Raw genomic sequence first — 115,343 nt, forward strand, 5'->3', positions numbered from 1 at the left:
TTGCAACAACCATCCATGCGGTATCACCCGTATCAAGTTTTAGTTCTACAACGTGAGCGCCTAATGTTTTTGATTCAGTAACAAATGAGAGGGAAAAAATAGATAGTAACAAAATCGTGATAAGAATCACACTTAAAATAATTTTTCGCATAGTTATTTAGTTTTAAATTTTTGATAAAAATATAAAATCATTCAACACCCCTATAAAAAATAGAGTCTAATGTTTAATTTTTGTTAATTTTTCATTTTAACCCCCTTCGTTTTGAATGTATTTGTTAAAATGGACTTAAAATTTACAATTTGGCAACATTTTTTTTGCCTAAGTTGAGAATATGTACACTTTTCCTATTTTTTTATTAATTGTTTGCGATTGAAATGCTTTGATTATTGCCGAAAATCGTCATATTTTTTCTGTTGATGATGTATATTTGATCTTTTTAACAATTTTTATAATTAAAGCTTAACAATGGAAATCCAGAAAATAAAATGGGGAATTATTGGTTTAGGAAACATTGCAAATCAGTTTGCTGCTGATTTACAATTGCTGGAAGACGCTGAATTAGTTGCCGTTGCTTCCCGAAATAGTGATAATGCAAATGAGTTTGCACGAAAATACAATTGCGCAAAAGCCTACAATTCTTACGATGCACTTTTTGCAGATGCGAATGTCGATATTATATACATTGCTACACCGCATAACTCACATGCCGAATTATCTGTTAAAGCCTTAGAAAACGGAAAACATGTTTTATGCGAAAAACCAATTGCATTATCTTATAATGATGCAGTTCGAATGATTGAAGCTTCTAAAAAACATAATAAATTTTTTATGGAAGCTTTTTGGACACGTTTTATTCCGTCAGTTCAGGATGCTTTATCGAAAGTTAAAAAGGAAGAAATTGGCGCAGTAAATTACATAAAAGCAGATTTTGCTTTTATTGGAAATGAAACAGAAGGAAGCAGATTGTTTAATAAAAATAATGGCGGCGGAGCCTTATTTGATATTGGCGTATATCCATTATTTCTGTCCTATATAATGCTCGGGATTCCAAAAGAAATAATAGCAAAATCTATTCTTCATAAAAATGATATTGATTTGCAAACTTCAATGATTTTACAATACGATGATGCACAGGCAGTTTTACATGCTTCAATAGTTTCAGAATCTGATATGAAAGCAACAATAAGCGGAACAAAAGGGCGTATTGAACTTAGTGCACCATGGTTTATGGCAAATGGATATTCTATATTTAAGGATGAAAAAGAAACAAGTTTTAGTTTGCCAAATTTAGGAAAGGGATATTCTTATGAAGCGATAGAATGTCATAACTGTATTAGAAACAATCAAATAGAAAGTAAACTTTGGTCGCATCAAAATAGCTTGGATTTGAGTAAAATGGTTGAAGAAATCAAAAATCAAATTGGATTAGAATTTTAGCATTTATATTTTGTAGTAAAAAAGCTATAATTTAAATATTTTTAAGTAGATTTAGAAATATTTAATAAAAAATATTATGCTTATTAAAGTTTACGGAAGTGCTGTTTTTGGAGTAGAAGCAACCACAATTACGATTGAGGTGCATATGGACAAAGGGATTGGTTATCATTTAGTTGGCTTGCCTGATAATGCCATAAAAGAAAGCAGTTTTCGTATTGCTGCCGCTCTAAAAAATAACGGATTAACCTTACCGGGAAAAAAAATAACGATTAATATGGCGCCCGCCGACTTGCGAAAGGAAGGTTCTGCATACGATTTACCACTCGCAATGGGAATTTTAGTAGGTTCAGATCAGATAAAAGCGCCGGCAATTGAAGAATATATTATTATGGGAGAACTTTCGTTAGACGGAAGTTTACAATCTATAACAGGAGCTTTGCCAATTGCAATAAAAGCAAAAGAAGAAGGTTATAAAGGTTTTTTTCTGCCAAAGCAAAATGTAAAAGAAGCCGCAATTGTTACCGGTTTAGATGTTTACGGAGTTGAAAATTTGCAGCAGGTAATTGATTTTTTTGCTGGCAAAGGAACTATCGAACCCACAACAATTGATACGAGAACAGAATTTTATAAAACACTCGATTTTCCTGAATTTGATTTTTCTGATGTTCGCGGACAGGAAAGTATAAAACGCTGTATGGAAATTGCAGCTTCAGGAGGACATAATATTATTTTGATTGGTCCGCCTGGAGCCGGAAAAACAATGTTAGCCAAAAGATTACCCAGTATTTTACCGCCAATGACATTGCGAGAAGCATTAGAAACAACTAAAATTCATAGCGTTGCCGGAAAATTAAAAGAAGTTGGTTTAATGAATCAAAGACCATTTCGAAGTCCGCATCACACGATTTCGAATGTGGCTTTGGTAGGAGGAGGGAGTTATCCGCAGCCGGGTGAAATATCGATGGCACACAATGGCGTTTTATTTTTGGATGAATTGCCGGAGTTTAAACGCGATGTTCTCGAAGTAATGCGCCAGCCGCTGGAAGATCGTGAAGTGACTATTTCGCGAGCCAAGTTTACCGTAACATATCCGTCATCGTTTATGTTGGTGGCGAGTATGAACCCAAGTCCGAGTGGTTTTTTTAATGATCCGAGTATGCCAAATACATCTTCGCCACACGAAATGCAGCGTTATATGAGTAAAATTTCAGGACCATTATTAGACCGAATCGATATTCATATTGAAGTAACGCCTGTTCCTTTCGAAAAATTATCAGACGACAGAAAAGCAGAAAGCAGCGTTGAAATTAGAAAACGTGTAACTGCAGCAAGAGAACTTCAATCGCTTCGTTTTGAAGAATTACCAAACATTCATTACAATGCACAAATGAATACCAAACAAATCAGGGAATTTTGTGCTCTCGACGAACAATCAAAACAATTATTAAAAACAGCTATGGAAAGACTTAATCTTTCTGCAAGGGCTTACGACAGAATCCTGAAAGTTGCCAGAACAATTGCCGATTTGGATGCTGCAGAGCAAATTATTCCTTCTCATATTGCAGAGGCAATTCAATATCGAAGTTTAGATCGTGATGGCTGGCTTGGATAATTTACTCAAATTTCAAACTTGCGTTTTTAGACATTAAATACGAAGTTAATTTCTTGATTTTACCGTTTTCCATTTCAAAAACATCACAAAAAACAGCGTCCAGAAGACCTCCGTTTTTCATGCTGCCCTGAACTGAACCTTCGGCAATAACAATATTATTTTCTTCAATCAGTTTTACGATATGAATAATGGGGCTTCCAACAAAATTTTCATTTTCAATTTCCTTATCAAACGCTTTTTTGCCAACGTGCTGATAAATTCCGGGCATTTCCCAAATAATATCATCAGTCAGGCAAGCCAAGATTCTTTCATGATCGCTTACTCTAAAAGCAGCCATATATTCGTTTACGGTTTGTTTATTTTGTGTCATGATCAAGATAGTTTAAAGTTGATTATTAATATCTAAAAACAAATTTAAAAATAATAATGTTTTAATTAGTAAGCTTAATATTGTTTTGAATATCAATTTGGTCCAAAAAATATTCGTCGTGCGAAACCACAATCAAAGTTCCCTGATATTCATTAATCGCCTGAGTTAAAATTTCAATATTCTGAATATCCAGATTATTTGTTGGTTCATCAAGAATAATAATATCCGGAGATTGATTGCTAATGGTTAAGCAGCAAAGCATTAAACGCATTTTTTCTCCGCCGCTTAAAGAACTGCATAATTTATCTAAATCATTTTGAGAAAACAAAAACCGATTCAATCTCATTCGTATATCATGTTCCTGTAAAGCCGAAGTATTATATTTTTCTGCCTGTTCATATACAGAAAGTTGATTTTCTATTAATGAATAATCCTGATCTATGTAAACTATTGTCGATTCTGCTTTATAAACAGTTCCTGTTTGCGGAGATAATTTTCCGATAATAATTTTAATCAAAGTTGTTTTACCGGAACCATTTTTTCCTTTCAAAGCAATACGATCGCCGCTTAAAATCTGAAAATTCAAATTTTCTTTCCAAAGCAATTCATTATTGTAGCTAAAATTAATATCTGTTGCTGTAAAAAGTATTTTGCCTTTGTGTAATCGGGCATTATCAAAACCAAATTTCATTTTATCAATCTCTGGTAAACCAGCACGTAATTCGTGTAAATTTTCTGTAATTCCGCCAATTTTTTCAGCGTGAATACTTTTTGTTTTCGAGGTACTATTTTCGGCATTATTACGCAAAGTATTCATCATTATTCTCGAAACTCCCGCTTTTTCCTGTTTCTTTTTTCCGCGCGAATCCAGTTTTTGCTGACGTTCGAGAGTTTCGCGTTCTTTTTCTTTGGCTTTTCGTAAAGCTTTCTCTTTACTATTAATATCCTGATATAAAGCGTTGTTTTCTATCTGTTTTTGTTCAGCATAAAAATCATAATTACCGCCATAAATCGTAATGCCATGTTTGGATAATTCATAAACCACATTTAAAAGATTCAATAATTTCCTGTCGTGGCTTACGATTAGCAAAGTGCCCGAAGTGTTTTGAATAAAATTATACAATAAATTTCTCGCTGCAAGATCTAAATGATTACTGGGTTCATCGAGCAAAATAAGTTCAGGCTGATGAATAGAAATTCCCGCAAGGAAAATCTTTGTTTTTTGCCCGCCGCTTAACGTTTCCAGTTTTTGAGATAAATCTAAATCCTGCAATTGCCAATATTGTAAAGCTTCATTACAGCGATCCTCAATAGTCCAGTCGTCGTTCAGGATTTCCAGATTTTTTTCGGTAACATCACCGTCAAGAATTTCTTTAAGCGCGTTGAATTTATCATCAATTTGCAAAGCTTCGGCAATAGTCAAATGATTAAATTGCCCAAAAATCTGAGGCACATAATATGGTTTTGCATCTGCTTTAAGCAAACCTTGAGAAGGTTGTAATTTGCCCGAAATAATTTTTAATAAAGTTGATTTTCCAACGCCGTTGTTACCAATCAAAGCGATTTTTTCCTGTTTATTGGCAGTAAAAGTAATTTTGTCGAACAGCAAATCTCTATTCGTATGTAAATATGAAATGTTTTGTAAAATAAGCATAATTTCTTTCTTTAGGGAATAAACAAATAAGCAAACCGTTAGCAGATTGCTTTTATAATTGTCTGAAAGAAATTTTATTTCACATAGAATTAAGTAGTTGATTTATGATTGCAAAGATATATAAAATATTTTTTATACTATTTTGAGTTTGCTTATTCTTTATTTTCTTTTGGATACAAAGCTCTAAAAGCATTAGAAACAGCCTGATGTAATATCGTTCCATGATTTTCCAGAGGCAGATATTCAAAATGCACATTTATATTTTTATTTTCAACAGATTTGATTTTTTCCGCTAACAAATTCGCATCAACTTCCATAACTCGGGGTATTTCAGTTGGTGTAATTCCTTCTTTGCCAACTGCAATATAAATATCGATGGGCTGCTTGAAAAGAGTAAGCAAGGGCAATTGATCTTCATTAAGTAAACAACCATTATCCCACCACAAACTTGGGCTTATGATGATATATTTATTAAAAAGCGAAGGTTTTGTAAATAAGATTTCAGTTTCTAATAATCCGCCTAATGATTGTCCAATTATGGTTTTTGAATTATTGGTCTTGTATTTTTTTTCGATAATAGGCTGTAATTCCTTTTCAATAAAAGAAATAAATTTAGCAGAATGACCAGATGTAGGATAGGCTTTTTTATCTTTTAAAATAGTAGTTGGAAAAGTAAAATCCCTTCTTCGATCAACAGTTGCAATACCTACCACAATTGATTTTGGAACATGATTAACCCATTCAAAACTGTTAAATTGTACCAGACCGGCGATATGAATAAAGTCTTCATCTGCCGAACCATCCAATAAATAAATTACGGGATATCTTGTAGCTTCTGCAGGATTATAACCTTCAGGAAAATAAATGTTTATAATTCTTTTTTCGCCTAATTCTTTAGAATCAATTTCCTCAATTACCCCTAAAACAAAAGGTTTAGTCGTAACTGTTGATTTGCTTGTTTGCCCAAAAATCGCTGGTGAGATAATAAAAAAAAGAAGAATTAGGATTTTATTCATGTTGTTTTTATTTGAATAGATATTGAAATTTCGAAATTTCATTTAGGATTAAACAGGAGTAAAAAAGGACAATAAATAAATTTAATTACTTTATAATATTCCACAAACTCATTTTTCGTCTCGTTACAAAACCCAGTTTTTCATACAGTTTTATAGCGCCAATATTAGTTTCGACAACATGCAAAAACGGAATTTTTCCCTGATCAAAAATGGCGTTTACAACATGTGCAATCAATTGTTTGGCATACCCTTTTCCGGTATGATCAGGATGTGTAATGATTGCGCTAACTTCTGTAAAATCATTCATTTTCATGCGTTCTCCCGTAATAGCAACTAATTGATTATCCTTAAATATTCCGAAATAATCTCCAAGTAAAGGCGTTTTGTTTTTAAAATATCCGGGCTGAACCAAATTGACTAAATCACATAATATTTCATTGTGAATTTCTGTCAGTTTTACGATTTCGACGTCTATTGAAAGTTCGATTTTATCGTAAATAATCATTTGAAGACAAACTAATTCTTTCGCAATTTTTACAGCATCAGAGATTTCAGGTTTTTCACCAACAATAAAGAAATTATCGGACAAAACTGAATATTGATCTATCGCATTAGAACTATTTTCAGAATAGATAAAACCTCCAAAAGGGCAATAATCAGGATTGTAGAATTTGGTATTTCCATAATCAAGAGCAAATGCTGCATGGTTTTCTAATAAAGAATACCAAACAGGGTTATCCAGCTTATTTTCCTCTGAAGTTTTCATTATTGCTATTTTATGACTGTACTATTTTTGCCTTCAAAATTTCTTCTAAATCTTGTATACTTTTTTTACTTTCTACTTTAAAACCAAGAGAAACCATTACAATTCCAACTACGAGCATAAGAAATGGAATAAAAATAAAAAAACCAGCATCTGACTCTAAATCATTATCAAATATTATTTTATATAATGCAGCTATACAAGCAAGAGAAACACCGCCTAACCAAACTATCATAAAAGCTTGTACGAAAGCCTCCAGATTCATTCTCACGTTTATTTTACAACCATTTATATCATTTTTAATATCCCCTTTTATTATTGGTGAAAATGAATTTCGGTAACTTATAGCTCTTTGAATCTCAAATCTATTATCTCGAACTTTACCAATGTAAGGCTTAGAATAAGTGTGTCTTCTAGCTCCAAAACCAAAAGCTTTTTGGGCTTCAATTTCATTTTCAAGATGTGCTGTTAGTTCTTCCTTGGTTAATGTAGAACGATAGACTAATTTTTCAAAAGGGAGAAAATTTTTAAGCATTTGGTTTATTAATTAGTTTTGGTTTTTATCTGAATTACGGATTAATTATGCTGTTTATCCCCTAAATTTATTCCTTACGATAATATCTTTAAGCCTTGCTTTTAGATCTTCTCCTGTATCAAAAACCATTTGCTCATTGTTAGGAAACGGTACAGGACGTTTATTAAAATAGGACATATAACTATCATCGCAAGCATTTCTGTCGCCTTTGTAAGTCGAATAAATATTCTCAAAAATAAATTCGCTTGTAAGGGGGAAAGTCTGCGCTAACTGATTTGTTTTCAAATCGACAAAATCAACTTTTGCTGTTACCTGACAGGATTTAAATTGTCTGAATTCGTAAACATTTGCACGAAGCAATCTGTAATTATCCACTTTTATTTCCTTGCCTAAACTATCCCTCACGGGACGGCCTCTGCTGTCTAAAAGCGTTTTTACACCATCTTTCACCTGTCTTTCCTTGATAAATTCCTTCTCTTTAATTTGCTCAGGCGAAATATTGATCTGAACAAAATTTACAATTAAACTGTAATCGTAAGTCACGTTTTTTTGTCTCACGCTATGATAAACCGTCCATTTATCATTTAATCCGTATGTTTTAATGTCCAATAAATCCTCCTGAAGCTGTTTCGGAATCACCATATTGGTTTCGTTTTTAGCATAAATATCGACAAAATCAGTTCCTTTAAACTGCGCATCTTCCATCATTTTTTTTACATTCTTATATCCCGGATTAATACTTTCCAGATAAAATAAGTTGTCATACGCCTGTCTAAAATCCATTTTATTTTTTGATTTTAAAAGAGCCGAAGCATTGTCATATAAATATTTTGAAAGCACATTTCGGCTATTCACAATCTGATCCGAGTAATTATCAAAAGGAAAAGAAGCATTTTTTCCCAGCTTCAATAAAGGCAAGGGCAACAAAGGTCTTATTTTTTCCTGACGGTTATTCAATTGCAAATAGGTATTATAAATCCGTTCTGCATTAGCCGGATTACCTTCTTTTGTCATCATTTCAAGATCACGCAAATCCCTGTCTTTTGCCTTTGCAAATGCCTCTTCAAGCAAATACACATAATCTTGCTTTCCTTTTGAGTCTTTTTTGGTTTTTAAAGCTTCAACCGCGCGATCAATAGCGGCATCGTAATTTCCATCGCTCAACAATGATTGCGTCGTTTTTACACCACATGAAGAAAGGGCAAAAAACAAAATTGAAAAGAGTAAAATAATTTTTTTCATACTAAAAACCAATTGATTTTAAAGGTGTAAATATATTGGTTTTTAGACGAATTCAGATAATGTAATTTTTAAATTTAAGAAGCAGAAATTTTATTTCGGCCAATATAAAACATTAAATTTATGACCATCGGGATCAGAAAAACCAAAGAAATATCCTTTTTCAAAACTTTGCGGTTCAGCAAAAATTCGTCCTCCGGCATTTTTAACAGCGAGCAGCCATTGATGCACTTCATCAGTACTTTCTGCCGAAAGAGAAAATATAATTTCATTTCCTTCTTTTAAGTCGGCAACTTCATCATTAACCGCCCATTTAAAACGTTCTTTTACAAAAAAATGAATGATAAAATCATTTTCTCCAAACATAAAACTGGTAAGTTCCGTATTTGTCCCGTTTGGTTTAAAACCTAATTCGCTATAGAATTTAGTGGTTCGCTGCAGATCTTCGACGCCTAAATTGGCCCATATTTTTTTAGTTTTCATAAGATTTATTTTAAGAAGTACATAAATTTATGAAATTTTAAATTAAAACTGGAACGGAAACGCACTACTGTGTGTTTAACATTTGATATATTATTGCTGTTTTCTAATTTTTACCTGATAAATAATCTCCCAAAACAGAATAGACAAAATAGCATTTGTAAATATGGCTGTTTTAACCAAATAAGGATCATACTTTACAAATAGATGTGTGTTTGCAAGTTGCAAAGCCAAGAATAGCGCTAAAGACGCAATTAAAACAGAACAGATTATATTTAATAAAACCGTCCATTTTAATGCGAAAAAAGCATAAATAAGATTTAGAACAGCAAAACCGCAGCCTAAAGTGATGTAAGGATCTGTTTTTAATGTTTCGCCCAACAACAGTAAAGATGAAGTTGAAGAAAGATATAAAAAGAATAAAATGGAGTAAAGCAGGATTCGTATTTGTGGTTTCATTTTGTGTATTTAATTGAATTATGTCTTTTTACTTATTGCAAAATCGTATTAATTTTGGCTTCCGATTTTTCTTTGATGACGCTGTCAGGACGAAAACTCCAGATGATCAGAAATTTTCCTGTTGCAAGATATTCTTCCGGATGTTCGTCTGTTGGTTCTTTGGCTTTTCCCCACAATAATCCTTGCAGGAAACTATCGCCTTTAAATCTGTTTTCAAATTCAAAATACATGATCGAACCGCTATCTGTTTTACTTTTAAAACTCTGAATTTCTTTGCTTTTTACAACTCCAACAAAGTTGGCGTACGTGGCAATATCCGTATAAAAATTACAAGCCTGAGGAGAAACACAAATATGACCATCACTTAAAGTGTAGCTCTTAGGAATTTCTTTGCTTTTTAATTTTAAATCAGCAATCGTCTGACTGAATATAGTTGTAGTAAATAACAGGAATAATACCGACAGGGGAATCGTAATTTTCATGGTTTTTTAGTTTTTGGGTAGACAACATTTTACCAGACGAAAATACGAATTAAAATAATAATCTATGATGTTGATTTGTAATTAGTGTAGGGATTTAAAATTAGTAAACCCGACAGATTTAAAAACCTGTCGGGTTTACTATGCGTATAGTTTGTCATTTCGAGGAACGAGAAATCACACAAGAAACTCGACAAAGAGCGGACAATTTTTATAAAAGACGTTCTTTTGAGAATATTATTTCTCTTTTAGTAACTTTTCTAAATATTCATTTTTTTCTTTTTCAACCTGAACCAAACGTTCGTAAAGTTCAACAACTTTATCAAGAGGATTGAATGTACAATTATTAGCTGAACATAGATTACCAGCATTAATTACGCTATCTTTTGTATCGTAATAGGTATTGAAATAATTAAAAACAGATTCTTCCGAAAAGTTTTCAATAGCTTCTACCGTAACTCCAAGAACTTTTGCAATTTCTACAAGTTTTTTACTATCAACTTCCTGGCTTGTTTCAATGCTGGAAATAGTTTGTTGGCTTACTCCAATTGATTCCGCAAGTGCTTCTTGTTTCATACCTCGAAGCTCTCTGATTCGGCTAATATTTCTGCCAATGTGTTTAGGTTTTGTTGCTGTGCTCATACTTCAAAGATATTTAAAATTCTTTTACAAAATAGTGGTTGGTAAAAAACATGTTTTTTTGGTGAGGTACTGGTTTGTGTGTTTTTTGGTGTAGAGCAAATATATGATTTTTCTGATGAAATTATTTTGGTGTTTTAGTTTCGTAAAGTTTTGTCATTTCGACCAAAGGGAGAAATCACACAAGAAATTCCTCATGCAAAATCGCCAATCTTTGTCGAGTTACGTGTGTGATTTCTCCCTTTGGTCGAAATGACAAGATTGGGTTACAAGATCATGAGAAAAATCCGTTTTAATCCGTGTTTTCGCGAAGCGAATCCGCGTCATCCGCGTTCTATTATTGGAGATTTACTTTGTCGAGTTAAGTGTGTGATTTCACTTGCTGGCGCGAGCGTCTCGCTCGTGCCTGTGAAGTTTTTGTATTGTTGGTATCTTAAGATTGTGTTCACGAGCGGGACGCTCGCGCTAGCGGGAGATATCATTATAAAAATTACAAGCCTGCGGAGAAATACAAATATGACCGTCGCTTAAAGTATAGCTTTTAGGAATTTCTTTTGGTTTTAGTTTTAAATCAGCAATGGTCTGACTGAATATAGTTGTAGTAAATAACAGAAATAATACCGACAGGGGAATCGTAATTTCAATGGTTTTTGGTTTTGGTTTACCAAGCTAAAATAATATTTTTATTTGAGTTAATGGAAGTTTGTTTTTGGTGGAGTAAAAAAATCCCATTTACCTTTAGAAATGGGATAATACAAAATTGATTTGCTTTACGAACGCGGATTGTAAATCTACTCTATAGTGTTATATTGGAGTTTTTTTATTTATTTTTTTTATTCTTCTTGCGGCTGAGGCTGTGTTCCTTACCAATGTTATACCAGTTTCTGCCAATTCTTGAATGTCATTTTCAATTTGTTTGATTGATTGTGAGCCATCTACCATAGAATGCATTAATGTATTTCTTAAATTTTTCCATGTATCTAATTTATTGATCAAATCATCTCTATCAAGTTCATTTTTTAGTACTGAGCTAGTTGAACATCTCTCAACAAGTTTTCCTAGTTTTGGCCCCATCATTCTAATTTCTTTATTTTTAGCATCTAAGTTTCCCCCACTATTTTTTAAAAGTGAAACTAATCTGTCTTCAAGCAAAACATATTGTATCCATGCGGCTTCAAAATAAAATCCTTTAAAATATGTTTCTTCTAGTTGTGAAATGTATTTAGCGTAAATTAATTCTTTTGTTTTCATTATGATTATTTATATAAAATATGTTGTTTTGTCAGAGGATTTGGATTGTAAAAAAATGGTGTTGTTTTGTGTTGTGCGAAATCTCCCGACTTCGTATCCATTTCAATATTTTTTTGATTTGTGTTGTCTCTTATTATTGTCGCTGCGAAGTCGAGAGACTTCGCAGAGCGAAAAAAAAATCGTTACCAATATCTTTTTATTTTAAAATAAAAGTTGATGCAAATTGTATATTAATGACTTTTACTATCAAATATATTAAAACTGATGTTGTTGTACTTAACATCACCCAATAGATAATGTAATATTTTTTTCTATTGTAATTTACCCTAGTTTTAGCTATACGCCATATTAGCATGGCTACTAAAATTAGATACATAATAGCCAATCCTAAGTAAAGTTTAATATCAATTGCTTTATCTAATTTAATTTTTTGAAATTCTTCTATTCCCAAAACTTTACCATTTAAGGTGAAATTTGGATCTTCTTTGCCTATATAAATAATTTGAAAATTGAAACCAGCGTTTGGATCAAAATAATTCCAACGTATTTTTAATGCATTTTTATTTAAAATGCTAAGGTTGAATTTTGAGATTGAAGGGTCTTTTTGTTTTGTTATTTTGTAATCTAGTATTCTTTTTGCTTTTGGAAGCAATATTGATAAATTTTTACGCAAATCAGATTTAGATATTGGTAGATCTCCTGTATTTATGATAGAACCTGTAAGTAAGTATACATTATCGGTTATTATGATGGAATCTCTTTCTATTAATTTGATACTAGATGAAGAATTCTTGCTATCAAAGATAAGGGCAGTAGGTTCGCTAATTGAATATGAAATTTCTTTATCTCTAATTCCATTATAATAAAATATAATTGATAAAATTAGGGATACGATTGTGAAAAACATAGTAACTAAATTAAATGGCCTTTTTACTTCTTCAAAAAATGTCATGTTTTGGAATTTTTATTTATAAAAAATGTAGTAAAAGTAGATTATTTAACATCAAAAAAAAAATGCATATTTCTCTAAATAATTACTTAATATAAAAACATAGATTTGCAAATTCTTCTTTTGTATTTATTGAATTCAAATTCTTTTGATTAAAAGAATTTGAACAATTTAATTTAAAATTATATATCATTTTATATCTTTTTCCCGCAATATCTTCATAAGATAATTCAAGCTCAAGAGAGGGGAAATCTATAAATTCTTCAGATCTAAAAGATTGGCAAACTTCACTATACATTTTATTTTTTGTCATTACATAATCCATGTATAAACTTGTTATTATAATTGGAATTGTTGTAGGTTTAATGTTTTTTTGCAAGCTTTCGGGTTTAATAAAATCTGTTTTTTTAATTATATTTAGATCATCAAAATTGTATGAGCTATAATATTCGTTATTTTTTGTGATTACAATTGATTTATCGCTCTTATCAATTCTATAATTAAAATCTGAATCTATATTACATATTTCTTTTAATGCCTTTTTGTAATCAAAATTCCACTGATATTCAATTTTACTTGCTACTCCATAGCCAATATTTTCAAAGAAAAATTGAGCCATTATAGAAAAACCACTTGTATCATTTTTGTTTACTGGCTCATGAAGATTATGAAGATGAAAATAATAAAATGATCGATTTTCTAAAAAAGGATTTCCTTTAACGGCCAGAGTAAATTCATTCAAATAAAGTTTTGGTTGATACATTGCACGACGCTGTTTCATAACTTCTTTTAAAGCAAATAATGCAATTATGCTAGAAATGAATGTTCCAACGCCGGATAAAATATTAACCACAGTGCTAATGTTAAGTTCTGTAAATATTGAGTAAATTTTATTCATAATAGTTTTTGAATAATTTTGAACACTAATAGACTATGATTTTAACAATAAGTGATTATTCAAATATAAGTGATTTTTGTTTTGGAAAGCATAAACTTTATATGTTCTACATTTGTGAATAAATAGAAGCTGTCGAAAGTATAAAAGTCTAAAGTATAAAACAAAAAAATCCCGCTTCAATTAAGAAACGGGATTAAAGTGATATTCTTTTTTTTTATTTTAAACTGTTGCAGCAATTTCTTCTGGCAACGGAATTTGATTTTTAAGCAAATCTTCGAATGTTTCGTGTTGGCGGATTAAAATTCCTTTTCCGTCTTTCCATAAAACTTCGGCTGGTTTGTACCTTGAATTGTAGTTTGAAGACATTGAGAAACAATATGCTCCGGCGTTTCTGAAAGCAAGAATGTCACCTTCGGTAATTTCTGAAATTTTGCGGTTGTTGGCAAATGTATCTGTTTCGCAAATATATCCTACAACAGAGTAAAAACGCTCTTTTCCTTTTGGGTTTGAGATGTTTTCGATATAATGTTGTGAACCGTAAAACATTGGACGGATTAAGTGGTTGAAACCACTGTCAACTCCAGCAAAAACTGTTGATGTTGTTTGTTTTACTACGTTTACTTTTGCTAAGAAGAAACCTGCTTCGCTCACCAGGAATTTTCCCGGTTCGAAAATCAACGTTAAATCTCTGCCATATTCAGCACAGAAAGAATTGAATCTTTTTGATAATTTTTTACCTAATTCTTCGATGTCAGTTTCGATATCGTCTTTTTTGTAAGGAACTTTAAATCCGCTTCCAAAATCTAAGAATTCTAAATCTTTGAAATGTTTTGCCGTATCAAACAAGATTTCAGCTGCATACAAGAATACTTCAATATCTAAAATATCAGATCCTGTGTGCATGTGAATACCTACAATACTCATTTTTGTGTTCTCTACAATTCGCAATATATGCGGTATTTGGTGAACGGAGATTCCGAATTTACTATCGATATGTCCTACAGAAATATTAGCATTTCCTCCCGCCATTACATGCGGATTGATACGAATACATACCGGAATTTGTGGATATTTTGTTCCGAATTGCTCCAGAATAGATAAGTTATCAATATTGATTTGTACACCCATTGCGGCAACTTCTTCGATTTCTTCAAGAGAAACTCCGTTTGGAGTAAAGAAAATTTTGTCAGGATCATAGCCAGCATGAAGTCCCAATAAAACTTCTTGAATTGATACAGTATCTAAACCAGACCCCATGTTCTTTAATAACTGAAGTATCGCAACGTTTGACAATGCCTTCATGGCGTAATTAACTCTCAAGTTTTCTACCTTAGAGAAAGCTTTCGTTAATCTATTGTACTGAGATTGGATTTTTTCGGCATCATAAACATATAATGGACTTCCAAATTGGTCTGCTAACTGCAGTAAATCTTTTGCTTGCATTTTTAAACTATTTTGAGCAAAGTTATTACACTTTTGAGTAACGGCAAATTTTTTGTAGAAAAATAACAAATTATAACAAATTGTTTGTTTTTAAACAAAAAGTCGGTTAAAAAAGATTTTTGTAAATTTTTTTAAGGTTCAAAGGGACAAAGGCTCAGAGGAACAAAGTTTTTACTTTGATCACTCTAACCTTTGTCCCTTTGTTACTATGAATCTTTGAGCCTTAAAAAAGCCTATAAACTCGGCAAATCTCCATTTCCTTTGGTTGGCAAGTTGGTAGAGCCCATTAAGAACAAATCTACTTCTCTTGCTGCTTCGCGGCCTTCAGAGATTGCCCAAACGATCAAAGATTGTCCACGACGCATATCACCTGCGGTAAAAATGTGCGGGACATTTGTTTGATAATTTTTTGCTTTATAGTTGCTTCTCATATCAACTTCAAGACCTAATTGTTCGCTTAACGTTTTCTCGGGACCTGTAAATCCTAAAGCTAATAAAGCTAAATCGCAAGGCCAGATTTTTTCAGAACCTTCTTTTTCGATTAATTCAGGACGTTGACCAGGAGTCATTTTCCATTGCACTTCAACCGTTTTTAATCCGGTTAATTCGCCTTTACTGTTAGAAATGAATTCTTTAGTGTTAATTAACCAGTTTCTGTCGCAGCCTTCTTCGTGAGAAGATGACGTTTTTAATTGCAAAGGCCAAAAAGGCCAAGGAGTTGACTCGCTTCTTCCAACCGGAGGTTTTGGTAAAATCTCGAAATTCGTTACAGATTTTGCTCCATGTCTGTTTGATGTTCCAACGCAATCAGAACCTGTATCTCCACCACCAATTACGATTACATCTTTTCCGGTTGCTTTAACTTGGTCCGGAATTGATTCTCCGTATAAAACTTTAGTTTGTTGAGTCAAGAAATCCATTGCCTGCACAACGCCTTTGCTTTCGATTCCTTTAGTTGGCAAACTTCTTCTTTCAGTTGCTCCACCGCATAATACGATAGAATCGAAAGCGTTTAATTCGTCTACACTAAAGTTTACACCAACATTTACATTGGTTTTAAAAGTGATTCCTTCTGCTTCAAGGATTAATACACGTCTGTCGATAATTCCTTTTTCTAATTTGAAATTTGGAATTCCGTAACGCAATAAACCTCCAATGGCATTGTCTCTTTCAAAAACCGTTACCGTGTGACCGGCTCTGTTTAATTGTTGCGCTGCTGCCAAACCTGCAGGACCTGAACCAATAACGGCAACTGTTTTACCAGTTCTTGTTTTTGGCGGTTGTGGTTTAATCCAGCCTTCATCAAAACCTCTCTCGATGATGTTTTTCTCAATATTTTCGATCGCAACAGGTTCTTTTATGATTCCTAATACACATGATTTCTCACATGGAGCAGGGCATAAGCGACCTGTAAATTCCGGAAAGTTATTAGTAGATTGTAAAATCTCTAAGGCACCTTGCCATTCTTCCTGATGCACCATGTCGTTGAAGTCAGGAATTAAATTTCCTAACGGACAAGCGCTGTGGCAAAAAGGAATACCACAATCCATACATCTTGATCCTTGCTCTTTTTTCTTTTCTTCTGATAACGGAATAGTAAATTCGTTGTAGTTCGAAACACGTTCTGCTACTGCTAAATTACTTTCGTCAGCTCTGTTATATTCTTTAAATCCGCCTATTTTACCCATGACATTTTAATTAAATTTAGTTGTGAGATATGAGATGTGAGAAGTGAGTTGAAAAACTCAAACTTAGTACCTCTGCACCTTTGTAACTCAGAACCTCTTAATCAGCTATTAATTCTTCTATTTTTTTCTCTTCTGCAATTCGTTGTAATGCTTTTTTGTAATCAGTTGGCATTACTTTTACGAAATGTTTCTGCTCATTTTCCCAGTCTGCTAAAATTCTTTTTGCTAATGGACTGCTGGTGTACAATGAATGGTTTTTGATCAATCGTCTTAGTTTTGTTACGTCTTCTTCTTCCATCGGATCAAATGCAACCATTTCCATGTTGCATAAAGTTGAATCGAATTTTTGATTTGGATCGTAAACATAAGCCACACCACCGCTCATACCAGCTGCGAAGTTTCTTCCTGTTTTTCCTAAAACAACGACTGTACCACCTGTCATGTACTCGCATCCGTGATCTCCAATTCCTTCAACAACCGCAGTTGCTCCAGAATTTCTCACACAGAAACGCTCACCCGCCATTCCATTAATATAAGCCTCTCCGGTGATAGCTCCGTAAAGGGCAACGTTCCCAATAATGATGTTTTCTTCAGGTTTGAAGGTTGCAGTAGGAGGGACTTTGATAATCAATTTTCCTCCGGAAAGACCTTTTCCTAAATAATCATTACAGTTTCCGTGAATTTTAAACGACAATCCGTTTGTTGCAAATGCACCAAAACTTTGTCCGGCAGAACCTTCAAAATCAACTAAAATAGTGTCATCAGGTAAACCTTGTGCGCCATATATTTTTGAGATTTCATTACTCAAAATAGCACCTACAGAACGGTCTGTATTTTTAATTTTAAATGTAACTCTTGTTTTTTCTTTTCTGTAAATAGACGGAATCGCTTCTTTGATAATTGCAAAATCCAATACGTTTTCTAAATCGTGATCTTGTTCCGTTGTATTGTGAATTGGCTGTGTTTTAGCTTTTTCCGGTTTGTATAGAATTGATGATAAATCTAAACCATTTGCTTTGTAATGTTTGATCGCTTTATTCACATTTAATTTTTGTGATTGACCCACCATTTCTTTCAAGGTTCTGAAGCCTAATTGCGCCATGATTTCTCTTAATTCCTCAGCAATAAAATACATAAAGTTGATAACGTGCTCCGGAGTTCCTTTGAAATTTTTTCTCAATTCAGGATCCTGAGTTGCAATACCAACAGGACAAGTATTTAAGTGACAAGCTCTCATCATGATACATCCTGAAGCAACAAGCGGAGCAGTTGCGAAACCGAATTCTTCGGCTCCTAATAATGCAGCGATTGCTACGTCACGACCTGTTTTCAATTGTCCGTCACATTCAAGGACTACACGACTTCTTAAATCATTCAAGATTAAAGTTTGTTGTGCTTCAGCTAATCCAAGTTCCCACGGAATACCTGTGTGTTGTAATGATGTTAATGGCGCAGCACCTGTTCCTCCGTCATAACCTGAAATCAGGATAACGTCAGCTTTAGCTTTTGCAACACCGGCAGCAATAGTTCCAACTCCAACCTCAGAAACTAATTTTACGTTGATACGTGCTTCACGATTCGCATTTTTCAAATCATAAATCAACTGAGACAAATCCTCAATAGAATAAATATCGTGGTGGGGCGGAGGCGAAATCAAACCTACATAAGGCGTAGAGTTTCTTGTTTCAGCAATCCAAGGCACCACTTTTTCTCCAGGTAATTGTCCACCTTCACCAGGTTTCGCACCCTGAGCCATTTTAATCTGAATCTCTTTAGCATTTGTCAAATAGTTGATCGAAACACCAAAACGTCCTGATGCAACTTGTTTGATTGCACTGTTTCTTGAATCGCCGTTAATTTCTTTCTGAAAACGTTTAGGATCTTCTCCACCTTCTCCAGAGTTACTTTTTCCGCCAATTCTGTTCATTGCAATTGCCAAATTCTCGTGCGCTTCTCTACTAATAGATCCGTATGACATCGCACCCGTTTTGAATTTTTTTACAATTTCTGTCCACGGTTCTACTTCATCAATAGAAATTGGATCTAAATTATTAAATTCAAACATACCTCTAATAGTCATTAAGTTAGAGCTTTGCTCATTGACCATATTAGAGTATTCTTTATAACTTTCAGGGCTGTTTAAACGAACGGCCTGTTGCAATTTAGCAATTGTAGTTGGATTAAACATGTGTTTTTCTCCACCACGTCTCCATCTGTAAATACCTCCAATTTCTAAAGGAAGCAAACTTGCAACTTTTGAATTTGGAAATGCTTTTTGGAAACGTTTTTTCACTTCTTTTTCTACTTCGATCAAACCAATTCCTTCGATTCTTGAAGGTGTGTAAGGGAAATATTTAGAAGTAAATGTTTTGTTTAAACCTAAAATCTCGAAAATTTGAGCAGCTCTGTATGAATGTAATGTAGAGATACCAATTTTGTTCATGATTTTAACGATTCCTTTTGCAATCGCTTTGTTGTAATTTACAACAGCATAATCTGCTTTTACTCCGGTAATGAATCCTTGGTTTACCTGATCGTGGATAATTTCGTTTACCATGTATGGATTGATCGCACTTGCGCCATATCCAAACAATAAAGCAAAATGATGCGGTTCACGAGGCTCTGCAGATTCGATTATAATTCCGAATTTAGAACGAACTTGTAAAATATTCAAGGAGTGGTGAATGTAAGAACAAGCCAATAACATAGGAATTGGAGCGAATTCTTCGCTTACGCCTCTGTCTGAAAGAATAATAATATTGCATCCTTCTGAAACAGCTTTGTACGTTGCCTGAACACATTTTTCAAGCGCGCGCTCTAAACCGTTAACTCCTTTTTCTATTTTATATAAAGTAGAAATAGTAGCCGATTTAAAATCTGCGTGATCAATGTTTCTGATTTTATCTAAATCCTCATTTGAAATAACAGGATTCTGAATTTTTAATTTTTTACATTGTTTCGATTCAATTTCAAAAATATTGAAATCTCCACCAACTGCTAAACTGATATCAGTAATAATTTCTTCACGAATACCATCTAAAGGCGGATTGGTAACCTGAGCAAATAATTGTTTGAAATAGTTATACAATAACTGTGGTTGATCTGATAAAACTGCCAAAGGCGTGTCGTTACCCATAGAACTGATTGCTTCAGCTCCCTGACCACCCATTGGGTTGATGATTGTTTTTAAATCTTCGATAGTATAACCAAATAATTTTTGTCTTGTTAAGAAGTCTAATTTCTCAACCGGAGTTGGATTATTCGTGTACGGAACTTTTGCTAAAGGCAATAAATTTGCATCTAACCAATCCTTATAAGGACGTTTTGTAACTATGGCTTTTTTAACTTCTTCGTCTTCAATAATACGACCTTCGTTCATATCTACCAGAAACATTTTTCCAGGCTCTAAACGACCGTGCTGAATTACATCTTCAGGATCGATATCTAGTACACCAATTTCTGATGACATAATTACGAAACCACTTTTTGTTAAAGTATAACGAGAAGGACGCAAACCGTTTCTGTCTAATAACGCACCAATTACATTACCATCTGTAAACGGAATAGAAGCTGGACCATCCCAAGGTTCCATAATACAAGCGTTAAACTCGTAGAATGCTCTTTTTTCAGCAGACATGGTTTGGTGTTTTTCCCAAGCTTCAGGAACTACCATCATCATGGCTTCCGGCAATGAACGGCCTGTCATCAATAAAAGTTCCACCACCATATCCATCGAAGCAGAATCTGATTTTCCTTCTAAGATAATTGGGAATAATTTTTTGATGTCGTCACCAAAAACTTTGCTTTGCATTAATTCTTCACGGGCACGCATACGACTTACGTTTCCACGAAGTGTATTAATTTCACCATTATGACACATGTATCTAAACGGTTGTGCTAAATCCCATGAAGGGAAAGTATTTGTAGAGAAACGTTGGTGTACAAGCGCCAAACGAGTCACTAAGTCGGGATCTTTTAAGTCAACATAATATCGGCTGATGTCTTCCGGCATCAATAGACCTTTATATATTATGGTAGTTGTCGATAAACTAGAGAAATAAAACATGTGACTTTCAGAGGTTTTTGATCCTCGAATAGCATGTTCGGCAATTTTTCTAGCTGCAAAAAGTTTTGCATTAAATTCTTGTTCAGTTAAATCCTGACCGTTTTTGCTAACAAAAACCTGTTTAACTGTTGGTTCTTTTTCTGCGGCAATCTGCCCTAAATTTTCAGCTTCAACAGGTACATCTCTCCAGCCTAAGATCTTTAAATTCTGATCTTTCACTGTTGATTCGAAAGTGTTCATGCAAAAAGATACCTGGTTTTTGCTTTTTGGTAAAAAAACCATTCCTACTGCATACTCACGCGTTTCAGGGATTTCAAAGTCACACACCTTCTTAAAGAAGTCATGTGGGATATCAAATAAAATTCCGGCTCCGTCTCCAGTTCGTCCATCAGAACTAACGGCACCACGATGTTCCAATTTTATTAAGATATCCAATGCTTTGTGAATGATGTCATTAGATTTAATACCATTCAAATTACAAATAAATCCTGCACCACAATTGTCGTGTTCAAATTCAGGCAAATAAAGCCCTTGTTCTTTAACTCTCATTCTTGATATTTTTTCTACAAAAATAAAGATTTCGTTAAACATAATGTATCAAAAATCTATTTTCACTTACATTTTTGTTGTAATAGTAGAAAAAGACTTCTTAAATGATAATAATATTATAGAAACCATTGCTAAATGATAAAATCACAATATGTTTTAAATTATATCAGGAAAAATCCTTTGGGAGCTATTGAAATCACTGATGTTTTTGTTAAATTTCAAACGAAATAGTGTTTTTTAGTTAACAATTTACATACAATTGTTTAACTGTTTGTTTTCTTTAAAAAAGATTATCGCTTCAATATATATAAGAGTGGTTTTTTTAATTGAAAAACATTTTACTATTAAGTTGAATTTTGCTATTTTTGTCGCACTTTTATTCTGAACTAAATTCAGAACCAGACAAATTCTATATTATGAACATACACGAATATCAAGGAAAAGAAATTTTAGCAAGTTACGGAGTACGCATTCAACGCGGAATTGTGGCTAACAATGCAGTTGAAGCTGTGGCTGCTGCAAAACAATTAACTGCCGAAACCGGAACAGGATGGCACGTAATAAAAGCACAAATTCACGCAGGTGGTCGTGGAAAAGGTGGTGGAGTTAAGTTGGCTAAAAACTTGCAACAAGTTGAAGAAATCGCTGGACAAATCATCGGAATGCAATTGATTACTCCTCAAACTTCTGCAGAAGGTAAAAAAGTAAACAAAGTTTTAGTAGCAGAAGATGTTTACTATCCTGGTGAAAGTGAAACTTCAGAATTTTATGTTTCTGTTTTATTGAATAGAGCTACAGGTCGTAACATGATCATGTATTCTACAGAAGGTGGAATGGATATTGAAGAAGTTGCTGAGCACACTCCACACTTAATTTTTACAGAAGAAGTTGATCCATCTGTTGGATTACAAGGTTTTCAGGCAAGAAGAATTGCTTTTAACTTAGGTCTTTCTGGAAATGCTTTCAAAGAAATGGTGAAATTCATCGATGCACTTTACAATGCTTACATTGGTTCTGATGCTTCTATGTTTGAAATCAACCCGGTTTTGAAAACATCTGATAACAAAATTATGGCTGTAGATGCTAAAGTAAATATCGATGATAATGCTTTATACAGACAACCAAAATATGCTGAAATGCGTGATATCCGTGAGGAGAATCCAATCGAAGTTGAAGCTAAAGAAGTAGGTTTGAACTATGTAGATCTTGACGGTACTGTAGGATGTATGGTAAACGGAGCTGGTCTTGCAATGGCAACTATGGATTTAATTAAATATGCTGGTTTTGAGCCTGCTAACTTCCTTGACGTTGGTGGAACTGCTGATGCAAAACGTGTTGAAACTGCTTTCCGTATTATCTTAAAAGATCCAAACGTAAAAGCAATTTTGATCAATATTTTTGGTGGTATCGTTCGTTGTGACCGTGTGGCACAAGGAGTTGTTGACGCTTACAAAAATATGGGTGATGCTATTAAAGTGCCAATTATCGTTCGTTTGCAAGGAACAAATGCTGAAATTGCAAAAGAATTAATTGACAATTCAGGTATGCCAATTTTATCTGCTGTTCAGTTTCAAGAAGCTGCAGATCAAGTTAAAGCTGCATTATCTTAATCAAATAAGAAATCAATTATATAAAAAAATCCCTTCGATATTCGAAGGGATTTTTTTTTTGGAAATTATTTCTTATTCTTACCGTTTTTGTAAACCACTTTTTCTACAACCTGAACTTTGGGTGCAGTTTTGGTGTTGTTTTTCTTGAAAGGTTTTTTAGCTGCAGTACCAGAAGATTTAGAAGAAGGTTTTTGATCGCCTCTGCCTTTTTCAGCATCTTTTGAACTTGCTTTAAATTCAGGTCTTTCTTTAGAAGTTTCTTTTTTTGGAATCTCAGCTCTGTGTTTCGCTAAAACATCATTTGGGTTTTTAGGATTTTCTTTCGTTCCTCTTAAATGAATTACCAATCCGTTTAAAAAGTTACGCAAAACCTGATCACCGCATTCCATATAATTTTCATGATCTTCAGCTCTAAAAAAAGCGCCAAGTTCTGACTTTGTAATTCTAAAATCTACTAATTCTAAAATTTCAACTATTTGGTCATCACGGAGCATCAAAGCCACGCGAAGTTTTTTTAGGATATCGTTATTCGTCATTGTTTAATTTTTTACAAAGGTACATTATTTTAAAAAGAATGTCAGAACAAAATAACGCCTGTTCCCGTTCTGTCAGGATAAAATGTTTTTCCGTTTTTAATCGTAACTCCGCTGGCAATATCTTCGGCTAATAATAAAGGGCCATCCATATCGACATAATCCAGTTCAGGCAATAAATGCGCAATTGCAGAAATTCCAACAGTAGATTCTGTCATGCAGCCAACCATAGTTTTTAAACCGAGTTTTTTGGCTTCGGCAATCATTCTTCTGCCGGGCGTAATGCCGCCGCATTTCATTAGTTTTATATTTACTCCATGAAAATGATTGTAACATTTTGCAACATCACTTTCTGTAATACAACTTTCATCGGCTATAATTGGTAAAACTGAGTGTTTAAAAACTTCTTTTTGACCTTCCCAATCATTGGCTTTTAAAGGCTGTTCGATAAATTCAACATTTAAGTTTTTTAGAATTTCCGCATTCGATAATGTTTCATCAACAGTCCAGGCGCAATTAGCATCAACTCTAAAAATCGCGTCGCTGTGTTTTCGTAATTCCGTTACAATCGCAATATCTTCCGGAGTTCCGAGTTTTATTTTATAAATTGGCCACGGAAGTTCCTTCATTTTGGCAATCATATTTTCGATGCTTCCAATTCCGATAGTATAATTAGTTAAGGGATTATGTGAAATGTCATAATTCCATAATTCATATAATTTCTCGTCTTTTTTGCGGGCATAAAGATCATTATATGCATTGTCTAAAGCGCATAAAGCAAATGGATTATCTTTTAAAAACGGACTTATTTTGTTCCAAAATTCCTCTGGAGTTTCACTATTTGTATTTTCTACAAGACTTCGAATTTGTTCAATATCATTTTGAAGAATTTCAATCGTAATATTATAATAGGGATTTGAAGTTGCTTCTCCAAAACCCGAAAAATTATGATCTCTTAATTCAACAATAAGCGAAGGCTGAAAATCAATTGACTTTCTTGAAATTCTAAAAGTATGTTTTAATTTAAGGTCGTACCCTTTTAATATCAATTCCATACATAAATATTTTGAAGCGTACTCTTTTGCGTTTTAGATTTAAAAACAATATTTTAGCTAAAAATAATAAATTGATGAATACCGAAGAAGAAAAGATAAGTTTACTTTTAGAAATGATTGCTTTTTCGACAGTTGACGGTCAATTGCATAAACGCGAATTGGAATTTCTGTGGCTTGTGGCGCAGGAATTAAATATTGATCAGAAACTTTTTCAGGATTTATTTCATCAGGAAATTACACCGCAAATTATAAAATCGGAGTTTCAGCGAATTCAGCAATTTTACAGATTGGCTTTGATTATGCATTGCGATGGTGTTTTGCATGAAAAAGAAGCTACGGCAATACAGCAAATTGCAATCAAAATGGGATTAAATCCAACTGCAACAAAGCGGGTTTTAGATCTAATGAAAAAAGCACCAAATGCAATGATTGATCCCAGAAAACTGTTGAAAGTTTTTCAGGAACAACACAATTAAGGCAATTGTTCCTGTAATTTTTTAATGTCGTCACGAAGTTTTGCAGCTTGTAAAAAGTCTAAATCTTTTGCCGCTTTTTCCATCGATTTTCGTTTTTCGCGAATCATTTTCTCTAATTCTGCTTTTGACATATAAGCCGTTTCCGGTTCTGCAGCCATAGAAAGAGTGTGTCCTAATTCGTATTCTACCAAAGGATTTTTGGTAAACGCACTCTCTATTTTTTTGTTTAAAGCCTGAGGAACAAGATTATTTTCAACATTGAAATTAATCTGTTTTGTTCTGCGATAATTCGTTTCGTCGATGGTTTTCTGCATACTTCCCGTCATTTTATCGGCATATAGAATGGCTTTTCCATTTAAATTTCTCGCAGCACGCCCAATTGTCTGGGTTAAAGATTTATGATTACGAAGAAAACCTTCTTTATCAGCATCTAAAATTGCAACAAGCGAAACTTCAGGTAAATCTAAGCCTTCACGAAGCAAGTTTACACCAATTAAAACGTCAAAAATACCTTTACGTAAATCCTGCATAATTTCAATACGCTCTAAAGTATCCACTTCTGAGTGAATGTATCGACAGCGAATATTTACTTTGGTAAGGTATTTGGCTAGTTCTTCGGCCATTCTTTTGGTTAACGTAGTGACTAAAACTCTTTCGTCTAACTCACAGCGCACCTGAATTTCTTCAATTAAATCATCAATTTGATTTAAACTTGGGCGAACTTCTATAACCGGATCTAATAATCCCGTTGGGCGAATAATTTGTTCTACATAAATTCCGTCAGATTTTTGTAATTCGTAATCCGCAGGAGTTGCAGAAACGTAAATAACCTGATTTTGCAGGGCTTCAAACTCTTCAAACTTCAAAGGTCGATTGTCCATTGCGGCGGGTAAACGGAAACCATATTCTACCAAATTTTCTTTACGGCTGCGGTCACCGCCATACATCGCATGAACCTGCGATACGGTTACGTGACTTTCATCAACGATCATCAAATAATCATTTGGAAAATAATCTAATAAACAGAAAGGTCTTGTTCCGGCTTGTCGACCGTCAAGATAACGCGAGTAATTTTCAATTCCCGAGCAATAACCCAATTCGCGAATCATTTCTAAGTCAAAATTAGTACGTTCTTCCAAACGTTTTGCTTCAAGATGTTTTCCTATTTCTTTAAAATAATCAACTTGTTTGACCAAATCCTGCTGAATTTCCCAAATAGCGCCTTGTAAAACTTCAGGAGAAGTTACAAACATATTTGCTGGGTAAATCGTTAGTCTTTTGAATTTTTCAATGACTTGCGAAGTTTTGGCATCAAACGATTCTATTTCTTCAATTTCATCACCAAAAAAGTGAATTCTAAAGGCGTCATCGGCATAACTTGGATATACTTCCACCGTATCGCCTTTTATTCTAAATGTTCCGGGATTAAAATCGGCCTCGGTTCTGGCGTATAAACTTTGTACTAAACTGTGTAATAATTTGGTTCTTGAAATTACCTGATCTCTTGAAATTTCAATTACGTTTTTCTTAAATTCAACCGGATTTCCAATACCATACAAACAAGAAACCGAAGCAACAACCAAAATATCACGACGTCCTGAAAGTAGGGAAGAAGTGGTACTTAAACGCATTTTCTCCAATTCTTCATTGATAGATAAATCTTTTTCAATAAAAACGCCGGTTACAGGCATAAAAGCCTCAGGCTGATAATAATCGTAATAAGAAACGAAATATTCAACAGCATTATTAGGGAAAAACTGTTTAAATTCTGAATACAATTGCGCCGCCAGAGTTTTGTTATGTGCCAACACTAAAGTGGGTCTTTGTACTTCCTCAATGACATTTGCAACGGTAAAAGTTTTACCGGAACCTGTAACTCCTAATAAAGTTTGATATTTATCGCCATCGACAATACCTTGTGCCAATTTTTGTATGGCTTGTGGCTGATCGCCTTTCGGACTATATTCTGAGGTAACTTGGAACTTCATTTTTGGCGTATGAAAATTTGGTTTTGTAAAGATACGAAGTTTGAATTCTATTTTTACCAACATTTAATCTCTCCGAGATATTCCGTTAGAAATTTAATATTGGTAAAAAAAGTTGAATAGCAGTAAAAATGCCCTGTAAGGACTACACTTTTAATAACTATTTTAAAAAATCAATCATTGCATCATTGACAACTTTCGACTGGTCGATGCTTAAAAAATGCCCAGCATCTTTTATTGTTTTTGTTTTGCCATTTGGCAAATATTCTTTTGCTCTTTCGACACTGTCATCACCATTTATAACATCATGATCACCAATTAAAACTAAAATCGGATTTGAAATTGATCTTAGTTCATCATTGGAAAAAGGTGTCATTTTAAGCATGCTCGAATTTGATTTCGCGTATTTATTGGCCAAATAAAATTGTCTTTTATAAACAGGGCTTATTTTTTCAGGATGAGTAGAAAATGTGGCTAGTGTTTTTCCGAATTTCTTTTCGCTCGGAAAAAGTTTCAGCATTAATGCAGAAGACGTTTTGCCCACTTTATCAATAAATTTAAAAGTTTGCGCCGGACTCAATAAAACGATTTTATCAATTGAATTCATCTTTTGAGTCGCTAATAAAGTAGCAATCCAGCCACCTCGAGAAGCCGCTACAATGTCAAAGTTTTTTAATTTATAATAATTGAAAATTTCGTTGTAACAACTTACCATGTCTTCTTTGGATAACGGACTTGCGGTTAAGGTTGATTTTCCGGGTTCCATTATAAAATCAATGGCATATATGCGATGATTTTTTGTTAAAGCCTTTATATTAGGGTACCACATCGTTGAGCTGGCGTCCATTCCGTGAAGTAAAACTAAATCTTTACAGTTTTTTGGACCAGCCAATATAACGTGAACTTTTCCGAAACTGGTTTTTATATTTTCTTCGGTATAAGGAACATCCCAAAGTTTTAACGCTTTGTCATAAGCTTTTATGTAAGCATTCTGTTCACTTTTATTATGAAAAACATAGTCGTCATATTTTGCTTTTTTTGTAGAAGCACAACCAACGATTAAAAACAATAATAGAAATTTAGGTAGTAATTTTGGCATAATGGTAAAATTCAATTTACATTAAAGGTACCAATAAGCCAAATTTTTTTGTTATCACAATTTTGATTTAAAGTATCATAATTATAATGTTTTAGGATTTCTGCTTGTATGTCTGATTCGTAAAATTTGAATTTTATCTGTAGAAATTTTATACGATATTCGATAGCTGTAAATTTCAAAAGCACGATAATCTCCATTATTCGAAATTTTCATTTCATCTAATTCATAGATTTCCCAATTCGTTTTTAAGATAGTAACAGAATTGTAGATTTTATCAATTACATTTTCAGATGTACGATTGTTGTTTGATTCTTTTAATATGTGGAAATAGATTTTCTCAAGCTGATTTTGAGCAGTTTTTGACCATATTATTTCTTTTTCCATTGCTCAATTTTATCCTTAACTTCACTGTGAGAATAAAAATTTCCATTTTGAATTTCCTGTTCAGCTAATTTGAGTTCTTCGTTATATTGTTCTGCATAATTTTTAGGAGTAGATTTTCGGCTATCCAGAATAGTTTTTAATGCAGATAAAAATGATTCATCGTCAATTTTTGCTATTTCAGAAATCAAAATATTTTTAAGTTCAATAGTATTCATAGCGTTATAATTTACACGAAGTTACAAAACAATAAATTAAAAAGTTATTAACGAATCTTAAATCTTCCATGCCTTTTGCTGTGCTTCACTCAAAAAGGTCCAGGCTACAATTCGGCTTGTTTTTTGGCCTTGAGCCATATCAATTGTTTTTATAGAAGCTGCATTTACTTTGTTTAATGTTTTATAAATGCTGGAAAGATTATCTCTTTTTGAAACCAAAGTCGTGAACCACAAACATTGCATTGGATATTTGGCACTTTCATAAATCATTTGTGTTATAAAACCAATTTCGCCGCCGTTGCACCATAATTCAGCGTTATGACCTCCAAAGTTTAGAACGGGATTTGTATTTTTCTTTTCCTTCGGATTTAAATTCGAGACTTTTCTAACAGTACTTTGATTGGCATCTTCGGCAGAAGAATGAAAAGGCGGATTGCAAATCGTAAATGTAAAACGATCTTCGGGCGTAATAATATTTTTGAAAATAAATCGCGACTCGGTTTGTTGCTGTAAACTGATTGCGTCAATTAATTTTGGATTTGCTTCGATAATTTTACTGCAATTTTCAATCGCTTTTTCATCGATGTCAGTGCCAACAAAGCTCCAGTCGTAAATAGCATTTCCTAAAATAGGATAAATGCAATTGGCGCCTGTTCCTATATCCAGACCTAAAACTGATGAACCTTCAGGAATATTTCCGTTGTTGGTTTCAGCCAATAAATCAGCCAGATAATGAATATAATCAGCTCTTCCCGGAATTGGCGGGCAAAGATAATTTTTAGGAATATCCCAGTTTTGAATGTCGTAGTAAGTTTGTAATAACGCTTTGTTAAGTGTTTTTACCGAAACAGGATCGCTGAAATCTATAGTTTCAATTCCGTGGATGTTTTTTGCAACGTGCTTTTTCAGTTCCGGGCAATTTGAAATAAGAAGTTCAAAATCATATCTGGAACGATGAAGATTTCGAGGATGTAAACTGCTTTTTTCGGAATTGTCTGTTGCTCTCATTTTTGTGAATTTGGGTGCAAAGATAGTCATTCCTTTTGGAGGAAATGGTTTAATCAACACATTCCATCAATAACAAGTCTCCGTTATTGTGAGTAATTGTCACAAGTCCGTCCTGAGCAACTGCATTGCTGCTGCCGGTTCTGTAACCCATTGTAAGCGTGTCGTTTTGCAACGGATATTGTAAATTAGTTGAATAAATACCATTTACAACGCCAATTGGGATTAAAGAAATGGGCGTTTTTGCCGTATACCATTTCTCGAATTTATTGGGTAATAAAAATATTTTAGAGTGATCGTCGAGGATTACAATTTTAAGTAAATTGCGATAACGTACAATATTGGTAAGATTTGTAATCGTGTGATCGGCACGTTTTCCGGTTGCCCAAACTACGTTTACAGCAGGAATTTTTCTTTCAATCAAATAATCAAAAGCTTTCTCTAAGTCGGTTTTGTTTTGATCCGGTGCGTATACGATTTCGATTGGATATTGCGAGGTTTTATAAATTTCGGGATCAAAACCACGATCGAAATCTCCTAAAAGTACATCGACTTTTATGTCTAATTCAATCACTCTTTCGATAGCAGAATCGAGTACAATAACAAGTGGCGACCATTCTAATAATTGTCCTAATAATTCAGGATTACAAGCTGCTCCGTTAGCAATGATTAAAGCGGGTTCCTGATCGTCGCGAACTATATGGTGTGATGACATGTGATTTTTTTTGAATGTGTTGCAAAGGTACAGTACAATTTTAGATTTCAGATTGTTGATTGTTGATTTTAGATTTTTTGCCACAGATTTTATAGATTAGCACAGATTAATCTTTTAATCTGTGGCAAATATTTTTTGAATGCGTGATTCTTCAATCTAAAATCTGAACTCTAAAATCTAAAATTATATCAGTCTTCTGTGGTAATTAATCTGTCCTAAATGATACGCTAAATGTGTTGAGAGATGTACGAGGAAAAATCCTGTTGTCATTTCTTTTTCGAAAACAATTTGTGGATAAATAGCTTCTAAATCAGCTTCGGTTAAAGAATCTAAAGTATTGTTTACCACTAAAATGGTTTGATCAATTTTGCTTATTAATTCTGATTTTGGAGTATTTTTTAATGAAAATTCCAAAGGTCTGTCACGAATGTAACCTGTTTTTCCAAGTTCTGCACCAATATAAGTATTGATGTTTCCCAATAAATGCAAACAAAGATTTCCTGCCGGATTGGAGATGTTTTTATCGATTTCCCAAATCTGACTTTCGTTTTTGTATGACTCAATTTCTATTTTTAGTTTGTTGAGATCTCTGTTAAATAGTGATTTTATTGTTTCGATTAGCATGATGTTCTAGATTTTATTTTTTATCGGAATCCAAATTTCTTCTTCAGAATCAGGATCGTCTTTTTTATATTTTTCAGACATTACGGCAAAATGCGGTCTTTCGTCAACAGTATATTCAGAATTTGGCAGCCATTCTACAAAAATGGAATGATAGGTTTTGTGTGCTTCAGTTGCGGGACCTTTATGTATAAAAATAGCATATAAGCCAGTTGGAATAATTAAAGTTTTCATTTGTGAAGGAACTTCGTTAAAATCTAAAACTTCAACGGCTGCCCATTTTTGAAAAGAATTTCCGGGATCAAAATTATCAAAATGACCAACAGGAAATACTTCCAGCGAATATAAATCAGTATTAATTGGGTTTTTGATTTCTTTTCGTCTGGGCATAAAAGCGCTCCACAATTCAAATGTTTTGTTTTCGATAAAATTCATCGAAATGTATTGTCCAATTAATTTTTTCTCGATTAAAGTTTCAATCCTGTCTACCATTTTTACTGAATTATTGAATTGTATATTTTTTTGTTTCAATTTCGCTTAAAGCAAAATAACCTAAAGGATAATTATTTTTATCGGTTGTATTAATAATATTGCCTTTTACGGTTGCAGGCGGCGATTGAAACGGGCCGCCAACATTGCTTCCGGCTATACTTACTAAAATACTCATATAATTGAAATATTCTTTTGAGATTCCGTAATGCGTTAATTCGATCACGTCTCCGATTTTTAAATCTTCATCATCTGAATCACTAAAGAATTCATTGCCATTATAAAATTTATCTTCGCTAACATAATAACTTGATGTTACTTTATTTGAGTAGACATATTTAAATAAATAAAAATTGTCGACATCTGCAGGATCATTATAATAAGCCCTAATTTCGACTTCGTCACCTGCAATTCCACCTTCGTTATTTTGTTCTATTCTAGTTATCGGAGCAACTGATTTCATTGTTTCGGTGGCTGTGTATGTATTACCGTTGCTAATTACGGTTAATGTGTATTGCTCGTCAATTACAGGTTTGAAATTATTGCAGATATATTGTCCGCTTTTTGGGACTTCGACAAAATTAAATTGTTGGTTTTTGCTGTTTTTTACGTAAACAACCGCTCCGGAAACTTTTGGAATTACATTTTCAAAATATCCTGTTGTTGTACTAAGTTTTATAATTTGTTTTGCACCTGGTGTTCCTTTTTCCCAATTCATAGAAGCTTCTATAACTAATTTGGGTGGAGCTGTATCTAAATCAACATCAACAACTTCTTCGCAGCTCGTGAAGAAAATAGAGATAAAAAACACGATTAATAAGGTTACTTTTTTCATGATCTGTATTTTAATTTCTTTTGACAGAAAGTGATTTTAAAATTTAAAATTATAACTAACAGCAGGCACAATTCCAAAAATAGATGTTTTTACGGCTTCATTATAGCCTGTATCCACATTTTGACGGAAGTTTATCGATGCTGCATTTTGTCGGTTGTATAAGTTGTAAATACTAAAAACCCATTCGCCTTTCCAGTTTCTGTCTTTGTTGCTTCTGGGTGTTAATGTCGCCGAAACGTCTAAATGGTGATAAGCAGGCAAGCGGTTTTCGTTTCTTAATCCATAACTTGGTACTGTAATGCCTAAATATTCATATTGCCCGTTTGGATAAGTAACCGGCTGTCCTGATTGTAACGCGAAATTAGCTCCAAATGACCATTTTTCGTTTAAATTATATGCTGATGTAATGGCTAAATTGTGTGTTTTATCATAGGCAGAACTATACCATTGTCCGTTGTTAATACCAATTTCTTCGGGTGTTCTTCCGGGTGTTTGCTGTTCAGATTTTGATAATGTATAAGATATCCAGCCGTTAAATTTGCCTTCGTTCTTTTTAAACAAAATCTCTAACCCATAAGATCTCATTCGTCCATTTAAAATTACCTGTTCAATGGCGTCATTGGCAATTAAATCGGCGCCATCAATATAATCCAGACGGTTTTGAATTTTTTTATAATAGCTTTCTACTTCTATGGAGTAAGCGCCATTATTGATATTTCTGAAATAACCTAAAGCAACCTGATCTGCAATTTGTGGTTTTATGTACGTGTCACTTGGCATCCAGACATCCAGCGGAGTAGGAGACGAGGTATTCGAAATCAGTTGAAGATATTGTGCCATTCTGTTGTAACTCGCTTTTATGGCCTGATCATCATTTAACTGGTATGAAATTGAAAATCTCGGTTCAAGATTATTGTAGTTTTTTATGGATTTGTTTTTGCCGTAATATTCTGTACCAATTGGAGTTGCCTTTTCGTAAATCTGCAAATCAGAATTGAAAATAACCGGATTATTATTTTCATATAAATTGATCGTCGAAGTTCCTAAACGGTAAAATAAACTATAGCGTAATCCGTAAGCTACCGTGATTTTTTTCGAAAGCTGATTTTCGGCATCAATATAAATTGCCGGTTCAAAGGCGTATTTTTTATCTAATTGATCAGGATTTATACCGGATTTATCATTAGTTGGTTTAATAGTTCCGGGATTAAATTCATAATAGATTCCGTTTAAACCATAATTCAATTTAAATTTATCCGAAATATAGTTTTTGAAATCGTATTTGATATTATAGTTTTTAATTCCTGAATCCCATTTGAAACCTACGAAATCCAAATCAAGTCCGTAATAATAATCACTGTAAATCAATGATAAATTAGAAAATAATTTATCGCTGAATAAATGATTCCAACGCAAATTTAAAGTTGAATTTCCGTATGTATTGGAGAAATTTTTATTGAGACTAAAAACATCACGACCAAAATAACAGGATAAATATAAACTGTTGTTGTCGTTTAACTTATAACTTAATTTTGTGTTTAAATCATAAAAATAAGCGGTATTATCTTTTTGATCTTTAGATAATTTTAGAAATAAATGTGCGTAAGATGCTCTTCCGCCAATTAAAAATGAACCTCTGTCTTTTACCAACGGACCTTCGGCAAGAATACGGCTCGAAATTAATCCGATTCCTCCATTTACATGAAAGTCTTTGCTGTTTCCATCTTTTTGATAAATGTCTAATACAGAAGAAGCTCTTCCGCCATAACGTGCCGGAATTCCTCCTTTATATAATTTTAAATCTTTGATGGCATCCGGATTAAATACAGAAAAGAAACCAAATACGTGGGATGAATTAAAGATTGTGGCTTCGTCCAATAAAATTAAGTTTTGATCTGCACCGCCACCGCGAACATTAAATCCAGATGCGCCTTCTCCGGCATTTGTAACTCCGGGAAGTAATAATATCGATTTTAAAACATCGACTTCGCCTAAAACTACAGGCATTTTTTTTATGGTTGCAATAGAAAGTTTGTTGGCGCTCATTTCTGGCGATTTGATGTTGACTTTACCTTTATTATCAGTAATTACAACTTCCTGCAGTTCTTCGCCGCTTTCGTTAATTGCAAAATTATTTTTGGTATTTTGATTTAAAATGATCGTTTTTTGAATAGTCTGAAAACCGACATAACTAATTTCTATTTCATGCTCGCCTTTTGGAATTGTGAGGGAGTAAAAACCATATTCGTTTGTTGTAGTTCCAATTTTTAGGGCAGGAATATAAACATTGACGCCAATTAAAGTTTCGTTGCTTTTAAAATCTGTAACAGTACCGCTTAAAGTAAATTTTTCTTGAGAAAAGGATGTTAAGGAAGATAGAATGATAAGAAGAAATATAATATTTTTTTTTGTAATCATTGTCTCGGTTTTGATTTACATAGTTAGCAAAACTTACTAAATATTATCACAGAACTATTGTTAAACATTAGTTAAGAAAAAAAGACAACCTTTTCGGGTTGTCTTTTTAATAGTGTATAAAACAATTGTTTATATTATTTAATTTCGGCAAGAATAGCGTTGAATGTCGCGCTAGGACGCATTGCTTTACTCATTAACTCTGGAGTTGGCTGGTAATAACCACCAAGAGTTTGAGGTTTTCCTTGTGCACCAATTAATTCAGCATCGATTTTAGCTTCATTTGCAGCAAATTCAGCAGCAATTGGAGTAAAGATAGCTTTCAATTCAGCATCTTTATTTTGCGCTGCTAATGCTTGTGCCCAATAAAAAGCAAGGTAAAAGTGAGAACCACGGTTATCAATCTGACCTACTTTACGAGCCGGAGATTTATCGTTTGCCAGGAATTTATCGTTTGCTTCGTCAAGAGTTTCAGATAAAACAATTGCTTTAGAGTTGTCTAAACTTTGTCCTAAATGCTCTAATGATGCACCAAGAGCTAAAAATTCTCCTAATGAATCCCAACGTAAATATCCTTCTTCTGTAAATTGCTCAACGTGTTTTGGAGCAGATCCTCCGGCACCAGTTTCAAACAATCCGCCACCATTCATTAACGGAACGATAGATAACATTTTAGCCGAAGTTCCTAATTCTAAAATAGGGAATAAGTCAGTCAAATAATCACGTAAAACGTTTCCTGTTACAGAGATTGTATCTAAACCTTTGATGATTCTGTCTAAAGTAAATTCAGTAGCAGCAACAGGGTTTAAGATGCGGATATCGAGGTTTGTTGTATTGTAATCTTTTAGATATTTTTGAACTTTTGCAATCAATTCTCTGTCATGCGCTCTGTTTTCGTCTAACCAGAAAACAGCAGGAGTATCAGATAAACGAGCTCTGTTTACAGCAAGTTTAACCCAATCCTGAATTGGAGCGTCTTTTGCCTGACACATTCTGAAAATGTCATTAGCTTCAACGTCTTGCTCCATTAAAACTGTTCCTTTATTGTCTACAACACGCACAACTCCGTCAGCTTTCAATTGGAAAGTTTTGTCATGAGATCCGTATTCTTCTGCTTTTTGAGCCATTAAACCTACGTTAGGAACACTTCCCATTGTTTTAGGATCAAAAGCACCGTGTTTTTTACAGAAATCGATTGTTGCAGTATAAATTCCAGAATAAGCGCGATCCGGAATAACAGCGATTGTATCTTGTTGTTTTCCATCTTTATTGTACATCTGTCCAGAAGTACGAATCATTGCCGGCATAGAAGCATCAACAATAACATCAGACGGAACATGTAAGTTTGTAATTCCTTTATCAGAATTTACCATTGCAAGAGCCGGTCCGTTTTCGATAGCTTTCGTAATATCAGCTTCAACTTCGGCTTGTTCAGGTCTTCCTGCAATTTTTGCATAGATATCACCTAAACCGTTTCTTGTATCAATGTTTAATTCAGCAAATAAAGTTTCATATTTTTTAAAAAGATCAGCAAAGTATACTTCAACAATAGCGCCAAAGATAATTGGATCTGAAACTTTCATCATTGTAGCTTTCAAATGCACAGAAAGTAAAACGCCTTCTTTTTTTGCTTCAGCAATAGCTTCAGCAGCAAAAGTTTTTAATTTTTTTACACTTAAAACTGAGCTGTCAATTATTTCACCTGCTTTAAGCGGAGTACTTGCTTTAAGAACAGTAGTTGTACCGTCTTTTGCTGTAAATTCAATTTTTACATCATTAGCATCTGCAACAGTAAGTGATTTTTCACTTCCGTAGAAATCACCGTTTGACATTGAAGCAACTTTTGTTTTTGAGTCCGCAGACCATGCACCCATTGAGTGTGGATTTGCTTTTGCAAAGTTCTTAACCGCTCTTGGCGCTCTACGATCAGAGTTTCCTTCACGTAAAACCGGATTTACAGCAGAACCTAAAACTTTAGCATATTTTGCTTTAGCATCTTTTTCTGCATCATTTTGAGGGTCTTCCGGATAATTAGGAATTTTGTACCCGTGAGATTGTAATTCAGCAATTGCTGCTTTTAATTGTGGTACAGATGCTGAAATGTTTGGTAATTTGATGATATTAGCTTCAGGTTGTGTAGCTAATTGACCTAATTCTGCCAAAGCATCTCCGGTTTTTTGAGCATCAGTTAAAAACTCAGGAAAATTCGATAAAATTCTACCTGCTAAAGAGATGTCTCTGGTTTCAATAGCAATACCAGCCGTAGCAGTAAATGCTTGAACAATAGGTAAAAAAGAATAAGTCGCTAACAATGGCGCCTCATCAGTTAAGGTGTAATAGATTTTTGAATTCTGTGTCATTTTTTTTTTTTTATAATCGTATCGCCAAGAGTGAGCGATGTAAAAGGTATAGTTGGCTCGAAATGAGCGGAGCAAATATAATAAAAACAGTCCGAAAACGGTTTAGTTTTCCGGATAATTACCGAAATTATCAGATTGTTATTTCGAGGTCGTTAAATTGCTAAATCGGTGATTTTGATATTAAAAAATTACAGTTTTGATATTTTAAAAATTTAGGCATAAAAAAAACTCGTTTCAAATAAATGAAACGAGTTTTTTTATAACAAATAGATAAATGATTATCTTCTTTTATCTCTAATCTTAGCTTTTTTACCAGTAAGTTCTCTGAAGTAGAAAATTCTAGCTCTACGTACAGCTCCTTTTTTGTTGATTTCAATTTTCTGTAAAGCTGGTAAGTTTACTGGGAAGATACGCTCAACTCCAATAGCTCCAGACATTTTACGGATAGTAAAAGTTTCTGTGTTACCAGAACCTCTTCTTTGAATAACAACTCCTTTAAAAAACTGAGTTCTTGTTTTTTCACCCTCTTTAATTTCGTAGAAAACTGTGATAGTATCTCCAGCTCCAAAAACAGGGAAATCTTTTTTAGCAACTAATTCGGTTTGAACGAATTTCATTAAATCTGCCATGATATCTTGTAATTATGGTTTTTTTATATAGAGCAACATTCACGGATCTCGCCAGAGGTTAGTCTAATTCGGGTGCAAATGTAAAAAATAATTATGAATTATGAATTGTTAATTGTAAATTATTTTAAGTGGTTGATAAAAAGTTGTTTAGAGTGTTTTTTTGTTTCAGGTTTTAAGTTTCAGGTTTCAGGTTTCAGGTTGGATTGCGCAAAGTTGGAACTTGAAACAAAAGAAACTTGAAACAAAAGAAACCTGAAACAAATAAAACTTGAAACAAATAAAACCTGAAACAAATTTAATGTCCTTCAAGTAAATCCGGACGTCTGTTTTTAGTATGCTCGTATGCCATATCTTCGCGCCATTTGTCGATTTTAGCAAAATGACCGCTGGTTAAAACCTCCGGAACTTTCCATCCTTTATAATCTGCAGGTCTTGTATATATAGGTCCTGAAAGTAAATTATCCTGAAAACTATCTGTTAATGCCGAAGTTTCATCGCTTAAAACACCAGGAATTAATCTAATTAAAGCATCAGACAACACTAAAGCTCCTAATTCTCCACCAGATAAAACATAATCGCCAATGGAAATTTCTTTGGTAATAAAATGATCGCGAACACGCTGATCTACACCTTTATAATGTCCGCACAAAATGATGATATTCTCATACATCGACATTGTGTTAGCCATTTTTTGATTTAATGTTTCACCGTCCGGCGACATATAAATGATTTCGTCATATTCACGCTCGCTTTTCAAATGTGTAATACAAGCATCAATTGGCTGAACTGTCATTACCATTCCGGCGCCTCCGCCAAACGGATAATCGTCGACGCTTTTTTGTTTGTTGGTGGTATAATCACGTAAATTATGAAAATGAACTTCAACCAAACCTTTGTCGATGGCACGTTTCATAATCGAAGCCTCAAACGGGCTTTTTAATAATTCCGGCAAAATCGTTATAATATCAATTCGCATCTTTTTCTTCCATATTTCTAAGCGGCAAAGATACAAAGTAAATATTTGTGAATTTTTAAAAATAAAAACAGAACGATTGAGTGATTTTTCGTATATTTTTTTTAATTTTAAAATTCATAATTATTTGTAATTTAACGGAATAGGTAATAATTATATAATATTAAAACGTTTAGATGTAAAAATTTAATGGTTAATTTTAAATAATCTTTGCTATTGTGTTACACCATCAACAACCAAAAACATTTAATCTTATGAAAAGAATTATTCCAGTACTTACAATTATGCTTTTATATGCATGCTCAAGTACTAAAAATACAGCAGAAAACTGGATAGGAAAATCTAAAAACAGCCTTATTAACAGTTGGGGACCTCCGGTTCGTGTAATTCAAGATACCGAAAACGGTAATGAAATACTTATATATGCAGATCAGGTATATATAGATCAAAGTGGTGCAAACACTAAAATGGCTGGTCGTGCTTACTGGGATTATGTGTATGTTTATACAAATAAAGATGGTAAAATCTATTCATCGAAAAGTGAAAAACAACAATTGCGACCTCAGGAAATTGCGGTTAAATAAGTATTCGTTTTTAGCATGTTATTGTAAAAAAATATGAAAATTTTTGATAGTTTTTATTATATTTAAATTATTTTATGAATTGATTTATAGTAATTTAAACCCAAAACCTATGAAAAAATTAATTGCATTAACAGTTATATTATTTTCGATTATTTCCTGTAACAATCAAAACCAACCCAAAACGATTGATACAACAAAAAATGAAAAGCTAGTAGAACAATATTTCGAATATTTTAATAACCATGATTGGAAAAAAATGAGCGAAATGTATACGGAAACAGCTGATTTTAAAGATCCGTCTTTAGGGAAAGGAATTATAAAACAAACCCGCAAACAAACCGAAGAGAAATATACGGAGCTAAATAAAGTTTTCCCGGATGTACACGACAAGGTTATTCAGGTTTATCCATCGGGTGAAAATCATATTATTGTGGAGTTTGTTTCAACGGGGACTGCGCCTGACAATTCAAAATTTGAGTTGCCAATTTGTACTGTTTTCACAATTGAAAATGGTTTGATTACTAAAGATTTTACTTATTTCGATAACTTTGATGAAAAGGAATAATGAATTAACTGTAGTCCCTACGGGACAATATGTGGTCGTGATATTTTTTTTCTACCAACATTTTGTTCCTACCGTAACATTTAATTTCGATGTTTATTATGGTTTTAGATATCGTTTCTTCTAACAAAATATTTATATAGATTTAAATTATTCCGCTAGGAATTGCATATTGGTAGAAAAAAAACAATCACAAATTAAAATTGTCCCGTAGGGACTACATATTATGGCAAATACATACACTCAAATACATATTCATTTTGTTTTTGCAGTAAAATTTAGGCAAGCTATAATAAGTAATGATTGGAAAGAAGAACTATATAAATATATAGCCGGAATTATCAAAAACAACAATCATAAACTCTTAGCGATTAATGGTGTTTCAGATCATGTTCATATTTTAATTGGAATAAGACCAGCACAATCAATTTCTGATTTGATGAAAAACATCAAACAAGATTCCTCAAAGTGGATTAATAATAGTAAGTTTTCAAAAATTCATTTTGAGTGGCAAGAAGGATATGGGGCATTTTCATACAGTAAATCACAATTAAATGCAGTAGTTAATTATATTCAAAACCAGGAATTGCATCACAAAAAGAGAACTTTTAAAGAAGAATATATTGATTTTCTTGTAAAATTTGAAATAGATTATGATGAAAAGTTTATTTTTAAGGAATTAATTTAAAAGATTAGTTTTACTTCATAACTTTTGAACGTATAGAAATGGTTTCCAGACGAACATTTATTATTAATTCAGGTTTAGCTACTGCGGCAGTTTTAGCGATGCCTTCTTTAGCCTTTGCCATGAATAAAAAACAAATAGGTTTACAGTTATATACATTGCGGGATGAAATTTCAAAAGATGTAAAATCGACTTTACAAAAAGTAGCTGCTGCGGGTTATACGAACGTTGAAACGTATGGGTTTTCTATAAAAGATCAGTTTTGGGGAATTTCTCCAACTGAGCTAAAAAGAATTTTAGATCAAAACCAGCTTAAAGCAGTTAGCGGACATTATAATTTAGGAAGTTTTCTATATGATGGAAATCAGTCAGAACTTATCGCTGCAATCGAAACTGCCAAAGTTTTAAAAAGCGAGTATTTAACAATTCCCTGGGTTGATGAACCATTTAGAAAAAACATTGAAAATTATAAAATTATTGCTTCGCGATTGAATGAAGCTGCTAAAATGTGTCAGAAAGCGGGTTTAAAATTAGCGTATCACAATCACGATTTTGAATTTCAAAAACATGATGGAATTACCGGTTATGAAATCCTGTTAAAAGAAACAGATAAAGAATTGGTTAACTTTGAATTAGATTTATATTGGGTTGTTCGTTCCGGAAATGATCCATTGCAATTATTTAAGGAAAACCCCGGACGTTTTAAAATGTGGCATGTTAAAGACATGGATAAAATAAATCCAGCTTTAAATACCGAAGTTGGTTCAGGTTCAATTGATTTTAAAAAGATTTTTAAACAAGCAGAAAAATCCGGAATGAAATACTTTTTTGTAGAACAGGAAAATAATTATGTAAATAACTCTTTTGAAGCGATTAAAAAAAGCTGTGATTTTATTTCAAAAGAACTGATTTAAAAATGAATCGTGTAAAAGTCTTATTTTTGTCAAAAATTAAAAAATATGCAAAGTTTCGGAACAAGCAAAGAATTTATAAAAGGAGATGATTTACAGTGGGAAGTGGTTGGAGAAGGAATCAAACGCAAAATCATGGCTTATGATGACAAAATCATGCTGGTAAATGTTCATTTTGAAAAAGGTGGAATAGGCGTTTTACACGAACATTATCATTCGCAGGTTACCTATGTTTCAAGTGGTAAATTTGATGTAACTATTTCTGGCGTTACCCAAACATTAAAAGAAGGAGATAGTTTTTATATTCCGCCACACGCAATTCACGGCGTTGTTTGTTTAGAAAGCGGACTTTTGACAGATGTTTTTAGTCCTGCAAGAGAAGATTTTTTAAAATAGTATTAAATAAAGAATCAGTAAGTATCCGTGTTTTCGCGATAGCAAATCCGTTTAGTCAGCCTTAATCTTTAGAATACAGATGGATCAGATTAGCTATCGCGAAGACGCAAATTTAGACAGATTTTATAAAAAAAGACTTTAATTATAAGTTTAGATTAAATATTGATGGTATTTTTGCAACATGAATTTATCCAAAACGAATGTCTTATTTATGGCAGCTTGCACTGGACTTATAGTTGCAAACCTTTATTACTGCCAGCCTTTAATTGTTTTAATTGCCAACGAATTTAAAATTCCGGAAGCCAATGCAGGAACCATAACGTATTTAACACAAGCCGGTTATGCTATTGGTTTGTTTTTCATGGTTCCGTTAGGCGACAAAATCGAGAGAAAAAAACAAATTTTAATGACCACTTTTGCTTCGGTAATTGCTTTAATTCTGGCAGCTACGGCAAAAAGTTTTTTTCTTTTACAAATTGCTTCTTTGCTTATCGGTATCACTTCAATAGTGCCACAGCTTATTTTGCCTTTGGCAGCTTCGTTAAGTGCTCCTGAACAACGAGGAAAAGTAGTTGGAACAATCATGAGTGGTTTATTGGTCGGAATTTTGCTTTCCAGAACTTTAAGCGGATTTATTGGCCAGGTTTTAGGCTGGAGATCGATGTTTTATATCGCAGCAGGAATTTGTCTTTTAATCTTTTTTGTAATTCAGAATAAATTTCCCATAAATAAACCTCAGTTTCAGGGAACGTATGGTCAATTAATTCAGTCACTTTTTACACTTATAAAAACACAACCCGTTTTACGTGAGGCAACCATAATTAATGTATTCAGTTTCGCACAGTTTGGCGCTTTCTGGGTTACTATGGTTTTATTGCTTTCAGGAGAACCTTTTCATTATAGTAGTGCTACAATTGGATTATTTGGAATTGTAGGTGCTTCCGGAGCTTTAGCAGCGCCACTGGTTGGAAAAATGGGAGACAAAGGCGGTTCAAGAGTAGCGGTTGGTTATGGCTGTTTATTAATATTAATTAGCTTTTTAATTTTTTACTTTTCAATAGAAAGTGTAATCGGTATTGCGATTGGAATCGTATTTATTGATATAGGAATTCAGGGTGTTCATATTTCAAACCAAACCCGCGTTTATTCCTTACTTCCTGAAGCCAGAAACAGATTAAATACCGTATTTATGTCGTTTAGCTTTTTAGGAACAGCAGCCGGATCTGCATACGGATTATTATTATGGAAACTAGGCGGATGGCACGCTGTAGCAATTGGCTGTGTAGGCTTATCAGTATTGTCATTAACAGTTTACGGACTTACTTATAAATCAAAATCTAAAAAATAGAAAGCACAAATTGATACAGAATTAATTTGTAAATTTGCAATCAAAATTAAAAATTACAACAATGGAAAACGGAATATACGCTAAATTCAACACAAGCAAAGGTTCGATTTTAGTAAAACTAACACACGACTTAACACCAGGAACCGTAGGGAATTTTGTAGCTCTTGCAGAAGGAAATATGGAAAATAAAGTAAAACCTCAAGGACAAAAATTCTATGACGGATTAACATTTCACAGAGTAATTCCTGATTTTATGATTCAGGGTGGATGTCCAAAAGGAACAGGAACTGGTGATCCCGGTTATAAATTTGATGATGAATTTCACCCAAGTTTAAAACATGATCGTCCGGGAGTTTTAGCAATGGCAAATTCAGGTCCTGCAAGTAACGGTTCTCAATTTTATATCACTCACGTTCCAACTTCTTGGTTAGATGGAAAACATACTGTTTTTGGTCACGTTATCGAAGGTCAGGATGTGGTTGATGCTGTTGCTCAGGGAGATAATCTTGACGCTGTAGAAATTATCAGAGTTGGTGAAGAGGCTGAAAAATTCAATGCTATTGAAGCTTTTATTGGTTTAAAAGGTGCTCGTCTAAAAAGAGATGCAGCTTTAAAAGCAGAATCTGAAGCAAAAATGGAGCAATTAGCTGCAGGTTTTGACAGAACAGAAAGTGGTTTACGTTATAAAATGATCAATAAAGGAGATGGTAAAAAGGCAGAAGCAGGTAAAACAGTTGCTGTACATTACGAAGGTTCTCTTGAAAACGGAAAAGTTTTTGATTCATCTTATCCACGTAAAAAACCAATCGAATTTAGATTAGGTCAAGGTCAGGTTATTGAAGGATGGGACGAAGGTATCGCTTTATTACAAGTAGGAGATAAAGCTCGTTTTGTAATTCCATCTGATTTAGCATATGGAGCTTCAGGAGCTGGAGGAGTTATTCCACCAAACGCTACTTTGATTTTCGACGTTGAATTAATGGACGTTAAATAAGATTTAAAGACAATTTAGTTTTGTTTTAAATAATAATCCCATTCGCTTGCCGAATGGGATTTTTTTATATTTACTTAAAAATTAAAACAAAATAATGAAAGCAAAAATTCTAACCCTGACCGCTGTAACTTTACTTTTAATTTCATGCGGAACTAAAAAATCAACCCTGTCTGCTCCGGCAACGCCAGCAGTTATAGAAACCGTTAAAGCTACAGAATTAACACCAGAATTGGCAGAAGGTAAAAACTTATATGAAAATAGCTGTGTAAAATGCCACAAACTATACGAGCCAAAGAAATTTAGTCAGGAAGAGTGGAAACCAATTTTAACAAGGATGCAGAAGAAAGCACATTTAGACGATACTCAAATGGCTTCGATATCAAATTATATTACTTCGCAATTATAAGAAATTGATATTGTAGATTTTAAATAAACTATTCAGTAAGATTTTATTGGATAGTTTTTTTTTTGAAATAGACATAAAAAAAACACCTTCACAAGTGAGGTGTTTAAGAATATTATAGATGGGTAACAGCAGTGTTATCTACAGCAATTATTTTTAAAGTTTTTATTCCCGCAGGTAATTCCCAATCAACTTCATCATTTTGTTTAAAGCCAATAATTGCAACGCTCAAAGGTGCCAAAATTGAAATTTTACCCAATTTTACATCTGATGCCGAAGGTAAAACAATTTGAATTTTCATTTGTTTTTTAACCTTTACATCTTCAATCGTAACATACGAATTGATTCGGATAATCGAATGGTCTAATTCGCTTTCTTTACTTATAATGGCGCGATCTAATTCTTGCGAAAGCTGATTGGCTTCTTTAGTATTTGTAGAATTTTTGCTTTTTAATATCAATTCTCTTAAAAAATGATAATCTGTTTTGCAGAATGTTGGTGTTGGTTTCATAACGATATGTATTATTATTAATGTTTTTATGTACTGTTTTTTCCAGGCTGATGAATGCTAAAATGATTTTCGAATTGCATATTCACAATCGAAATTTGAGAATAATGTATGCTTGAAAAGTTTTAATTAAAAGAACCAAAAAATTATTTGAGAGAGAATTTACTCTTTCAAATAAAATAAATGATTCGTTTTGATAATAATCCTCCGCCGAAAGAAGAAATTGAAATTGACGGAGGCCTAATTAATAAAGGCCTTACTATGTGAAATAAATGCAGCAGTAAGCGGTTTTCTTTTTAAAGAAAACAACAACAAAAAAGCTGTAGATATATTTATAGTGCTCACAATGAGAATTGTTTAATGAGCTGCAAATATAAGAAAATTATGCTAAAAAACTAATATTTATTTCCATTTAATGCCGCAGCCTATACTTGGTTTTTGAATTTCATTCAAACTTCTGTTATAAATAAGGGCATCAATAGCGCTTCGCAAATCACTTCCGCTTAACGGAATTCCATTATTTGGTCTCGAATCGTCGAGCTGTCCGTGATAAAATAGTTTATCCTGATTGTCAAACAAATAGAAATCTGGCGTGCATGCGGCATTATATGCTTTTGCTGTTTCCTGATTTTCATCAAATAAATAAGGGAAATCTATTTTGTTTTGAAAAGCAAATTCAGTCATCATTTCAGGAGAATCCTGCGGATATTTGAGAACATCGTTGCTTGAAATTGCAATAACTCCAATTCCTTGTACACGATAATCATTTGCAATCATAATAATTTCTGTTAATGCATGATGCACAAACGGACAATGATTGCATATAAAAATGACAAGAGTTCCTTTGGATCCTTTCAAATCATCAAACGAGTAAATATTATTAGAATTCGTATCTTTTAATTTGAAGGCTGGAGCAAGTGTTCCAAGCGGAATTATATTTGAAGAAGTTTGTGCCATTTTGTGAAATATCTTTATTCAAATTTAGATTTAATTCTGAATAAAAGACAGCACTTGCAATAAAAAAATCCAAAGAGACATATTATTAAAATAGTCCCTTTGGATAAAGTATTTAGGAAATTATATATATAGAAGATTTAAGAATTTAAGAAATTCAATAAATCTGAATTTAATTTGTCTTTGTGCGTATAGAACAATCCGTGTGGCGCACCTTCATAAACGATATAAGTATTGTCACGAATGGCTGCTGCTGTTTTTTTCGAAGTCAGATCAATTGGAACAATTTTATCATCATCACCATGAATAATTAATGTTGGAACCTTCATAAAGTCCAATTCATCTCTAAAATCAGTATATGAAAAAGACTCAGCACATTTTAAAGTCGCTCTTGGCGAAGCAAAAGAACACAGCATTCTGTAGTATTCCATTAATGGAGTGCTTAACGGTTTATTGATAATATTGATTCCAAAAAAAGTTTTTCCAAAATTATCTACAAAACCTATTCTGTCTTCTTTAATCGCATTTGCGGTATTATCGCTTTTTTCTTTTGGATGTCCGTCAGGATTATCATTTGTTTTTAATAAAAAAGGAACAACAGAAGAAATTAACGCTGCCTTGGTAACGCCTTTCCCTCCATATTTGCTAAAATAACGTACTACTTCGCCACCGCCCATAGAAAAACCAACAAGAGTTGCATCTTCTAAATTTAACTGCTCAATGATCTCTTTTAAGTCATCTGTCAAAGTATCATAATCATAACCTTCCCACGGTTGAGAAGATTTACCAAATCCGCGGCGATCATATGCAATAACTCTATATCCATTTTCTACTAGAAAGTCAATTTGATATTCCCACATTTCGTTAGAAAGAGGCCAGCCATGAATTAAAATTACAGGTTTTCCCTTGCCATAATCTCTTACATATAATTTTACATTTGGATCTGTTTCTATATATTTATCAGTACACTGAACTGAGATGTCACAATTTAATTCTCTAAGAGATGGGCTGTTATTGGTTAAAACATTTTCCATTTTATAATTTTTTAATTGTTAGCTTATTCATTTACATTTGTAAAATTAGAAGCTGAAACCTCAAAAAAAGTTATAGAATTAATTGTAATACTTACAATATTAATAGATTATAAAAAATATGGATTTAACCTGGAATGAATTTGAAAGAACAGATATGCGAGTGGGAACGATTATAGAAGTAAATGATTTTCCCGAAGCAAGAAAACCAGCTTATCAGCTTACAATCGATTTTGGTGCCGAAATTGGAATTAGAAAATCATCGGCACAAATTACAAAACGTTACCAAAAAGAAGTTTTAATAAACAGACAAATTGTAGCGGTTGTTAATTTTCCAGAAAGCAAATAGGAAAATTCATGAGTGAATGTCTCGTTCTTGGCGCAATAGGCGAGGAGGGAGACGTCATTTTATTATCTCCCGATTTTAAAATAGAAAATGGTCTTCGTATTGGGTAGTATTCAGTATACAGTCTCAGTTTTCAGTTTACGGTTTACAGTATTCAGTTGCATTGTACTGTGACTGCGACTGAAATCTGCTACTGTGACTGAGACTAAAAACTGCGACTGAGACTGAAAACTGAAAACTGAAAACCGCGACTAAAAACTAAGAAACTTTCTCAATTAACTTCTGTAGAATCAATTGTCCTTCTTCCCAATATTGTAAATCAGAGTCTGAATTGATGTGACCTTTTTGTCCTACATTTACAAAATCGCTTCCCCATTTTTCTGCAAAATATTGTTTTCTTTCGAAAGAAGCATAAGGATCGTTTTCGCTTGCCACCAGAATGGATGGAAATGGTAGTTTTGAAATTGGCATTGGCGAAAAATTCCTGACAGATTCCGGCGTATGTTGAGGTGAATCTACATCGGCTGGAGCTACCAGTAATGCGCCAACAATATTTTTGTTACTGTTTGATGCCGCCCAATGCTGCACCAAAGAAACTGCCAGACTATGCGCTACTAAAATTGTAGGTTTATCCAGTTTTTCAATTTCTTCATTTAATCGTTCAAGCCATTCTTCGCGAACAGGTTCGTCCCAATTGTCCTGAACGAGACGAATTGAATTTTCAAATTTTTTATGCCAAAAGGTTTGCCAGTGTTTATCGCCTGAATTTCCCAATCCGGGTAATATTAATAAGTTTGTTTCCATTGCCGTGGATTTATTTAAATTATTATTTTTTAGTTTGTTTCTCCTTTACAATTCGATTTACTTCGTTTACAAGCAACGGAAAGCCCGGTTCTGTCATTCCGTGACCATATCCGCCTAATTCGAAAAGTTTAGTTTCTTTATGTCCTACTAATTTCATCATGCGTGCCATGTATGCGTTTTCTTCATATCGTCCTAACATTTCCAATTCACGATCTCCTGTAATCAATAAAAGTGGCGGAGCATCGGCACGAACATAAAAAAGCGGTGCAAAAGCATCAATTGTAGGTTGTTTGTCCGGAATTCCCTTTTCTCGTCTAATTTCAAAATGAGTAATACACTGACCGCTAAACGGAATAAGTCCGGCAATTTTATTGGCATCGATTCCTTCTTTTTGAAGCCATTTTTTGTCTAAGCCAATCATTAGAGACAGATATCCGCCGGCAGAATGTCCTGAAACAAAAATTTGTGAAGTATCGCCGCCGTAATTACCAATATTATTAAAAGCCCAAGCAACTGCTGCAGCCGCATCTTCGATAGCTTTTTCGGCTTTTGCTTTTGGAGATAATCTGTAATTAACGCCAATAATAGCAAATCCTTTGTTTTTTAAAGCTTCGGGAATTTCTTTGCTTCCGCCGGTTAATCCGCCGCCATGAAACCAAATTATTGTTGCAAAACCTTTTGAGTTTTTTGGATAATAAATATCAAGAACACATCTTTCGTTTATATAACTGTCAGATTTATTGGTTGCTGCATTATAATATTGAATATTGGTTTTAGTTTCATATTCTGTTTTTTGGGCAAAAGATGAAATTCCAATAAAGAATAAAATAAGTAAGAGAATTATTTTTTTCATTTTTTTGGAAGTTATAGGTTATAAAGGAAAATATTTAGAGTTAATTAAGTTTTAAGATATTAGATATTTCGCATTTAACGCCTAACTCATAACTTCTAACACTTAACTAAATATATAAAAAAAGTCCAAAATGCTGGACATATTGGACTCGTACTTTTTAAAAAGTTATATTGGACTAAATATCGTCAAAATCGATATCTGTAAAGCTAGATCTTTGACCTTCGGGTTTATCAGAACCATATTCTTTTTTAAAATCTTTTTGATGTCTTTCAGAGATTACTTCTTCGCCTTTGTGGTTCAAGACATATGAAGTCATTTCTTCAAGTATTTCGGCAAAAGCACCAAAATCTTCCTTGTACAAGTAAATTTTGTGTTTTTTAAAATGAAAAGAACCGTCTTCTTCGGTAAATTTTTTACTTTCTGTAATAGTGATATAATAATCGTCTGCTTTAGTAGCTCTCACATCAAAGAAATAAGTTCTTCTTCCTGCTCGTAATACTTTAGAAAAAATCTCTTCTTTTTCTAACATGTCATTTTCTCTCATAATACGTTCTATCATTTTTGGAATTAATAGTAATCAAAAATCATAAAAAATTATCGATTACACAACAATTAAAGTAATTCTTTTTCTGAAAGTTGTTTTAAATATAACGATGAATAGTAGCCATCCTGATTTATTAATTGATTATGAGAGCCTTGTTGTATTATTTTACCATCTTCCAGAATGATTATTTTGTCGGCATTCTTAGCCGAAGAAACCCGATGACTGACAATTATTGTAGTTTTATCTTTACAAATTTCGAATAAATTATTCAATATCGTTTCCTCAGTTTCAGTGTCAACGGCAGACAAACAATCGTCAAAAAGTAAAATAGCAGGGTTTTTAATAATCGCCCTCGCAATAGATACACGCTGCTTTTGTCCGCCCGAAAGTGTGATGCCTCTTTCTCCTAAAATAGTATCGTATTGTTTGTTAAAAGCAATGATATTATCATGAACCACAGCACTTTTGGCAGCTTCAATTACTTCTTCATCGCTGGCATTCTGATTTCCGAATTTTATATTATTTTTAATTGTATCCGAAAATAAGAAAGCATCCTGAGGCACAATTCCAATATTATTACGCAAATCATTTAAGTTTAAAGTGCTTATTTCTTCCTCGTCAATTGTAATTTTTCCTTCCGATACATCGTACAAGCGAGAAATCAATGATAATATGGTAGATTTTCCGGAACCCGTTTTTCCTAAAATGGCAAGAGTTTCTCCTTTTTTTACCGTAAAAGTTACATTTTTTAAGGCTTTAATATTTGTATCTTCATAGGTATAACTCACATTTTCGAAGGCAATTGAACCTTGAATATCGGATGGATTTTCGTTTTTGTTTTTAATTTCCGGTTCAATTTTCAAAAATTCATTTAAACGTTTTTGAGATGCTTCTGCTTCCTGAACCATTGATGAAACCCAACCTAAAGAAGCAACCGGCCACGTAAGCATGTTTACATATAAAATAAACTCTGCAATAGTACCAATATTCGAAATTGTTCCGTTGATGTACATTACACCTCCAAAATATATTACAACCAAATTACTGATTCCGATAAGAGCAATCATCAAAGGGCCAAAGAGGGACTGAACTTTGGCTAAATCCAAGCTTTTCTTTTTGCTTTCATCGGCAAGAGCCACCATATTATTTTGATGCTGATTTTCTAGTGAATATGCTTTTATAACCCGAATTCCGGAAAATATTTCCTGCGAAAAACTCGAAACTTTAGATAAATATTGTTGGAAAGTGGTACTTCGTTTATTGATTTCAGAACTCAGTTTAAAAATACAATAAGACAAAATTGGTAACGGCAAAATAGTGTATAAAGTCAATAAAGGTGATACATTATACATATATATAATAACGATTGCAAAACGTATAAAAGTGTTAATAGTGTACATTACCGCCGGACCAACATACATTCGCACTTTAGAAACGTCTTCACTAATACGGTTCATCAAATCGCCCGTACGGTTTTGTTTGTAGAAATTTTGCGAAAGATTTTCATATTGTTTGAAAACCTCGTTTTTTAAATCAAATTCAATATGACGCGACATTACAATTAAAGTCTGACGCATTAAAAAAGTTAGAAAACCCGCAACAATCGCACTACCAATGATTAACAGTACATTATGAATTAAATCCTGCTTGTAATAGTTAATAATAATAGCAGATTTTTGGTCGGCATCAGATAATTTTAAGAACCGCTCGATAACGTTAAAAGAGTGACTTACGAGTTTTGGAGTGAATAAGAAAAATATTTGTGCGATTATAGTTGTTAAAATTCCAAAGGAAAAACTGTATTTATATTTAATAAAATATTTATTTAAATAGCTTAATTCTTTCATTTTTTTAAGAGATTCAATATAGTATTGTTTTGATTTTGTGAATTATTCTTAATTAAAAGTATAATAATATGCAATTAAATCAAAATAAATTTATTGTATAATTGTTATTTTAAAGATAAAAAATTAGCACAAGTGTATTTTTTCATTAAGTTTGAGAAGTCTTTTTGACAAATTCATAATTTATAACTAATAAATACTAGCGCTATGGATGCAACTTTCGCAACTGGAAAAGAACTTCAAAAAATGGATCCTGTTTTTGGTCAATTATCTTTTGACGATCACGAACAAATTGTTTTTTGCAATGACAAAGATACAGGTTTAAAAGCAATTATTGGTATTCATAATTCAGTTATGGGACCAGCTTTAGGAGGAACCAGAATGTGGAATTATAATACGGAATGGGAAGCTTTAAACGACGTTTTGCGTCTTTCCAGAGGTATGACTTATAAATCGGCTATTACGGGACTTAATATTGGTGGTGGTAAAGCGGTAATTATTGGTGATGCTAAAACGCAGAAAACACCTGAATTGATGCGTAAGTTTGGTGAATTTGTTCACTCTTTAAGCGGAAGATATATTACTGCAGAAGATGTTGGAATGGAAACTAAAGACATGGATACTGTAAGAGATGTAACGCCTTATGTTACAGGAATTTCTGAAGAAAGAGGCGGATCTGGAAATCCTTCTCCGATAACAGCTTACGGTGTTTATTTAGGAATGAAAGCGGCTGCAAAAAGTCAGTTTGGTTCTGATGTTTTAGACGGTAAAAAAGTTTTGGTTCAGGGAATTGGTCACGTTGGTGAAGCTTTAGTAGAATATTTGACTAAAGAAGGAGCGATCGTTACAATTGCCGATATCAACGAAGAAAAATTATACGAAGTTGCCCAAAAGTATAATGCAACAATTTATACGGGTGAAGATTTATACAGTGCAAATGTTGATATTTATGCGCCATGTGCAATGGGAGCAACAATTAATGACAATACAGTAAACAAAATTAAAGCTAAAGTAATTGCTGGTGCTGCCAACAACCAATTAGCTGATGAAAATGTTCACGGAGCTAGATTACAGGAAAGAGGTATTTTATATGCTCCGGATTTCTTGATCAATGCTGGTGGAATTATCAATGTTTATGCTGAATTAGAGCATTATGGTAAAGCTGAAATCATGAGCAAAACCGAAAATATCTACAACACAACTTTAGAAATTATCGATTACGCCGTGAAAAACGGAATGACAACACACAAAGCTGCTCTTACAATTGCTCAAAATCGTATCGATTTGAGAAAAATTGAAAATGCGGCTAAGAAATAGTTATTAGTTTACTACAATAGTTTACAGTCTCAGTATTCAGTCTCAGTCTCAGTTTTCAGTTTTGAAAATGAAGACTGAGACTTTTTTTATTTGCTTAGACTGAATATTGAGACTGAAAACTGCGACTTTTTAATTGGTTTCGACATCACTGAATACTGCGACTGAGAACTGTGACTAAAAACAACAGCTTTTTTACGAATAAATTTTAATATAAGGATTGAAATCCTTAATTTTGCAGACTAATTTTTAAATGTTCTTACAAGGTGGTAAATAGAAGACACATACGCGTTAAAGTAATGCAATCCATTTATGCAATGCATCAAAGCGGTTCTGACAATATGGAAAAAGAAGAGAAGTTTCTTTTTTACAGCATTGACAATATTCAGGATTTATATCTTATAATGCTTTCTTCATTGATTGAAATTTGCAAAAAAGAATCTGTTTTTTTACATCTTTCAAGCAAAAAACATCTTGCAACTGCTGCAGAACGTAATCCGAATGAAAAATTTATCAAAAACAAAATTTTTCAACTTCTTGCCGAAAGTAATTCACTTAGTATTGCTTTAGAAAATCGTAAAATCAACAATTGGTCATTAAATGATGATTATATCATTTTACTTTTAAATGATATTAAAGCGAGCGATTTGTATGTAAAATACATGAGCACAACAAAAAATACTTTTGAAGAAGACAGACAATTTATAATCGATTTGTTTGCAGAAGTTATTGTTCCGAATGAAAAATTATATGAGTATTTAGAAGATGATAAATTAACCTGGGTTGATGATATTCCGGTTGTAAATACACATATTGTTAAACAATTAAAAGCAATTAAAACGGAAGATCCGGACGATTTTAGAGTGCCAAAATTGTATAAAGATGTTGAAGATAAAGATTTTGCAAAAGATTTGTTCAGAAGAACAGTTTTAAACGAATCGATTTTGGCAAAAGAATACGATGATAAAACACCAAACTGGGACAGTGAAAGAATTGCCGAAATTGATACGATTATTTTGAAAATGGCAATTTGCGAATTTTTAAAATTCCCATCAATTCCAGTAAAAGTAACTCTTAACGAATATTTAGAAATTGCAAAAGAGTATTCTACACCAAAAAGTAGTATTTTTATCAACGGAATTTTAGATAACCTTGTAAAAGAACTTGAAGCCAACAAAAAGATGGTGAAAGTAGGAAGAGGTTTGATGTAAGAACAAAATATTAATAATAAATCAAATCAAAAACAGAATTTAAATTATGGGACAATTAACGCAATTTGCGCCATTTCTATTAATGTTTGTAGTGATCTATTTCTTTATGATCAGACCACAACAAAAAAGAGCAAAAAACGAAAAAGAATTTGAAAGCACCCTAAAAATAGGTGACAAAATAATTACTAAAAGTGGTTTTCACGGTAAAGTGGTTGAGCTTGCAGAAACAAGTGCAGTTATCGAAACAATGTCTGGAAAATTAAAAATTGAACGTTCAGCTATTTCTATGGAAATGAGCGCTGCTTTGAATAAAAAAGCTTAATTTTTTTAGAAATTATAATAAAAATATAATCCCAAATTCTAATAAATGGAATTTGGGATTTTTTTTGGTTTAAAGTATACGATTTTGTCATTTCGACGAAAGGAGAAATCACACGAGAAACTCCATAAGGATTGTCGATAATCATTGTCGATCACCTAGTGTGATTTCTCCTCCGTCGAAATGACAAAATTATGGTTACAATGTGTAATAATACTTCGTGAGGTTGCTTCATTCCTCGCAAGGACGTAATTCTACCTGTATTTATCATTCAATCCAACATTATTCAAAATCATCGGGATTATTTTCTCGATTCTGGATAGTTTGGTTTTTTCCTGTTTTGCAGTTTCTACGTATTCTAAAAACTCGTATTGTTTATAAGGACTAAACTTTTGAAAAGCTTCTGCTAAAGCCGGATTTTTATCCATTTCTTTTTGGAGAAGTTCAGAAACTATGGCTTCTTTTTTTGAAGGTTTAATGATTTTACCCTGCTTTTCGTTTTCTATTGCTTCTAGAATATATTCAAGAACTTCTTTCTCGTTTATTTCTTCTTTTGAAGTAAAACGCCATTGGCGCATAGATTTTGTTTTGTCTTCCTGAGCGTTAATGAGTTTCTTTTTTTCATCTTTTAAAAATACGCCATTCAAAAACCAAATGGCAAAATGATCTTTAAAACCACCAATTCCAATAACATTTCTTTTGTTGTAAACATAAATAGGACCGCCCCATTTTATGGTTTCAACCAGTTCCGTTTTGTCAATAATTGATTTCAGGAAAAGAAGTTCTTCTTCCCACTTATTGATTTTGTCCCAAACGTGTTTTTTATCAGAATTCGGCTCCAATTTATCTTTTTCCTTTAGGTTTTTCAGTTGTATCAAAAATGCCCGGAGTTGCTGTTAATTCTGCAATCTTCACAATAACATCTGTTGCTTTTTGAATGCTTTCGGCAGGAACATATTCATATTTTCCATGAAAGTTATGTCCACCCGCAAAAATATTCGGGCACGGTAATCCCATATATGACAATTGCGAACCGTCAGTTCCGCCACGAATAGGTTTAATGATCGGTTTTATATTCAGTTCTCGCATTGCTTTTTCGGCAATATCAACAATATGTTTTACCGGAAGCACTTTTTCCTTCATATTGTAATACTGATCTTTTACTTCGGCGGTTACAATATCTTCACCAAATTGTCTGGCGAATTTTTTATTGATTTTTTTGGCAATTTTTCCAATTAAATCTTTTCTTTTTTCAAATTTGATTTTGTTGTGATCACGAATAATCAGTTCCAAAACGGTTTCTTCAATACTTCCCGTTAAATGATGAACGTGAAAAAATCCTTCATATCCTTTTGTTTCCTGAGGTGTTTCACCTTTCGGAAGTTCGTTGATGAAATCATTTGCAATCAACATCGAATTGATCATTTTTCCTTTTGCATAACCAGGATGAACGCTTTTTCCTTTAAAGGTAATTTTAGCTCCGGCGGCATTAAAATTTTCGTATTCTAATTCACCAATCTGGCTTCCGTCCATCGTATAAGCCCATTGAGCACCAAATTTCTCCACATCAAAATGATGTGCGCCGCGACCAATTTCTTCATCGGGAGTAAAACCAATCCTGATTTTTCCATGTTTAATTTCAGGATGCTGAATTAAATATTCCATTGCAGAAACAATCTCTGTAATTCCGGCCTTATCATCAGCGCCAAGCAAAGTTGTTCCGTCTGTAGTAATAATGGTTTGTCCTTTATACTGCAATAAATCTTTGAAGTAATTTGGGGATAAAATGATGTTTTTTTCAGCGTTTAAAACAATATCTTTTCCATCGTAGTTTTCAATAATTTGAGGTTTTACATTAGCTCCGCTAAAATCCGGCGAAGTATCAAAATGCGAAACAAAACCAATTACAGGCACTTCGTGTTCAACATTACTTGGTAAAGTAGCCATGATATACGCTTTATCGTCTATAGTGACATCTTGCAAACCAATTGTTTTTAGTTCTTCGACTAATTTATTGGCAAGATTCCATTGTTTTTCTGTGCTTGGTGTAGTTTGTGAATTTGGGTCTGATTCAGTATCAATTGTTACATAACTGATAAAACGATCTATAATATGCTGCATTTCTTTATTTTTTAGCAAATATAAACAATTATTAAGGGGTTTAAAGATAAAAAAGTTCGCCACGAACTCACGAATTTTAATTGTTTGCTTAAAACTTAAAAATCCAATTTCAAGAATTAATTCATGAAATTGGATTTTATATTTTAATTAATTTGTGCTAAAAAAATCATTGCACACATCTAAAACCAATATGATTTGCCGGAGATTGATAATCGCCTTTTCCCCTGGTGCCAACCATATAACGCGAGCAATATTGATCTGTACATAAAAATGATCCGCCGCGTTGTACTTTTTTAAGCAATCCCGGTTCTGCAGGATCATAAGCTTTTTCGGCGCCTTTTGGATTTTTGGTTACTTGTCCGCTTTCACTTAAAATAGTATAATAATCAGGAGTGTACCAATCGTTTGTCCATTCCCAGACATTTCCGCCAATATCATAAAGACCGTAAGAATTAGGTTCAAATTTGGCAGTTGGTGCAATACCAATATAACCATCTTCGCCTGTATCGCCTTTTTCAATAGGAAAATGTCCCTGATAGATATTAGCCTGAAATTTTCCTTTAGGTTTTAAGTTATTTCCCCATGCATACAATTGTCCTGATTTTCCTCCGCGGGCTGCAAATTCCCATTCAGCCTCAGTTGGTAATCTTTTGCCTGCCCATTTTGCATAGGCAGCGGCATCATCATAAGAAACCTGTACAACAGGATATTTCTCTTTGCCAATTATAGAACTCATTGGTCCTTCAGGATGTCTCCAGTCGGCACCGGCAACATAAGTCCACCATTGCATATAATTATTTAAATTTACACTTGCCGGCGTAGGGGTAAAAACTGCAGATCCGGCTATTAAATTTTCTAATGGAGCATCAGGATATTCTTCGTGAGTTGGTTTTTTTTCTGCCAGCGTTACATAACCTGTTGCTTTTACAAAAGCTGCAAATTGTTCGTTTGTTACTTCGGTTTGATCCATAAAAAAACCATCAACATACACTCTGTGAATTGGTGCTGCATCTTTTGTGATGCCTTTTATGCTGCATAAACTTTCGTCTTCAACATTGCTTCCCATAGAGAATTCTCCACCCGGAATCCAAACCATTCCTTTAGGTGCTTTGCCCAAAGGCTTATTTTTATTTTCTATTGTTGGTTTAAAAACAGATTCGCCAGTTGCATGCGGAGTTTCGGTACAATCTTTTGCTGCTATTTTTTCATTTTTTTCTTTCGGAATAAGCTTCGTGTAACCAAATGCAATAGAAATTATCGAAATGGCTAATATGGCAAATATCCAATACCTTTTATTTTTCATGAGGATCAAGTTTTAATTTGAAAGTAATTACTAAGCAGTAAAATTAGGTCAAAGTTAAAAAATTATTCTATTAATTCTATAGGGTAAATAAAATAAATAATTTCGTTATTTATCTTCCTCAACCTGAACAACTTCGTATTTATCTTTGCCGTCAACCTGAACGGGTTGGTAATATGTTTCTCCAAATTTTACATATTTTACATCTCCTATGGTCACTTCTTCACCGCCTTCGGGTAAATTATCGACCACAGTTCCTGCAGTTGGAGCAACGACTTTATAGCTGCTTCCATCTTTTTCATAATAAGTTCCACCGTAATAATAATTATTGACAGTTCCGGTATTTACTGTTTCTGCACCACTCGGAATATTGTTTACAGTTCCGCCAACTGGCGCAGGTACAGCGGTATAACCTCCGCTTGTTGGGGTATACCAAACTCCTTGATCATAATGATACTGCGTACTTTCAACGCTTATCACTATGGCTGTAACGGCCAAAGTAGCCGCAAAAAAGCCCCACGGATGCCAAACCGGTCCCCAATAAAAAGGTCTGTAAGGATGAAAGAAATAAGGATTGTAAGCGCGATAGCGATAACCACCGTATACATAAGGAGGGCGAACGTAAGGTCTAACTCCGGTCTTACAACGGTATTACGATTGTTGCGAACATGTACACTATTGTTTACATTGATATTTACATTGTTTCTGTTAACCGTATTTCCGCTAATATTCGTGTTTCTGTTACCAATATTATTATTGCTGTTTCTGGTTGCTGAGTTTCTGTTTGTATTTCTATTTCCGGCTTTTGAATTGGTAGTTGTTGCCGGTCTTGTAACTTTATTGGCAGGTTTTTTAATTCCTGAATTATTAGAACCCGGTCTGGTTTGCGTTGCAGGTCTTTGTACTGCGGGTCTTGTTGCACCTCCGCCAGGTCGATTTATACCGCCACCGCCATGTCTTTGCGCTATACTTTCAATAGAAATCATGAAAATTGATCCCATTAAACATACAAGCGCAATTTTTCTAAGAATCTTTTTTATACTTTTCATTTTCAGTCTTTTATGGATATTAAAATTATTAAAAAAAATTAAGAATTATTTAAAAAAACAAAATTCATTTTGAGTTTTGTTCGGTATATATATCTGATAATAAGTAGCATATACTTTGGTTTCTGTCTTATAATGAAATATCCCATTGTATTCTAAAACGCCATCCCTGAGCCAGCGGTAACGTTTTATCCTGATAATCAAAATAGCTGAACTCTGTTGTTAGTTTGTTTTTATGACCGCTAAAAAACCAGTTAAACGCAACTGTAGATTCATTTTGCAAATTATCCCTAATAGCATTATCCGGACGGTAAGTGGCGTATCTTCCTGCCATTTCCAGTTTTTTTGGCCACCAGGCAAATACATTATGAAAAAAATAACCGGCCTGAGCATAATATCCTTTCATAATAGTGGTTTCATTATTATCCAGTTTATCAATGATTTCTTTGGTATGCCATTCACTTTGCCATGAAAACCCGCGATACATAAAAGCAGTTTCAATATTCCATTGATTTACGCGATATTGCCCTGGCGCGCCATCTTCAAAACCATCTAAATAACCACCGCCTGATTGCGAAAACCGAGTGTACGGGCTTCGGTTTGTAACGGCCGAAAAAGCAATAATTGGCGTTGGTTTTTTATGAAATTCTAAATCACTTCCTTCAAAATCAAGAAATCTTCCCAGAAAATTCCATTGCGCGCGGCCAAAATACATTAAGTTATTGTCGTCGTTTGAAGTATTTCCTCGCCCGGTTCCTGTTAAAGCTGCCGCCCAATAATTAAAATCAGCAATTCCTTTTCCTTTAAGATGCCCGTATATTTCAACACCCATTTGCCGATCGACTGTAAACGGACGATTAATTAAAGATCTGTCTACGGTTTGTTGTTCGCCGCTGCTGATAAAACGTTCCCGCGTAAATTCTACCTTCCATTGACCCACTTTTAAACTAATCCATTTGTATTTTTCGACCATGATTCTAAAATCAAGCAAATTGGACTGACTCAATTCATATTCCCAATAATAATTCAGCCAAGGTTCAAAAGCATGACCGCCAACCTTTAATCTTGCTCTATTGATTTTAAAAGTCGTTTGTTTATCCTGACTATAATCATCATAAGTAAGCGGATCCTGATCATTTGGCGTTGAAAACCGAAATTGTAAACGGCTCTGCAATTGAAAAAGAAATTTATTATCATTCGTTCGCAATTCAATTCCTTTTTCGCCATATCTAAAATGAATTAGTTTGGTCGTATCTTTTATTTGTTGTGAAAATCCCGAAATACTCAATAACAACAAAATCGCCGGCAGATATTTTTTTAAGTGATTTATGATTCTATTGATGATGTACATTGGCTTTAAAATCAAATAATTATGATTGTTGTGAAACAAGAATTTTCTTAATATTTATTAAGTGATTCAAAATTAGCTATTAAAAGATCTAAAAGAGATATTGAAAGACTTGACATTGTTTCATTTTATAATTTGCAACGTTAAAAAAATCATTCTTATAAAAAAGAGCCATTTTCAAGTATTATAATTAAATTTGCAACCGAAAAAATAACACAACAACTCTTATGTATAAATTGATAATTCGCCCGATACTTTTTTGGTTTGATCCGGAAGAAGTACATTATTTTACTTTTTCATTTGTTAAATTCATATCAAAAATCCCTGGAGTTTCGGCAATAATAAAATCAATTTACGAAGTAAAAGATGCGCGTTTAGAACGTGAAGTTTTTGGAATAAAATTTAAAAATCCGGTTGGACTTGCGGCAGGATTTGACAAAGACGCCAAGTTGTATAAGGAACTTTCGCATTTTGGTTTTGGTTTTATCGAAATAGGAACTGTAACTCCCGTTGGCCAGGAAGGAAATCCTAAAAAGCGTTTGTTCCGTTTAAAAGAAGATCAGGCAATTATTAACCGAATGGGTTTTAATAACGGCGGAGTTCTGGAAGCTGTACAACGCTTAAAAAAGAATTCAGGAGTTTTAATTGGAGGAAATATTGGAAAAAATAAAGTAACGCCAAACGAAAATGCCGTTGACGATTATATCATTTGTTTTGATGCTTTGTTCGATCACGTGGATTATTTTGTGGTAAATGTGAGTTCGCCAAATACACCAAATTTAAGAGCTTTACAAGATAAAGAGCCTTTAACAGCTTTGTTGCAGACTTTGCAAAACAGAAATGTAGAAAAACAAAAAACAAGCACTCAAAAAGTAAAACCAATTCTTTTAAAAATTGCTCCGGATTTAACAAACGAACAATTACTGGATATTATTGATATTGTAAAAACAACCCAAATTGCGGGTGTAATTGCAACAAACACTACGATTTCAAGAGAGGGATTACAATCGCAAAATCAATCTGAAATGGGAGGATTATCCGGAAAACCATTAACGAAACGTTCTACAGAAGTGATTCGTTTTCTTTCTGAAAAAAGTAATAAAGCATTCCCAATTATTGGAGTAGGAGGAATACATTCTGCCGAAGATGCCATTGAAAAAATAAATGCAGGCGCAAGTTTAGTGCAATTGTATACAGGTTTTATTTATGAAGGTCCGGCGTTGATAAAAGCAATCAACAAAAAGATTTTAAAACAATTGTAAAAGCAGCGTTTGCACAAGAAGCCCGATAGTTATTGCGACACCAAAACTGATTAAAGTACCAATTAAAACATATTCGGTAAGTTTTCGGTCTTTGGCTTCTTTTAAATCTCCAAACCTAAAAATAGATTTTGCAGCCAATAAAAAGCCAATCGCTTCAAAATGTCCGGTTAAGATAAAACCGAATACAAACAAACGTTCCAGAATACCAATATAATTTCCTGCATTGGCAAGAGAATTGTCCTGATTACTATTTTCGGTTTCAGGACTCCATATCGAAATGATGGTTTTGATGAAAATAGAAGTTGGTTTTGTAATCAATAAAAATCCGGTTATAAAAATCCAGAATTGATTATCGAACCAAAGAAAATTGATGGTTTCGTTTTGATAGCATAATACAATTGCAATTAAGACCAAAACATGAGCGATTTGATCTGCAATAAACCACGTACGTTTTGTTTTGCTTTTTTGAAAATGTAATTTGATTAAATCGATAATTCCGTGCGAAACCGCGATTAAAACAGCATACGGTATAAACTGAATTTCTCCCGCCAATATGGCTGCCAAAACTCCGTGAAGCAAAATATGAAGATATAAATAAATACTTTTATGTTTTTTTGCTTCTTTATCAGCAACCCAAGCGTTTGGCTGCCATATAAAATCGCCTAATAAATGTGCTAAAAGTAGTTTTATAAATAAAATCATGGCGTTGTAAGTTGTTTTATTTGTGTTCTAAAATAACGATCTAAATTCATAACCAAATCATACTGGGCACGTTTTTGTCTTCGGCTCACCGCAGCCTGATTAATGCCTAATTTTTGTCCCAGTTCTTCCTGCGATAAACCAGGGTTTTCTATAGCAACAACAACAGCTTCTGCCGATTGTGCCAGCCAATTATCCATAAATGTCAAAGCGAGCTGAATCATCAGATTCATTCTTTCATCTATAATTTCATCGCCCGTTCGTATGGCTAAAGTCACTTTTTGTTTTTTTAAAGTTTCAAAAAGTTCTCCTGAGTTTATAAAAGCAGAGCCGTTACTTTCGGATATTTTCTTTGCATTATGCGTTTTTTCTCCAAAACCAATACTCATTCTGGCGTCTAATTTTATAGCCTTTAGACTAGCTTTTACCAAAATAGCCGTCAATAAAGCTTCTTCAGGATTTTTTATTTCTATCTGAAACTCATCTCCGCGGTAAACCTCCCATTGACTTGGCGTTTTTCCAAAAGGAGATAAAATTTTCTTTAAACCTTCGACCCAGTTTTTAGATTTTTGCTGTCTTGAACCAATTATGTCACCTGTAATTACGCTCGTCATAATATTCAAATATAATTAAAAATAAATAAACTTTATATTACAAATATATATAATATTTTTTAATTATTACACTTTTTGGTAATAATGTGTATTATTACGTTTTTTGGTAATATATATAATTATTACACTTTTTGGTAATATTTTGCATTATTACCATATTGCGTAATACTATGATTTAAGAAATTATTATCTTTTATTTCTTTAAAAAAGAAGCTAACTTAGCATTCACAAAAGAATAAGCTTTGAATAAAGAAATCAAAATTATCGAATGTCCGCGGGATGCCATGCAGGGTATCAAAACTTTTATTCCAACCAAGAATAAGGTTTCATACATACAAGCTTTGCTTAGAGTGGGTTTTGATACTATTGATTTCGGGAGTTTTGTATCTCCAAAAGCGATTCCGCAAATGCAGGATACAGCCGAAGTTTTGGCGCAGCTTGACTTGTCGCAAACCACCAGTAAATTATTGGCTATAATTGCCAATACACAAGGCGCGGCATTAGCATCAGAACACGAACCGATTCAATATTTAGGTTTTCCTTTTTCTATATCTGAGAATTTCCAGATGCGAAATACGCACAAAACAATCGCAGAATCTTTAATTACACTTGAAGAAATTCTTGAAATTGCCGATAAAAAAAACAAAGAAGTCGTAACCTATCTTTCAATGGGTTTTGGAAATCCGTACGGAGATCCGTGGAATGTTGAAATTGTAGGCGAGTGGACGGAGAAACTCTCCAAAATGGGCGTGAAAATTTTATCACTTTCTGATACAGTTGGCAGCTCGACGCCCGAAGTTATTACCTATCTTTTTTCGAATTTAATTCCAAAATATCCTCAAATCGAATTTGGTGCACATTTGCACACCACACCAAATAGCTGGTTCGAAAAAATTGAAGCCGCATCAAAAGCAGGCTGTACTCGTTTTGATGGCGCAATTCAGGGTTTTGGCGGCTGCCCGATGGCAACGGATAAACTGACTGGAAATATGCCAACAGAAAAGCTGATTTCTTATTTTACATCCAATAAAAAAACGACAGGATTAAATTCATTAAGCTTTGAAAGTGCCTATAACGAAGCTTCAAAATTATTTGGAAAATATCATTAAAAAAAGTAGTACATTTACTACTCATGAATAATAAGACTCAGTAAATCAACGTTGTTTCTTATTATCCAAAAGATATTTTAACCATGAAATTAAACTTCATCAACAGCGTTTCGAAAGTTTTAATTGCAGCATCTTTATTTTTTTCCTGTTCGAGTGATTTAGATTTCGATCAGGTTAAAGATTTAAAGTTAGAACCTGTTTTTGTAGCAAATCTGGCTTATTTTGATCTTCCTGCAAATAAAATTATTGACAACGGAGAAGGACAAATCGCCTTTGATGTTGATGGTTTTGATGTATTAAAAAATAAGTTTTTTAATAAACATCTAAAAAAAGCCGAATTTAATTTTGAGATTGAAAACACGATAAACAGGGCATTTTCTGTTGCAATAATACTCCTTAACGATAGTAATGAAATTCTTGATACTTCAACTTTTCAAATTCCCGCTTATACCGGAGGTTCAAATATTATTAAATATCCACCGGAAGTATTTGAAAATCAAAGATTAGATATTTTAAAACAAGCTACTAAAATTGGTTTTATAGTCAGGATTGCGTCAGGACCTCCTTTGAATCAAAATAGTGTAGGTAATTTAAAATTACATTCAAGTGCAACTGTTTATATGGAAATCGAATGAGAAAAATTTGCATATTTCTGGTTATTACTTTTCAGCTTGCTTGTTTTTCTCAAAACAAAGAAGTCTTATATAATTTTACGGCAATTCCGCAGTCATTACTTGTAAATCCGGGTGCTGACGTTTCATATAAATATTATTTCGGGATTCCGTTATTATCCGGAGTTTCGGCAAATTTAGGTTCGAGCAGTTTTTCTGCGTATGATTTATTTGCGAATAATGGAGTAGATTTTAATGACAAAGTCCGCAATATTATCAATAAATCTTCCAGTAATGATAAAACACAAATCAATCAGCAACTCGAATTATTTTCTGGCGGATTTAGAATTGGGGGCGAAAAAAGCAATACCTATATTTCATTTGGTGCTTATCAGGAATTTGATTTTTTGCTTTATATGCCAAAAGATCTTGCCGTTTTAGCATTAGACGGAAATCAAAATCACATTGGTAAATCCTTCAATCTGGCGGATTTAAATCTGAGGGCCGAAGTGCTGTCGGTATTTCATATCGGACTTCATAAAAAAATGAGCGAAAAACTGGTTTTAGGCGGTCGCGCTAAAATTTATTCAAGCGGTGCAAACGCCACATCTACCAAAAATTCAGGCTTTATTTATACAGGTCAAAACATAGGAACGCCAAATATTTACAATCAGGTAATTTCGTCAAATTTAGAACTTAAAACATCCGGAATTTCCAGTTTTACAAAAGACGAATACGACGGAAATATTGCCAAAGATATCGCCAATAATACTTTCTTCAACGGAAGTTTAGGTCTTGGTTTAGATGCCGGACTTACGTATTATTTTAAAGAAAATCTTCAATTTACAGCAAGTATTGTCGATTTTGGTTTTATAACCCATACAAAAGATATCGAAACATTAACCTATAAAGGGCAATACACTTATAACGGCGTCAATCCAAATTTTGATACTACAGATGATCCCGAAAATGTATTTGATGAGTTTGACAAAGCCATTCCGCGCGATACACTTTATAACAAATACACCACCTGGCGACCTGTAAAATTTTATTCTTCTATTCAATATTCTTTTGGAGAATCACGATTTGGAGATGATTGTAATTGCAAAGGATCCGTTAAACGTAAATACATGAATGCTGTTGGAGGACAATTGTTTATAATGAGCATGCCAAGAGAACCTTTTGTGGCAGTAACGGCTTTTTACCAACGAAGTATTTTCGAAAAATTAGATGTCAAAGCCACTTATACTTTTGATGCTTATTCTCATACAAATATCGGATTGGGGCTTTCGGGAACCATTGGAAAATTTAATATTTATGCTCTCGTCGATAATGTTTTTGAGTATAAAGATGTTTCGAAGGCCAATAGTATCGCATTTCAATTCGGCTTAAATTTTATTTTTCCTGATTCTAAAGATTAAATTTTTCACCATATAAGTTCATATTATTTTACGGTAAATCATAAATTAATTATGCGTAAAAAAAAGAGCAAGACTTATTCAGCAGCTTCAATTTTAGATTTACTTATATAGCTTATATGGTGAAAAAAACAGCAGGATTTCGAATTTGGAATTTCAATTTTGGATCATATTTATTTGTAAGAACTTTCTCGTACACAGAAAATTAAGAAAAAGTTAGTATTCAAGTTTCCAATTTATTCATTATATTTGCACGCAATTCAACTAGAAATTGCAACATGATAGCACACAACTCCAAGATCATCGGCGAAGGTTTAACTTACGATGATGTATTATTAGTACCTAACTACTCGAATGTGCTTCCTCGCGAAGTGAGTATCAAATCAAAATTTTCAAGAAACATAACACTAAACGTTCCAATAGTATCAGCTGCTATGGATACCGTTACCGAAAGTGCAATGGCAATCGCTATGGCGCAAGAAGGCGGGATTGGTGTTTTACATAAAAATATGACCATCGAGCAACAAGCGGCGAAGGTTAGAAAAGTAAAACGTGCAGAAGCAGGAATGATTATCGATCCGGTAACTTTGCCAATGAATTCAACCATTGCAGATGCAAAAAATGCCATGAAAGAATTCGGAATTGGCGGAATTCCAATCGTTGATGAAAACAGAATTTTAAAAGGAATTGTTACAAACCGTGATTTACGTTTCGAAAAAAACGGAGCAAGACCAATCATCGAGGTAATGACAAGTAAAAACTTAGTTACTGTTGCCGAAGGAACTTCACTAGAACAAGCCGAAGTAGTTTTACAAGGACACAAAATCGAAAAATTACCGGTTGTAAATGCAAATAACGAATTAGTTGGTTTAATTACTTTTAGAGATATTACCAAATTAACTCAAAAACCAATTGCAAATAAAGATATTTATGGTCGTTTAAGAGTTGCCGCAGCCATTGGAGTTACTGGCGATGCAGTGCAAAGAGCCGAAGCATTAGTTGCTGCAGGTGTAGACGCAATCATTATCGATACAGCTCACGGACATACAGAAGGTGTGGTAAATACACTAAAACAAATAAAAACAAAATTCCCAAATATTGATGTAATTGTTGGAAACATTGCAACTCCGGAAGCTGCTAAATATTTAGTTGCCAATGGTGCCGATGGTGTAAAAGTAGGAATTGGTCCCGGTTCTATCTGTACAACACGTATCGTTGCAGGTGTTGGTTTTCCTCAATTTTCTGCAGTTCTTGAAGTAGCTGCAGCGATTAAAGGAACGGGAGTTCCGGTTATTGCAGATGGTGGAATTCGTTATACAGGAGATATTCCTAAAGCAATTGCTGCAGGTGCTGATTGTGTAATGTTAGGTTCATTATTAGCAGGAACAAAAGAATCTCCGGGAGAAACTATTATTTTTGAAGGAAGAAAATTCAAATCATACCGCGGAATGGGATCTGTTGAAGCGATGCAAACCGGCTCAAAAGATCGTTACTTTCAGGATGTTGAAGACGATGTTAAAAAATTAGTTCCCGAAGGAATTGTTGGACGAGTTCCTTACAAAGGAGAATTAAACGAAAGTATGCTTCAGTTTATTGGAGGTCTTCGTGCCGGAATGGGATACTGTGGTTCAAAAGATATTCCGACTTTACAGGAAACCGGACGTTTTGTTAGAATCACGTCAAGCGGAATTACAGAAAGTCACCCGCATAATGTTACTATTACAAAAGAAGCTCCAAATTATTCAAGATAATTTTTAGCTTTCCTTATAAAACAAAAGGCATAAGATTTAGTTTCTTATGCCTTTTTTTATTTAATTTTTGGTGATTTGAACTGTTTGATTAAAACCACTTTTTGAATTTACTTTCAAACTGAAAGCATCTTGTTTTAAATCAAAAACAAGATCAATATCTAAAATATATTGATTAGCAAAATGATTTGGAATGTCATATCTTAATTTTCCATTACCATTTCCACTGGCTTCTATATTATATTTTTGATCTGAAATGTTTGCAGTATATTTTTGTACAATCTCAAAATTAGCAGTTTGACTTTCAATACTTATTAATTTATAAATAGTAGTTATTTGCATATCGAAACTCATTCCGGCAATTGGAATATTGAGCGGATTTTCTTGCGAAAATGATTCTCCAACTTTCATTTTCTTTTCAGGAAGTGCAATCTGAGAAAAGGTTTTTTGCATCATTTCAAGAAGGCTTTTTTTGAATGATTCATCCATGCCTTTTGAAACAATTGAATCTAATTGAGGCATAGTTGATAAAGACGCTTTTCCGTAAATAAGAGTTCCATCAGGAATAATTGATGCTTTTTGTTCTGAATTTGTCGATTTAAGAAATTCAATAATTACGGGAAAATTCCCATCTTTTGCTTCTTTCCCTGTTTTAATATTACTTTCTATTAATGTTATACTTTTTGCTCTGGTCGGATTTTCAACTCCACGACTTTTTAGAACTTCCAAAATACTATCGGCAGCAATATAATAAAGTTCTGTTTCTGATGATTGTTCAACCACTTGTCTGTACGTTGCCTGCGGTGAATAAGCAATTTTAAAATCAAGAATTTTATCTGATTGCCCATAATTAAAAAAAGGAACAGAAATCAGAATAAACAAAAGTATATTTTTCATGTTTTGAAGGTATTTCTCTATTTATTCAACAATCGAAATCCCATTGTTTAATTCATCAATTAGATTTTGATTTTGCTCTATTGCTTCTGCCTGAGCGCCAAATTGCATTTGTATAGAACCACCTTTTCCGTTGTATATAAAGCCTTGATATTTATATAGATAATCATTGTAATCTAATTCACATTCAAAGTAATTTACGGTTATGGCGTTTATTTTTTTCTTATAAATTTTTAGATTTTTTACTTTTCCAAACTCTTTATATTCATCTTCAATAGTAGATTTGAGCTTTTTATCAGATATAAAATAGTCATATTCAATAAAATAAGCATTTACCAGATTGTATTTATCATGAAATTCAACATCCCAACTTTCTGATTCCGGGTTTTTTACCCAATGATCAGGATTGTAGTTTATATGGTAAAGTTCTTTACGACTTGTATAAGTCTCAGTTTGCGAATTGGTTGCAGCTTTTTGCGCCATTGAAAAAAAGCCGGACATTAAAAATAGGAAAAGTAGATTTTTTGACATTTTATGTAAGATTGGGTGATAATATATAAGACGAAAATAGCAAATTAAAATAACTTAGACTCAAATATTTAAGAGATTATTTATTTAAAAGCAAGACCGTTTTTGTTTAATTCTGTCCTAAGTTTATAAAAAATAAGGCAAGTTAGAATTCGATTTTATTGCAAATAAAAAGCCAGCACAATCTTTTTAAAAATTGCATTGGCTTTTTGGCGTAGAAAAACAATATTTTTATGGAGAAACAGCCTGTTCGCCTGTTCTTACTTTTTGATTATCCATAATTTTTTGAATAAAAGGCTGCGTTTCTTTTTCAATATTTGATTCGGAAATATCCAATGCTTTTGCATCATTAACCAGTGCATACCAAGGTTTTGGATCGCCAAAAGGATAAGAACCAAAAACAATTACCGGTGTTCCTTTTACTTTTACGTTTTCCTTATCTTTCAAAATCCATTCATCAGCCCATTTGTATAAATATTTGGCGTCTTTTTCAAGCAAACGCAAACAAGAATGTGAAGCCGGATAACCAGGTAATTCATATTCATGAAAACCAACTCCAAGTTTATTCTCAATATTAAAATTCCATTTTAAGTCCCATTCGTCATTAAAAGTACTCGTTGTTTTTTCTGCTTTCCAGTTGGTAAAAAATAATCCGGTTGGTGTTGGATCTTTTTTTCTACCCATATTTGTTGGTCCGGTATAAACAAGTTGTCCGTTTTCATAAGCAGCAAATGTTTGCGTTGGATAAGAAAAAATAAGCACTTTTGAAACGCTGTCTAAATTTGAAACATGAATTGGAAACGGAAGATAATAAGGTAAATCTCCGGTAAAATCAGAAGGAATTACAACAGAATCCATTTTAGCAAAATTAGCTTTATCGGTTCTGTTTATGGCGTAAACAATATCAAGTTTGGTAGAATCGCTTTTATTAGCTTCAAGCCATTGTTTTGTTTTCTCAAAATGAAAACTAACAGACGAAGCTGGTTTTTTATATTCAATAGTTTTATGCGGTTTTGCTTCTTCGGTATTATCTCTGGTGGTTTTACTTTCTTTACAAGAAATCAACATAGTTAAAATTAATAAAAGCAAAATATTTGATGTGTAATATAACTTTCTCATAATTGGAATTTTTAGTTGAGTAAAGTTATTTTTTTACCTTCTTAAATCGGTTACACAATTTTTTGAATTGTTTATTTGATTAACATTTCAGAAATAAATATTCATATAAATTAATTTTAAAATCGAATGTTAAAATCTAAATCAAACCCTTTATTTTAGCATGCTGCAAAAGCATAATAGTCTTCGCATCTGTAATTTCACCAGATTCAATCATAGAATATGCTTCATCAAAAGTGTATTCTAAAACTTCAATATTTTCCTGTTCCGCATCTAATCCGCCGCCATCATTTACTTTCATGCTTTGATCATATTCACCAACAAATAAGTACAGAATTTCTGTTACAGAACCCGGAGACATATAAGTTTCTATTACTTTTTGAACTTTTGTTAAACGATAACCTGTTTCTTCCTCAGTTTCGCGAATAACAGCTTCTTCAGGATTATCCTGATCTAAAAGTCCGGCGCAAACCTCGATCATCATTCCCGTTTTATTACCGTTAAGATAAGTTGGTAAACGAAATTGTCTTGTTAGAATAACCGTTTTTTTATTCGAATTATATAATAAAATGGCAGCTCCGTTTCCGCGGTCATAAACTTCACGAATATGAGATTCTACTGTGCCATCTTTCTTTTGGTAGTCAAAAGTTACCTTGTTTAATATATACCAATTATCTGATAACAACTTGGTTTCAGTAACCTTAATTTCTGGATTTTTCATAATTAGAAATGTTTTGTATAAAAAAACGCCCTGGTTATCAGAGCGTTTAGTGTTTGTTATTTCGTTATTGTTTGCTTTCTGTCTGGTCCAACAGATACAATTTTAATTGGCACTCCAACCTCTTTTTCAATAAACTCGATATATTCTTTTAGCTCGATTGGTAATTGATCATAAGTAGTCAATCCCGTTAAATCTGCTTTCCATCCTTTAAATTCTTTATAAACAGGAGTCACGTTTTCCGGTTCGATGTTGTAAGGAAAGTGAGAAATAATTTGTCCTTTATAGTTGTATTCAGTACACACTTTCAAAGTTTCAAATCCTGAAAGAACATCGCCTTTCATCATCATTAACTGAGTAACTCCGTTTACCTGAACAGCATATTTTAAAGCAACAAGGTCTAACCAGCCACAACGTCTTTGTCTTCCTGTAACAGATCCAAATTCGTTACCAACTCTTGCCATTGTTGCACCAACTTCGTCAAAAAGTTCAGTAGGGAATGGACCGCTACCAACACGTGTAACGTAAGCTTTAAAAATTCCGTAAACTTCTTTGATTTTGTTAGGAGCAATTCCTAAACCAGTACAAGCTCCGGCAGCAGTAGTATTTGAAGAAGTTACAAAAGGATAAGTTCCAAAGTCAACATCTAATAAAGATCCCTGAGCTCCTTCGCATAAAATAGATTTACCCGCTTTTTGAGCCTGGTACATATATTCTTCACTATCAATAAAATCTAATTTTTTTAATTCTTCAATAGCTTCAAAAAACTCTTTTTCAAGTTCAGCTAAGTTGTATTGAATTGCAACATCATAAAAAGCGATCATTGCTTCATGCTTGTCAGCCAAAGCTCTGTAACGATCTTTAAAATCTTCTAATTCGATATCACCAACACGTATACCATTTCTACCGGTTTTGTCCATATAAGTTGGACCAATTCCTTTAAGAGTAGAACCAATTTTTGCTTTTCCTTTTGATGCTTCAGAAGCTGCATCAAGTAAACGGTGTGTTGGTAAAATTAAATGGGCTTTTCTTGAAATGATCAATTTGTTTTTGATATCAAGGTTGAATTTTGCTAAACCTTCAATTTCTTTTTGAAAAACTACCGGATCAATTACAACACCATTCCCGATGATATTTACTGATTTTTTATGAAAAATTCCAGAAGGAATGGTTCTTAAAACGTGCTTAATTCCGTCAAATTCTAATGTATGTCCTGCATTTGGTCCTCCTTGAAAACGCGCAATAATATCATAATTTGAGGTAAGAACGTCAACAATTTTTCCTTTACCTTCATCTCCCCATTGTAATCCTAGTAATAAATCTACGGTCATTCTGTTTTAATTTGCGTTGAGGCAATCTAAATTCCCCCACTGATTAATGTAGTTAATTTTCTTTTTTTTATTTTTTGAATAATTCCTTTCTTGGATTATTGTTTTTGTTTTTTGTTTCCGTAGAAATAAAGTGAATGATTCGTAATTTCGATATCAAATATTTCTTCGATTGTTTTTTTGATGGTTTGAATTCTTGGATCGCAAAATTCGATTACTTCGCCAGAATCAGTCATGATAATATGATCATGCTGCTTGTCGAAATACGATTTTTCGTAGTAAGCCTGATTTTGCCCAAATTGATGTTTTCTAACCAATGCGCAGTCTAACAATAACTCGATCGTGTTGTATAAAGTTGCTCTACTCACACGATAGTTTTTGTTCTTCATTTTGATATAAAGGTTTTCTATATCAAAATGCTCTTCGCTATCGTAAATTTCCTGAAGTATAGCATAACGCTCAGGAGTTTTGCGATGCCCTTTTTGTTCAAGATACATTGTAAAAACATTTTTTACAATTTCTTGATTTTTAGTGTTGTCAGTTGAAATGAGTGTCATATCCGGCAAAGATAAATTTTTATTTTTAATGAATAAAAGTTTCGGGTTTAAAGTTTAACGTTCAAATCTGTATTCGATTAGAATTATAGCATAAAATACAGGCTTTTGCGACGATAAATTTCAGAAAGTTCAATCGAACTTAATTAACATAATTAATTTTATTTATGATAAAACTAACAAATTTTTAGCTAGTTTTTGACATGTACATGAACCAGTTCCATTCCCAGGTTTTTCCTTTATCATCAGACATTGCCTGACTCCAAACCGGATTATTTTCATCTCGCGCATCCCAGCGAAAAACCTGAATTACATTTTTTCCTTCAAAGATGTCTTTCGAAAAAAAATGACCTATTTTATTTTCAAAAGAACCCACAACAGGTTTGTCTAAAGTTCCTGTACTTGAATCTGCCCAATAAATACTCCATAATCTGGTTAAAGGATTAAATAATCTTACAGTCATTCCTTCAAAAGGTTCACCGTCAAAAGTGGCAAGAAAATTATCAATATTACCAATTCCGTTTAGGATTTTATACATTTCCTGCGTTGACGGAAACTCGATCCATTCCGTACAATTTGCAAATCTTTTTTTTAGTTTTTTATTTTTGATAACAGATTTTCCCTGAAAAAAATCGAAATCATCTTTTGAAGAAGATGCAGAAGCGACAATTAAAAGTTCGCCATTTTCGTCAAAATTTACTTTAGGAATTTCTATTTCTAAGGAATTGGTTTTCATGAAAAAATATTTATATCAATAATTTAAGTAAAATAGTCAGGATATAGTATTCTATTCTCTTTTTGACTTTAAGACTTTAAACTTTCGACTGATTTATGTTCTGTATTCACGAGTCACTTTATCAACACCATCAACTTTTTTAATGGCATTAATCATTTTTTTCAAAATCGTATTATTTTTTACAATAACCGCAATCTGACCGTGAAAAATTCCGGCATCCGTACTCAACGAAATACTCTGAATATTAACGCTCATATTGTTCGAAATCACTTTTGTTAACTGATTTGTAAGTCCTAAAACATCCATTCCTGTAATGTTGATAATGGCTTTAAATTCCTCTTGTGAAGAATCAATCCATTTGGCACTCATAATACGATACGCATAATTAGATTGCATACCAATGGCATTTGGACAATCTTTTTTATGAACTTTAATTCCTTCGTTTATGGTTACAAAACCAAAAACATCATCGCCCGGAATTGGATTACAGCATTGCGAAAGTTTGTAATCGAGTTTATCATGTTCAGTTCCAAAAACCAACATGTCGTAATTGCTGCTAATTACAGGTTTATGAATATCATCTGAAGCGGTTGTATCCTTATTTCTCTTGATTTTATTTTTAAAGAAATTGATAATTGTATTGCCTTTTTGGGCTGCGTAATCTTTTAATTGCTGATTTTCTATAGCGCCAATTCCAACTCTGTAAAATAAATCTAAACTTGTTTTCAGTTTAAAAAAGTTTACCAATTCGTTGATAACCTGTTCACTAATCGTTATTTTTAAGTGTTTTAGTTTTCTGGTCAGTAATTCTTTTCCTTCTTCGGCAATTTTTTTAGTGTTTTCGTTAAGAACGTTTTTAATTTTATTTTTCGCTCTCGAAGTCGTTACATATTCCAGCCAGTTTACGGTTGGTTTTTGATTTGCCGATGTAATAACTTCAACCTGATCGCCGCTTTTCAGTTCATGATTTAGCGGAACCAAACGTCCGTTTACACGCGTTCCTCTGGTTTTAATTCCAATTTCAGAATGAATACTAAACGCAAAATCCAGTGAAGTAGCGCCTTTTGGCAACGATTTAATTTCTCCTTTTGGCGTAAAAACAAAGATTTCTTTTGAATATAAATTCATTTTAAAATCTTCGACAAAATCTACTGCATTCGTTTCCTGATTTTCCAGTGCTTCACGAAGTAAATTCAGCCAGACATCCAAACCGCTTTCTTCGGTTGCACCGTTTTTGTATTTATAATGTGCTGCGTACCCTTTTTCAGCAATTTCATCCATACGTTCACTTCGAACCTGAACTTCGACCCAACGTCCTTTTGGTCCCATAACGGTAATGTGCAAAGCTTCATAACCAGTTGATTTTGGTGATGAAATCCAGTCACGCAAACGACTTGGGCTTGGTCTGTAATGATCTGTTACGATCGAATATATTTTCCACGCGACAAACTTTTCGTCATGCGGATCTGCTTTATAAACAATTCTAAGGGCAAATTTGTCGTAAACTTCATCAAAACTTACATTTTGGGCGCGCATTTTTCGACGAATCGAATAAATAGATTTCGGACGTCCTTTTATAATATAATCAATTTCTTCCTTGTCTAATGATTTCTTTAAAACATCTGAAATGTCTTTGATATAAGCATCTTGTTCTTCTTTAGTTTCTCTGATCTTGCTAACAATATCATCATAAACGGCAGGTTCAGTATATTTTAAACCAAGATCCTCGAGTTTGGTTTTAATATTATAAAGTCCCAAACGATGGGCAAGAGGTGCATAGATATATAAAGTTTCAGAGGCGATTTTAGTCTGTTTGTATTCCGCCATCGAATCCATAGTTTGCATATTGTGCAAACGATCTGCCAATTTGATCAGGATAACGCGAACATCATCGTTCAAAGTCAGAATCATTTTTCTGAAATTCTCTGCCTGCATTGAGGCATTCAGGTCTTTTTGAACCATCGAAATTTTAGTCAGACCTTCAACTAATTGTGCTACTTTTGGATTGAATAATCTCTCGATATCTTCAACCGTCATAGGCGTATCTTCGACAACATCATGCAATAAAGCCGCGGCAATAGAGGTCGCTCCCAGACCAATTTCTGAGGCAACAATTTTTGCAACTGCAATAGGATGAAAGATATACGCTTCTCCAGATTTGCGTCGTTGCTCTTTATGAGCATCAACAGCAACATCAAAAGCTTTTCGGATCAGTTTTTTATCAGTTGGGCTTAAAGTTTGGTAGCTAATTCGAAGTAATTCTTTGTATTCCTGCGCAATTGCTTTATTTTCTTTTTCAATATCTATTTCTATCATAACGGCATAGTTCAAGTACTAAAAATAGGAATAAGTTTGAACATACGCAAGGGAATGGATTGTTGATTTTAGATTTTAGATTTCTGATTTTAGAGGGTAGATTTTGGCTCAGTCTGACAATATAAATAATAAACTTTTGTTTAAAAATAAATAAAGTAAAACCGCAGGTTTTTAATTTGACCCTTTGTACCTTTGCACCTCTGAACCTCAGAACAAAACTAAAACCCTCTCTGTCTTTTTGCTTCAAAAATTAAAATTGCGGCAGCAACAGAAACATTCATGCTGTCAATTTCTCCCTGCATCGGTATTATGATGTTTTGAGTTGCGGCATCACGCCATTCCTGCGTTAATCCGGTTGCTTCTGTGCCAACAACCAAAGCGGTTGGAGTAGTAAAATTTTGGGTATGATATGAAGTTGAATTCTGTAAAGTAGCGCAGTAAAAATCAATCTTTTTTTCTTTCAAAAAAGTAATAATTTCGGCTGTCGTTCCGGTTGCAATTTGGTTGGTAAACAAACAGCCAACACTTGAGCGAACGATATTTGGATTGTATAAATCACTTTTGGGATTTGCAATTAAAACGGCGTCCAGATTTGCAGCATCGGCAGTACGCAAAAGCGCGCCGATATTTCCTGGTTTTTCCGGTGCTTCAGCCACCAAAATCAGCGGATTTTCAGATAATTTTAAATCAGATAATTGCAGCGATTTGGTTTTGGCTATCGCTAAAATTCCTTCGGTTGTATCGCGATATGCCAGTTTTTGATAGACTTCTTTATTGATTTCTATCATTTGTATGGGTGATTTTACCAACTTATTGATTTCATTTTCTGAAACTAATTCAGGTAAAAACAAGACCGTTTCTATTTCGTAACCGCCTTTTATGGCTAGGGAAATTTCACGTAATCCTTCAATCAAAAATGTTCCGGTTTGTTTGCGGGCTTTTGCTTTTTCCTGCAATAAAACAAGCGATTTTATAAACGGATTTTGAATTGAAGTGATTTGTTTCATTTTTTTTAAGGCTCAAAGTTGCAAAGGAGCAAAGGTACAGAGGTTTTTTTCGTCCTGCAAGGTTTTTACACGAATCCAAAATGTGTTAAGGAATCTTGTCATTTCGACGGAGGAGAAATCACATACGGAGAGCGACGTACTGTGTGTAAGTTTCTAGTGCGATTTCTCCCTTCGGTCGAAATGACAGAACTAGCATAGAAAGTATCAATTTAAAAAATTAATTCGTGGCAAAAAATCTTATTTCTCAAACAATTCCGTTACTTCTTTTTCAACAGGATGATCGGCTGTAAAAGTATAGCCCATAATTTTGGCAATAGTCTGCGCAAATTGTTTTTGGTATAATTGCGAATCTGTTTTGATTTCGCCTTTTGGAGCAATTTCCGGTCCAATTGCAGCAAACCAAATTTGAGATGCACCGACAATTTTTTCGCCGTGACTTGTCCATTCTGATTTTACTTTGTCACCGCGACCGTGATCGACGGTAATTAACAAAGTCGTTTTGTTTTTATATTGCGGATCGTTTTGTACAAAATTCCAAATTTCCTTAATCCATTTATCAACCTGATTTGCAGCGTCAAGATACGATCTGTAATGTCCTGAATGTGCCCATTCGTCGGTTTCGCCATACGAAATATAAAGAACTTTTGGTTTGTTGGTTTTAAGTTCGTTCAGCGCTTCATAATGTGTGAAAACATCGAGACATTCATCTTCATGAAAAGGCTTAAACGAATTGTCACGCATTTCATTTAGTAATTTCTGAGTTGCCGTTGGCTTGTTTCCTCCAACTTTATCGAAGGCAGAAATTACAGGAAAACCACTTCTTTTTTCATTCAAAATTCGGTCAAAAGCATCCCATGCGCCAAAAGCGATTGTTTTTCCTTTTAATTTTGGCTGTTTATTTAAGAACTCCAAAACATTCACGTTTGGATTTGGTTTATACGCATTTGAGTTTACAAGAAGATCTACATTTCCCGTAAAAATTTCACTGTATCCCGGATAACTAAACCAATACGGATTTGAAACATCAACTTTATTTCCTAAATCACGATTGCCATAAATTTGCCCTTTTGTCGCAATTTCAGACCATAAAAAAGGCATTAGTTTTTGGCGGCGTTCTTTGAAATCGGCACTTCCGTATTTTTTATAAATATAAATGCTGTCGCCCTGATTGAAGTTTTTATCATTGGCAATTTCAGCGTCTATTCCTTTAAAAACTTCCTGCCATCTAAAACCATCTGTGGTTATAACAATAATGTTTTCTGTTTTTTGTGCATGTGACAGGAAACTGACTAAAACAAATAAGAGTAAAAATGCTTTTTTCATATTTTTTCGAGTTACAAAAGTTCGTAGAAACAAAGGTTCAAAGATTTTTGGTCATTCTTACATGTTATTTATGAACTTGATAGCTTGGTAATACTTATTTTACATTTTCACAACATACCATTTCACATTTTATAAAATTCCTCTTGCCTTAATTTCCAAATATTTATTAATAGCATCCAGAGTTAAATTCTCAGGTTGGGTTAATACCGAATGAATTCCGTATTTTTTAAGTTCGTTTGCGATTAAACGTTTTTCAAACATGAATTTTTCTGCAATTACTTTATCGTAAACTTCCTGAATCGTGTCCGTTTTTTTATTGATGATCTCGTTTAATTCTGTGTTACTAAAAAAAACAACCACTAATAAATGACTTTTTGCAATTCCTTTTAAATAGGGCATTTGGCGGTTTAAACCATCCATAGTTTCAAAATTGGTATATAAAATAATCAAACTTCTCTGGTTGATATTTTTCTTGATATCAACATACAAACGGCTGTAATCACTTTCGAAAAAGTCAGTTTTAATGTTGTATAAAGTTTCGAGGATTTTCTGCATTTGCGAACCTCTTTTTTCGGCAAAAACTCTGTTTTCGACCTTTTTAGAGAATGCAAAAATTCCCGCTTTATCTTGTTTTTTCAAAATTACATTGGCGAGAACCAAAGTCGAATTTATCGCATAATCAAGTAAACTCAAACCATTAAAAGGCATTTGCATGACGCGTCCTTTATCAATCGCCAAATAAACCGATTGTGATTTTTCGTCCTGAAACTGATTGACCATCAAAGCATTTTTCTTGGCGGTTGCTTTCCAGTTTAAAGTTCGAAGATCGTCGCCCTGAACATATTCTTTAATTTGTTCAAATTCCATGGTGTGACCAATTCGGCGAATTTTTTTGATTCCGTATTGGTATAAATTATTCGAAAAAGCCAGTAAATCGTATTTTCTCAATTGAATATAAGACGGATACGTTGGCACCATTTTATCTTTATCAAAAGTAAATCTTCTTGAAATTAGTTTTAAAGGAGAAGAAACGTAAATATTTAAATTTCCAAAGTAATATTCTCCACGTTCAGTCGGGCGTAAATCATATCCAATTTTATCGTGACCGGAAGCTTTTATATTTCTTAAAATTTTAAAATCACGTACCTGAAACTGAAACGGGATTTCATCAATAATTTTAATCGAAACTGGAAATGTATAATGATTTTTGATCGAAATATTTATGGGATTTAAATCGCCGTTTGAAAGTTTTTCAGGCATTTCCCTCGAAGCTTCAATTCCGGTTTTAGCCAAATATAAAATCAAAATATCAAGTCCCAAAAAAGTGATTAATACCAAAATAATAAACCAGACTCCGTTATATAAATTTGGAAAAATAAAAGCGCAAACAAACAATCCTATAATACCCAAAAGCACATAGAAAAAGAAGTTGTTGAGATATAGACTTTTTATGAATTTCATTTTTTTAGTTTTCGGTTTTCAGTCTTCAGTCTCAGTTTTCAGTCTCAGTTTTTCAGTTTGAGTTTAATACTGAGAACTGAGACTGAGACTGAAAACTTACCTCGGTATTTCTACTGTTTCAATAATTTGTTTAATAATTTCTGCGCTTGTAATTCCTTCCATTTCACGTTCAGGAGCGACAATAACGCGGTGTTGTAAAACTGGCGTTGAAGCTTCTTTAATATCTTCGGGAGTTACGAAATCACGACCGCGAATGGCTGCAAAACCTTTGGCAGCGTTCAAAATTGCGATCGAAGCACGAGGTGAAGCTCCTAAATATAAAAAAGCATTTTCTCTTGTGTTTACCACGATTCTCGCAATATATTCCAATAAATTTTGCTCTACTCTAATTTGTTTGATTAAAGCCTGATATCCTTTTATTTCCTCGGCAGAAAGAATCGTTTTTATTGCTTCTAGTTTTCCGTGATCCTGTAATAAATGTTCTCTTTGAATGATGAGGATTTCTTCGTCTAATTTTGGATAATCAATTGAAATTTTGAATAAAAAACGGTCTAATTGCGCTTCCGGTAAACGGTACGTTCCTTCCTGCTCAATTGGATTTTGTGTCGCAATAACCAAAAACGGAGTTTCAAGCTGATACGCAGAACCATCAATTGTAATCTGGCGTTCTTCCATTACTTCAAAAAGTGCAGCTTGTGTTTTGGCAGGCGCACGGTTGATCTCGTCAATTAAAATTAAATTGGAGAAAATAGGTCCTTGCTTAAATTCAAATTCTGAACTTTTCAGGTTAAAAATTGAAGTTCCTAAAATATCCGAAGGCATTAAATCCGGCGTAAACTGAATTCGGCTAAAGCCAATATTCAGCGTTTTTGATAATAATTTTGCCGTAATGGTTTTTGCAACTCCGGGAACACCTTCTAGCAAAACGTGTCCGTTTGATAAAATGGCAACCAAAAGCTGATCGATCATTTTATGCTGACCTACAATAACGGTTTCAAGCTCTTTTTTAATGCTGTTAACATGCTCTAAAAGCGGAGTAAGGTTTATTCTGGTTTCAAAATTCACGTTTTCGTTCGTGATTTCTGTTTCTGGTGTATTAAAATCGTCCATGTTTTGGTCTGTTTTCTTTTGATTGAATTATTGTTTTTCTTTTTGTCATTTCGACGAAGGAGAAATCACACCCAGTATTCCACAACGATTTTTCTTTGTTTGTGTGATTTACTTTGTGTTCTTTTCTTGTGTGATTTCTCCTTCGTCGAAATGACAATAAAATCGTATTGTTATTTAATGTAAAACTTTCTCGATTGCATTATTAATTCTGATTAAATCTTCTTCGAGACTTCCGTGATAACTTTTTCGATGTTCGTTGATCAAAAATACAAGTTCCCGAATATCGTTTTCATCTTTTCCTGATTTGTGATGCATTTTTTTGATAAAATCATCATCTAATTTTGTTGTATCAATTAGATATTCATTTCGAATTCTTTCGAGGAAATAAATGATTTTTTTATCAATAATATTATCGTGATCGCCTTCCTGATAATATAAATTTCCGATTGTTTTTGTAAAATCAAGCGTTAAATTTGGCAACGGTTTTAATATCGGAACAACTCTTTGTTTTCGTTTTGCGTTGAAAATAATAAAAATCAGAATCCCGATTAAAAATAAATACCACGCCCATTTTAATGCCGGCTGACTCATAATATAACGCAAAGGCGAGTCTGAAATCGATTCACCGTTTTGTCCTTTTGTATACCAGTAAATATTTCCTTTTGGAAGATACGAAAGTACACTTTCTGCATATTGATAATGGTCTTTTTTTAATAAATGATAATTTGTAAAAGCCACGGGCTGCATGTGCAGATAAAAATATCCGTTGACATAAGGCACTTTAATAAAATCAATTTGTTTTTTATCTTCATTTCCCTGATAGCCTAAAACTGTTGTGGTTAAAGTATCAATTTTCGAAAAATAATTGTTTTCGATTTCTTTTTCGGTTATGGGATATTTTTTTGAATTTAGTTTTTTATTGGCGAGCCAAACAGAGTTTATTTTTGTGTTTAGAAAACTTGAATTGATTTCAATTTTTAAACTGTCTAATAAGGATTTCGGAAATGTTTTCATGCTCAAAAAAGCATTGTTTCCGTGCGAAACAAAATAAAAAAGTTCTGTAATCGACTGATCGTCAATTTCACCATATTCTGAAATACTTAAAAAAGTACCTTTTATTTTGTATTTTCCTGCTGTTGTATCGGGAACATATTTTGAATCTAAAAACTCGTAAGGCGTTATGGCAGAAACTCTTTCTATTTTTTGATTTTTTAAAAGCCCGTTGATTTCCTTATCAAAAACATACAATCCAAATGGGATTTTGTCATTGACAGAATAAGTTGGGCGCCAATCAATTGGTTTTGACTGATTACGATCTGCTATTAAAATCACTGCGAAAACTACAAGTAAAATAGCAATATAAATTTTGATGGATTTACTCATTGCTAAAGGTTTTTATAGATTTCTTAAATCGGTTTTCGGTTTTTATAAAAGTGGTTTCATCGATTTCAAATTCGCCATACCAAATATGATTGTACAAATACGATAAATACATGAATTCTTCCCTGTGCGCAGGTCTTTGAAGTTCGTATAAATAATCAGAATTGGTTTTTTCAATATCCCATTTTATATAATGATTTTGCGCCATGACTTTCAATAACCAAAGATAATAGTATCGAATAGCGATTCTTCTTTCGCCGGATGCAATACTTTCTTTAATAAGTTTTTCGAAGTCTAAAAGGTGAATATTTTTTTCAATATCAGAATAATAGACGGTTTTTTTATGTGCATTTTTTCCAAAAATCCATTGTCCATCTTTGGCAATTATCGCTTTTACAATTAAATAAATCACGAAAATAACAATGATGGCAGCGATTACTTTCAGAAAAATTGCTACAAGATTGAATGATGCATCCGGATCTTTAAAAGTAAAAATGCTTCTGAAAATACTGGCGAGCCATTCTTTAAAATAATCCCAGGCGTTTTTTTCTGGTGGTTTGACTTCGTAAACAAAATCAGAATCTTTGTATTTTTTCTTGAAATCTTTTTTGAATGTTTTGGCTTTAACAGTATCGGAATCAATTTTAATATCTTTTTCGGCATATTTTACAAATTCAGATACTGGTTCGGCTGTAGCCAAAGTGTCCTGCGCAATTGAAATACTGCAATAAAAAAGAAAAGATAAAACGAAGAAAATTTTATTCATTATTGGTTTCTGATTAATTCAATTTGGCGGGTAGCTGTGTTTTTTTGTATACAATAAAAGGATAAACCAAATAATAAAAAGAGATTATACCAAGTGTTGCCAGGATAATTAAACTGCTTAACCAGTTTGGCATATCGATGGAATATCGGGTAATAAAACCTTCCAGAAATCCGGCACTAATCGTGAATGGAAATGTGCTCAGAAATATTTTGAAACTGTTTTTAAAACCTATTTTAAATGAATTTATTCTCGAAAAAGTCTTTGGAAACAAGATTGAAGCTCCTAAAATAAATCCGGCTGCGGTTTCGATTACAATGGCAAAAATTTCCATAGAACCATGAATCCAGATTCCGCGAACACTTTTCCAGAAAACATTCTGATCGTAAAAGAAGTATTGAAACGCACCAAGCATAATGCAGTTTTGCAGCGAAATATAAAAAGTTCCAAGTCCGCCAAAAATGCCGTAAATGTAACATCTCGCGCCTACATACAAGTTGTTCATGGTAATGCCAATGAAACTTCCCCAATTACTTCCGGAGCCGTAAACCGCCATAGGATCGCCTTTTTTAATGTTTTCAAGCGTCATATTTACATATCCATCGCCTAAAATAAGGCGAACAAAGTTTTGATCATATCGCGCCGAAATTACGCCAATGCCAACGGTTATAAAAAACATAACAAAAGCATACATTAAATATCTTCTGTAATCGTAGACTAATAACGGAACTTCAGTTTTAAAAAACTCTGTAAACCTGTTTTTTTCGGCTCGTTTTGTTTTATAAATCTTCTGGTAAATCTGCGACGCAAGATGATTTAAGTAAATTACTGTTTTACTTTTTGGATAATAAGTTTGGGCATACGATAAGTCATTCATCATTTGAATGTACAAATTAGCTAACTCGTCAGGATTTTTTTTAGCTTTACCAAAAATAGCTAGCTCAAATTCCAGCCATTTTTCTTTATTTTGTTTTATGAAGGCAACTTCTCTCATTGTAGGCTAAAATATAAAATATGTCAGAATTATCAATTAATACAACACAAAATGTCAAAATAAATTTTAAAGCGGCATCTGCAGGGGAACGAATTGGTTCTTACTTTATAGATTTTGCTATTAAAATGGCTTATATTATCGTTGTTTCGGGGATTATTTTTTACTGGGCAGAATTGGATCGATTGTTCGGAAATTTAGATTCGTGGTCAAGAGCGGCGATTCTTTTGTTCTTTTATTTTCCGGTAATCATTTATTCGATCACTTTAGAAAGCATTTTTGAGGGGCAAACCATTGGAAAAAAGATTGTAAAAATAAAAGTGGTTAAAATTGATGGTTATCAGGCTGGTTTTGGTGATTATTTAATGCGATGGTTTTTTAGGCTGGTTGATATAACATTGTTTTATGGTATTGTAGCTTTAATTACGGTAATTAACAGTAAAAAAGGACAGCGTTTAGGCGACATGGTTGCAGGAACAGCGGTTATTACTTTAAAAAATAAAATTAATATTAGCCATACGATTCTCGAAGAAATAGGCGAGGCTTATGTACCAACATATCCTTTGGTTATAAAATTGTCTGATAATGACATGAGAATTATTAAAGAAACGTTTCAAAAAGCGGATATTAAAGATGATTATGAAACAATTCATAAACTGGTTTCTAAAATTGAAAGTGTAACGGGAATTAAAAATCAATCGGGAAATTCGAAAGATTTTCTTCGTACAATTTTAAAAGATTATAATTTCTATACGCAAAATATGTAATTAAGTCGTTTGTTTTGAATGGTTTAGGCGAGAAGTTTTCTTAAATTTGTTTGTAAGTAAAACATTAATATTTTTAGCTGACTTAATTGGAATTCAGTTTTTTTATTTGTTAAAAATAAGTCTGATTTATGCAAAAAAATAACCAAAAGAATGCCTTGTTGCAATTTAATCTTTGTATCTCTGCACCTTTTAAACTTTGAACCTAAAAAGATGTTCCATTTATTAGATATTATCGGCACAATGGCTTTTGCCATGTCCGGCGCTTTAACGGCAATGCATAAAAAACTGGATCCGTTTGGGGTTTTCATTATTGCTTTTGTAACAGCAGTTGGCGGCGGAACGCTCCGTGATGTTTTAATAGGAAGAACGCCGGTGGGATGGATGCAGAATCTGCAATATGTCTACGTGATTATTTTGGGTTTTGGACTTGCAATTCTTTTTAGAAAAAAGTTTGATAAACTTCGTACTTCTTTATTTTTATTTGATACAATCGGACTTGGCGTTTTTACTTTAATTGGTCTTGAAAGAGGTTTAATGACGGGTTTACATCCTGTTATTTGTATCGCTTTAGGAACAATGACAGCTTGCTTTGGCGGTGTAATCAGGGATATTTTGTGTACCGAAATTCCAACAATATTCAGGAGAGAAATTTATGCCACAATTTGCATTTTTGGCGGAATTGTATTTTTTGGTTTAAGGGAACTGAATCTTGAAGATGATGTTTTATATCTCGTAACTTCAATTGTGATTATTACAGTTCGATTAATGGCAGTAAAATTTAAATGGTATTTACCCGCATTTGAGCATAAATAAGATTTAAAAGCCGATATTTTGCCACAGATTAAAGGATTAAAAAAGATTTTCTGAGGTATTAATTTAAAAAAATCATTTAAATCTGTGACAAGAAAATGACAAAGTATACCATTAAAAAATACGAGCAAAACGATTATAAAATCTGGAATGAGTTTATCGCTCAGGCTAAAAATGCTACGTTTTTGTTTCATCGTGATTTTATGGAATACCATCAGGATCGTTTTGAGGATTTTTCTCTTTTAATTTTTGAAGATGAAAAACTGAGTGCTATTTTGCCAGCTAATAAAGTTGAAGAAATAATCTATTCACATCAGGGATTAACGTATGGCGGTTTGGTTTATACTGAAAAAATAAAGCAGACATCAGTAATTGAAATTTTTCGCGATATTTTATTTTTTCTGAATGAAAATAAGATTCAAAAATTTCAGCTAAAAACACTTCCGTCCATTTATCATCGTAAACCTTCTGATGAAATTTTATACAGTTTGTTTTTGGCAGAAGCCAAATTAATACGACGTGATTCTCTTTCGGTTATTGACTTAAAACAGGAAAATAAAATTTCAAAAATTCGCAAAAGAGGTTTTCAAAAAGCAGTTTCAAATCAATTGATTATTAAAGAACAAAATAATTTTGAGTCATTTTGGAATGAAGTTTTGATTCCGAATTTAAAAATAAAACATAACGCAAATCCAGTTCATTCTATCGAAGAAATAAATTCTTTGAAAGCTTTTTTTCCTGAAAATATTCATCAGTTTAATGTTTATTCCGGAGATAAAATTGTTGCAGGAACTACAGTTTTTGAAACCGAAACGGTTGCGCATTGCCAATATATTTCAAAAAATGAAAATGAGGAAAATCAGGGAAGTTTAGATTACTTATTTTATTATTTAATTCAGGAACGATTTGCCGAAAAGCGTTTTTTTGATTTTGGAATTTCAAATGAAAATCAGGGAAAAAATCTCAATGAAGGATTATCGTACTGGAAAGAGAGTTTTGGCGCAAGTACTATAATTCATGATTTTTACGAAGTTGAAACTTCAAATTATAACAAGTTAAATGGTATTTTTGTTTAACAAATAAAAAATAAAATGATACCATTTCTGGATCTTAAAAAAATAAATGAACCATACGAAACTGCTTTTCAGGAAAAACTGAAATTGGTGTTACATAATGGCTGGTATATTTTAGGAAAAGAAGTTGAAACGTTCGAAAAAACTTTTGCGGAATACTGCAAAACTGATTATTGTATTGGCGTAGGGAATGGTTTTGATGCTTTGGTTTTAATTTTTAAAGGTTATATTCAATTAGGAAAACTGCAAAAAGGCGATGAAGTTATCGTTCCTGCAAATACTTTTATTGCCAGTATTCTGGCTATTTTACAAGCAGATTTAGTTCCGGTTTTGGTCGAGCCAAAGTTAGAAACCTACAACATCAATCCTGATTTGGTTCAGGAGAAAATCACCTCAAAAACAAAAGCCATTTTAGTCGTTCATTTATACGGACAACTGGCTGAAATGGAAAAAATAAATGAAATTGCAGAAAAAAATAACTTGATTATTGTAGAAGATTCTGCCCAATCGCATGGAGCAATCAGCAATCTAAAATCTAAAATCAACAATCTGCAATCAAGCGCAGCCTACAGTTTTTATCCCGGAAAAAATCTCGGTTGTCTGGGCGATGGCGGAGCAATAACCACAAACGATCCGGAATTGGCAAAAGTGCTTTTTTCGCTTCGTAATTATGGTTCTCAACAAAAATATTACAACGAATATATTGGCGTAAATTCAAGATTAGACGAAATTCAGGCGGCATTTTTAAATTTGAAATTACCCAATTTAGATGCTGATAACGATAAACGCCGCGCAATTGCAAAACGTTATTTAGCTGAAATTAAAAACGAAAAGATTATGTTTCCGTTTTGGGATTTTTCTGAGAATCATGTTTTTCATTTGTTTGTTATTCGAACTCAAAATAGAGAAGCTTTACAAGATTATTTAATGCAAAATGATATTCAAACGGTAATTCATTATCCTGTTCCGCCACATAAACAGAAAGCATTTTCTACTGAAACTTTGGGTTGGAATAATTTATCTTTTCCAATTACAGAGAAAATTCATAACGAAATTTTGAGTTTGCCGATAAGTCCGGTTTTGACAGATTCTGAAGTTAGTTTTGTTATTGAAATTATTAATAAATATTAATTTTGATTTGACTAATATGACAAATTTAAAATTAACTATTAAGAAATTCGTACCTGAGAAAATATGGATTTTACTTTTTAAGGTTTATCGTTTTACAAAATTAAAAGCTGTCTATGAGTATTATCAAATCGAAAGGGCACAAAAAAAGCACGAAAAAGCACTGCAAATTGTTCGGCAAAAAGAAAAGGTAAAAGTTGCGTTCTTCTTGATTCACGAATCAGTTTGGAAATACGATGTGCTTTTTGATTTAATGTTACAGCATCCTAAATTCGAACCTCAAATATTTGTTTGTCCAGCCGTAAATTTCGGTATGGAAAATATGTTATTTGAAATGAATAAATCGTTTGACGCCTTTACAAAAAAAGGATATAATGCGATTAAAACGTATGATGATGTAACGGGAGAATATTTAGATATAAAAAAGACGTTTTCTCCGGATATTGTTTTTTTTACAAACCCATATGAAGGTTTGCAGGATTACAGGTATTATATAAAAGAATTTTCAAAAACGTTGACTTGTTATGTGCCTTATGCAATTATGACTACAAATTATGATGCTTTTTATAATTTAGATTTTCATAATCACGTTTGGAGAATTTTTTCTGAAACGCCTATTCATCAACAGATCGCGTTTGAAAAACAAACCAATAAAGGAAAGAATAACATTGTAACCGGTTATCCGGGATTTGATCAATTATTGATTAATAAAACGCCAGATAATGGGGTTTGGAAAAACAAAAATTCGGTATTAAAAAAAATAATTTGGGCGCCGCATCATTCCATGAAAGAAATGAATAAAGTATCTAACTTTCTGGAATATTTTGATGTGTTTTTAGAATTGGCTGTTATTTACAAAGACAAATTGCAAATAGCTTTTAAACCACATCCATTATTAAGAGTTAAGCTGGAAAATGATTTGGATTGGGGTAAAGAAAAAACAGATGAATATTACAATAAATGGATAAATTTAGAGAATGGTCAGTTTGAAAATTCAGATTATGGCGATTTATTTTTAACATCGGATGCTTTAATTCATGATTGCGGCTCGTTTATGGCTGAATATCTTATTACAGGAAAACCATCTCTTTTTATGATTAGAAATGAATCGGTTATGAAAGAATGGAGTGATTTTGGAGAAAAAGCTGTTGCAGCGCATTATCAATCGAGAAATAAGGAAGAATTGATCGGTTTTATTGAAAATGTTGTACTGAATGAAAATGACCTGATGAAAGAAAAACGCAATGATTTTGTACAAAATAATTTAATACAAAAGAATCATTTAACGGCATCTCAAAACATAATGAATTATTTAGAAAGTCAGATTTTCGAGTAATTTATTTTTGGAAAACACTAAATTATATTAAAAAGAATAGATGAATATAGCTGTCATTTTAGCGGGAGGAACGGGAATTAGGCTGGAAAAATCTTTGCCTAAACAGTTTTTTAAAATTGCAGGAAAGATGGTTATAGAACATGCTGTTGATGCATTTGAACAAAATAAATCGATTGATGAAATTGCTATTGTAATCAATAATCATTACCAGTTTATGGTTGAGGATATGATTATTAAAAACCAATGGAAAAAAGTAAAGCGGGTTTTAATTGGAGGAGAAGAAAGATATCATTCCAGCCTTGCAGCAATTAAAGCCTATGATGAGTTAAAAGACGCTAATTTGATTTTTCATGATGCTGCACGTCCTTTAATAAGTCAAAGAATTATTAATGATGTTGTAAAAGCAATGGACGATTATAAAGCTGTTGATGTTGCTATTAATTCGGCAGATACAATTATCGAGGTTGAAAATAATATAATAACAGCTATTCCCGAAAGAATAAAAATGCGCAGAGGACAAACTCCGCAAGGTTTTAGACAAGAAGTTATTGCAAAAGCGTATGAACTCGCTTTGAAAGATGAAAATTTTAAAGCAACCGATGATTGTGGCGTTGTTAAGAAATATTTGCCCGAAGAAAAGATTTATGTGGTAGACGGTGAGGAGGTAAATATGAAGTTGACTTATCCGGAAGACACTTATTTGCTGGATAAATTGTTTCAATTGCGATCTGTCGAAATTCAGGATATTGAACTATCTGTCGAATCTCTATCTGATAAAGTGATGGTTGTTTTTGGAGGTTCTTACGGAATAGGGAAAAGTATTGTAGATTTGGCGAAATCATATGGAACTCGTGTTTATAGTTTTTCCCGAAGTGAAAATAAGGTTGATGTTTCTGATATGGAAGCTGTTACAAAAGCTTTAGAAAAAGTGTTTCAGATAGAACATAAAATTGATTTCATTATAAATACAGCCGGTATATTGTATAAAGAGCCGCTTGAAACGATGCATTATCAAAATATTTTGGATTCGGTTAATACTAATTATCTTGGAATGGTAAATATTGCTCTTGCTTCGTTACCTTATTTAAAAGAATCAAAAGGACATATTTTGTTTTTTACCTCCAGTTCTTATACGAGAGGCAGGGCATTTTACAGCATTTATTCGTCCAGCAAAGCTGCTGCTGTCAATTTTGTGCAGGCAATTTCACAAGAGTGGGAAACTTTTGATATTAAAGTAAACTGTATGAATCCGGAGCGTACTCGAACACCAATGCGAATAAAAAACTTTGGCAATGAACCTGAAAATACTTTGCTGCAGCCAGAAATTGTTGCACGAAGATGTATTCAGACTTTGCTGTCTAATTATACGGGACAAGTAATCGATGTACGACTTTAATACAACTTTAAGGAAATAATTTAATATTTTTTAGATGCATAATAGCTCGCTAAGATCAATTGCAACAAAAGGAATTTTTTGGTCAGCTGTTGATAAATTTGCTGTTCAGATAGGGCAATTTGTTGTGAGTGTTGTGCTTGCCCGAATTTTAGTTCCGGAAGATTTTGGCTTAATAGGAATGCTGGCGATTTTTATAGCCTTGTCACAAGCTTTTATCGAAAGTGGTTTAGGAACAGGTTTAATTCAGCGTCAGGATAGAACCGATATTGATTTTTCGACTGTATTTGTATTTAATTTACTGGCAAGCAGTTTTTTTTATGTTTTGCTATTTTTCTCAGCGCCATATATATCGTCTTTTTTTAATCAGCCACAATTAATAGACTTAGTGCGTGTATTGGGGTTAAGTTTATTTTTGAATGCTGTTTCTATAGTTCAAAAAACTAAATTAACAATTGCGATCGATTTTAAATCTATTGCCAAGAGTAATGTAATTGCGGTAATTGTTGGTGGTTTTTGTGGTGTAATAGGAGCGATAAACGGATATGGAGTTTGGTCATTGGTTATTCAAAGTCTTTCCGGATCTTTGGCTTCTTCGGTGTCTTTATGGTTTTTAAGCAGTTGGAGTCCGTCAATTTTATTTTCAAAAAAATCTTTTAAATCTTTATTTGGTTACGGTTCAAAAATTCTGATTTCAGGTTTGTATGCCCAATTACTAAATAATGTTTATAATATTTGTCTAGGCAAATTTTACCCAACGGCATCATTGGGTTATTATACAAGAGCTAAAAGTTTTGCCGACTTATCTGCGGGAACAATTGTCAGCGTAATACAACAAGCTACATTTCCTGTTCTTACTGCAGTACAAAGCGATAAAGCAAAATTAGTTTCTATATACAGCCGTATGATTCGTATATCGGCATTTTTGATTATTCCGCTTATGACACTAATTGCTTTGTTGGCAAAACCTATCGTTATATTATTACTTACCGAAAAATGGGTTACTCTGATTCCGTTATTACAATGGATGGTTTTTGCACGCATTTTTCTTCCAATGAGCGCCATTAATATGAATTTATTAAATGCAATTGGCCGCTCCGATTTATACTTGAAAGTTGATTTGTCAAAATTACCTTTAACAATATTGGCGATGATAATCACAATTCCGTTAGGAGTAAAAGCCATAATAATTGGTCATGTTGTTACATCTGCATTATCGTTTTTAATTAATGCGTATTTGCCTGGAAAAATTTACGGTTACGGAGCAATAAAGCAATTAAAAGATATGTTACCTGTTTTTGTGGCTACAATGGGAATGGCAATTTTGGTATTTGCTATATCTTATTTTATAGATAATCTATTATTACAGTTGTTTTTAGGAACTTTATTTGGTGCGGCAGCTTATTTATTTATTTGCTGGTTATTAAAGTTAGAAGAACTTAAAGAAGTTTGGAGATCGTTTTTAAGTTTGAAAAAAAGATAGCAAAACAATACATTTTATCGATTTCTGATTTCATATTTTTTTAAATGTGTTCTCCAAAACAGCCAAAATCGCAACCCTATATTTTTAGATAATAAATTATAATCTCCGATTTTAAAAGTGTGTATTATTTCGTGGTGTACTCTTTTTTGAATTGCCAGATCTTCCTCTTTTGTGCGATTTAATTTTATGGCTTTTTTTAGAATTAAATAGGTAGATAAGTTTATTTTTTTAAAATTCGCCGTATGATGATCATAAAAGTTATTCGTTAATGAATTATTTGAAATTCTCTTTTTTATTAAAATTTCGTCTATAAAATCAAACTCATACAAGCGGGATGCCCGTATCCAAAAATCTAAATCCTCGTAAGAAAGATTTTCATCATACCCTTTTAATAAATCATAAACTGATTTTTTAGCCATTGAAGAAACAGAACACATGCAATTTCCGCCAGAAAGAACACTTAGGTAAATATTGCCGGTTTGCCTTTTTTCGATGATTTTACGGTTTTGATCAACAGGAAAGTAATAAGAATCAAAATCACCTTTTTCAGTAATCAATTCAGCATTTCCGTAAACAATCCCCAAATTTTTAAAGGAATTTTTCTCAAACGCTTTTATTTGTAACGAGATACAATTGGGAAGTAAGACATCATCTGCCGCTAAATCTATGATATAATCTCCCGTGGCGAATTGTAGTGCTTTATTAAAAGATTTGGTATTTCCTAAATTGGTTTCATTAGTAATAAATTTAACCTTAGGATAATCCAAAAGCCATTTTTTAATGATATTTTTAGAATTATCAGTGCTGGAATCATCTACGATTATTAACTCGACAAATTCATAATCCTGATTGATAACTGAAAATAAACTCTCTGTCACAAAATTTTCGTGATTATAACACAGGCAAATAACTGTAACTAAGGATTTATTTTGCATATTATTTTTAAAGAGTTATATATTTGGTACGAAAATAAGAAATCGAAAATAATAGCGCCTAACAAAAAATATTAAATTGAAATAACATTATGAATATAGTTCTAATTGATTTTCCAAAAATTGAAAATATTTTAGGCAACATTGCAGTAATTGAAAATGATACTATTCCATTTGAAATTAAAAGAGTCTATTATTTATATGACATTCCAAGTACTTCAATAAGAGGCGGCCATTCTCATAAAAAACTGAAGCAAATTTTAATCGCAATTTCGGGAAGTTTTGATGTTGTTTTAAAAGATGGACAAACTGAAAAAACAATCACTTTAAATAAACCGGATCGGGGTTTACTGATTGAAAGTAATATATGGCGCGAGCTTGAAAATTTTTCATCAGGTGCAGTTTGTCTGGTCTTGGCTTCTGAGGTTTTTGATGAAAGTGATTATTTACGAAATTACAGTGAATTTCTTAAATCAAAAGAATGAAATTACTCTATATCACACAAAGAGCAAATGAAGAAGGAGGAGTACAAAGAGTACTTGCAGTAAAAACCAATTATTTGATTGAGAAATTTAATTATGAGATTGGCATTATTACTCAAAATGAAGGAAATGATAATCTTTTTTTTGAATTTAATGAGAGAATTGAGTTTTACGATATTTCATTAAAAAGTAATAAAGCTTTTAATTTGTTTCGATATAAAAAAGAACTGGAAAAATACATAAAAAAAGTACAGCCCGATTGTATTATTGTATGTGATTTTGCACTAAAATCATTTTCAATTCCATTTCTGATAAATACAAAGATACCTATTATTTTTGAGGCACACGGATCCAGGTTTAATGAGTATAAAGAATCTGTTTTTTTTGGATTTACTAATAAATTCAAATATATATACCGAAATTACTGTGCCCGCCAATTTTTTTCTTTTGTAGCATTATCAGAAGAAAGCGTGAACGAATGGTCTGTTAAAAACAGTATTGTAATTCCTAATGCACTATGGTTTAAAACAAAATCTTTTTCAAATTTAAAAGCAAAAAAAATTATTGCTGTTGCAAGACATTCACATGAAAAGGGAATTGACAGATTATTGCAAATATGGAAATTAACTGTAGAAAAACATCCCGATTGGTTATTAGAAATTTATGGTAAATCAAATGAAGATTTAGGATTACTGAATTTGGCGAAGAAATTAAATATTGAAAAAAGTGTCGCTTTTCTTAACCCGGTTAAACACATACAACAAAAATATACAGAAGCATCAATATTGGTAATGGCGTCCAGAAATGAAGCATTGCCAATGGTATTAATTGAAGCGATGGCTTGCGGCTTGCCTTGCATAGCTTATGATTGCCCTGTTGGACCAAAAGCAATAATACAAAATAATAAAAACGGATTTCTTATTGAAGATGGAAATAAAGAATCCTTTGCTGAAAAATTAAATATTTTAATAGAAGATGAAAATTTACGAATACAAATGGGGGCAGAAGCAATAAAAAGTGTGGAAAAATATGATTTAGATACTATCATGAATCAATGGAAAAACCTGTTTGAATCAATTTTAAAAAATTCATCTAAAGTGCAATAATACCCCAATCGATAGAGATCAAAAATAAAAAGCGAAGGTTTTTTGCCTAATAATCGTCTCAAAAACAAAGGTTTTAAGATTCTGAATCCAAAAGCAATTATAGCTTGAAAATGGTATTTTTTAATGATCTCAAAATAATGTGGCAGTTTTACATACTCAGAAGAAATTAGTTTAGAGTCAACTAAATTTTTTAATGCGACAACTGACTCTTCTGATTTTCTTAAAAAAACGTCACTATTTTCAATTCCTAAATGATAAACAGGATTTTCAATATGAATAATTTCAATTTTATTTTGCATTAATTCAAATGAAAACAAAGTGTCTTCATGTCTTAAATTTGGGATATTTTCATTGAAATTTACTTTCGAAAAAAGACTCTTTTTAATCAAAAAATTTAAGGTTAAGAAAGAAAGATATGGATTCTTATTTCGGTCAGAAACATTTAAAGACTCTCTTTTCTGACCATAAATCCATCTTAAAAGTTTTTCTTTTGAAGGTTTTGAACTTTCGTATAAAATTCCGCCATACACTATTTTAGAATCCTGATTTATTTGGGAAATGTAATTTGAAATGAAATTATCAGTAACCGGAATTGTATCTGCATCCAAAAAAAGCAAGTTTTCATAAGTTGCTTTTTGCGCCAGTAAATTCCGAATTGCACTTCGACCAATATTTTTTTCTAAAATAGAATACTTGCTGTTTTTGAACTCATTAATCTTTTGATTTTCGGGTAAAAAATTACCGGAAGCATCATCCAGACAAATAATTTCAAAAGTAATGTTAGATTTTAAGCACTGTTTATAGAGTGTTTCAACTAGCGTAAAAACATTATAATTATAAACCGGAATTAAAATAGAAAGCATTACACGCTGCGTTGCACAACTTCAAAAATTCTTTCATCTTCACATTTTAATGTTTTAGATGGAAATTTCATTAGCAAAGCATAATCGTGAGTAGCCATAATTATCGTTTTGCCATTTGCATTGATTTTTTTCAATACTTCAAGAACCTCAGAACTTGTTTGCGGATCAAGGTTTCCGGTTGGTTCATCGGCAAGGATAAATTCAGGATCGTTAAGCAAAGCTCTCGCAATGGCAACACGCTGCTGTTCACCGCCGGAAAGTTGGTGAGGCATTTTGTTTACAAAATCTTTCATGCCTACTTTATCTAAAACTTCGTCAATTTTATGTTCCATTTCGTCTTTATCAGACCAGCCGGTTGCTTTTAAAACGAAAAGCATATTATCTTGTACGGAACGATCCGGAAGTAATTTGAAATCCTGAAATACAATTCCAATTTTACGTCTCAAATACGGGATTTCACTTTCTTTTAAAGTAGCCAAATCAAATTCAACAATATGACCTTCACCTTCTGTTAAAGGCAAATCTCCGTATAAAGTTTTCATGAAACTACTTTTTCCTGATCCTGTTTTTCCAATAATGTAGATGAATTCGCCATGCTGAACATCTAAATTGATATGAGATAAAATTTTTCTTCCTTCCTGATATATAGTGACTTCTTTAAGAGATAGTACGGTTTGTGACATAATAAATTTAATTTGAATGGTAAAAGTAAGAAGATAAGCGTTGGATTCAAAATAAATTTTAATCATTTCTGAGGAAATCTCTTAAAAGAAAAATAAACGAACTGAATGATTATGCGGAATAAAAGAACACTGGGTCATAACTTCCTCAAAAATTATGCTAAAAAATGGTTGTATTTATGAAACCAAAGCGTGGTTTCTTTTTTTATTAATTCAGAATATTTAATTTAGAAAGTTTGAAAACCAATATTTTGAGACGTCAGAAGCTTTAAAATAACATCTTATAAATTTTTTGTTCATAATAAAAGCCTGAAACGTTTCGTTATAAACGGTATAAAATGATACATTTGAATACTAAATATAATTAAAATGCGTAAAATTTCCTGGTTCTTTTTACTACAAATTGTCCTTTTTTCGACCATAGTTTCGGCACAAAAATCAGCTATATATACCTACGATTTAAAGGATTTTGACAAAGCACAGGCTTTATATAATGACAAACAATATGCTTCGGCACAACATATTTTTGAGTATGTAAAAAATAACGCCACAACTGAGGAGGTTAAATCAGATTGTGCTTATTATATCGCCAATTGCGCCATTAGAACCAATCAGGCAAATGCCGATGCGTTAATGGAAAAATTCGTTAGTGATTATCCCACAAGTACCAAACAAAATCAGGCTTATATCGAGGTTGCACATTTTTTCTTCGAACAGGGAAATTACCCAAAAGCTTTGGAATGGTTTGATAAAGTTGACGAAACTTATATGAGCAAATCTGATCAGGATAAATTTAATTTCCAGAAAGGATACAGTTATTTCAATGCCAAAAAGAAAAAAGAAGCCACAACTTATTTTAATAAAGTCGTGAATTCGCCGGATTTTGGTTCACAAGCCAAATATTACTTAGGTTTCATGGCTTATGAAGGCGATGATTATAAGGAAGCAACCAAATATTTTGATGAAGTTTCGGGCGAAGAAAAGTACAAAGAGAAGCTTTCGTATTTTCAGGCTGATATGAATTTTAAACTTGGAAATTTTCAAAAAGCAATCGATTTGGGGCAAGCTGCAATGAGCAAATCAAATGAACTTGAAAAATCGGAACTGAATAAAATTATCGGAGAAAGTTATTTTAACTTAAAACAATATGGAAAAGCGATTCCGTATTTAGAGCAATATGCGGGTAAAAAAGGAAAATGGAACAATACCGATTTTTATCAATTGGGTTACGCTTATTACGAACAAAAAGAATATGAAAAAGCAATTTCTCAATTCAATAAAATTATTGAGGGAAAAGATTTCGTAGCACAAAACGCGTATTATCATTTAGGTTTGGCATATTTGAATACCGGCAAAAAACAAGAAGCTTTAAATGCATTTAAAAACGCTTCTGAAATGGATTTTAATGCACAAATTCAGGAAGATGCAGCTTTAAATTATGCCAAGTTAAGTTATGAAATTGGAAACGCTTATCAAACCGTTCCTGGAATTTTACTTGATTTCTTAAAAAAATACCCAAATAATTCCAGTAAAGCCGAAGTAGAAAAACTATTGGTAGATTCTTATATTTCTTCTAAAAATTATAAAGAAGCGTTGGTTTTATTAGAGAAAAACAGAACGCCGGAAAATAAATTAGCCTATCAAAAAGTGCTTTTTTACCGAGGTTTAGAATTGTATAATGAATCAAATTATGCTGAGGCTTTAAAAATGTTTAACAGCGCAGTTAAAGAGCAAAAGAATCCTGATTTTACGGCTCGCGCTACTTTCTGGAAAGCAGAATCTGAATATGTTACAGATGATTTTCAGGCGGCATTATTAAGTTATAAGCAATTTGCAGGTTTGGCGGGAGCAAAAGCGACTGATGAATATAAAAACATTAATTATAATATTGGATATACGTATTTTAAGTTGAAGGAATACGATCAGGCTGCAAATTCATTTCAGGCGCAAATTGATAATTCAAAAGAAGATAAAGTTCGTTTAAACGATTCGTATTTACGTTTGGGAGATTGCAGATTTGTGACTTCTAAATACAGTCAGGCGATGGAAGCGTACGCAAAAGCAATTGACGCTAAAGGTGTTGATGCAGATTATGCACAGTTTCAAAAAGCGATTTCTTACGGATTTATGTCCAGAAATGACAAGAAAATTGACGAGCTGAATAATTTTCTTCAGATGTATAAAAAGTCAGAATACCGCGATGATGTTTTATTCGAATTGGCAAATACGTATGTAGCGGATAAAAAGAACGATCAGGCGATTAAAACCTACGATCAGTTAATTGCTGAATATAAAAATGGTTCATTTACTTCAAAATCAATTTTAAGACAAGGTTTGATTTATTACAATTCTGATCGTGATGAACAGGCTTTGGTGAAATTCAAAAAAGTAGCGGCAGAATTTCCAAAAACTCCCGAAGCTTTAGAAGCCGTTTCTACAGCCAGATTAATTTATGTAGATTCAGGAAAAGTAGATGAATATGCAACCTGGGTACGTACTTTAGACTTCGTTGCCGTAACCGATGTTGATTTGGATAATGATACCTACGAAGGTGCTTTTAAACAATACAGTCAAAATAACAGCAAACAGGCAATCGTTGGTTTTACAGGTTATGTAAGCAAGTTTCCGTCAGGAATGCATGCGCTTGAAGCTAATTTTTATTTGGCACAATTGCTTTACGCAGAAGGTTCAGAGACAAAATCTGTTGCGAATTATCAATATGTAATTGGTCAGCCAAGAAACGAATTTACGGAGCAATCTTTAACCAGATTATCTCAAATTTTCTTAAAAGCGAAAGACTGCGATAAATCGATTCCGGTTTTAGTACGTTTAGAAAACGAAGCAGATTATCCACAAAATAAAAGTTTTGCGCAGGCTAATTTGATGAAATGTTATTACGACAAAAAAGATTATGACAATTCGGTTATTTATGCTGATAAAGTGCTGCAAAATGCAAAAGCAGATGTCAATGTAAAATCTGATGCACAAATTATCGTGGCGCGTGCGGCAATGCAAACCGGTGATGAAGATAAGGCAAAAGCGGCTTACGCAAAATTATCTGCAACATCAAAAGGAGAATTAGCAGCAGAAGCCTTGTATTATGATGCTTATTTTAAAACCAAAGAAGGAAAATTTGATGCGTCAAATGTATCCGTTCAAAAACTGGCAAAAAACTATTCAGCTTACAAATATTACGGAGCAAAAAGTTTGGTTTTGATGGCGAAAAACTTCTACGGATTAAAAGACAGTTATCAGGCAACTTATATTTTAGATAACGTAATAAACAATTTTACCGATTATCCGGATGTGGTTGAAGAAGCAAAAAGAGAGTTAAGCGCGATAAAATTGGAAGAATCTAAAACCAATTCGTCGATTACTAAATAGTTTTATTAGTGAAAAGTAAAATGTTATCTGTAAAAGGAAACATAACGGAAAAGACATTTTACATTTCACAAAACACATTTCACAAATTATGAGTTTACCTTTTTATATAGTTGATGTTTTTACAGATAAAAAATATGCCGGAAATCAGTTGGCTGTTTTTTTAGATGCTGAAAATTTAAGTGCAGATGAAATGCAAAAGATTGCGCGCGAAATTAATTTTGCAGAGAGCACTTTTGTAACCAAACTTGATAAAGAAAATAATAAGGCGGAAATTAAAATATTTACACCGGCTCAGGAAATGCAGTTTGCGGGTCATCCGATAATTGGAACTTCATGGGTTTTGATGCATAAAATATTCGATAATTCGCCTGAAAATATAAAATTACATGTTCCGATTGGACCAATTTCGATTGAGAAATCAGATGATTTGATTTGGTTAAAAGCGGCACAACCAAAGTTTTGGGATATTTTTTCGAAAGAAGATTTCACCTTATTCAGTAATCTGAAAAATCAGGATTTTGAAAATCAATTTCCAATTCAGGAAGTTACAACGGGAAGCGCCTTTGTAATGGTTGGACTGAGCAATAAAAATGCATTGGAAAACTTGGTTTTAGATAAAGATAAAACAGATGAATGGTTGAAAAAGCATTGTAAAACAACGCACAGAGGTTTGTATTTCTACTATTTAGAAGGCTCAAAACTTTTCAGCAGAATGTTGTGCATAGAACATAATCAGTTGGTTGAAGATGCTGCGACAGGAAGTGCAAGTACATGTCTTCAGGCTTTTCTGCTAAAATATCATAAACCTGAATTTGAATTAATCAATTATCAGGGAGATTATATAAACCGTTCTTCTCAAATTCATTTTAAAGGAAAATTAACCGAAAATGATTTTGATGTTAGAATAGGAGGAAATGCCCAGTTTATTGCTAAAGGGGAATGGGAAGTTTAATTAGAGAATTAGAGAATTAGTCAATTAGATAATTAGATAATGAAACTAGAGTTTAGAGAATAGAATAAAGAGAATAGAAAATAGATTTTAGAATAAAGAACATAAGAGTTTTTAAAAGAATTGAGATATAGGCAAAAGTCTATTTTCTATATTCTTTTTTTCCATACTCTCAAAAAATATACATATGAAAATTAATTTCCAGAATACAACTATCATTTTGATTTTGCTGTTTGTTTTTCAGCTTTCATTTGCCCAAAACCAAAAGAAAGAAGAAACGATTGGTACTGAAACTGTAAATGTTGTAAAACCTTATTCGCCAACTATATCTGATGCTTATAAAGTAAAAGAAAATCCGTCGCTTGACGATTCAGGAAATCAGGCAAAAGAAACTATAAAGTATAGTATTTTGTCAGTTCCTGTAGCTTCGACATTTACGCCTTCTAAAGGAAAAGCAGCCGGAGTTGATAAATCAAAACAAGAACGTTTGTTTAATAATTATGCTACTGTAGGAGTTGGAAATTATGGTACATTAAATGCTGAATTATTTGTTACTCAGGATTTAGGAAACAATGATTATGTTGCGGGAATGTTTCGTCACCATTCATCTCAGGGCGGAATTAAGGATGTTTCGCTAAATGATGAATTTTATGATACGGCATTAAACGTGGGTTACGGACAAAATAATCGCGATATGTCATGGAATATTGATTTAGGATATCAAAATCAAATTTATAATTGGTACGGTTTACCGGTTGATTTTGGTTCGACTTTACTTCCGCAGGATCATTTTATTTTAGTAGATAAAATCAATCCAAATCATTCTTATAATACAATTTCGTTGGGAGGAAATATTGATTTTACAGACGGGATTTTTAGTAAAGTTGCGACAAGATTTACACATTTTTCGGATAGTTTTTCTTCTTCTGAAAATCGCTTTTATCTGAAACCAACTTTTAAAGTTGATGTGATGGATCAGTCCATCAATACAAATGTTATTATTGATCACGTAAGTGGAAGTTTCGAAAATAATTATTTCCAGACGAATACGGAACCTTTAAAATATAGTTTGACCAATTTCGGGATTGAGCCAAGTTTTGTAGTAAATGAGAACGACTGGACTCTGGAATTAGGAGCCGGATTGTATTATGGTCTTGATTCTGAAAACAGCGGAAACAAGTTTTATATTTATCCAAAAGTAAATGCTTCGTATAAATTAGTGGGCGATTTAATGATTTTTTACACGGGTGTAAACGGAAGTTTAAATCAAAATTCGTATGCTGATTTTGTGACCGAAAATCCGTTTTTGTCGCCAACATTAAATATGCGTCCATCAAGCACTCAGTATAATGTTTTTGCAGGTTTGAAGGGTAAATTGGCAAACAATGTAAGTTATAATCTGACGGGTTCCTATTTGAATGAAAAAAACAAAGCGTTGTTTAAAAGCAATGATTATACAGAGGATATTACAAACCAAAATTATGAGTACGGAAACTCTTTTGGTGTTGTTTATGAAGATATTAGAACGTTTCGTTTTTATGGAGAATTAAAAGCTGATTTTTCTGAAAATGTTACTTTTGGAATCAACGGAACTTTCAATAGTTACAAAACAGACGGACAGATTGAAGCATGGAATTTACCAACCATGAAATTAAGTTCTAGTCTGGATGTTAATATTACCAAACAATGGTACGCTGGTTTAAATGTGTTTTTTGTGGGGGAACGTAAAGACATGCAATCGAATTTAGATTTGACTGCAACTCCAACCGTAGTTTCCTTAAAAAGTTACTTTGATGCGAATGCACATTTGGGATATAAATTTAGCGAGCGTTTGACTTTCTTCCTGAAATTAAATAATATTGGAAATCAGGCTTACGAAAAATGGTTGAATTATCCTGTTCAGGGATTCCAGATTTTGGGCGGAGCAAATTATAAATTCGACTTTTAAGTTTTTTAACCGCAAAGAGTTTTACACATGGTTCGCTAAGTCTTTCTATAGATTTAGCGAACTTTGTTTTTATAATTAGTGAAAAGTAATTTATCCATCTGCTTTTTTTGAATAAAAAAATGCAAACTATAAAAAACCTTTGCACCTTTGTAACTTAGAACCTCAGTACCTTTATCAATGACTTTCAAACAAAAAATACATTCTTATTATTTACAAATGGTCCAGGATCGAATTGATGTTTTTAGAGACATGATTTCGGCTTTGACGGAAGATTCTAAAAACGATGCGAAGGGTTCTGCCGGAGATAAGCACGAAACCGCATTGTCGATGATGCATATTGAACAGGAAAAACTGACCAATAAACTGAAAGAAGCCATTACTCAAAAAGCTGTTTTAGATAAAATTGATGCTTCAAAGACAACTGAAAATATTATTTCGGGCAGTTTGGTAAAAGCAAACGGAATTCATTTGTACTTGAGTGTCGCACTTCCTAAAATTACTATCGACGGTATAAATATTATTGCACTTTCGCCACAATCGCCTTTGGGTTCACATTTAATGGGAAACAAAGTTGGGTTTCAGTTTGAGATTAATAAAACGCATTATACTATTGAGAGTGTTTTGTAAAGTTTATTTCACGCAGATTTTACAGATTTAGGCAGATTAAAAACGATTTATTTATAATCATGTCAGGCTGAGCAAAGTCGAAGCCCCTCGCAAATTCTACGATGTTAAACCCGACAGGTTTTTAAAACCTGTCGGGTTTAATTACGGTTTTACACTTTCTTTCCCCTCAAAATTAAAATTTTCAAGTTCAGGGCAATTTTTTATGCTAAAATTTTACATTTTATATGTAAAAACAAATTTATGGTTTTAAATTATAACTGAAATTAATATTTATGTTTTTCAATTATAACCAATACCGCATCTTTGCCCTATCAAAATAAAATTAAAAAATAAAAATATATAATTATGTGTGGAATCGTATGTGCCTTTGATCTAAAACAGAAAGCAGAAACTTTAAGACCTCAAGTATTAGAAATGTCTAAAATTATTCGTCACCGCGGACCAGACTGGAGCGGGATTTATAGTAATGAAAAAGCAATTCTTTCACACGAGCGTTTGGCTATTGTTGATCCGGCTTCGGGAAAACAGCCTTTATTTACAGAAGATAAAAAACTTGTTTTAGCTGCAAATGGTGAAATCTACAACCACAGAGATTTACGTAAACAATTTGAGGGAAGATATAACTTTCAGACTGAAAGTGATTGTGAAGTTATTTTAGCGCTTTACAAAGAAAAAGGACCTCACTTTGTGGATGAAATGAACGGTATCTTCGGATTTGCAATTTATGATGTTGAGAAAGATGAGTATTTTATTGCTCGTGATCATATGGGAATTATTCCGCTTTACATTGGCTGGGATCAACACGGAACTTTTTATGTAGCTTCTGAATTGAAAGCTTTGGAAGGATATTGTACAAAAATCCAATTGTTTCCTCCGGGACATTATATGACAAGCAAAGACGGTGAATTTGTACAATGGTACAAAAGAGACTGGACGGAATTTGATGCTGTAAAAGACAACGAAACGAGTATTCCTGCTATTAAAGAAGCTCTTGAAGCTGCGGTTCACAGACAATTAATGAGTGATGTTCCTTACGGAGTTTTACTTTCAGGAGGTTTAGATTCGTCTATTACTTCGGCTGTAGCTAAAAAATTTGCACAAAAACGTATTGAGTCTGATGATACTACAGATGCATGGTATCCGCAATTGCACTCTTTTTCGGTAGGTTTAGACGGTTCTCCGGATTTAGCTGCTGCTCAGATTGTAGCAAAACATATTGGAACTATTCACCACGAAATTAAATTCACGATTCAGGAAGGTTTAGATGCGGTTCGTGATGTAATTTACAACTTAGAAACGTATGATGTAACTACGGTTAGGGCTTCAACGCCAATGTGGTTAATGGCGAGAGTTATTAAATCAATGGGAATCAAAATGGTTCTTTCGGGTGAAGGTGCAGATGAATTATTTGGAGGATATTTATATTTCCATAAAGCACCAAACGCAAGAGAATTTCACGAAGAAAATGTTCGTAAATTAAGTAAATTACACATGTACGATTGTTTACGTGCCAACAAAAGTTTGGCAGCTTGGGGAATCGAAGGGCGTGTGCCATTTTTAGATAAAGAATTTATGGATGTTGCCATGCGCATCAATCCACAGGATAAAATGATCAACAAAGAACATCCGATGGAGAAATGGGTTGTTCGTAAAGCTTTTGAAGATATGCTGCCGGAAAGTGTAGCATGGAGACAAAAAGAGCAATTTTCTGATGGAGTAGGATACAGCTGGATTGATACTTTGAAAGAAGTTGTGGCCAAAGAAGTTTCGGACGAACAATTGGCAAATGCGAAATATAAATTTCCGTTGCAAACACCAACTTCTAAGGAAGAATATTACTATCGTTCAATTTTTGCAGAACATTTCCCTAGTGATGCGGCTGCTTTATGTGTGCCTCAGGAAGCAAGCGTTGCTTGTAGTACAAAAATCGCTTTGGAGTGGGATGAAGCTTTCAAAAACATGAACGATCCATCTGGCAGAGCGGTTGCAAGTGTGCATGACGACGCCTACGCAAAAGCATAAAACTTAGTTTCATTATATATTAGTTATTAGAAAGACGTTCTCAGGTTTCTGAGAGCGTTTTTCGTGTCTAAAAATGTTAAATTGTAATATTTCAATTACTTAAAGATAATTATTAGCAATTATTTAACTTTCTTTTTTATATTTGACATTCCCCAACAGATATTTTAAAATTAGTTTTAACTAAAACCAAAAAAAATAACCTACTGCCACTTGGTAATGTAAAAAAATAAGAATAAAAAATACAATAGTATGTCTGGAATATTAGCCGTTATCGGTAAAGGAAAAGACCCGCAACTCGTAAGAGAGCTTTCTAAAAGAATGGCGCATCGTGGTCCTGATGAAAGTGATTTTCAAATTCTAAAAAATGGCAGTATTATTTGTCACGAAAGTTTATCAATAATTGATGTACAATCGGGGAAACAGCCTATTCAGGGTACTAAAGATGCCTGGGTAATTCATGATGGAGAAATTTACAATTACCAGGAACTTAAAAACGGAGTTTTAAAAGATCATACGTTTAGAACAAAATCAGATTCTGAAGTTATTGTGCATTTATATGAAGAATTTGGATACGATTTTTGTAATAAATTAGATGGTGACTGGACTTTTGTAATTGTCGACGGAGACGATTATATTGCAGGAAGAGACCCGATGGGAGTGAAGCCATTGTATTATGGTTTGGATGAAAGAGGAAGGATTTATTTTGCTTCTGAAATGAAATCAATTGCAGATCAGTGCAAAACATTTTCGACTTTTCCGCCGGGACATTATTATACGCCTAAAAAGGGCTTTGTAAAATATTACCAACCTGAATATGAGGATTATGAAAATGCAAATCAGGATTTAGATTTACAATTAATAAGAGAAAAACTTACAGAAGCTGTTCGTAAACGCTTGATGAATCAAATGCCTTATGGTGTATTGCTATCGGGTGGTTTAGATTCTTCTTTGCTTTCTGCAATCGCTTCCCGATTATCAGCAGAAAATGGTAAAAAACTGCAATCTTTTTCTATTGCTTTAAATGCTGATGCGCCGGATGCAAAAGCGGCCAGAAAAGCAGCTGAGTTTTTAGGTACAGAACATCATGAAATACATTTTACGGTTCAGCAAGGTGTAGAAGTTTTAGAAAAAATAATCTGGAATATTGAGACTTACGATATTATATCGGTAAGAGCAAGTGTGCCTATGTTTTTATTATCAAAAGCAATTGCAGAAAAAGGGATAAAAGTAATTCTTTCAGGTGAAGGTGCTGATGAAATTTTTGGTGGACATTTGTATTTTAGAAATGCACCGTCTACAGAAGAATTTCAAAAAGAAACGATCGAGAGAGTTCAGAAATTATTTACTGCCGATTTGCTTCGTGCTGATAAATCAACGATGGCAAATGGTATTGAAACCAGAATTCCGTTTTTAGACAAAGACTTTTTAGATGCTACAATTCGAATCAGACCAGAAGAAAAACAGCCTAAAACGTATGACGGAATCGAAAAATATATTTTAAGAAAAGCATTTGATACGCCGGACAACCCATATTTGCCTGAAGAAGTTTTATGGCGTCAAAAAGAACAATTTTCAGATGGAGTAGGATATAACTGGATCGACGAATTGATCGAATATTGTGCGACTCAGGTTTCTGATAAACAATTAGAAGGCGCTGCAGCAGAATTTCCATACAATTCTCCAACAACAAAAGAAGCATATTTGTATCGTTCTATTTTTCATAAATTCTACCCACAGGTTAGTGCGGCACAAACCGTTAGAAAATGGATTCCGAAATGGCAGGAAAACCTTGATCCAAGCGGAAGAGCAAATGCAGCTCACGTAAAAGCAGATGTTGAAATTTCAAAATCAGGGATTACGGTTTAAGATAAATTTCAAAAAATAAATTCCAAATTTCATATTTGGGACCTAATAAAATTCCAATTAAAAATCCGAAACAACATCTCAATGTTAGGCTCGGATTTTTTTTATTCCCGGTTTGCAATTTGGAATTTATTTTTTTGGATTTTTTTTTATTCTGCTGTTTTGGAATTTAGAATTTTAAAAATTGGCATTTTAAATCGATAGTTCTATTTTTTATAGACTTTTTTTGACAATATGTTAATAACTTACGTGCTTTAAATGGGAATTTAACGGATATATAATTTGCGTTTTTATATATTTGCGTGTTAGACAATAATTACATTTTTTAGAATAAATTATATGAGCGAAGAAATCAAGAAGAACAATTATTCAGCAGATAGTATTCAGGCATTAGAAGGAATGGAGCACGTAAGAATGCGTCCATCGATGTATATTGGAGATGTGGGGGTTCGAGGGCTACATCATTTGGTTTATGAGGTTGTTGATAACTCTATTGATGAGGCGATGGGAGGATATTGTGATACTATTGGTGTTGCAATTAATGAAGACGGTTCGGTAACAGTTGAAGATAACGGTCGTGGTATTCCAGTTGATTTACATAAAAAAGAAGGTGTTTCGGCACTTGAGGTAGTAATGACTAAGATTGGTGCCGGTGGTAAATTCGACAAAGATTCTTATAAAGTATCAGGAGGTTTGCACGGTGTTGGGGTTTCAGTTGTAAATGCGCTTTCGGTTCATATGAAATCTACTGTTTTTAGAGACGGTAAAATCTACGAACAGGAATACGAAAGAGGAAAATCATTATATCCGGTTAAACAAATTGGAGAAACGGATAAAAGAGGTACACGCCAGACTTTTTACCCGGATGATACCATCTTTACGCAAACTACAGAGTTCTCTTATGATACTTTATCAGCTCGTATGCGTGAGCTTTCTTTCTTAAACAAAGGAATCACCATTACATTTACAGATAAAAGAGAAGTAGATGATAAAGGAGAATTTAAAGTTGAAGTTTTTCATTCTGACGAAGGACTAAAAGAATATATTCGTTATTTAGATGGTAACCGTGAGCCAATTATTTCTCATGTAATCAGCATGGATAATGAAAAAGGAGAAATTCCGGTTGAAGTTGCCTTAATTTACAATACAAGTTATACAGAGAATATTTTCTCTTACGTAAATAATATTAATACACACGAAGGAGGAACGCATTTACAAGGTTTTAGAAGTGGTTTGACAAGAACGCTTAAAAAATACGCAGATGCATCCGGAATGTTGGATAAATTGAAATTTGAAATTGCGGGAGATGACTTCCGTGAAGGTTTAACAGCGATTATTTCGGTAAAAGTACAAGAACCACAATTCGAAGGACAGACAAAAACTAAACTTGGAAACAGAGAAGTAGTTTCTCCGGTTTCTCAGGCAGTTGGAGAAATGTTAGAGAATTATTTGGAAGAAAATCCAAATGATGCCAGAATCATTATCCAGAAAGTAATATTGGCTGCTCAGGCACGTCACGCTGCTAAAAAAGCACGTGAAATGGTACAGCGTAAAACCGTTATGGGTGGCGGTGGATTGCCAGGAAAACTTTCAGATTGTTCTGAGCAGGATCCTGCAAGATGTGAGGTTTACCTTGTCGAGGGAGATTCGGCTGGTGGAACAGCAAAACAAGGTCGTGATCGTAACTTTCAGGCGATTTTACCATTACGTGGTAAGATTTTGAATGTGGAGAAAGCGATGCATCATAAAGTATTCGAAAACGAAGAGATTCGTAACATCTTTACCGCTTTAGGAGTTACCGTTGGTACTGCAGAAGACAGTAAAGCCTTAAATCTTGAAAAACTAAGATATCATAAGGTAATCATTATGTGTGATGCCGATGTCGATGGTAGTCACATTTCTACCTTAATATTAACGTTCTTCTTCCGTTTCATGAAAGAACTGATTGAAGAAGGTCACGTTTACATTGCAGCTCCACCTTTATACCTTGTTAAAAAAGGAAATAAAAAAGAATACGCATGGAACGACGTTCAACGTGATCAGGCGAATGAAAGAATGGGAGGAAGTGCAGCTATCCAACGTTATAAAGGTCTTGGAGAGATGAACGCGGAGCAATTGTGGGAAACTACAATGGATCCTGGTTTTAGAACATTACGTCAGGTAACAATTGATAGTTTGGCAGAAGCCGATAGAGTATTCTCAATGTTGATGGGAGATGAAGTTCCGCCACGTAGAGAATTTATCGAGAAAAATGCGGTTTACGCAAATATCGATGCCTAATAAAGTTTAACATCATCAATTCGTTTAATTGTTTAAATTTACTAAACAATTAAACGAATTGTCGATTTATAAAATAAACAAACGAATTAATAACCGATAAAGTTATAAAATATGAAAGTTACTATTGTAGGAGCAGGAAATGTTGGAGCTACCTGTGCAGATGTTATTTCTTATAGAGGAATTGCAAGCGAAGTAGTGTTGTTGGATATTAAAGAAGGTTTTGCCGAAGGGAAAGCATTAGATATTACACAATGTGCCACAAATACAGGTTTTAATACCAAAGTATCTGGTGTAACCAACGATTATTCTAAAACTGCCGGAAGTGATGTAGTTGTTATTACATCAGGAATTCCAAGAAAACCAGGAATGACTCGTGAAGAATTAATTGGTATAAATGCAGGAATTGTAAAAACAGTTGCTGAAAATGTATTGAAATATTCTCCAAATACTATAATAGTAGTAGTTTCTAATCCAATGGATACTATGACATATTTAGCTTTAAAAGCTACCGGATTACCAAAAAACAGAATTATTGGTATGGGTGGAGCGTTAGACAGTTCTCGTTTTAGAACTTATTTATCTTTAGCTCTTGACAAACCTGCAAATGATATTTCTGCTATGGTGATAGGCGGACATGGTGATACAACGATGATTCCGTTAACACGTTTAGCTTCTTATAACGGAATTCCGGTAACCGAATTTCTTTCAGAAGAAGTACTTCAAAAAGTAGCTGCCGACACAATGGTAGGCGGAGCCACACTTACAGGTCTTTTAGGAACTTCGGCTTGGTATGCTCCCGGAGCTTCTGTAGCTTACTTAGTTGATAGTATATTAAACGATCAAAAGAAGATGATCGCTTGTTCTGTTTTTGTGGAAGGTGAATACGGGCAAAACGATATTTGTATCGGAGTACCTTGTATAATTGGTAAAAACGGAGTTGAAGAAATTTTAGATATCCAGTTAAACGAGCAGGAGAAGGCTTTGTTTGCTAAAAGTGCAGATGCAGTTAGAGGTATGAATGATGCCTTAAAATCGATTTTAGTATAAATATTTCCGAAAAAAAAGATGAAGACTGCACTTTTGCAGTCTTTTTTTTAAGATTAATTAATAAATAAATTGGTTAATCTTGCCGTTAATTATATATTTGCTCGATTTAAAAAAAATGTGGTAATTCGTGATTTAGTTTTTTAGTTTTAGAAAAATGATGTCAGGGCTTATTTTATGGGACTTTAAAACAAAAACAAACAATAAAACATAATTAATTTTTAGTAATAATGCAGAATAAAGGACTTATTAAATTTTTCGCAATTCTATTTGCATTGGTAAGTATTTACCAACTTTCGTTCACTTACGTGGCAAGTAATGTCAAAAGTGAAGCTAAAGCTTTTGCAGGAGACAATCCTGATAAAGAGCTAAAATATTTAGATTCTATTGGAAAAGAGAAAGTGTTGAATCTTGGGTTTACTAATTTTACTTATAATGAAGTAAAAAACAAGCAAATCAATAAAGGTCTTGACTTAGAAGGAGGAATCAACGTTATTCTTCAAATTTCTATTAAAGATGTTTTAAAAGGATTAGCAAACAATTCTAAAAATCCGGTTTTTAATAAATCATTAGCTGACGCAACTGCAAATTTAGAAGGAAATAAAAGTTATTTAGATAAATTTTTTGAGGCTTTTGATGCAAATTCAAACGGAACTACAAAGTTAGCATCTCCTGAAATTTTTGCTAACAGAAACTTACAGGGTGAAGGCGGAATCGCTTTTGAAATGACTGATGCGCAAGCGCAAAAAGTAATCAGAAAAAAAGTTGACGAGTCTATCGAAAGTGCTTACAAAGTATTAAGAGAGCGTATCGACAAATTTGGTGTAACACAGCCAAATATTCAAAAACTTGGGGCAACAGGAAGAATCTTAGTGGAACTTCCGGGTGCTAAAGATGTGGATAGAATTAAAAAATTATTAGGTGGAAAAGCTCAATTAGAGTTTTGGGAAACTTATAAAATAGAAGAAATCGGAAACTTTTTAGTAGCTGCTAACGAAGCTTTAAAAAAGACTGAAGTTAAAGTAGAAACTAAAACAGTTGCTAAAGATACATTGAATGCTTTATTAACAGATAGTTCTAAAGATTCTACTGAAGCTAAAAAAGGAAACAATCCTTTATTTGATAAAATTTTAGGACAAGGCGGCGGACCGGTTTTAGGTTATTTCGCTCCAAAAGATACAGCTACTGTAAACGAATACTTTAAAAGAGCTGACATCAGAATTTTATTAGGTGCTGACCAACATTATGCAAAATTTGTTTGGAGTAAACCAACTACAATTAAAGATGCAAAACAAAAAGATGTTGAAGTAGTAGAATTATACGCTTTAAAAGGAAACAGAGACAATATCCCGGCTATGAACGGTGGTCTTGTAACTGATGCAAAAGATACATTTGACCAAATGGGTAAACCGGCTGTTTCTATGCAAATGAACAGTCAGGGTGCTAAAGTTTGGGAAGAACTAACAGGAAGAGCTTTTTCTCAAAAAAGTTATATTGCTATTGTTTTGGATAACATCGTTTATTCTGCTCCCGGAGTTACAAGTGGTCCAATTGCCGGAGGAAGATCTGAAATTACAGGTTCTTTTGATGTTGCTGAAACTAAAGATTTAGCTAACGTCTTAAATGCAGGTAAATTACCGGCTTCTGCAGATATTATTCAATCAACAGTTGTAGGACCATCTTTAGGTCAGGCAGCAATTGATGCAGGAACAATGTCATCTGTAATTGGATTTTTATTAGTTTGTTTATGGATGGTGTTCTATTATGGTAAAGCAGGTTGGTATGCTAACCTTGCCTTATTGTTAAACTTACTTTTCTTATTCGGAATCATGGCAAGTTTTGGTTTTGTACTTACATTACCGGGTATTGCAGGTATCGTACTTACATTAGGTACTGCGGTAGATGCCAACATTATTATATTTGAAAGAGCAAAAGAAGAATTACGTGAAGGAAAATCATTGGCAGAAGCTGTAGCTACATCTTACGGATGGCATGGTGCAATGCGTTCTATCATTGATGCAAACGTTACGCACGTTTTAACCGGAGCGATCTTATTTATTTTTGGAACAGGACCAATCAAAGGTTTTGCTTTAACATTACTTATTGGTATCGTAACTTCAATGTTTACGTCAATCTTTATTGCGAGAATCTTTATTGATAGAAATATTGCAGGAAAAGGAGATTTAACTTTCTCTACTAATATTACTAAAAACTGGTTTACTAATTTCCACTTTGACTTTATTAAAATCAAAAAATTCACTTATATCTTCTCTTCTATTGTAGTTGTTGTAAGTTTAATTTCTATCTTCTTCGTTAACGGATTAGATGAAGGTGTTGATTTTGTTGGAGGAAGAACTTTCCAGGTTAAATTTGAAAAACCGGTTGATGCAACTGTAGTTTCAGATGAATTATCTGCTGCTTTCGGAACCCCTGTTGAAGCTAAAATTTTAGGAGATGACGATCAGTTAAAAATCACAACAAAATACAAAATCAAAGAAGATGGAGTAGCTGTTGATGCAGAAGTGAATCAAATATTATACAAAGCATTAGCAAAATACTATCCAAATACTACTTACGATAAATTTATCAATTCTTTTGATGGTAAAAGAGTGGGTGTTTTACAACAGTCTAAAGTTGGAGCTTCTATCTCTGAAGATATTAAAACAAACTCTTACTGGGCAGTTCTTGGTGCAATGGCGGCAATTTTCTTATACTTAATGGTATCTTTCCGTAAATGGCAATATTCATTAGGTGCGATCGCTGCTGTAGCGCATGACGTTATCTTTGTATTAGGAATTTACTCTTTATGTTATAAATTCATGCCGTTCCACATGGAAATGGATCAGCACTTTATCGCTGCAATTCTTACCGTAATCGGATACTCAATGAACGATACTGTAATTGTATTTGACAGGGTTAGAGAATTTATCATCGGAAACCGTAAAGGAAGTTTTGAAGATATCGTAAACGCTTCTATTAACACTACATTATCAAGAACGTTGAATACGTCATTGATGATGATCATTGTATTATTGACAATGTTTATCTTTGGTGGAGAATCAATTAGAGGATTTATCTTCGCTATGTTAGTTGGTATTGTTGTAGGAACTTATTCTTCATTATTTATCGCTACGCCAGTATTGGTTGATACGATTTCTAAAGATGAAAAACATAACATTGAAGACAAGCATAATAAAGCATAATTAATTGCTTAAACTATATTAAAAAGATCCGGTGAAAGCCGGATCTTTTTTTGTGCTATATTTAAATCGTTTTTAAAATGTGTGTATGATTAAAAAACTACTATTGATTTTGTTTTTTGTTATAATAAAAATGTCGGCTCAGGATCAAAAACCTAAGTTTGCTATTGGTTTTAATTATGGTTTTGGAAGTGAATTCAAGAATAAAGATTACACTTTTACAAATCATTTTTATAAACTGCAATTGTATTATAAATTGAAGGAAACAAAACATTTTGAATATGAAATTTTAGTTCAGCCAGAGGTAAATTTTGGTACACATCAATTATTAAATTTTTATTTTGTAAAACCGGAAGAACCTGATTATATCGAGAAAAGAGCAAAATATACCCAGTTAAAGGATATTCATGAATATGTGTTGAATGTTGGTTTTTTAGTTAGAAAACCAATTAGCAAAAAATGTTCTTTTTATTTATTAGGCAGTATTGGCCCGATGATTACAGATACAGAAACAGAACGAATGTCTGATGGTTTTGCTTTTGCAGATGTTTTGGCAGCAGGTTTTTCATTAAAAGTAAAAAGCCTGCAATTTGATTTACGCCCAAGTGTAAGACATGTTTCGAATGCCGGTTTGGGATCTGAAAACGCAGGATATAACACTAAAAATTTAGAATTCGGAATTTCATATTCTTTATAAAAAAAATGCCCGACAATATTGTCGGGCATTTTATATTTTGAAGCGAAGTTTTAAGATGTCGCTAAAGGGTTTCTTTTTGCTCTAATGATAAAGAAAAGACCAATGATGATAAAAGGTATGCTTAGCCATTGTCCTGTCGAGAATAAGCCTAATTCGCTTTCAAAACCACCTTGACTTTCTTTTACAAACTCAACTATAAAACGTACAAGGAATAAAAGCACTAAAAACAATCCGAATAAATATCCTGAACGTAATCTTGCATTCGTTTTCCAATACAGGAAAAATAAGATTGCGAATACAAAAATATAGCAAAAAGCTTCATACAATTGCGTTGGATGTTTTGCCGGAACCTGAGTTAATAAATCAGCAAATTTAGGATCTGTAGCAATGGCAGTATAAGCATCTTTAGGATTTGCAATTTGTGTTGCATTTACAGCTTCACCTTTACTGAACTGGTCGTGTAAAAAACGAATTCCAAATGCAGAGTCAGTTTCATGTCCGATAATTTCAGAATTGAAAAAATTTCCTAAACGAACAAATATTGCACCGCTCGCTACCGGAATTACAACGCGATCTAAAATCCATAATAACGGACGTTTTAAGATCATTTTACTGTAATAATACATCGCAATAATAATAGCGATTGCAGCACCGTGACTTGCTAAGCCCTGAAAACCTGTAAATTCAAATTTTGGTTCGAATTTAAAAGGTAAAAATATCTCCAGTAAATGATTTCTGAAATATTCCCAATCATAAAATAAAACATGACCTAAACGAGCTCCAATTAAAGTTGCCAAAACGGTCCATACAAATAGAGAATCTAATTTGTCAAGTGGTTCATTTTCGCGTTCGAAAATTTTCTTCATTAAAAACCATCCTAATCCAAATGCGATTACGAACATTAAACTGTAATAACGAATCATGAAAAATCCTAAATCGATTCCTTCTGAAGGATTCCAAATGATGTTTAAGGCGTGTGTCATATATTAAATTGTTTTGTATTTTGTAAAAATAAATATTTAAAACAGAGTAGATCTTTATTTAAAGTTAATGTTTATGCGAGCATTTTTTTTCAGGAACGGGATCGTAGCCTGTTCTTCCCCAGGGATGACAGCTCAAGATACGTTTAATTCCCAAATATCCGCCGTAAAATAATCCATGAGTTTGTAAAGCCTGAATCATGTAGGTCGAACAGGTTGGTTCAAACCTGCAGCTTGCTGGTGTAAAGGGCGAAATT

At 33.1% G+C, this 115,343-nt stretch carries 105 protein-coding genes and 2 pseudogenes (2 of these 107 only partly in view); 40 read left to right on the forward strand and 67 right to left on the reverse strand.

What is annotated here, in order from left to right; genetic code table 11:
* Positions 1–151: the 5' end (the start) of an ammonium transporter gene (locus OLM54_RS00660; RefSeq protein ID WP_264536696.1), read on the reverse strand. 1,175 nt of this gene lie to the left of the window's left edge; only the first 151 of its 1,326 coding nucleotides appear in the window; the start codon lies at positions 149–151; its stop codon lies off the left edge, out of view.
* Between the two features lie 315 nt (positions 152–466).
* Here OLM54_RS00660 and OLM54_RS00665 point away from each other — a divergent pair, with 315 nt between their 5' ends.
* Together OLM54_RS00665 and OLM54_RS00670 are read left to right on the forward strand one after the other, a co-directional pair.
* The gene (locus OLM54_RS00665; RefSeq protein WP_264536697.1) at positions 467–1,438 is read left to right on the forward strand and encodes a Gfo/Idh/MocA family protein; all 972 of its coding nucleotides are present in this window, start codon (positions 467–469) and stop codon (positions 1,436–1,438) included.
* A gap of 76 nt (positions 1,439–1,514) precedes the next feature.
* On the forward strand, positions 1,515–3,050 hold the full coding sequence (locus tag OLM54_RS00670; RefSeq protein ID WP_264536698.1) for a YifB family Mg chelatase-like AAA ATPase: 1,536 nt from the start codon (positions 1,515–1,517) through the stop codon (positions 3,048–3,050).
* 1 nt (position 3,051) lies between these two features.
* On the opposite strand, the gene OLM54_RS00675 is transcribed toward OLM54_RS00670, so the two are convergent.
* The 16 genes from OLM54_RS00675 to gltB form a co-directional block, all read right to left on the reverse strand.
* Positions 3,052–3,420, reverse strand: a complete 369-nt coding sequence (locus tag OLM54_RS00675; protein WP_264536699.1) for a nuclear transport factor 2 family protein — start codon at positions 3,418–3,420, stop codon at positions 3,052–3,054.
* Positions 3,421–3,481: 61 nt separating this feature from the next.
* Positions 3,482–5,074, reverse strand: coding sequence for a ribosomal protection-like ABC-F family protein (gene abc-f, locus OLM54_RS00680; RefSeq protein ID WP_264536700.1), 1,593 nt, complete (start codon positions 5,072–5,074; stop codon positions 3,482–3,484).
* Between the two features lie 152 nt (positions 5,075–5,226).
* Entirely contained in the window at positions 5,227–6,090 is an 864-nt protein-coding gene (locus tag OLM54_RS00685) for an alpha/beta hydrolase (RefSeq protein ID WP_264536701.1), read from the reverse strand.
* A gap of 85 nt (positions 6,091–6,175) precedes the next feature.
* Positions 6,176–6,856, reverse strand: coding sequence for a GNAT family N-acetyltransferase (locus tag OLM54_RS00690; RefSeq protein WP_264536702.1), 681 nt, complete (start codon positions 6,854–6,856; stop codon positions 6,176–6,178).
* A 10-nt stretch (positions 6,857–6,866) separates the two neighbouring features.
* On the reverse strand, positions 6,867–7,388 hold the full coding sequence (locus OLM54_RS00695; protein WP_264536703.1) for a tetraspanin family protein: 522 nt from the start codon (positions 7,386–7,388) through the stop codon (positions 6,867–6,869).
* A gap of 54 nt (positions 7,389–7,442) precedes the next feature.
* A complete protein-coding gene (locus tag OLM54_RS00700; protein WP_264536704.1) occupies positions 7,443–8,630 on the reverse strand; it encodes a hypothetical protein in 1,188 nt (395 codons plus the stop codon).
* Positions 8,631–8,720: 90 nt separating this feature from the next.
* Positions 8,721–9,110 (reverse strand): VOC family protein, encoded by a 390-nt coding sequence (locus OLM54_RS00705; RefSeq protein ID WP_264536705.1) that lies wholly within the window; start codon positions 9,108–9,110, stop codon positions 8,721–8,723.
* 90 nt (positions 9,111–9,200) lie between these two features.
* Positions 9,201–9,566, reverse strand: a complete 366-nt coding sequence (locus OLM54_RS00710) for a hypothetical protein (protein ID WP_264536706.1) — start codon at positions 9,564–9,566, stop codon at positions 9,201–9,203.
* 32 nt (positions 9,567–9,598) lie between these two features.
* Complete coding sequence (locus tag OLM54_RS00715; RefSeq protein ID WP_264536707.1) at positions 9,599–10,048, reverse strand: hypothetical protein; 450 nt, start codon at positions 10,046–10,048, stop codon at positions 9,599–9,601.
* Positions 10,049–10,282: 234 nt separating this feature from the next.
* Positions 10,283–10,687 (reverse strand): helix-turn-helix domain-containing protein, encoded by a 405-nt coding sequence (locus OLM54_RS00720; protein ID WP_264536708.1) that lies wholly within the window; start codon positions 10,685–10,687, stop codon positions 10,283–10,285.
* Between the two features lie 801 nt (positions 10,688–11,488).
* The gene (locus OLM54_RS00725) at positions 11,489–11,935 is read right to left on the reverse strand and encodes a hypothetical protein (protein ID WP_264536709.1); all 447 of its coding nucleotides are present in this window, start codon (positions 11,933–11,935) and stop codon (positions 11,489–11,491) included.
* 196 nt (positions 11,936–12,131) lie between these two features.
* A complete protein-coding gene (locus OLM54_RS00730) occupies positions 12,132–12,887 on the reverse strand; it encodes a hypothetical protein (protein ID WP_264536710.1) in 756 nt (251 codons plus the stop codon).
* An 82-nt stretch (positions 12,888–12,969) separates the two neighbouring features.
* Positions 12,970–13,782: a hypothetical protein gene (locus OLM54_RS00735; RefSeq protein ID WP_264536711.1), complete on the reverse strand. Its 813-nt coding sequence runs from the start codon at positions 13,780–13,782 to the stop codon at positions 12,970–12,972.
* A 219-nt stretch (positions 13,783–14,001) separates the two neighbouring features.
* Positions 14,002–15,225, reverse strand: a complete 1,224-nt coding sequence (lysA, locus tag OLM54_RS00740; protein WP_264536712.1) for a diaminopimelate decarboxylase — start codon at positions 15,223–15,225, stop codon at positions 14,002–14,004.
* A 233-nt stretch (positions 15,226–15,458) separates the two neighbouring features.
* On the reverse strand, positions 15,459–16,913 hold the full coding sequence (locus tag OLM54_RS00745; RefSeq protein ID WP_264536713.1) for a glutamate synthase subunit beta: 1,455 nt from the start codon (positions 16,911–16,913) through the stop codon (positions 15,459–15,461).
* 97 nt (positions 16,914–17,010) lie between these two features.
* Positions 17,011–21,528 carry a glutamate synthase large subunit gene (gene gltB, locus OLM54_RS00750; RefSeq protein ID WP_264536714.1) on the reverse strand — a complete coding sequence of 1,506 codons (4,518 nt, stop codon included), beginning with the start codon at positions 21,526–21,528 and terminating at the stop codon, positions 17,011–17,013.
* A gap of 416 nt (positions 21,529–21,944) precedes the next feature.
* On the opposite strand from gltB, the gene sucC reads away from it, so the two are divergent.
* Entirely contained in the window at positions 21,945–23,138 is a 1,194-nt protein-coding gene (sucC, locus tag OLM54_RS00755; protein ID WP_042566560.1) for an ADP-forming succinate--CoA ligase subunit beta, read from the forward strand.
* 65 nt (positions 23,139–23,203) lie between these two features.
* Here sucC and OLM54_RS00760 read toward each other — a convergent pair whose 3' ends face one another.
* Both OLM54_RS00760 and OLM54_RS00765 read right to left on the reverse strand, forming a co-directional pair.
* Complete coding sequence (locus tag OLM54_RS00760) at positions 23,204–23,674, reverse strand: DUF1456 family protein (protein ID WP_264536715.1); 471 nt, start codon at positions 23,672–23,674, stop codon at positions 23,204–23,206.
* Positions 23,675–23,715: 41 nt separating this feature from the next.
* Complete coding sequence (locus tag OLM54_RS00765; protein WP_264536716.1) at positions 23,716–24,726, reverse strand: dipeptide epimerase; 1,011 nt, start codon at positions 24,724–24,726, stop codon at positions 23,716–23,718.
* Positions 24,727–24,800: 74 nt separating this feature from the next.
* Between OLM54_RS00765 and OLM54_RS00770 the strand changes: the two genes are divergently transcribed.
* Positions 24,801–25,202: an excinuclease ABC subunit B gene (locus OLM54_RS00770; protein WP_264536717.1), complete on the forward strand. Its 402-nt coding sequence runs from the start codon at positions 24,801–24,803 to the stop codon at positions 25,200–25,202.
* Here the strand turns inward: OLM54_RS00770 and uvrB are convergent.
* The 13 genes from uvrB to trmD all read right to left on the reverse strand — a co-directional run bounded on the left by uvrB (position 25,199) and on the right by trmD (position 38,930).
* A complete protein-coding gene (gene uvrB, locus OLM54_RS00775; protein WP_264536718.1) occupies positions 25,199–27,190 on the reverse strand; it encodes an excinuclease ABC subunit UvrB in 1,992 nt (663 codons plus the stop codon). The genes OLM54_RS00770 and uvrB overlap by 4 nt on opposite strands.
* A 157-nt stretch (positions 27,191–27,347) precedes the next feature.
* Positions 27,348–28,286 (reverse strand): alpha/beta fold hydrolase, encoded by a 939-nt coding sequence (locus OLM54_RS00780; RefSeq protein WP_264536719.1) that lies wholly within the window; start codon positions 28,284–28,286, stop codon positions 27,348–27,350.
* Positions 28,287–28,367: 81 nt separating this feature from the next.
* Positions 28,368–28,670, reverse strand: a complete 303-nt coding sequence (locus OLM54_RS00785) for a type II toxin-antitoxin system RelE/ParE family toxin (RefSeq protein ID WP_264536720.1) — start codon at positions 28,668–28,670, stop codon at positions 28,368–28,370.
* Complete coding sequence (locus OLM54_RS00790; protein ID WP_264536721.1) at positions 28,655–28,885, reverse strand: hypothetical protein; 231 nt, start codon at positions 28,883–28,885, stop codon at positions 28,655–28,657. Before OLM54_RS00790 ends, OLM54_RS00785 begins: the two co-directional genes overlap by 16 nt.
* Before the next feature lie 57 nt (positions 28,886–28,942).
* On the reverse strand, positions 28,943–29,893 hold the full coding sequence (gene rlmF, locus OLM54_RS00795) for a 23S rRNA (adenine(1618)-N(6))-methyltransferase RlmF (protein ID WP_264536722.1): 951 nt from the start codon (positions 29,891–29,893) through the stop codon (positions 28,943–28,945).
* A 49-nt stretch (positions 29,894–29,942) separates the two neighbouring features.
* Positions 29,943–30,605: a thiamine diphosphokinase gene (locus OLM54_RS00800; protein ID WP_264536723.1), complete on the reverse strand. Its 663-nt coding sequence runs from the start codon at positions 30,603–30,605 to the stop codon at positions 29,943–29,945.
* 183 nt (positions 30,606–30,788) lie between these two features.
* Positions 30,789–31,229 carry a DinB family protein gene (locus OLM54_RS00805; protein WP_264536724.1) on the reverse strand — a complete coding sequence of 147 codons (441 nt, stop codon included), beginning with the start codon at positions 31,227–31,229 and terminating at the stop codon, positions 30,789–30,791.
* Positions 31,230–31,235: 6 nt separating this feature from the next.
* The gene (locus OLM54_RS00810; RefSeq protein ID WP_264536725.1) at positions 31,236–31,718 is read right to left on the reverse strand and encodes a GyrI-like domain-containing protein; all 483 of its coding nucleotides are present in this window, start codon (positions 31,716–31,718) and stop codon (positions 31,236–31,238) included.
* Between the two features lie 10 nt (positions 31,719–31,728).
* Positions 31,729–32,550, reverse strand: coding sequence for a DUF4249 domain-containing protein (locus tag OLM54_RS00815; protein WP_264536726.1), 822 nt, complete (start codon positions 32,548–32,550; stop codon positions 31,729–31,731).
* Between the two features lie 36 nt (positions 32,551–32,586).
* Positions 32,587–34,968 carry a TonB-dependent receptor gene (locus OLM54_RS00820; protein ID WP_264536727.1) on the reverse strand — a complete coding sequence of 794 codons (2,382 nt, stop codon included), beginning with the start codon at positions 34,966–34,968 and terminating at the stop codon, positions 32,587–32,589.
* Between the two features lie 134 nt (positions 34,969–35,102).
* Positions 35,103–37,325 (reverse strand): NADP-dependent isocitrate dehydrogenase, encoded by a 2,223-nt coding sequence (locus OLM54_RS00825; protein ID WP_264536728.1) that lies wholly within the window; start codon positions 37,323–37,325, stop codon positions 35,103–35,105.
* Between the two features lie 278 nt (positions 37,326–37,603).
* The gene (gene rplS / locus OLM54_RS00830) at positions 37,604–37,954 is read right to left on the reverse strand and encodes a 50S ribosomal protein L19 (protein ID WP_042566433.1); all 351 of its coding nucleotides are present in this window, start codon (positions 37,952–37,954) and stop codon (positions 37,604–37,606) included.
* Between the two features lie 295 nt (positions 37,955–38,249).
* On the reverse strand, positions 38,250–38,930 hold the full coding sequence (gene trmD, locus OLM54_RS00835; RefSeq protein ID WP_264536729.1) for a tRNA (guanosine(37)-N1)-methyltransferase TrmD: 681 nt from the start codon (positions 38,928–38,930) through the stop codon (positions 38,250–38,252).
* Positions 38,931–39,181: 251 nt separating this feature from the next.
* Between trmD and OLM54_RS00840 the strand changes: the two genes are divergently transcribed.
* The 8 genes from OLM54_RS00840 (at position 39,182) to OLM54_RS00875 (ending at position 44,813) form a co-directional block, all read left to right on the forward strand.
* Entirely contained in the window at positions 39,182–39,511 is a 330-nt protein-coding gene (locus OLM54_RS00840; RefSeq protein ID WP_264536730.1) for a hypothetical protein, read from the forward strand.
* 109 nt (positions 39,512–39,620) lie between these two features.
* A complete protein-coding gene (locus OLM54_RS00845) occupies positions 39,621–40,076 on the forward strand; it encodes a nuclear transport factor 2 family protein (RefSeq protein WP_264536731.1) in 456 nt (151 codons plus the stop codon).
* A gap of 223 nt (positions 40,077–40,299) precedes the next feature.
* A complete protein-coding gene (gene tnpA, locus OLM54_RS00850) occupies positions 40,300–40,761 on the forward strand; it encodes an IS200/IS605 family transposase (RefSeq protein ID WP_264536732.1) in 462 nt (153 codons plus the stop codon).
* 38 nt (positions 40,762–40,799) lie between these two features.
* On the forward strand, positions 40,800–41,672 hold the full coding sequence (locus OLM54_RS00855; RefSeq protein WP_264536733.1) for a sugar phosphate isomerase/epimerase family protein: 873 nt from the start codon (positions 40,800–40,802) through the stop codon (positions 41,670–41,672).
* A 45-nt stretch (positions 41,673–41,717) separates the two neighbouring features.
* Positions 41,718–42,065, forward strand: a complete 348-nt coding sequence (locus tag OLM54_RS00860; RefSeq protein ID WP_264536734.1) for a cupin domain-containing protein — start codon at positions 41,718–41,720, stop codon at positions 42,063–42,065.
* A 211-nt stretch (positions 42,066–42,276) separates the two neighbouring features.
* The gene (locus OLM54_RS00865) at positions 42,277–43,413 is read left to right on the forward strand and encodes an MFS transporter (protein ID WP_264536735.1); all 1,137 of its coding nucleotides are present in this window, start codon (positions 42,277–42,279) and stop codon (positions 43,411–43,413) included.
* A gap of 61 nt (positions 43,414–43,474) precedes the next feature.
* Positions 43,475–44,407, forward strand: a complete 933-nt coding sequence (locus OLM54_RS00870; protein WP_264536736.1) for a peptidylprolyl isomerase — start codon at positions 43,475–43,477, stop codon at positions 44,405–44,407.
* Between the two features lie 94 nt (positions 44,408–44,501).
* Positions 44,502–44,813, forward strand: a complete 312-nt coding sequence (locus tag OLM54_RS00875; RefSeq protein ID WP_264536737.1) for a c-type cytochrome — start codon at positions 44,502–44,504, stop codon at positions 44,811–44,813.
* A gap of 112 nt (positions 44,814–44,925) precedes the next feature.
* Here the strand turns inward: OLM54_RS00875 and OLM54_RS00880 are convergent, their stop codons facing one another.
* The 3 genes from OLM54_RS00880 to OLM54_RS00890 all read right to left on the reverse strand — a co-directional run bounded on the left by OLM54_RS00880 (position 44,926) and on the right by OLM54_RS00890 (position 47,306).
* Positions 44,926–45,321 carry a GreA/GreB family elongation factor gene (locus tag OLM54_RS00880; RefSeq protein ID WP_264536738.1) on the reverse strand — a complete coding sequence of 132 codons (396 nt, stop codon included), beginning with the start codon at positions 45,319–45,321 and terminating at the stop codon, positions 44,926–44,928.
* A gap of 399 nt (positions 45,322–45,720) precedes the next feature.
* Positions 45,721–46,275, reverse strand: a complete 555-nt coding sequence (locus OLM54_RS00885; RefSeq protein WP_264536739.1) for a thioredoxin family protein — start codon at positions 46,273–46,275, stop codon at positions 45,721–45,723.
* Positions 46,276–46,412: 137 nt separating this feature from the next.
* Complete coding sequence (locus tag OLM54_RS00890; protein ID WP_264536740.1) at positions 46,413–47,306, reverse strand: alpha/beta fold hydrolase; 894 nt, start codon at positions 47,304–47,306, stop codon at positions 46,413–46,415.
* A 118-nt stretch (positions 47,307–47,424) separates the two neighbouring features.
* Between OLM54_RS00890 and OLM54_RS00895 the strand changes: the two are divergent.
* A pseudogene (locus OLM54_RS00895) lies at positions 47,425–47,759 on the forward strand (tRNA-binding protein).
* A gap of 148 nt (positions 47,760–47,907) precedes the next feature.
* On the opposite strand, the gene OLM54_RS00900 reads toward OLM54_RS00895, so the two are convergent.
* From OLM54_RS00900 to OLM54_RS00915, 4 genes are all read right to left on the reverse strand, one after another.
* Entirely contained in the window at positions 47,908–48,453 is a 546-nt protein-coding gene (locus OLM54_RS00900; protein WP_264536741.1) for an RBBP9/YdeN family alpha/beta hydrolase, read from the reverse strand.
* 22 nt (positions 48,454–48,475) lie between these two features.
* On the reverse strand, positions 48,476–49,306 hold the full coding sequence (locus tag OLM54_RS00905) for an alpha/beta hydrolase (protein WP_264536742.1): 831 nt from the start codon (positions 49,304–49,306) through the stop codon (positions 48,476–48,478).
* Between the two features lie 175 nt (positions 49,307–49,481).
* Entirely contained in the window at positions 49,482–49,850 is a 369-nt protein-coding gene (locus OLM54_RS00910; RefSeq protein WP_026981839.1) for a PUR family DNA/RNA-binding protein, read from the reverse strand.
* A 68-nt stretch (positions 49,851–49,918) separates the two neighbouring features.
* The gene (locus OLM54_RS00915; RefSeq protein WP_264536743.1) at positions 49,919–51,697 is read right to left on the reverse strand and encodes an ABC transporter ATP-binding protein; all 1,779 of its coding nucleotides are present in this window, start codon (positions 51,695–51,697) and stop codon (positions 49,919–49,921) included.
* 204 nt (positions 51,698–51,901) lie between these two features.
* Between OLM54_RS00915 and OLM54_RS00920 the strand changes: the two genes are divergently transcribed.
* From OLM54_RS00920 to yajC, 3 genes are all read left to right on the forward strand, one after another.
* On the forward strand, positions 51,902–53,011 hold the full coding sequence (locus OLM54_RS00920; protein ID WP_319802302.1) for an amino acid dehydrogenase: 1,110 nt from the start codon (positions 51,902–51,904) through the stop codon (positions 53,009–53,011).
* 296 nt (positions 53,012–53,307) lie between these two features.
* Positions 53,308–54,219: a transcription antitermination factor NusB gene (nusB, locus tag OLM54_RS00925; RefSeq protein WP_264538597.1), complete on the forward strand. Its 912-nt coding sequence runs from the start codon at positions 53,308–53,310 to the stop codon at positions 54,217–54,219.
* A 46-nt stretch (positions 54,220–54,265) separates the two neighbouring features.
* Positions 54,266–54,541, forward strand: coding sequence for a preprotein translocase subunit YajC (yajC, locus tag OLM54_RS00930; protein ID WP_264536744.1), 276 nt, complete (start codon positions 54,266–54,268; stop codon positions 54,539–54,541).
* 251 nt (positions 54,542–54,792) lie between these two features.
* On the opposite strand, the gene OLM54_RS00935 is transcribed toward yajC, so the two are convergent.
* The 6 genes and pseudogenes from OLM54_RS00935 to OLM54_RS00960 all read right to left on the reverse strand — a co-directional run bounded on the left by OLM54_RS00935 (position 54,793) and on the right by OLM54_RS00960 (position 60,356).
* Positions 54,793–55,380, reverse strand: coding sequence for a YdeI/OmpD-associated family protein (locus OLM54_RS00935; RefSeq protein ID WP_264536745.1), 588 nt, complete (start codon positions 55,378–55,380; stop codon positions 54,793–54,795).
* Position 55,381: 1 nt separating this feature from the next.
* Positions 55,382–56,659 (reverse strand): peptidase T, encoded by a 1,278-nt coding sequence (pepT, locus tag OLM54_RS00940; RefSeq protein ID WP_264536746.1) that lies wholly within the window; start codon positions 56,657–56,659, stop codon positions 55,382–55,384.
* Positions 56,660–56,825: 166 nt separating this feature from the next.
* Complete coding sequence (locus tag OLM54_RS00945; RefSeq protein WP_264536747.1) at positions 56,826–57,962, reverse strand: formylglycine-generating enzyme family protein; 1,137 nt, start codon at positions 57,960–57,962, stop codon at positions 56,826–56,828.
* 105 nt (positions 57,963–58,067) lie between these two features.
* A pseudogene (locus OLM54_RS00950) lies at positions 58,068–58,532 on the reverse strand (DUF6515 family protein); the annotation flags it as partial.
* Positions 58,439–59,008: a hypothetical protein gene (locus OLM54_RS00955; RefSeq protein ID WP_319802303.1), complete on the reverse strand. Its 570-nt coding sequence runs from the start codon at positions 59,006–59,008 to the stop codon at positions 58,439–58,441. The pseudogene OLM54_RS00950 and the gene OLM54_RS00955, both read right to left, overlap by 94 nt.
* Before the next feature lie 127 nt (positions 59,009–59,135).
* On the reverse strand, positions 59,136–60,356 hold the full coding sequence (locus OLM54_RS00960; protein ID WP_264536748.1) for an OprO/OprP family phosphate-selective porin: 1,221 nt from the start codon (positions 60,354–60,356) through the stop codon (positions 59,136–59,138).
* 224 nt (positions 60,357–60,580) lie between these two features.
* Between OLM54_RS00960 and OLM54_RS00965 the strand changes: the two genes are divergently transcribed.
* Positions 60,581–61,615: a quinone-dependent dihydroorotate dehydrogenase gene (locus tag OLM54_RS00965; protein ID WP_264536749.1), complete on the forward strand. Its 1,035-nt coding sequence runs from the start codon at positions 60,581–60,583 to the stop codon at positions 61,613–61,615.
* Here the strand turns inward: OLM54_RS00965 and OLM54_RS00970 are convergent.
* Together OLM54_RS00970 and OLM54_RS00975 are read right to left on the reverse strand one after the other, a co-directional pair.
* Positions 61,601–62,317, reverse strand: coding sequence for a DUF3307 domain-containing protein (locus OLM54_RS00970; protein WP_264536750.1), 717 nt, complete (start codon positions 62,315–62,317; stop codon positions 61,601–61,603). The two genes, OLM54_RS00965 and OLM54_RS00970, sit on opposite strands and share 15 nt — an antisense overlap.
* On the reverse strand, positions 62,314–62,928 hold the full coding sequence (locus tag OLM54_RS00975; RefSeq protein WP_264536751.1) for a SatD family protein: 615 nt from the start codon (positions 62,926–62,928) through the stop codon (positions 62,314–62,316). Before OLM54_RS00975 ends, OLM54_RS00970 begins: the two co-directional genes overlap by 4 nt.
* Before the next feature lie 242 nt (positions 62,929–63,170).
* On the opposite strand from OLM54_RS00975, the gene OLM54_RS00980 reads away from it, so the two are divergent.
* From OLM54_RS00980 to guaB, 4 genes are all read left to right on the forward strand, one after another.
* A complete protein-coding gene (locus OLM54_RS00980) occupies positions 63,171–64,037 on the forward strand; it encodes a hydroxymethylglutaryl-CoA lyase (RefSeq protein ID WP_264536752.1) in 867 nt (288 codons plus the stop codon).
* Positions 64,038–64,120: 83 nt separating this feature from the next.
* Positions 64,121–64,672, forward strand: a complete 552-nt coding sequence (locus OLM54_RS00985) for a hypothetical protein (protein WP_264536753.1) — start codon at positions 64,121–64,123, stop codon at positions 64,670–64,672.
* Positions 64,669–66,069, forward strand: coding sequence for a DUF5723 family protein (locus OLM54_RS00990; RefSeq protein WP_264536754.1), 1,401 nt, complete (start codon positions 64,669–64,671; stop codon positions 66,067–66,069). Before OLM54_RS00985 ends, OLM54_RS00990 begins: the two co-directional genes overlap by 4 nt.
* A 275-nt stretch (positions 66,070–66,344) precedes the next feature.
* Positions 66,345–67,817, forward strand: a complete 1,473-nt coding sequence (gene guaB / locus OLM54_RS00995) for an IMP dehydrogenase (protein WP_264536755.1) — start codon at positions 66,345–66,347, stop codon at positions 67,815–67,817.
* Between the two features lie 60 nt (positions 67,818–67,877).
* Here guaB and OLM54_RS01000 read toward each other — a convergent pair whose 3' ends face one another.
* The 15 genes from OLM54_RS01000 to OLM54_RS01070 all read right to left on the reverse strand — a co-directional run bounded on the left by OLM54_RS01000 (position 67,878) and on the right by OLM54_RS01070 (position 84,042).
* Positions 67,878–68,711, reverse strand: coding sequence for a DUF6263 family protein (locus OLM54_RS01000; protein WP_264536756.1), 834 nt, complete (start codon positions 68,709–68,711; stop codon positions 67,878–67,880).
* Between the two features lie 21 nt (positions 68,712–68,732).
* Entirely contained in the window at positions 68,733–69,239 is a 507-nt protein-coding gene (locus OLM54_RS01005) for a hypothetical protein (RefSeq protein WP_264536757.1), read from the reverse strand.
* A gap of 228 nt (positions 69,240–69,467) precedes the next feature.
* Entirely contained in the window at positions 69,468–70,355 is an 888-nt protein-coding gene (locus OLM54_RS01010) for a L,D-transpeptidase (protein WP_264536758.1), read from the reverse strand.
* Between the two features lie 136 nt (positions 70,356–70,491).
* Complete coding sequence (gene nudK, locus OLM54_RS01015; protein ID WP_264536759.1) at positions 70,492–71,073, reverse strand: GDP-mannose pyrophosphatase NudK; 582 nt, start codon at positions 71,071–71,073, stop codon at positions 70,492–70,494.
* Positions 71,074–71,129: 56 nt separating this feature from the next.
* The gene (locus OLM54_RS01020) at positions 71,130–72,401 is read right to left on the reverse strand and encodes an adenylosuccinate synthase (protein ID WP_264536760.1); all 1,272 of its coding nucleotides are present in this window, start codon (positions 72,399–72,401) and stop codon (positions 71,130–71,132) included.
* Positions 72,402–72,496: 95 nt separating this feature from the next.
* Entirely contained in the window at positions 72,497–72,955 is a 459-nt protein-coding gene (locus OLM54_RS01025; protein ID WP_026981862.1) for a Fur family transcriptional regulator, read from the reverse strand.
* Between the two features lie 184 nt (positions 72,956–73,139).
* Positions 73,140–73,688, reverse strand: a complete 549-nt coding sequence (locus OLM54_RS01030; RefSeq protein ID WP_264536761.1) for a hypothetical protein — start codon at positions 73,686–73,688, stop codon at positions 73,140–73,142.
* Positions 73,689–73,781: 93 nt separating this feature from the next.
* Positions 73,782–76,004 (reverse strand): RelA/SpoT family protein, encoded by a 2,223-nt coding sequence (locus OLM54_RS01035; protein WP_264536762.1) that lies wholly within the window; start codon positions 76,002–76,004, stop codon positions 73,782–73,784.
* A gap of 218 nt (positions 76,005–76,222) precedes the next feature.
* Positions 76,223–77,011 carry a TrmH family RNA methyltransferase gene (locus OLM54_RS01040; protein WP_264536763.1) on the reverse strand — a complete coding sequence of 263 codons (789 nt, stop codon included), beginning with the start codon at positions 77,009–77,011 and terminating at the stop codon, positions 76,223–76,225.
* A gap of 237 nt (positions 77,012–77,248) precedes the next feature.
* Complete coding sequence (locus OLM54_RS01045) at positions 77,249–78,334, reverse strand: alkaline phosphatase family protein (protein ID WP_264536764.1); 1,086 nt, start codon at positions 78,332–78,334, stop codon at positions 77,249–77,251.
* Between the two features lie 129 nt (positions 78,335–78,463).
* On the reverse strand, positions 78,464–79,795 hold the full coding sequence (locus tag OLM54_RS01050; protein WP_264536765.1) for a DUF58 domain-containing protein: 1,332 nt from the start codon (positions 79,793–79,795) through the stop codon (positions 78,464–78,466).
* Between the two features lie 96 nt (positions 79,796–79,891).
* Positions 79,892–80,905 carry an AAA family ATPase gene (locus OLM54_RS01055; protein ID WP_264536766.1) on the reverse strand — a complete coding sequence of 338 codons (1,014 nt, stop codon included), beginning with the start codon at positions 80,903–80,905 and terminating at the stop codon, positions 79,892–79,894.
* Between the two features lie 174 nt (positions 80,906–81,079).
* Positions 81,080–82,288, reverse strand: a complete 1,209-nt coding sequence (locus OLM54_RS01060) for a DUF4350 domain-containing protein (RefSeq protein ID WP_264536767.1) — start codon at positions 82,286–82,288, stop codon at positions 81,080–81,082.
* The gene (locus OLM54_RS01065; RefSeq protein ID WP_264536768.1) at positions 82,281–83,051 is read right to left on the reverse strand and encodes a DUF4129 domain-containing protein; all 771 of its coding nucleotides are present in this window, start codon (positions 83,049–83,051) and stop codon (positions 82,281–82,283) included. The genes OLM54_RS01060 and OLM54_RS01065 overlap by 8 nt, the downstream gene beginning before the upstream one ends.
* A gap of 13 nt (positions 83,052–83,064) precedes the next feature.
* Entirely contained in the window at positions 83,065–84,042 is a 978-nt protein-coding gene (locus OLM54_RS01070; RefSeq protein ID WP_264536769.1) for a stage II sporulation protein M, read from the reverse strand.
* 20 nt (positions 84,043–84,062) lie between these two features.
* Here OLM54_RS01070 and OLM54_RS01075 point away from each other — a divergent pair, with 20 nt between their 5' ends.
* The 7 genes from OLM54_RS01075 to OLM54_RS01105 all read left to right on the forward strand — a co-directional run bounded on the left by OLM54_RS01075 (position 84,063) and on the right by OLM54_RS01105 (position 92,029).
* Positions 84,063–84,806 carry an RDD family protein gene (locus OLM54_RS01075; protein WP_264536770.1) on the forward strand — a complete coding sequence of 248 codons (744 nt, stop codon included), beginning with the start codon at positions 84,063–84,065 and terminating at the stop codon, positions 84,804–84,806.
* Between the two features lie 210 nt (positions 84,807–85,016).
* Positions 85,017–85,619, forward strand: coding sequence for a trimeric intracellular cation channel family protein (locus tag OLM54_RS01080; RefSeq protein ID WP_264536771.1), 603 nt, complete (start codon positions 85,017–85,019; stop codon positions 85,617–85,619).
* Between the two features lie 95 nt (positions 85,620–85,714).
* Positions 85,715–86,692, forward strand: coding sequence for a GNAT family N-acetyltransferase (locus OLM54_RS01085; protein ID WP_264536772.1), 978 nt, complete (start codon positions 85,715–85,717; stop codon positions 86,690–86,692).
* Between the two features lie 15 nt (positions 86,693–86,707).
* Positions 86,708–87,820: a DegT/DnrJ/EryC1/StrS family aminotransferase gene (locus OLM54_RS01090; protein WP_264536773.1), complete on the forward strand. Its 1,113-nt coding sequence runs from the start codon at positions 86,708–86,710 to the stop codon at positions 87,818–87,820.
* A gap of 16 nt (positions 87,821–87,836) precedes the next feature.
* Positions 87,837–89,153, forward strand: a complete 1,317-nt coding sequence (locus OLM54_RS01095) for a CDP-glycerol glycerophosphotransferase family protein (RefSeq protein WP_264536774.1) — start codon at positions 87,837–87,839, stop codon at positions 89,151–89,153.
* 40 nt (positions 89,154–89,193) lie between these two features.
* Entirely contained in the window at positions 89,194–90,549 is a 1,356-nt protein-coding gene (locus OLM54_RS01100; protein WP_264536775.1) for a bifunctional cytidylyltransferase/SDR family oxidoreductase, read from the forward strand.
* Positions 90,550–90,583: 34 nt separating this feature from the next.
* Complete coding sequence (locus OLM54_RS01105) at positions 90,584–92,029, forward strand: lipopolysaccharide biosynthesis protein (protein WP_264536776.1); 1,446 nt, start codon at positions 90,584–90,586, stop codon at positions 92,027–92,029.
* A gap of 14 nt (positions 92,030–92,043) precedes the next feature.
* On the opposite strand, the gene OLM54_RS01110 is transcribed toward OLM54_RS01105, so the two are convergent.
* Positions 92,044–92,964, reverse strand: coding sequence for a glycosyltransferase (locus OLM54_RS01110; protein WP_264536777.1), 921 nt, complete (start codon positions 92,962–92,964; stop codon positions 92,044–92,046).
* 89 nt (positions 92,965–93,053) lie between these two features.
* Between OLM54_RS01110 and OLM54_RS01115 the strand changes: the two genes are divergently transcribed.
* A complete protein-coding gene (locus OLM54_RS01115; protein WP_264536778.1) occupies positions 93,054–93,446 on the forward strand; it encodes a sugar 3,4-ketoisomerase in 393 nt (130 codons plus the stop codon).
* Positions 93,443–94,549, forward strand: coding sequence for a glycosyltransferase family 4 protein (locus OLM54_RS01120; RefSeq protein ID WP_264536779.1), 1,107 nt, complete (start codon positions 93,443–93,445; stop codon positions 94,547–94,549). The genes OLM54_RS01115 and OLM54_RS01120 overlap by 4 nt, the downstream gene beginning before the upstream one ends.
* On the opposite strand, the gene OLM54_RS01125 is transcribed toward OLM54_RS01120, so the two are convergent.
* Together OLM54_RS01125 and OLM54_RS01130 are read right to left on the reverse strand one after the other, a co-directional pair.
* A complete protein-coding gene (locus OLM54_RS01125; protein ID WP_264536780.1) occupies positions 94,495–95,412 on the reverse strand; it encodes a glycosyltransferase family 2 protein in 918 nt (305 codons plus the stop codon). The genes OLM54_RS01120 and OLM54_RS01125 overlap by 55 nt on opposite strands.
* Positions 95,412–96,095, reverse strand: coding sequence for a cell division ATP-binding protein FtsE (locus OLM54_RS01130; protein ID WP_264536781.1), 684 nt, complete (start codon positions 96,093–96,095; stop codon positions 95,412–95,414). Before OLM54_RS01130 ends, OLM54_RS01125 begins: the two co-directional genes overlap by 1 nt.
* Before the next feature lie 366 nt (positions 96,096–96,461).
* Between OLM54_RS01130 and OLM54_RS01135 the strand changes: the two genes are divergently transcribed.
* From OLM54_RS01135 to OLM54_RS01180, 10 genes are all read left to right on the forward strand, one after another.
* Positions 96,462–99,476 carry a tetratricopeptide repeat protein gene (locus OLM54_RS01135; RefSeq protein ID WP_264536782.1) on the forward strand — a complete coding sequence of 1,005 codons (3,015 nt, stop codon included), beginning with the start codon at positions 96,462–96,464 and terminating at the stop codon, positions 99,474–99,476.
* Between the two features lie 88 nt (positions 99,477–99,564).
* The gene (locus OLM54_RS01140; RefSeq protein ID WP_264536783.1) at positions 99,565–100,428 is read left to right on the forward strand and encodes a PhzF family phenazine biosynthesis protein; all 864 of its coding nucleotides are present in this window, start codon (positions 99,565–99,567) and stop codon (positions 100,426–100,428) included.
* Between the two features lie 184 nt (positions 100,429–100,612).
* Positions 100,613–102,373, forward strand: coding sequence for a TonB-dependent receptor (locus OLM54_RS01145; protein ID WP_264536784.1), 1,761 nt, complete (start codon positions 100,613–100,615; stop codon positions 102,371–102,373).
* 177 nt (positions 102,374–102,550) lie between these two features.
* Positions 102,551–103,000 (forward strand): GreA/GreB family elongation factor, encoded by a 450-nt coding sequence (locus tag OLM54_RS01150; RefSeq protein ID WP_264536785.1) that lies wholly within the window; start codon positions 102,551–102,553, stop codon positions 102,998–103,000.
* Positions 103,001–103,345: 345 nt separating this feature from the next.
* On the forward strand, positions 103,346–105,022 hold the full coding sequence (gene asnB, locus OLM54_RS01155; RefSeq protein WP_264536786.1) for an asparagine synthase B: 1,677 nt from the start codon (positions 103,346–103,348) through the stop codon (positions 105,020–105,022).
* A 249-nt stretch (positions 105,023–105,271) separates the two neighbouring features.
* Complete coding sequence (gene asnB / locus OLM54_RS01160; RefSeq protein WP_264536787.1) at positions 105,272–106,888, forward strand: asparagine synthase B; 1,617 nt, start codon at positions 105,272–105,274, stop codon at positions 106,886–106,888.
* 336 nt (positions 106,889–107,224) lie between these two features.
* Positions 107,225–109,165 carry a DNA topoisomerase (ATP-hydrolyzing) subunit B gene (gene gyrB, locus OLM54_RS01165; RefSeq protein ID WP_264536788.1) on the forward strand — a complete coding sequence of 647 codons (1,941 nt, stop codon included), beginning with the start codon at positions 107,225–107,227 and terminating at the stop codon, positions 109,163–109,165.
* A gap of 111 nt (positions 109,166–109,276) precedes the next feature.
* Positions 109,277–110,212 (forward strand): malate dehydrogenase, encoded by a 936-nt coding sequence (mdh, locus tag OLM54_RS01170; protein ID WP_264536789.1) that lies wholly within the window; start codon positions 109,277–109,279, stop codon positions 110,210–110,212.
* Between the two features lie 227 nt (positions 110,213–110,439).
* Positions 110,440–113,412, forward strand: coding sequence for a protein translocase subunit SecDF (gene secDF, locus OLM54_RS01175; RefSeq protein WP_264536790.1), 2,973 nt, complete (start codon positions 110,440–110,442; stop codon positions 113,410–113,412).
* Positions 113,413–113,497: 85 nt separating this feature from the next.
* On the forward strand, positions 113,498–114,106 hold the full coding sequence (locus tag OLM54_RS01180) for an acyloxyacyl hydrolase (RefSeq protein ID WP_264536791.1): 609 nt from the start codon (positions 113,498–113,500) through the stop codon (positions 114,104–114,106).
* A gap of 50 nt (positions 114,107–114,156) precedes the next feature.
* Here the strand turns inward: OLM54_RS01180 and lgt are convergent, their stop codons facing one another.
* Together lgt and yidD are read right to left on the reverse strand one after the other, a co-directional pair.
* A complete protein-coding gene (gene lgt, locus OLM54_RS01185) occupies positions 114,157–115,089 on the reverse strand; it encodes a prolipoprotein diacylglyceryl transferase (RefSeq protein ID WP_264536792.1) in 933 nt (310 codons plus the stop codon).
* 64 nt (positions 115,090–115,153) lie between these two features.
* Positions 115,154–115,343 carry the 3' portion of a membrane protein insertion efficiency factor YidD gene (gene yidD, locus OLM54_RS01190; protein ID WP_264536793.1) on the reverse strand. 50 nt of this gene lie beyond the right edge of the window, so 190 of the gene's 240 nt are visible here — the last part of the coding sequence; its start codon lies off the right edge, out of view; the stop codon is at positions 115,154–115,156.

Origin of the sequence: Flavobacterium sp. N1736 (assembly GCF_025947065.1) — a bacterium.
Lineage (GTDB): Bacteria > Bacteroidota > Bacteroidia > Flavobacteriales > Flavobacteriaceae > Flavobacterium.

Excerpts from the sequence above, each read along its gene's own strand:
- OLM54_RS00665 (WP_264536697.1), top strand. The coding sequence starts at position 467 with ATGGAAATCCAGAAAATAAAATGGGGAATTATTGGTTTAGGAAACATT.
- OLM54_RS00670 (WP_264536698.1), top strand. The coding sequence starts at position 1,515 with ATGCTTATTAAAGTTTACGGAAGTGCTGTTTTTGGAGTAGAAGCAACC.
- OLM54_RS00675 (WP_264536699.1), bottom strand. The coding sequence starts at position 3,420 with ATGACACAAAATAAACAAACCGTAAACGAATATATGGCTGCTTTTAGA.
- abc-f (WP_264536700.1), bottom strand. The coding sequence starts at position 5,074 with ATGCTTATTTTACAAAACATTTCATATTTACATACGAATAGAGATTTG.
- OLM54_RS00685 (WP_264536701.1), bottom strand. The coding sequence starts at position 6,090 with ATGAATAAAATCCTAATTCTTCTTTTTTTTATTATCTCACCAGCGATT.
- OLM54_RS00690 (WP_264536702.1), bottom strand. The coding sequence starts at position 6,856 with ATGAAAACTTCAGAGGAAAATAAGCTGGATAACCCTGTTTGGTATTCT.
- OLM54_RS00695 (WP_264536703.1), bottom strand. The coding sequence starts at position 7,388 with ATGCTTAAAAATTTTCTCCCTTTTGAAAAATTAGTCTATCGTTCTACA.
- OLM54_RS00700 (WP_264536704.1), bottom strand. The coding sequence starts at position 8,630 with ATGAAAAAAATTATTTTACTCTTTTCAATTTTGTTTTTTGCCCTTTCT.
- OLM54_RS00705 (WP_264536705.1), bottom strand. The coding sequence starts at position 9,110 with ATGAAAACTAAAAAAATATGGGCCAATTTAGGCGTCGAAGATCTGCAG.
- OLM54_RS00710 (WP_264536706.1), bottom strand. The coding sequence starts at position 9,566 with ATGAAACCACAAATACGAATCCTGCTTTACTCCATTTTATTCTTTTTA.
- OLM54_RS00715 (WP_264536707.1), bottom strand. The coding sequence starts at position 10,048 with ATGAAAATTACGATTCCCCTGTCGGTATTATTCCTGTTATTTACTACA.
- OLM54_RS00720 (WP_264536708.1), bottom strand. The coding sequence starts at position 10,687 with ATGAGCACAGCAACAAAACCTAAACACATTGGCAGAAATATTAGCCGA.
- OLM54_RS00725 (WP_264536709.1), bottom strand. The coding sequence starts at position 11,935 with ATGAAAACAAAAGAATTAATTTACGCTAAATACATTTCACAACTAGAA.
- OLM54_RS00730 (WP_264536710.1), bottom strand. The coding sequence starts at position 12,887 with ATGACATTTTTTGAAGAAGTAAAAAGGCCATTTAATTTAGTTACTATG.
- OLM54_RS00735 (WP_264536711.1), bottom strand. The coding sequence starts at position 13,782 with ATGAATAAAATTTACTCAATATTTACAGAACTTAACATTAGCACTGTG.
- lysA (WP_264536712.1), bottom strand. The coding sequence starts at position 15,225 with ATGCAAGCAAAAGATTTACTGCAGTTAGCAGACCAATTTGGAAGTCCA.
- OLM54_RS00745 (WP_264536713.1), bottom strand. The coding sequence starts at position 16,913 with ATGGGTAAAATAGGCGGATTTAAAGAATATAACAGAGCTGACGAAAGT.
- gltB (WP_264536714.1), bottom strand. The coding sequence starts at position 21,528 with ATGAGAGTTAAAGAACAAGGGCTTTATTTGCCTGAATTTGAACACGAC.
- sucC (WP_042566560.1), top strand. The coding sequence starts at position 21,945 with ATGAACATACACGAATATCAAGGAAAAGAAATTTTAGCAAGTTACGGA.
- OLM54_RS00760 (WP_264536715.1), bottom strand. The coding sequence starts at position 23,674 with ATGACGAATAACGATATCCTAAAAAAACTTCGCGTGGCTTTGATGCTC.
- OLM54_RS00765 (WP_264536716.1), bottom strand. The coding sequence starts at position 24,726 with ATGGAATTGATATTAAAAGGGTACGACCTTAAATTAAAACATACTTTT.
- OLM54_RS00770 (WP_264536717.1), top strand. The coding sequence starts at position 24,801 with ATGAATACCGAAGAAGAAAAGATAAGTTTACTTTTAGAAATGATTGCT.
- uvrB (WP_264536718.1), bottom strand. The coding sequence starts at position 27,190 with ATGAAGTTCCAAGTTACCTCAGAATATAGTCCGAAAGGCGATCAGCCA.
- OLM54_RS00780 (WP_264536719.1), bottom strand. The coding sequence starts at position 28,286 with ATGCCAAAATTACTACCTAAATTTCTATTATTGTTTTTAATCGTTGGT.
- OLM54_RS00785 (WP_264536720.1), bottom strand. The coding sequence starts at position 28,670 with ATGGAAAAAGAAATAATATGGTCAAAAACTGCTCAAAATCAGCTTGAG.
- OLM54_RS00790 (WP_264536721.1), bottom strand. The coding sequence starts at position 28,885 with ATGAATACTATTGAACTTAAAAATATTTTGATTTCTGAAATAGCAAAA.
- rlmF (WP_264536722.1), bottom strand. The coding sequence starts at position 29,893 with ATGAGAGCAACAGACAATTCCGAAAAAAGCAGTTTACATCCTCGAAAT.
- OLM54_RS00800 (WP_264536723.1), bottom strand. The coding sequence starts at position 30,605 with ATGTCATCACACCATATAGTTCGCGACGATCAGGAACCCGCTTTAATC.
- OLM54_RS00805 (WP_264536724.1), bottom strand. The coding sequence starts at position 31,229 with ATGCTAATCGAAACAATAAAATCACTATTTAACAGAGATCTCAACAAA.
- OLM54_RS00810 (WP_264536725.1), bottom strand. The coding sequence starts at position 31,718 with ATGGTAGACAGGATTGAAACTTTAATCGAGAAAAAATTAATTGGACAA.
- OLM54_RS00815 (WP_264536726.1), bottom strand. The coding sequence starts at position 32,550 with ATGAAAAAAGTAACCTTATTAATCGTGTTTTTTATCTCTATTTTCTTC.
- OLM54_RS00820 (WP_264536727.1), bottom strand. The coding sequence starts at position 34,968 with ATGATTACAAAAAAAAATATTATATTTCTTCTTATCATTCTATCTTCC.
- OLM54_RS00825 (WP_264536728.1), bottom strand. The coding sequence starts at position 37,325 with ATGACACAGAATTCAAAAATCTATTACACCTTAACTGATGAGGCGCCA.
- rplS (WP_042566433.1), bottom strand. The coding sequence starts at position 37,954 with ATGGCAGATTTAATGAAATTCGTTCAAACCGAATTAGTTGCTAAAAAA.
- trmD (WP_264536729.1), bottom strand. The coding sequence starts at position 38,930 with ATGCGAATTGATATTATAACGATTTTGCCGGAATTATTAAAAAGCCCG.
- OLM54_RS00840 (WP_264536730.1), top strand. The coding sequence starts at position 39,182 with ATGAAAAGAATTATTCCAGTACTTACAATTATGCTTTTATATGCATGC.
- OLM54_RS00845 (WP_264536731.1), top strand. The coding sequence starts at position 39,621 with ATGAAAAAATTAATTGCATTAACAGTTATATTATTTTCGATTATTTCC.
- tnpA (WP_264536732.1), top strand. The coding sequence starts at position 40,300 with ATGGCAAATACATACACTCAAATACATATTCATTTTGTTTTTGCAGTA.
- OLM54_RS00855 (WP_264536733.1), top strand. The coding sequence starts at position 40,800 with ATGGTTTCCAGACGAACATTTATTATTAATTCAGGTTTAGCTACTGCG.
- OLM54_RS00860 (WP_264536734.1), top strand. The coding sequence starts at position 41,718 with ATGCAAAGTTTCGGAACAAGCAAAGAATTTATAAAAGGAGATGATTTA.
- OLM54_RS00865 (WP_264536735.1), top strand. The coding sequence starts at position 42,277 with ATGGCAGCTTGCACTGGACTTATAGTTGCAAACCTTTATTACTGCCAG.
- OLM54_RS00870 (WP_264536736.1), top strand. The coding sequence starts at position 43,475 with ATGGAAAACGGAATATACGCTAAATTCAACACAAGCAAAGGTTCGATT.
- OLM54_RS00875 (WP_264536737.1), top strand. The coding sequence starts at position 44,502 with ATGAAAGCAAAAATTCTAACCCTGACCGCTGTAACTTTACTTTTAATT.
- OLM54_RS00880 (WP_264536738.1), bottom strand. The coding sequence starts at position 45,321 with ATGAAACCAACACCAACATTCTGCAAAACAGATTATCATTTTTTAAGA.
- OLM54_RS00885 (WP_264536739.1), bottom strand. The coding sequence starts at position 46,275 with ATGGCACAAACTTCTTCAAATATAATTCCGCTTGGAACACTTGCTCCA.
- OLM54_RS00890 (WP_264536740.1), bottom strand. The coding sequence starts at position 47,306 with ATGGAAAATGTTTTAACCAATAACAGCCCATCTCTTAGAGAATTAAAT.
- OLM54_RS00900 (WP_264536741.1), bottom strand. The coding sequence starts at position 48,453 with ATGGAAACAAACTTATTAATATTACCCGGATTGGGAAATTCAGGCGAT.
- OLM54_RS00905 (WP_264536742.1), bottom strand. The coding sequence starts at position 49,306 with ATGAAAAAAATAATTCTCTTACTTATTTTATTCTTTATTGGAATTTCA.
- OLM54_RS00910 (WP_026981839.1), bottom strand. The coding sequence starts at position 49,850 with ATGAGAGAAAATGACATGTTAGAAAAAGAAGAGATTTTTTCTAAAGTA.
- OLM54_RS00915 (WP_264536743.1), bottom strand. The coding sequence starts at position 51,697 with ATGAAAGAATTAAGCTATTTAAATAAATATTTTATTAAATATAAATAC.
- OLM54_RS00920 (WP_319802302.1), top strand. The coding sequence starts at position 51,902 with ATGGATGCAACTTTCGCAACTGGAAAAGAACTTCAAAAAATGGATCCT.
- nusB (WP_264538597.1), top strand. The coding sequence starts at position 53,308 with ATGCAATCCATTTATGCAATGCATCAAAGCGGTTCTGACAATATGGAA.
- yajC (WP_264536744.1), top strand. The coding sequence starts at position 54,266 with ATGGGACAATTAACGCAATTTGCGCCATTTCTATTAATGTTTGTAGTG.
- pepT (WP_264536746.1), bottom strand. The coding sequence starts at position 56,659 with ATGCAGCATATTATAGATCGTTTTATCAGTTATGTAACAATTGATACT.
- OLM54_RS00945 (WP_264536747.1), bottom strand. The coding sequence starts at position 57,962 with ATGAAAAATAAAAGGTATTGGATATTTGCCATATTAGCCATTTCGATA.
- OLM54_RS00955 (WP_319802303.1), bottom strand. The coding sequence starts at position 59,008 with ATGAAAAGTATAAAAAAGATTCTTAGAAAAATTGCGCTTGTATGTTTA.
- OLM54_RS00960 (WP_264536748.1), bottom strand. The coding sequence starts at position 60,356 with ATGTACATCATCAATAGAATCATAAATCACTTAAAAAAATATCTGCCG.
- OLM54_RS00965 (WP_264536749.1), top strand. The coding sequence starts at position 60,581 with ATGTATAAATTGATAATTCGCCCGATACTTTTTTGGTTTGATCCGGAA.
- OLM54_RS00970 (WP_264536750.1), bottom strand. The coding sequence starts at position 62,317 with ATGATTTTATTTATAAAACTACTTTTAGCACATTTATTAGGCGATTTT.
- OLM54_RS00975 (WP_264536751.1), bottom strand. The coding sequence starts at position 62,928 with ATGACGAGCGTAATTACAGGTGACATAATTGGTTCAAGACAGCAAAAA.
- OLM54_RS00985 (WP_264536753.1), top strand. The coding sequence starts at position 64,121 with ATGAAATTAAACTTCATCAACAGCGTTTCGAAAGTTTTAATTGCAGCA.
- OLM54_RS00990 (WP_264536754.1), top strand. The coding sequence starts at position 64,669 with ATGAGAAAAATTTGCATATTTCTGGTTATTACTTTTCAGCTTGCTTGT.
- guaB (WP_264536755.1), top strand. The coding sequence starts at position 66,345 with ATGATAGCACACAACTCCAAGATCATCGGCGAAGGTTTAACTTACGAT.
- OLM54_RS01000 (WP_264536756.1), bottom strand. The coding sequence starts at position 68,711 with ATGAAAAATATACTTTTGTTTATTCTGATTTCTGTTCCTTTTTTTAAT.
- OLM54_RS01005 (WP_264536757.1), bottom strand. The coding sequence starts at position 69,239 with ATGTCAAAAAATCTACTTTTCCTATTTTTAATGTCCGGCTTTTTTTCA.
- OLM54_RS01010 (WP_264536758.1), bottom strand. The coding sequence starts at position 70,355 with ATGAGAAAGTTATATTACACATCAAATATTTTGCTTTTATTAATTTTA.
- nudK (WP_264536759.1), bottom strand. The coding sequence starts at position 71,073 with ATGAAAAATCCAGAAATTAAGGTTACTGAAACCAAGTTGTTATCAGAT.
- OLM54_RS01020 (WP_264536760.1), bottom strand. The coding sequence starts at position 72,401 with ATGACCGTAGATTTATTACTAGGATTACAATGGGGAGATGAAGGTAAA.
- OLM54_RS01025 (WP_026981862.1), bottom strand. The coding sequence starts at position 72,955 with ATGACACTCATTTCAACTGACAACACTAAAAATCAAGAAATTGTAAAA.
- OLM54_RS01030 (WP_264536761.1), bottom strand. The coding sequence starts at position 73,688 with ATGAAAACCAATTCCTTAGAAATAGAAATTCCTAAAGTAAATTTTGAC.
- OLM54_RS01035 (WP_264536762.1), bottom strand. The coding sequence starts at position 76,004 with ATGATAGAAATAGATATTGAAAAAGAAAATAAAGCAATTGCGCAGGAA.
- OLM54_RS01040 (WP_264536763.1), bottom strand. The coding sequence starts at position 77,011 with ATGAAACAAATCACTTCAATTCAAAATCCGTTTATAAAATCGCTTGTT.
- OLM54_RS01045 (WP_264536764.1), bottom strand. The coding sequence starts at position 78,334 with ATGAAAAAAGCATTTTTACTCTTATTTGTTTTAGTCAGTTTCCTGTCA.
- OLM54_RS01050 (WP_264536765.1), bottom strand. The coding sequence starts at position 79,795 with ATGAAATTCATAAAAAGTCTATATCTCAACAACTTCTTTTTCTATGTG.
- OLM54_RS01055 (WP_264536766.1), bottom strand. The coding sequence starts at position 80,905 with ATGGACGATTTTAATACACCAGAAACAGAAATCACGAACGAAAACGTG.
- OLM54_RS01060 (WP_264536767.1), bottom strand. The coding sequence starts at position 82,288 with ATGAGTAAATCCATCAAAATTTATATTGCTATTTTACTTGTAGTTTTC.
- OLM54_RS01065 (WP_264536768.1), bottom strand. The coding sequence starts at position 83,051 with ATGAATAAAATTTTCTTCGTTTTATCTTTTCTTTTTTATTGCAGTATT.
- OLM54_RS01070 (WP_264536769.1), bottom strand. The coding sequence starts at position 84,042 with ATGAGAGAAGTTGCCTTCATAAAACAAAATAAAGAAAAATGGCTGGAA.
- OLM54_RS01075 (WP_264536770.1), top strand. The coding sequence starts at position 84,063 with ATGTCAGAATTATCAATTAATACAACACAAAATGTCAAAATAAATTTT.
- OLM54_RS01080 (WP_264536771.1), top strand. The coding sequence starts at position 85,017 with ATGTTCCATTTATTAGATATTATCGGCACAATGGCTTTTGCCATGTCC.
- OLM54_RS01085 (WP_264536772.1), top strand. The coding sequence starts at position 85,715 with ATGACAAAGTATACCATTAAAAAATACGAGCAAAACGATTATAAAATC.
- OLM54_RS01090 (WP_264536773.1), top strand. The coding sequence starts at position 86,708 with ATGATACCATTTCTGGATCTTAAAAAAATAAATGAACCATACGAAACT.
- OLM54_RS01095 (WP_264536774.1), top strand. The coding sequence starts at position 87,837 with ATGACAAATTTAAAATTAACTATTAAGAAATTCGTACCTGAGAAAATA.
- OLM54_RS01100 (WP_264536775.1), top strand. The coding sequence starts at position 89,194 with ATGAATATAGCTGTCATTTTAGCGGGAGGAACGGGAATTAGGCTGGAA.
- OLM54_RS01105 (WP_264536776.1), top strand. The coding sequence starts at position 90,584 with ATGCATAATAGCTCGCTAAGATCAATTGCAACAAAAGGAATTTTTTGG.
- OLM54_RS01110 (WP_264536777.1), bottom strand. The coding sequence starts at position 92,964 with ATGCAAAATAAATCCTTAGTTACAGTTATTTGCCTGTGTTATAATCAC.
- OLM54_RS01115 (WP_264536778.1), top strand. The coding sequence starts at position 93,054 with ATGAATATAGTTCTAATTGATTTTCCAAAAATTGAAAATATTTTAGGC.
- OLM54_RS01120 (WP_264536779.1), top strand. The coding sequence starts at position 93,443 with ATGAAATTACTCTATATCACACAAAGAGCAAATGAAGAAGGAGGAGTA.
- OLM54_RS01125 (WP_264536780.1), bottom strand. The coding sequence starts at position 95,412 with ATGCTTTCTATTTTAATTCCGGTTTATAATTATAATGTTTTTACGCTA.
- OLM54_RS01130 (WP_264536781.1), bottom strand. The coding sequence starts at position 96,095 with ATGTCACAAACCGTACTATCTCTTAAAGAAGTCACTATATATCAGGAA.
- OLM54_RS01135 (WP_264536782.1), top strand. The coding sequence starts at position 96,462 with ATGCGTAAAATTTCCTGGTTCTTTTTACTACAAATTGTCCTTTTTTCG.
- OLM54_RS01140 (WP_264536783.1), top strand. The coding sequence starts at position 99,565 with ATGAGTTTACCTTTTTATATAGTTGATGTTTTTACAGATAAAAAATAT.
- OLM54_RS01145 (WP_264536784.1), top strand. The coding sequence starts at position 100,613 with ATGAAAATTAATTTCCAGAATACAACTATCATTTTGATTTTGCTGTTT.
- OLM54_RS01150 (WP_264536785.1), top strand. The coding sequence starts at position 102,551 with ATGACTTTCAAACAAAAAATACATTCTTATTATTTACAAATGGTCCAG.
- asnB (WP_264536786.1), top strand. The coding sequence starts at position 103,346 with ATGTGTGGAATCGTATGTGCCTTTGATCTAAAACAGAAAGCAGAAACT.
- asnB (WP_264536787.1), top strand. The coding sequence starts at position 105,272 with ATGTCTGGAATATTAGCCGTTATCGGTAAAGGAAAAGACCCGCAACTC.
- gyrB (WP_264536788.1), top strand. The coding sequence starts at position 107,225 with ATGAGCGAAGAAATCAAGAAGAACAATTATTCAGCAGATAGTATTCAG.
- mdh (WP_264536789.1), top strand. The coding sequence starts at position 109,277 with ATGAAAGTTACTATTGTAGGAGCAGGAAATGTTGGAGCTACCTGTGCA.
- secDF (WP_264536790.1), top strand. The coding sequence starts at position 110,440 with ATGCAGAATAAAGGACTTATTAAATTTTTCGCAATTCTATTTGCATTG.
- OLM54_RS01180 (WP_264536791.1), top strand. The coding sequence starts at position 113,498 with ATGATTAAAAAACTACTATTGATTTTGTTTTTTGTTATAATAAAAATG.
- lgt (WP_264536792.1), bottom strand. The coding sequence starts at position 115,089 with ATGACACACGCCTTAAACATCATTTGGAATCCTTCAGAAGGAATCGAT.